General features: G+C 53.8%; 99 protein-coding genes and 1 pseudogene (1 of these 100 running past the window's edge). 36 read left to right on the top strand and 64 right to left on the bottom strand.

Annotated features, from left to right (window positions below):
• On the top strand, positions 1-969 hold the 3' portion of the coding sequence (locus tag ABD931_RS20920; RefSeq protein ID WP_345269889.1) for a YihY/virulence factor BrkB family protein. The gene continues 18 nt to the left of window position 1, outside the view; the window shows 969 of its 987 coding nt (coding positions 19-987); the start codon falls outside the window, past its left edge; the stop codon is at positions 967-969.
• An 18-nt stretch (positions 970-987) separates the two neighbouring features.
• On the opposite strand, the gene ABD931_RS20915 is transcribed toward ABD931_RS20920, so the two are convergent.
• Positions 988-2,343, bottom strand: coding sequence for an NAD-dependent succinate-semialdehyde dehydrogenase (locus ABD931_RS20915; RefSeq protein WP_345269888.1), 1,356 nt, complete (start codon positions 2,341-2,343; stop codon positions 988-990).
• A gap of 14 nt (positions 2,344-2,357) precedes the next feature.
• Positions 2,358-2,840, bottom strand: coding sequence for a MarR family winged helix-turn-helix transcriptional regulator (locus tag ABD931_RS20910; RefSeq protein ID WP_345269887.1), 483 nt, complete (start codon positions 2,838-2,840; stop codon positions 2,358-2,360).
• A 231-nt stretch (positions 2,841-3,071) separates the two neighbouring features.
• On the opposite strand from ABD931_RS20910, the gene ABD931_RS20905 reads away from it, so the two are divergent.
• Positions 3,072-3,320 (top strand): acyl carrier protein, encoded by a 249-nt coding sequence (locus ABD931_RS20905; RefSeq protein ID WP_345269885.1) that lies wholly within the window; start codon positions 3,072-3,074, stop codon positions 3,318-3,320.
• Positions 3,321-3,352: 32 nt separating this feature from the next.
• Here ABD931_RS20905 and ABD931_RS20900 read toward each other — a convergent pair whose 3' ends face one another.
• The 13 genes from ABD931_RS20900 to nirB all read right to left on the bottom strand — a co-directional run bounded on the left by ABD931_RS20900 (position 3,353) and on the right by nirB (position 15,879).
• Complete coding sequence (locus ABD931_RS20900) at positions 3,353-4,069, bottom strand: 2-phosphosulfolactate phosphatase (protein WP_345269884.1); 717 nt, start codon at positions 4,067-4,069, stop codon at positions 3,353-3,355.
• Positions 4,070-4,109: 40 nt separating this feature from the next.
• Positions 4,110-4,460, bottom strand: coding sequence for a four helix bundle protein (locus ABD931_RS20895; protein ID WP_345269883.1), 351 nt, complete (start codon positions 4,458-4,460; stop codon positions 4,110-4,112).
• Positions 4,461-4,538: 78 nt separating this feature from the next.
• Complete coding sequence (gene gcvT / locus ABD931_RS20890; protein WP_345269882.1) at positions 4,539-5,633, bottom strand: glycine cleavage system aminomethyltransferase GcvT; 1,095 nt, start codon at positions 5,631-5,633, stop codon at positions 4,539-4,541.
• Entirely contained in the window at positions 5,630-5,941 is a 312-nt protein-coding gene (locus tag ABD931_RS20885; protein WP_345269989.1) for a DUF5615 family PIN-like protein, read from the bottom strand. Before ABD931_RS20885 ends, gcvT begins: the two co-directional genes overlap by 4 nt.
• Positions 5,942-5,984: 43 nt before the next feature.
• Entirely contained in the window at positions 5,985-6,224 is a 240-nt protein-coding gene (locus ABD931_RS20880; protein WP_345269881.1) for a DUF433 domain-containing protein, read from the bottom strand.
• Between the two features lie 47 nt (positions 6,225-6,271).
• A complete protein-coding gene (locus ABD931_RS20875; protein WP_345269880.1) occupies positions 6,272-6,916 on the bottom strand; it encodes a deoxyribose-phosphate aldolase in 645 nt (214 codons plus the stop codon).
• A gap of 63 nt (positions 6,917-6,979) precedes the next feature.
• On the bottom strand, positions 6,980-7,156 hold the full coding sequence (locus tag ABD931_RS20870) for a hypothetical protein (protein ID WP_345269879.1): 177 nt from the start codon (positions 7,154-7,156) through the stop codon (positions 6,980-6,982).
• Entirely contained in the window at positions 7,153-8,559 is a 1,407-nt protein-coding gene (locus ABD931_RS20865) for a purine-cytosine permease family protein (protein ID WP_345269878.1), read from the bottom strand. The genes ABD931_RS20870 and ABD931_RS20865 overlap by 4 nt, the downstream gene beginning before the upstream one ends.
• 124 nt (positions 8,560-8,683) lie before the next feature.
• Positions 8,684-10,285, bottom strand: a complete 1,602-nt coding sequence (locus ABD931_RS20860) for a sensor histidine kinase (protein WP_345269877.1) — start codon at positions 10,283-10,285, stop codon at positions 8,684-8,686.
• A 149-nt stretch (positions 10,286-10,434) separates the two neighbouring features.
• Positions 10,435-11,115, bottom strand: a complete 681-nt coding sequence (locus ABD931_RS20855; RefSeq protein WP_345269876.1) for a response regulator — start codon at positions 11,113-11,115, stop codon at positions 10,435-10,437.
• 3 nt (positions 11,116-11,118) lie between these two features.
• On the bottom strand, positions 11,119-12,582 hold the full coding sequence (locus tag ABD931_RS20850; RefSeq protein WP_345269875.1) for an ATP-binding protein: 1,464 nt from the start codon (positions 12,580-12,582) through the stop codon (positions 11,119-11,121).
• A 4-nt stretch (positions 12,583-12,586) separates the two neighbouring features.
• Positions 12,587-12,952 (bottom strand): nitrite reductase small subunit NirD, encoded by a 366-nt coding sequence (nirD, locus tag ABD931_RS20845; protein WP_345269874.1) that lies wholly within the window; start codon positions 12,950-12,952, stop codon positions 12,587-12,589.
• Positions 12,953-13,329: 377 nt separating this feature from the next.
• Entirely contained in the window at positions 13,330-15,879 is a 2,550-nt protein-coding gene (gene nirB, locus ABD931_RS20840; protein WP_345269873.1) for a nitrite reductase large subunit NirB, read from the bottom strand.
• A gap of 280 nt (positions 15,880-16,159) precedes the next feature.
• On the opposite strand from nirB, the gene cobA reads away from it, so the two are divergent.
• The 12 genes from cobA (at position 16,160) to ABD931_RS20780 (ending at position 31,393) form a co-directional block, all read left to right on the top strand.
• Complete coding sequence (cobA, locus tag ABD931_RS20835) at positions 16,160-16,918, top strand: uroporphyrinogen-III C-methyltransferase (RefSeq protein WP_345269872.1); 759 nt, start codon at positions 16,160-16,162, stop codon at positions 16,916-16,918.
• A gap of 367 nt (positions 16,919-17,285) precedes the next feature.
• Positions 17,286-18,836 (top strand): alginate export family protein, encoded by a 1,551-nt coding sequence (locus tag ABD931_RS20830; protein WP_345269871.1) that lies wholly within the window; start codon positions 17,286-17,288, stop codon positions 18,834-18,836.
• Between the two features lie 91 nt (positions 18,837-18,927).
• On the top strand, positions 18,928-20,127 hold the full coding sequence (locus ABD931_RS20825) for a CmpA/NrtA family ABC transporter substrate-binding protein (RefSeq protein ID WP_345269869.1): 1,200 nt from the start codon (positions 18,928-18,930) through the stop codon (positions 20,125-20,127).
• Between the two features lie 21 nt (positions 20,128-20,148).
• A complete protein-coding gene (gene ntrB, locus ABD931_RS20820) occupies positions 20,149-20,937 on the top strand; it encodes a nitrate ABC transporter permease (RefSeq protein ID WP_345269868.1) in 789 nt (262 codons plus the stop codon).
• Between the two features lie 12 nt (positions 20,938-20,949).
• A complete protein-coding gene (locus ABD931_RS20815; protein WP_345269867.1) occupies positions 20,950-21,822 on the top strand; it encodes an ABC transporter ATP-binding protein in 873 nt (290 codons plus the stop codon).
• Between the two features lie 53 nt (positions 21,823-21,875).
• Entirely contained in the window at positions 21,876-23,180 is a 1,305-nt protein-coding gene (locus ABD931_RS20810) for a NarK family nitrate/nitrite MFS transporter (RefSeq protein WP_345269865.1), read from the top strand.
• Positions 23,181-23,193: 13 nt separating this feature from the next.
• Positions 23,194-26,802, top strand: a complete 3,609-nt coding sequence (locus ABD931_RS20805) for a molybdopterin-dependent oxidoreductase (protein WP_345269864.1) — start codon at positions 23,194-23,196, stop codon at positions 26,800-26,802.
• Between the two features lie 221 nt (positions 26,803-27,023).
• Positions 27,024-28,487, top strand: coding sequence for a rubredoxin (locus ABD931_RS20800; RefSeq protein ID WP_345269863.1), 1,464 nt, complete (start codon positions 27,024-27,026; stop codon positions 28,485-28,487).
• Positions 28,488-29,109: 622 nt separating this feature from the next.
• Positions 29,110-29,340 (top strand): helix-turn-helix transcriptional regulator, encoded by a 231-nt coding sequence (locus ABD931_RS20795; protein WP_345269862.1) that lies wholly within the window; start codon positions 29,110-29,112, stop codon positions 29,338-29,340.
• Positions 29,337-29,570 (top strand): HipA N-terminal domain-containing protein, encoded by a 234-nt coding sequence (locus ABD931_RS20790; RefSeq protein ID WP_345269861.1) that lies wholly within the window; start codon positions 29,337-29,339, stop codon positions 29,568-29,570. Before ABD931_RS20795 ends, ABD931_RS20790 begins: the two co-directional genes overlap by 4 nt.
• Positions 29,571-29,655: 85 nt before the next feature.
• Entirely contained in the window at positions 29,656-30,609 is a 954-nt protein-coding gene (locus ABD931_RS20785) for a HipA domain-containing protein (RefSeq protein WP_345269860.1), read from the top strand.
• Between the two features lie 250 nt (positions 30,610-30,859).
• Positions 30,860-31,393 carry a restriction endonuclease gene (locus ABD931_RS20780; RefSeq protein ID WP_345269858.1) on the top strand — a complete coding sequence of 178 codons (534 nt, stop codon included), beginning with the start codon at positions 30,860-30,862 and terminating at the stop codon, positions 31,391-31,393.
• A gap of 16 nt (positions 31,394-31,409) precedes the next feature.
• Here ABD931_RS20780 and ABD931_RS20775 read toward each other — a convergent pair whose 3' ends face one another.
• The 3 genes from ABD931_RS20775 to ABD931_RS20765 form a co-directional block, all read right to left on the bottom strand.
• Positions 31,410-31,541: a hypothetical protein gene (locus tag ABD931_RS20775; protein WP_370469343.1), complete on the bottom strand. Its 132-nt coding sequence runs from the start codon at positions 31,539-31,541 to the stop codon at positions 31,410-31,412.
• 96 nt (positions 31,542-31,637) lie between these two features.
• Complete coding sequence (locus ABD931_RS20770) at positions 31,638-31,904, bottom strand: hypothetical protein (RefSeq protein WP_345269857.1); 267 nt, start codon at positions 31,902-31,904, stop codon at positions 31,638-31,640.
• Positions 31,905-31,908: 4 nt separating this feature from the next.
• A complete protein-coding gene (locus ABD931_RS20765) occupies positions 31,909-32,115 on the bottom strand; it encodes a hypothetical protein (RefSeq protein ID WP_345269856.1) in 207 nt (68 codons plus the stop codon).
• A gap of 467 nt (positions 32,116-32,582) precedes the next feature.
• Here ABD931_RS20765 and ABD931_RS20760 point away from each other — a divergent pair, with 467 nt between their 5' ends.
• The 4 genes from ABD931_RS20760 (at position 32,583) to ABD931_RS20745 (ending at position 34,024) form a co-directional block, all read left to right on the top strand.
• Entirely contained in the window at positions 32,583-32,969 is a 387-nt protein-coding gene (locus tag ABD931_RS20760; RefSeq protein WP_345269855.1) for a hypothetical protein, read from the top strand.
• 67 nt (positions 32,970-33,036) lie between these two features.
• Positions 33,037-33,276: a hypothetical protein gene (locus tag ABD931_RS20755; RefSeq protein WP_345269854.1), complete on the top strand. Its 240-nt coding sequence runs from the start codon at positions 33,037-33,039 to the stop codon at positions 33,274-33,276.
• Positions 33,277-33,332: 56 nt separating this feature from the next.
• A complete protein-coding gene (locus ABD931_RS20750) occupies positions 33,333-33,707 on the top strand; it encodes a hypothetical protein (RefSeq protein WP_345269853.1) in 375 nt (124 codons plus the stop codon).
• An 83-nt stretch (positions 33,708-33,790) separates the two neighbouring features.
• A complete protein-coding gene (locus tag ABD931_RS20745; protein WP_345269852.1) occupies positions 33,791-34,024 on the top strand; it encodes a hypothetical protein in 234 nt (77 codons plus the stop codon).
• Positions 34,025-34,156: 132 nt separating this feature from the next.
• On the opposite strand, the pseudogene ABD931_RS20740 reads toward ABD931_RS20745, so the two are convergent.
• A pseudogene (locus ABD931_RS20740) lies at positions 34,157-34,447 on the bottom strand (RidA family protein); the annotation flags it as partial.
• 189 nt (positions 34,448-34,636) lie between these two features.
• On the opposite strand from ABD931_RS20740, the gene ABD931_RS20735 reads away from it, so the two are divergent.
• Positions 34,637-35,257: an RNA polymerase sigma factor gene (locus tag ABD931_RS20735; protein ID WP_345269851.1), complete on the top strand. Its 621-nt coding sequence runs from the start codon at positions 34,637-34,639 to the stop codon at positions 35,255-35,257.
• Here the strand turns inward: ABD931_RS20735 and ABD931_RS20730 are convergent, their stop codons facing one another.
• The 10 genes from ABD931_RS20730 to ABD931_RS20685 form a co-directional block, all read right to left on the bottom strand.
• Positions 35,258-36,532 carry an amidohydrolase/deacetylase family metallohydrolase gene (locus tag ABD931_RS20730; RefSeq protein WP_345269850.1) on the bottom strand — a complete coding sequence of 425 codons (1,275 nt, stop codon included), beginning with the start codon at positions 36,530-36,532 and terminating at the stop codon, positions 35,258-35,260.
• 16 nt (positions 36,533-36,548) lie between these two features.
• The gene (locus ABD931_RS20725) at positions 36,549-37,031 is read right to left on the bottom strand and encodes a RidA family protein (protein ID WP_345269848.1); all 483 of its coding nucleotides are present in this window, start codon (positions 37,029-37,031) and stop codon (positions 36,549-36,551) included.
• A gap of 12 nt (positions 37,032-37,043) precedes the next feature.
• Complete coding sequence (locus ABD931_RS20720) at positions 37,044-38,801, bottom strand: PQQ-dependent sugar dehydrogenase (protein ID WP_345269847.1); 1,758 nt, start codon at positions 38,799-38,801, stop codon at positions 37,044-37,046.
• 306 nt (positions 38,802-39,107) lie between these two features.
• Positions 39,108-40,358, bottom strand: a complete 1,251-nt coding sequence (locus ABD931_RS20715; RefSeq protein WP_345269846.1) for an amidohydrolase/deacetylase family metallohydrolase — start codon at positions 40,356-40,358, stop codon at positions 39,108-39,110.
• A 27-nt stretch (positions 40,359-40,385) separates the two neighbouring features.
• Positions 40,386-41,603 (bottom strand): aminotransferase class V-fold PLP-dependent enzyme, encoded by a 1,218-nt coding sequence (locus ABD931_RS20710; protein WP_345269845.1) that lies wholly within the window; start codon positions 41,601-41,603, stop codon positions 40,386-40,388.
• Between the two features lie 128 nt (positions 41,604-41,731).
• The gene (locus tag ABD931_RS20705; RefSeq protein ID WP_345269844.1) at positions 41,732-43,294 is read right to left on the bottom strand and encodes a SusD/RagB family nutrient-binding outer membrane lipoprotein; all 1,563 of its coding nucleotides are present in this window, start codon (positions 43,292-43,294) and stop codon (positions 41,732-41,734) included.
• A gap of 18 nt (positions 43,295-43,312) precedes the next feature.
• Positions 43,313-46,756, bottom strand: coding sequence for a SusC/RagA family TonB-linked outer membrane protein (locus ABD931_RS20700; RefSeq protein WP_345269842.1), 3,444 nt, complete (start codon positions 46,754-46,756; stop codon positions 43,313-43,315).
• Between the two features lie 208 nt (positions 46,757-46,964).
• Positions 46,965-48,095, bottom strand: a complete 1,131-nt coding sequence (locus ABD931_RS20695; RefSeq protein WP_345269841.1) for a FecR family protein — start codon at positions 48,093-48,095, stop codon at positions 46,965-46,967.
• A 207-nt stretch (positions 48,096-48,302) separates the two neighbouring features.
• Entirely contained in the window at positions 48,303-51,128 is a 2,826-nt protein-coding gene (locus tag ABD931_RS20690; RefSeq protein ID WP_345269840.1) for a S8 family serine peptidase, read from the bottom strand.
• 29 nt (positions 51,129-51,157) lie between these two features.
• On the bottom strand, positions 51,158-55,186 hold the full coding sequence (locus tag ABD931_RS20685; RefSeq protein ID WP_345269839.1) for a S8 family serine peptidase: 4,029 nt from the start codon (positions 55,184-55,186) through the stop codon (positions 51,158-51,160).
• Positions 55,187-55,385: 199 nt separating this feature from the next.
• On the opposite strand from ABD931_RS20685, the gene ABD931_RS20680 reads away from it, so the two are divergent.
• Positions 55,386-56,810 (top strand): DUF1800 domain-containing protein, encoded by a 1,425-nt coding sequence (locus tag ABD931_RS20680; RefSeq protein ID WP_345269838.1) that lies wholly within the window; start codon positions 55,386-55,388, stop codon positions 56,808-56,810.
• Between the two features lie 104 nt (positions 56,811-56,914).
• On the top strand, positions 56,915-58,132 hold the full coding sequence (locus ABD931_RS20675) for a DUF1501 domain-containing protein (protein WP_345269837.1): 1,218 nt from the start codon (positions 56,915-56,917) through the stop codon (positions 58,130-58,132).
• Here ABD931_RS20675 and rdgB read toward each other — a convergent pair.
• From rdgB to ABD931_RS20655, 4 genes are all read right to left on the bottom strand, one after another.
• Entirely contained in the window at positions 58,119-58,703 is a 585-nt protein-coding gene (gene rdgB / locus ABD931_RS20670) for an RdgB/HAM1 family non-canonical purine NTP pyrophosphatase (RefSeq protein WP_345269836.1), read from the bottom strand. The two genes, ABD931_RS20675 and rdgB, sit on opposite strands and share 14 nt — an antisense overlap.
• A gap of 62 nt (positions 58,704-58,765) precedes the next feature.
• The gene (locus ABD931_RS20665) at positions 58,766-59,653 is read right to left on the bottom strand and encodes an FKBP-type peptidyl-prolyl cis-trans isomerase (protein ID WP_345269835.1); all 888 of its coding nucleotides are present in this window, start codon (positions 59,651-59,653) and stop codon (positions 58,766-58,768) included.
• A 171-nt stretch (positions 59,654-59,824) separates the two neighbouring features.
• On the bottom strand, positions 59,825-60,760 hold the full coding sequence (locus tag ABD931_RS20660) for an FKBP-type peptidyl-prolyl cis-trans isomerase (RefSeq protein ID WP_345269834.1): 936 nt from the start codon (positions 60,758-60,760) through the stop codon (positions 59,825-59,827).
• A 69-nt stretch (positions 60,761-60,829) separates the two neighbouring features.
• Positions 60,830-61,846 (bottom strand): DHH family phosphoesterase, encoded by a 1,017-nt coding sequence (locus tag ABD931_RS20655; protein WP_345269833.1) that lies wholly within the window; start codon positions 61,844-61,846, stop codon positions 60,830-60,832.
• 155 nt (positions 61,847-62,001) lie between these two features.
• Between ABD931_RS20655 and ABD931_RS20650 the strand changes: the two genes are divergently transcribed.
• Entirely contained in the window at positions 62,002-62,421 is a 420-nt protein-coding gene (locus ABD931_RS20650; protein ID WP_345269832.1) for a nucleoside-diphosphate kinase, read from the top strand.
• A gap of 150 nt (positions 62,422-62,571) precedes the next feature.
• On the opposite strand, the gene ABD931_RS20645 is transcribed toward ABD931_RS20650, so the two are convergent.
• The 10 genes from ABD931_RS20645 to ABD931_RS20600 all read right to left on the bottom strand — a co-directional run bounded on the left by ABD931_RS20645 (position 62,572) and on the right by ABD931_RS20600 (position 74,632).
• A complete protein-coding gene (locus tag ABD931_RS20645; protein WP_345269831.1) occupies positions 62,572-63,687 on the bottom strand; it encodes an ABC transporter permease in 1,116 nt (371 codons plus the stop codon).
• Entirely contained in the window at positions 63,684-64,790 is a 1,107-nt protein-coding gene (locus tag ABD931_RS20640) for an ABC transporter permease (RefSeq protein WP_345269829.1), read from the bottom strand. The genes ABD931_RS20645 and ABD931_RS20640 overlap by 4 nt, the downstream gene beginning before the upstream one ends.
• Positions 64,791-64,853: 63 nt before the next feature.
• A complete protein-coding gene (locus ABD931_RS20635) occupies positions 64,854-65,603 on the bottom strand; it encodes an ABC transporter ATP-binding protein (protein WP_345269828.1) in 750 nt (249 codons plus the stop codon).
• Positions 65,600-66,529 carry an ABC transporter ATP-binding protein gene (locus tag ABD931_RS20630; protein WP_345269827.1) on the bottom strand — a complete coding sequence of 310 codons (930 nt, stop codon included), beginning with the start codon at positions 66,527-66,529 and terminating at the stop codon, positions 65,600-65,602. The genes ABD931_RS20635 and ABD931_RS20630 overlap by 4 nt, the downstream gene beginning before the upstream one ends.
• 13 nt (positions 66,530-66,542) lie before the next feature.
• Positions 66,543-67,478, bottom strand: a complete 936-nt coding sequence (locus ABD931_RS20625) for an HlyD family secretion protein (RefSeq protein WP_345269826.1) — start codon at positions 67,476-67,478, stop codon at positions 66,543-66,545.
• A 4-nt stretch (positions 67,479-67,482) separates the two neighbouring features.
• Entirely contained in the window at positions 67,483-68,748 is a 1,266-nt protein-coding gene (locus ABD931_RS20620) for a TolC family protein (RefSeq protein WP_345269825.1), read from the bottom strand.
• 57 nt (positions 68,749-68,805) lie between these two features.
• Positions 68,806-69,435 carry a TetR/AcrR family transcriptional regulator gene (locus tag ABD931_RS20615; protein ID WP_345269824.1) on the bottom strand — a complete coding sequence of 210 codons (630 nt, stop codon included), beginning with the start codon at positions 69,433-69,435 and terminating at the stop codon, positions 68,806-68,808.
• A gap of 58 nt (positions 69,436-69,493) precedes the next feature.
• Entirely contained in the window at positions 69,494-70,156 is a 663-nt protein-coding gene (nth, locus tag ABD931_RS20610; RefSeq protein ID WP_345269823.1) for an endonuclease III, read from the bottom strand.
• A gap of 125 nt (positions 70,157-70,281) precedes the next feature.
• Entirely contained in the window at positions 70,282-72,558 is a 2,277-nt protein-coding gene (locus tag ABD931_RS20605) for an FAD-dependent oxidoreductase (RefSeq protein WP_345269822.1), read from the bottom strand.
• Positions 72,533-74,632 carry a glycoside hydrolase family 2 protein gene (locus ABD931_RS20600; protein WP_345269820.1) on the bottom strand — a complete coding sequence of 700 codons (2,100 nt, stop codon included), beginning with the start codon at positions 74,630-74,632 and terminating at the stop codon, positions 72,533-72,535. The genes ABD931_RS20605 and ABD931_RS20600 overlap by 26 nt, the downstream gene beginning before the upstream one ends.
• A 59-nt stretch (positions 74,633-74,691) precedes the next feature.
• On the opposite strand from ABD931_RS20600, the gene ABD931_RS20595 reads away from it, so the two are divergent.
• Positions 74,692-74,928: a DUF8507 family protein gene (locus ABD931_RS20595; RefSeq protein WP_345269819.1), complete on the top strand. Its 237-nt coding sequence runs from the start codon at positions 74,692-74,694 to the stop codon at positions 74,926-74,928.
• A 98-nt stretch (positions 74,929-75,026) separates the two neighbouring features.
• A complete protein-coding gene (locus ABD931_RS20590; RefSeq protein ID WP_345269988.1) occupies positions 75,027-75,341 on the top strand; it encodes a PIN domain-containing protein in 315 nt (104 codons plus the stop codon).
• On the opposite strand, the gene ABD931_RS20585 is transcribed toward ABD931_RS20590, so the two are convergent.
• From ABD931_RS20585 to ABD931_RS20570, 4 genes are all read right to left on the bottom strand, one after another.
• Positions 75,288-77,021 carry a sodium:solute symporter family protein gene (locus ABD931_RS20585; protein ID WP_345269818.1) on the bottom strand — a complete coding sequence of 578 codons (1,734 nt, stop codon included), beginning with the start codon at positions 77,019-77,021 and terminating at the stop codon, positions 75,288-75,290. The two genes, ABD931_RS20590 and ABD931_RS20585, sit on opposite strands and share 54 nt — an antisense overlap.
• The gene (locus ABD931_RS20580; RefSeq protein ID WP_345269817.1) at positions 77,018-79,645 is read right to left on the bottom strand and encodes a glycoside hydrolase family protein; all 2,628 of its coding nucleotides are present in this window, start codon (positions 79,643-79,645) and stop codon (positions 77,018-77,020) included. The genes ABD931_RS20585 and ABD931_RS20580 overlap by 4 nt, the downstream gene beginning before the upstream one ends.
• Before the next feature lie 46 nt (positions 79,646-79,691).
• The gene (locus ABD931_RS20575; RefSeq protein ID WP_345269816.1) at positions 79,692-81,176 is read right to left on the bottom strand and encodes a RagB/SusD family nutrient uptake outer membrane protein; all 1,485 of its coding nucleotides are present in this window, start codon (positions 81,174-81,176) and stop codon (positions 79,692-79,694) included.
• Positions 81,177-81,277: 101 nt separating this feature from the next.
• Positions 81,278-84,325, bottom strand: coding sequence for a SusC/RagA family TonB-linked outer membrane protein (locus ABD931_RS20570; protein WP_345269815.1), 3,048 nt, complete (start codon positions 84,323-84,325; stop codon positions 81,278-81,280).
• Between the two features lie 304 nt (positions 84,326-84,629).
• Here ABD931_RS20570 and ABD931_RS20565 point away from each other — a divergent pair, with 304 nt between their 5' ends.
• Together ABD931_RS20565 and ABD931_RS20560 are read left to right on the top strand one after the other, a co-directional pair.
• Positions 84,630-85,652 carry a LacI family DNA-binding transcriptional regulator gene (locus tag ABD931_RS20565; protein ID WP_345269814.1) on the top strand — a complete coding sequence of 341 codons (1,023 nt, stop codon included), beginning with the start codon at positions 84,630-84,632 and terminating at the stop codon, positions 85,650-85,652.
• A 44-nt stretch (positions 85,653-85,696) separates the two neighbouring features.
• Positions 85,697-87,889 carry an outer membrane protein assembly factor BamB family protein gene (locus ABD931_RS20560; protein ID WP_345269813.1) on the top strand — a complete coding sequence of 731 codons (2,193 nt, stop codon included), beginning with the start codon at positions 85,697-85,699 and terminating at the stop codon, positions 87,887-87,889.
• 196 nt (positions 87,890-88,085) lie between these two features.
• Here ABD931_RS20560 and ABD931_RS20555 read toward each other — a convergent pair whose 3' ends face one another.
• The 7 genes from ABD931_RS20555 to ABD931_RS20525 all read right to left on the bottom strand — a co-directional run bounded on the left by ABD931_RS20555 (position 88,086) and on the right by ABD931_RS20525 (position 93,122).
• Positions 88,086-88,322 (bottom strand): hypothetical protein, encoded by a 237-nt coding sequence (locus ABD931_RS20555; protein ID WP_345269812.1) that lies wholly within the window; start codon positions 88,320-88,322, stop codon positions 88,086-88,088.
• Positions 88,297-88,896 (bottom strand): RNA polymerase sigma factor, encoded by a 600-nt coding sequence (locus tag ABD931_RS20550; protein ID WP_345269811.1) that lies wholly within the window; start codon positions 88,894-88,896, stop codon positions 88,297-88,299. Before ABD931_RS20550 ends, ABD931_RS20555 begins: the two co-directional genes overlap by 26 nt.
• Positions 88,897-89,340: 444 nt before the next feature.
• Positions 89,341-90,063, bottom strand: a complete 723-nt coding sequence (locus ABD931_RS20545; RefSeq protein WP_345269810.1) for a hypothetical protein — start codon at positions 90,061-90,063, stop codon at positions 89,341-89,343.
• 35 nt (positions 90,064-90,098) lie between these two features.
• A complete protein-coding gene (locus ABD931_RS20540) occupies positions 90,099-90,836 on the bottom strand; it encodes an iron-containing redox enzyme family protein (RefSeq protein WP_345269809.1) in 738 nt (245 codons plus the stop codon).
• A 182-nt stretch (positions 90,837-91,018) separates the two neighbouring features.
• Positions 91,019-91,837, bottom strand: coding sequence for a sensor histidine kinase (locus ABD931_RS20535; protein ID WP_345269807.1), 819 nt, complete (start codon positions 91,835-91,837; stop codon positions 91,019-91,021).
• The gene (locus ABD931_RS20530) at positions 91,827-92,474 is read right to left on the bottom strand and encodes a hypothetical protein (RefSeq protein ID WP_345269806.1); all 648 of its coding nucleotides are present in this window, start codon (positions 92,472-92,474) and stop codon (positions 91,827-91,829) included. The genes ABD931_RS20535 and ABD931_RS20530 overlap by 11 nt, the downstream gene beginning before the upstream one ends.
• 12 nt (positions 92,475-92,486) lie before the next feature.
• Positions 92,487-93,122: a hypothetical protein gene (locus ABD931_RS20525; protein ID WP_345269805.1), complete on the bottom strand. Its 636-nt coding sequence runs from the start codon at positions 93,120-93,122 to the stop codon at positions 92,487-92,489.
• Positions 93,123-93,436: 314 nt separating this feature from the next.
• On the opposite strand from ABD931_RS20525, the gene ABD931_RS20520 reads away from it, so the two are divergent.
• Positions 93,437-94,084: a response regulator gene (locus ABD931_RS20520; RefSeq protein ID WP_345269804.1), complete on the top strand. Its 648-nt coding sequence runs from the start codon at positions 93,437-93,439 to the stop codon at positions 94,082-94,084.
• A gap of 48 nt (positions 94,085-94,132) precedes the next feature.
• Here the strand turns inward: ABD931_RS20520 and ABD931_RS20515 are convergent, their stop codons facing one another.
• Complete coding sequence (locus ABD931_RS20515; RefSeq protein ID WP_345269803.1) at positions 94,133-94,690, bottom strand: fasciclin domain-containing protein; 558 nt, start codon at positions 94,688-94,690, stop codon at positions 94,133-94,135.
• Positions 94,691-94,856: 166 nt separating this feature from the next.
• On the opposite strand from ABD931_RS20515, the gene ABD931_RS20510 reads away from it, so the two are divergent.
• The 6 genes from ABD931_RS20510 to ABD931_RS20485 all read left to right on the top strand — a co-directional run bounded on the left by ABD931_RS20510 (position 94,857) and on the right by ABD931_RS20485 (position 100,992).
• Positions 94,857-95,840 (top strand): nucleoside hydrolase, encoded by a 984-nt coding sequence (locus ABD931_RS20510; RefSeq protein ID WP_345269802.1) that lies wholly within the window; start codon positions 94,857-94,859, stop codon positions 95,838-95,840.
• A gap of 11 nt (positions 95,841-95,851) precedes the next feature.
• Positions 95,852-96,868 carry a dipeptide epimerase gene (locus ABD931_RS20505; protein WP_345269801.1) on the top strand — a complete coding sequence of 339 codons (1,017 nt, stop codon included), beginning with the start codon at positions 95,852-95,854 and terminating at the stop codon, positions 96,866-96,868.
• Positions 96,869-96,937: 69 nt separating this feature from the next.
• Complete coding sequence (locus ABD931_RS20500) at positions 96,938-97,993, top strand: aminotransferase class I/II-fold pyridoxal phosphate-dependent enzyme (RefSeq protein ID WP_345269800.1); 1,056 nt, start codon at positions 96,938-96,940, stop codon at positions 97,991-97,993.
• The gene (locus ABD931_RS20495; protein WP_345269799.1) at positions 97,980-99,257 is read left to right on the top strand and encodes a serine hydrolase; all 1,278 of its coding nucleotides are present in this window, start codon (positions 97,980-97,982) and stop codon (positions 99,255-99,257) included. Before ABD931_RS20500 ends, ABD931_RS20495 begins: the two co-directional genes overlap by 14 nt.
• A gap of 78 nt (positions 99,258-99,335) precedes the next feature.
• Positions 99,336-99,785: a hypothetical protein gene (locus tag ABD931_RS20490; RefSeq protein ID WP_345269798.1), complete on the top strand. Its 450-nt coding sequence runs from the start codon at positions 99,336-99,338 to the stop codon at positions 99,783-99,785.
• A gap of 85 nt (positions 99,786-99,870) precedes the next feature.
• Positions 99,871-100,992: a C40 family peptidase gene (locus ABD931_RS20485; RefSeq protein WP_345269797.1), complete on the top strand. Its 1,122-nt coding sequence runs from the start codon at positions 99,871-99,873 to the stop codon at positions 100,990-100,992.
• Between the two features lie 41 nt (positions 100,993-101,033).
• Here the strand turns inward: ABD931_RS20485 and ABD931_RS20480 are convergent, their stop codons facing one another.
• Together ABD931_RS20480 and ABD931_RS20475 are read right to left on the bottom strand one after the other, a co-directional pair.
• A complete protein-coding gene (locus tag ABD931_RS20480; RefSeq protein WP_345269795.1) occupies positions 101,034-101,867 on the bottom strand; it encodes a sugar phosphate isomerase/epimerase family protein in 834 nt (277 codons plus the stop codon).
• 45 nt (positions 101,868-101,912) lie between these two features.
• On the bottom strand, positions 101,913-102,338 hold the full coding sequence (locus ABD931_RS20475) for a c-type cytochrome (RefSeq protein ID WP_345269794.1): 426 nt from the start codon (positions 102,336-102,338) through the stop codon (positions 101,913-101,915).
• 55 nt (positions 102,339-102,393) lie between these two features.
• On the opposite strand from ABD931_RS20475, the gene ABD931_RS20470 reads away from it, so the two are divergent.
• The gene (locus ABD931_RS20470) at positions 102,394-103,341 is read left to right on the top strand and encodes an FRG domain-containing protein (protein ID WP_345269793.1); all 948 of its coding nucleotides are present in this window, start codon (positions 102,394-102,396) and stop codon (positions 103,339-103,341) included.
• Between the two features lie 82 nt (positions 103,342-103,423).
• Here ABD931_RS20470 and ABD931_RS20465 read toward each other — a convergent pair whose 3' ends face one another.
• From ABD931_RS20465 to ABD931_RS20450, 4 genes are all read right to left on the bottom strand, one after another.
• Positions 103,424-104,092, bottom strand: coding sequence for a GAF domain-containing protein (locus tag ABD931_RS20465; RefSeq protein ID WP_345269792.1), 669 nt, complete (start codon positions 104,090-104,092; stop codon positions 103,424-103,426).
• 23 nt (positions 104,093-104,115) lie between these two features.
• Positions 104,116-106,455, bottom strand: a complete 2,340-nt coding sequence (locus tag ABD931_RS20460) for a PAS domain-containing sensor histidine kinase (protein WP_345269791.1) — start codon at positions 106,453-106,455, stop codon at positions 104,116-104,118.
• 474 nt (positions 106,456-106,929) lie between these two features.
• Complete coding sequence (locus ABD931_RS20455; protein ID WP_345269790.1) at positions 106,930-108,585, bottom strand: DUF8832 domain-containing protein; 1,656 nt, start codon at positions 108,583-108,585, stop codon at positions 106,930-106,932.
• Between the two features lie 16 nt (positions 108,586-108,601).
• Positions 108,602-109,831 (bottom strand): hypothetical protein, encoded by a 1,230-nt coding sequence (locus ABD931_RS20450; protein WP_345269789.1) that lies wholly within the window; start codon positions 109,829-109,831, stop codon positions 108,602-108,604.
• Positions 109,832-109,997: 166 nt separating this feature from the next.
• Between ABD931_RS20450 and ABD931_RS20445 the strand changes: the two genes are divergently transcribed.
• Complete coding sequence (locus tag ABD931_RS20445) at positions 109,998-112,703, top strand: cation-translocating P-type ATPase (protein ID WP_345269788.1); 2,706 nt, start codon at positions 109,998-110,000, stop codon at positions 112,701-112,703.
• Positions 112,704-112,766: 63 nt separating this feature from the next.
• Entirely contained in the window at positions 112,767-113,456 is a 690-nt protein-coding gene (gene nfi, locus ABD931_RS20440; protein ID WP_345269786.1) for a deoxyribonuclease V, read from the top strand.
• Here the strand turns inward: nfi and ABD931_RS20435 are convergent.
• The 3 genes from ABD931_RS20435 to ABD931_RS20425 are packed head-to-tail and all read right to left on the bottom strand — an operon-like array spanning position 113,453 to position 114,965.
• Positions 113,453-114,400: a homoserine kinase gene (locus ABD931_RS20435; RefSeq protein ID WP_345269785.1), complete on the bottom strand. Its 948-nt coding sequence runs from the start codon at positions 114,398-114,400 to the stop codon at positions 113,453-113,455. The genes nfi and ABD931_RS20435 overlap by 4 nt on opposite strands.
• A 23-nt stretch (positions 114,401-114,423) precedes the next feature.
• Positions 114,424-114,741, bottom strand: coding sequence for a type II toxin-antitoxin system PemK/MazF family toxin (locus ABD931_RS20430; RefSeq protein ID WP_345269784.1), 318 nt, complete (start codon positions 114,739-114,741; stop codon positions 114,424-114,426).
• A complete protein-coding gene (locus ABD931_RS20425) occupies positions 114,738-114,965 on the bottom strand; it encodes a hypothetical protein (RefSeq protein ID WP_345269783.1) in 228 nt (75 codons plus the stop codon). The genes ABD931_RS20430 and ABD931_RS20425 overlap by 4 nt, the downstream gene beginning before the upstream one ends.
• Positions 114,966-115,343 lie beyond the last annotated feature (378 nt).

Here is a 115,343-nt window from a genome sequence, read left to right as displayed (position 1 = left end):
AAGGACATCGCAAAAGACATTTGGCTAATTCTGAAGAAGTCGTTCAGCGGATTCCGAAAAGATCGCGGCCTGAAGCTTAGTGCTGCGCTGGCGTACTATACGGTGTTTTCGCTGGCACCCCTGCTGGTGCTGGTGATCTACATGGCTGGTTTCCTGTTGGGCGATAACGCTGTGCAAAGCCAGTTGTTTTCGCAAATCAACGAAATCATCGGTAGTGAGCCGACCCGGCAGTTGCAGAATATGATCAATAACCTGAAGATAACCGGTAAGAGCAACACGGCACTCGTTACCGGTATTACAACGCTGCTGGTTGGCTCAACCACTGTATTCGTCGAAATTCAGACCTCGATCAACATGATCTGGCGCATTAAGGCGAAACCCGAACGGGACTGGCTGAAACTTATTAAAGACCGGTTGCTGTCGTTCTCGCTCGTAATTAGCCTCGGCTTTTTGCTGCTGGCTTCGCTGATCATCAATGGCCTGGTGGCGGCTTTTAGCACGAATCTGGCAGACTCGTTTCCGCAGTTGACGGTGCTGCTCGTCAACGGCATCAACCTGTTGCTGGGCTTTCTGGTGATCGGCTTGCTGTTCGGCATTATCTTCAAATTTCTGCCAGATGCGGAGGTGACCTGGCGGGAGGTCGGCTGGGGCGCTTTCTTTACGGCGACGCTGTTTATGCTGGGCCGCTACCTGATCAGCCTGTATATCCGGACCGCCGATATTAACTCAACCTACGGAGCCGCCGGGTCGTTGATGGTACTGCTGGTCTGGATTTACTTCACGGCCGTCATTCTGTACTTTGGTGCCGAGTTTACCCAGGCTTACGCCGATCATATCGGCTCCCGTATCCGGCCGGAAGCCTATGCCGTACATGTACGGCAGGAAGAGGTCGAGGAAGACGTGAAAGAGCTTCCCCGAAAAGATGTCGATGCCGAACAGGGGAAAAAGCCTGGGAAGAGCAAGACGTAATTTTGGTGGCGGGTACTGTCACTCCATCCAAACCGTCTTTATATTCACAAACTCCTTGATGCCGGCTTCGGAGAGTTCGCGGCCGAAACCGGAGAGGTTGATGCCGCCGAAGGGCACACGCGGATCGGAGCGCATGAGGGAGTTCACAAAGACGGAACCGGCTTGGATTTGCCGGGTCAATCGGTCGGCTTTGTCGGGGTCCTGCGTCCAGAGGGCGGAACCGAGGCCGTAGTTCGACTGGTTGGCGAGCCGGATGGCGTCCTGCTCATCTTTGGCTTCAATAATGACCGCCAGCGGCCCGAAAGTTTCCTCCTCAAAGGCCGTCATACCGGGTTTTACCTTGTCGAGCAGCATGGGTTGTACATTACAGCCATTGCGTTCTCCACCATGTAGTAAACGCGCACCCTGTTGTACCGATTCGGCGCATTGGCGTTCGATCTCGTCGGCGAGGTCGGGGCGGGCAACGGGTCCCATCGTGGTCTCGTCCTGCATGGGATCGCCCTGGCGGATGTCGCGGATGTGCTGCAACACGCGGTCGGTAAATTCTTTTTTGACGGACTTCTCCACAATGAATCGCTTGGCGGCAATGCAACTCTGGCCGGCATTCTGCATCCGCGATTGCACGGCTGTTTCGGCGGCTTTGGCCAGATCGGCATCGGCCAATACCACCAGCGCATCGCTGCCGCCCAGCTCCAGCACCGACTTTTTGATCTGACTACCGGCGGTGGCGGCCACGGCGGCACCGGCTTTTTCGCTGCCGGTCAGCGTGACGGCTTTTACCCGCTTGTCTTTCAGAATTGGCTCCACGTCTTTCGACTCCACCAGCAGCGACTGAAACACGCCCTCCGGCAGGCCGCTGGCCGTAAAGACTTCCTCAATAGCCAGGGCGCAGCCGCTTACGTTGGCCGCGTGTTTCAGCAGGCCCACGTTCCCGGCAATCAGGCCCGGAATGGCGAACCGGAATACCTGCCAGAACGGAAAGTTCCAGGGCATAATGGCCAGCACCGGCCCCAGTGGCTGGTAGGCAATAAAGCTCCTGCGGGCTTCGGTCCTGATGGGCTCGTCCGCCAGAAACTGCTCCGCATGATCGATATAATAACCGCAACCGAGGGCGCATTTCTCCACTTCCGATACGGCTTCCTTCAGCGTTTTACCCATTTCGGCCGTCATCAGTTCGCCGTAGCGCTGCTTGTTGTCGGTGAGGTGGGCGGCTACTTTCCGAAAGTAGTCGATGCGCTCCCGAACCGGTAGCGCCGACCAGTCGGCAAAGGCCTTGTCGGCCTGTTTCAGCTTGCGCTCAATGGCATGGGCACTGTCGGGCCGATAGGTTTTGATTCGCTTCTGGGTGTACGGATTAATGGAGTGGAGGGGCATTACGTTGGTTTCGATTAGGTTTCCTGGTCCAGTTCATCGACCAGCAGGCTGAGCGTACCGAGCATTTGGTCGATCTGGCGCGGACCGGCGATGGCGTCGAACTTCTCCTGCAGGTTCTGCATACAACTTACGACGGCCCGGAAGAGTTCGTGGCCCCGCTCGTTGATGAGGATGCGGCTGGAGCGCGAATCTTTTTCGTTACGGACCAGGTAAATATAGCCTTCGTCTTCCAGCAGCCGCACAATTTTGCTCATGGCCTGCTTGGTAACGCCGGCCCGGCGGGCGAGTTCGGTATTAGTCGTGCCGTTCTCGTCGATGTTGGCCAGAAACACTAAGTAGCTGGATTTGAAATCGCGAAAGCCCCGCGTGTGCAGTTCAACTTCGAGGTAGCTATCCATATACCGCTTCAGTCGCCAGGTCAGCCGGCCGATGGATAATTCGCGGGCTGAGCAAAAATGAGTAAGATCAATGATTTTATTGTCGGTTTCCGGGATCATATCCCGAAAATTATCAATTTTAAGTGAGATAGAGAAAATTTTGCTTCTCACTGGCCCGGTTTTGACCATTCACTCAAAAGTGTGCAAAAGAATGTTAAATATTTCGTTTTTAATATTGATACCATACAACAAATTCGGTATATTGCTGTTAGGTTAGTAAGTGTGTCTGTTTCGCAGGCATCTCCTCTCAGGTACAATTCCCTTAGTTCAACCCATAAAGTTCAGTACACAATGAAAGAGAAGGTAGTCTCTATCTTAAAAGGCTTTGGTGTTGACGAAGCGGCCATGCACCACAGCAATGTTCATTTGACCCGCGACCTTGGGCTCGACAGCCTTGACACCGTTGATCTGATTGTGCAGTTGGAGCGGACGTTCGGCATCCGCATCCCCGACGAAGATTATAAGAAATTAAGAACCCTGGAAGGCGTGTACACCTACCTTCGCGAAGAGCAGCACATCGACGTCGCTATGGCGGCATAACAGAAGAGCCGGCTTGCAAGCCGGCTCTTCTGTTATACTTCGATACACACCAGGGTATTTCCCCTCAGTACCGGCACCACATCAAAGAGGTCATGTTGCAGGCAGTACGTAATGTCTTTGTGAATACCCAACCGCTGCAGGCGCCGGATGTGCGACGAATTAGCCAGGAAGTGCGGTAGGTTGTTCTTCCCCTGATTATACATCCGCCACGCCATAATGGCGCTGTCTTCCATCATCGAGTACTCTTCTTTCAACCGCTCGATCAAGGCACCGGCAAAGAGGGTATCTTCCAGATTTGGCCGGCCTTTCCAGCCCGCACACAACACCAGCACATCGTACGACTGCGAACGCAGATACCGGGCAACGGCTTCCAGATTCAGGAACGAACCCACCAGCACCTTCACGGCATTGCGCGACCGGGTAATGGCCAGCGTGCCGTTGGTGGTGGTCATGGCAATTTTGGCACCCCGCAGCCGCTCATCCATGTAGCTGAACGGCGAGTTGTTCAGCTCGAAGCCTTCGACCATTTTGGCGTTGCGCTCAGCGGCTCCGTAGTAGCCGCGTTCCTGCCACTGGCGGCATTCTTCAATGGTGGCCACGGGTATGATACAGTCAACCCCGTGGGCGAAAGCGGTAACCATGCACGAGGTAGCCCGGAACACATCCGCCACAACCACAATCGAGTTCTCGAGGGTATCCTTATGCAGGTGGAGTAAGTCGGGCGTCAGACAAACGTCAATATTCTTCATTAATGTCAGTCGATAGTCATTAGTCGATAGTCGTTAGGGGCTATCGCTTAATTGAGTTAATAAGTGCGTTCAGTATTTTGCCAATTTCGTTGCAAAGTGCCAGTCCGTCGGTGAAGTCGTTGTTACCAATAAATTTCAGTCGTTTTGCCAGATACAGCATTGATTTTACCTCTGCGTCCGAGCCTTTGGAGATATGTAGAAAGCGGGCAAAATCAGTGTCAGTGTTACGCTCAAAGCCTTCTGCTATGTTATTTGATACCGAAACAGAGGCACGGAAAATCTGGTCTTTAAAGCCATATTCACGAGAACCATAGAACTTCTCGTAAATAAGTGAAGCTAAATCCTGTGCTTTCTGCCAGGCTATTAAATCCTCAAAGCGAACAACTTTCATCGTGTTATCAGTTAGTGGTGGTTGTTAGCTTTAGACGCACTAACGGTACTTACGACACTAACGACTACTGACTATTGACTAACGACTTACAAACGGCAACTTCACTACCTGCCCCTTCAGCAGCCGGTCACGGACTTTGATGTTTATTTCGGTTCCTGGCTTGCTATATTCGGTGGGGACATACCCCATGCCGATGCCTTTGCTGAGGGTGGGCGACTGCGTGCCGGAGGTTACTTCGCCAATGGCCTCACCCTCGGCGTTGCAGATTTCATAGTGGCTGCGGGGGATACCCCGGTCCAGGAGTTCAAAAGCAACCAGCTTGCGTTTAACGCCCTGCTCTTTCTGCTGCTTAAAAATGTCGGCGCTGATGAAGTCTTTGGTAAACTTGGTAACCCAGCCCAGACCCGCTTCCATGGGTGAGGTGGTGTCGGTTATGTCGTTGCCGTAGAGGCAGTAGCCCATTTCGAGCCGGAGGGTATCGCGGGCACCCAGACCGATGGGTTTGATGCCGTATGGCGCACCGGCCTCCATAATGGCGGTCCATACCCCTTCTGCCTGCTCGTTGGCGACGTAGATTTCAAAGCCACCGGCACCTGTATACCCCGTTGCCGAAACGATAGCATTGGCCGCGCCGGCGAAGTTGGTCTTCTCGAAGGTATAATACGACATCGAGTCCAGCTTGGCGTTGGTGAGGGGTTGCAGCGCCTGCGCGGCCAGCGGTCCCTGTACGGCAAACAGACACATGTCGTCGGAGATGTTGATCAGCTCTACGTCTTCATCGTCCCGCTTGTGCTGGTTGATCCAGTTCCAGTCTTTTTCAATGTTGGAGGCATTGACCACCAGCATAAACTCTACCGGGCTGATCTGGTAAATCAGCAGGTCATCCACAATACCTCCCTGCTCATTAGGCAGGTAGCTGTACTGCACTTTGCCGTCGAAGAGCAGAGCTGCGTCATTGGCCGACACGCGCTGGATGAGTTTACAGGCATCAGTGCCTTTGACGATGAACTCGCCCATATGGGACACGTCGAAAATGCCGACGGCGTTGCGGACGGTCTGGTGTTCGTCGATATCGGAGGTATAGCGAACCGGCATCTCGTAGCCGGCAAAGGGCATGATCTTCGCACCCAGTTGCTGATGAATGTGATGAAGCGGGAGTCTTTTTAAAGTCATTGATTGTATTTTATAATACGGATTTTTTGCGCGGTGATTACTGTAAAGGCATTTTCAAGTTCGCCAGCATATCGCTTAAGGGCTTGTAAAATAATCTCTCCTTTTTCGGATGAAGACAGTCCGGGGAGCCGAAACAGAATTATTCCACAATTTGGTTGCCGTACCCTAAAACTTAAGGCACCAAAATCTTTGTCGCTGGTCAACAGAATAGCCTGGGTGGCAGATGCCTGAGTCAATACGTTTTCGTCGGGAATACCTCTGTAATTTTCCATTACAGCGATTACATCATAATTGCTCTGGCGCAACAGGCGGACAATTGTATGTCAACGTTTTCGTCGGCCAGAATTCTCATTAAGCTGCTGTTTCATGAATGATTTCCTGACTAAGCAAGTGTGCTGCATATTGCAGACAGGCTAAGACATCCTCGCGAGTAAGATGTGGATAAGCTTCCAGTAGTTGCTCGATGGTTTCACCGTATGACAGACGGTCAACAACCAATTCAACTGTTATGCGGGTGTTTTTCACAACCGGTTTGCCCAGCATAATTTTAGGGTCAATCGCAATATGATCCTGCCAGCGAATCGTATTCATAGCCTTTTGAATTAATTTCCACAAAAATAGATAAAACCAGCGGTTTTTTACGATTGAATCGGATGGCCCAGCGCCAGCCGCTCAACGCCGGCGGCTACCAACTGCTCCATCTCAGGAACCGTAGCGCCATCGGCTACAATTTTCACACCAACGGACGAGGGGGCCAGCCGGCGGAAGTGGAGCGCCCGATCCAGCGAAAAATCGCCCGGTACGGCTCCGGTGGCGTTTTTGAGGAAGTCGGCGCCGGAGTCGGTCGCCAGCTTCACCATCTGCTTCAATTGATCGTTGTCCAGCAAGGCCGACTCCAGCACGACGGTAAAGAAGGCTTCCTGCGCGTGAATGAGCGCGACCAGTTTGGCAAACTCAATTTTGACCCAGGTCGATGCGGGGGAGAACAGGGCAGAGGTATTCAGCACCACTTCAATGTCACGAGCACCGTCTTTCAGTGCCCACTCCACTTCGGTCTGTTTCGCTTCGGTGCGCTGGTAGCCGTAGGGGTAGCCGACTACGGTGGCCAGCGAAGCCGGGTGTTCGGCCCCCATTTCGCGCCGGAACTTCTTCACCCAGAACGGAGAGACCGTCAGCCCCGCCAGGCCAAGCTGCGTTACTTCGTCGAAGGCTTCGTATTGCTCATTGAGGGTTATGCCGGGGTGCAGTACCGTGCGTTCGATGTAGGAGAAGAGGTGGTTCAAAGAGACGGCCGTATATAGTTCTGTTTTAGCAGAAAACAGTTATTCAGGGGATAAGTTGAAGAACTAATCCACTTTTTTCTTCAAAATCCAGAACGGAGCCGTAACGAACCACAGCAGCATACCGATCAGCATCAGCAGCTTATGATTGTCGAGAGAAAGCACACCGTAAAAGACCAGAAAAGCGGGCATTACCGTCAGCAGCAGACCAATATAGGAGAGGGGTTTCAGGATTGTTTTCATGCGACAACTTCGGGGGTTTGGGCTTTCTGGAACACTTTACTCAGGCCAACGTACAGAATGGCACCAATCACCCAGCCGGGGGCGGCCATGAAGAAAAAGAAATCGGCGTTGGTCATCAGGTACAGACCGTAGCTGATCAGCACGGCGATGAGCCAGGCACCGGCGGCTACCCAATTAAAGGCGATACCGGTTTTCTCTGCGTAATTGGTAAGTAGACCGAACCGGGGGAGTACGTAAACATCCATGATAATAATAGCACCCACCGGAGCCGCTACCAGCGCGTAGAACGCCAGCATCTGATCAAGCTTGGAGGCTACTCCGGGGAAGCAGGCCATGAAGGTCGCCATAATACCCACCCAGAATGTAATCTTCCAGCGTTTCAGGTGGGGCGCTATGCCTTTCATGGCCAGACCCGCCCGGTACAGGGTTGGGTTAGCGGTGGTCCAGCCGGCAATGACCACGCAGGCGGCACCCGCCAGACCGGCACTGGCGTAGGCGATCCCTCCCGGCGAAGGGTTGTTGTTGCCCTGCTGAATGGCCAGGGCGCACAGCACCCCCGACGCCAGCCACGCCATGCCGTGGCCAATGAACATCCCTACCGCCGAGGCAATGCCGTAGGTTGGCTTTTTAGCATAGCGGTAAATAGACATATCGGCCAGGCCGATGTGCATGGCAATGTTGCAGAGCCAGGCAAAGAACATCACGTGCCAGACGGTATAGTGCGTTTGCCCCGGCTGCGGAACACCCGTCCAGATCTTGTCATTGGCTACGGTCCAGAAATTCCCCCATGATGTTACGCCCAACTGCGGCAGCACCGCCACGCCGGCGGCCAGAAACACCAGCGGCATCCAGGGTGCACAGACTGCCGAAAAAGCCGCTACCCGGTCGTAGCCGTAGATGGTCACGACAGTAATCACCGCACCGATAAACAGCACCGCAAAAATCCAGGCAAAGCTGGTGGGGTACAGGTCGGTGAGGCCGGGCATGGGGAGCCGGAAGGCCAGCCCGATGGCCGTGGCCGAGACGGCAATCATACTGGCCGCCAATACCGTGTATTGAAGACCATTGATGGCGTTGTAGATGCTGACCAGCCGGTATCCGCAGATCTTTTCAAGTTGGTAGTAAATGGTCAGGCGGGTTTTTACGGCCACGGGGGCGCACACCAGTGTCCAGCTCAGCGTTGCCAGAATATTACCCAGCAGCAGCCCGATCATGATGGCGGAGGCCGACACCCCATGCAGCACAAACAGCGGGCCGATGACAAACTCGGTACCGGCAATGTGCTCGCCGGCCATCATGCTCACAAAGCTGCGGAAGTCTTTGGTTTTGGTTTCCGGCACCGGTTCGCGCTCGTACTCGTCAATCGAATCAAGCTCCTCGGTCAGCGTCTGTTGGTCTTTCATATACAGGCGTAGGTCTTGGGGTACAGGGGTGTAAGCTGCTTTATATAGTAAAAGCAGGAACGGGCTGATTTCTCCGCATCAGCGGGGAAAATACAGAAACGTATACGAGTAAATGTGGCTGAATTTACGCCGGGAGATAAACTCGAAAGGTAGTACCGACCCCCGGTTCGGTATCCACACCGATGGCACCGTGATGATTCTCAACCACCCGGCGGCAGATAGCTAGTCCGACCCCCGTGCCGTCGTACTGACCGCGCCCGTGCAACTGCTGAAAAACCTGGAAGACGCGCTCTTTGTACTGCGCCGGGAAGCCGATACCGTTGTCCTGAACCGAGATTTCCCACCAGACAGGAGTGTTGGCCGGGAGCGCTACCAGCGGAAAGGCTAAATCGGTGGGATAGACGCCATGTGGTAACGGCCGGCTGCTTACCCGGATGTGAGGGACTACACCCGGCCGCCGGAATTTAAGAGCATTAACCAACAGGTTCTGCCAGAGCTGGTCTAATTGTATGGTGTCGCCAGGCAGTTGCGGTAAGGAACCGATCTCCAGCCGGGCACCGGTTTTCTGAATCAGGCCATCCAAATGGTTCAGAATGTCCTGGATCAGCACGCTTAAGTCGACCGGCTGAAAGGGTGTCTGGGTATTCGTGGTCTGGGAATAGGTGAGCAGGTCCTGCACCAGGTGGTTGATGCGCCCGGTTGAGGCCCTGAGCCGGCGCAACAGGTCATGCCCCTGCTCGTTGAGAGACTGGCTATGCTGACTGTCCAGTAAATCGGTCAGGGTGGTAATTTTCCGCAGGGGCTCCTTCAGGTCGTGGGAACTGATGTAGGCAAACTGCTGCAGGTACTCATTGGATCGCTTCAGTTCGTTGTTCACCTGCTGCAGGTGCTGGGTCCTATCTTGCACGAGTTGTTCCAGCTTCTGCGATTCGGCTTTCTGGTCGTGGATATCGGTGCAGGTACCGAACCATTTCAGAATGGTTCCTTGCTCATCACGCAGCGGCATGGCGCGGGCCAGAAACCAGCGGTATTCACCATCGTACCGGCGCATGCGGTATTCAATCTGGTAGAGAACACCGGTATCCAGTGAATGTTTCCAAACCTGCCAGGTGCGTTCGTAATCATCGGGGTGCAGCACCAGCGACCAGCCCTTGTCTTTGGTTTCTTCGTAGGTAAGGCCGGTGAAGTCGTACCAGCGTTTGTTGTAGAAATCGTGGTAGCCGTCGGCCTGGGTAGCCCAGACCATCTGAGGCATGAAGTCTGTAACGAAGGTAAATTCTTTGAGCAGGTCCAGCAGTTCGCTGTTTTTCTGGCTGGCCAGTTCTTCGGCTTCCTTCTGGGCAGTGGTGTCTACGGCCGTACCGATGAAGCGTACCGGCTGCCGCTGCTCATCAACAAATACTTTGCCCGTAACCTTCAGCCAACGGATTTCACCCACAGCATTTTTACAAAGTCGGAAAATGGCGTTGTATTCGGCTTCTTTCCGGGTGTTTAGGGCTGTCTCCGTCAGCGCAGCTACCTCGCTCCGGTCTTCGGGGTGAACGCTCCGGAGGTATTGCTCTACGGTAATAGGCGTGCCGAATGGAATATCAAAAATCTTGTAACACGTTCTGGACCAGATGCCTTCCCGCGTGATAGGGTCAAAATCCCAGGTGCCGATGTTGCCGGCCTCCAGCGCAATCTCCAGTCGTTGACGATCTTCATTCAGCACCCCCTGCGCAAACATGAACTTTCCTGCATAGTTTTAGAAAAGACGAATTTGGTAAAATCAACGGAGAAACAGAAACCGTTTGATAACGTATAAGCCAGAGAGGGTTAATTGGTTGATGGGTTCATTAGTTTGCTGATCCCTACTAACGAACCCATCAACCTCAACTACCCTCTGCTGTCCTTCAGTGCCAGCCGGACCAGCTCCAGGGTATTTTTAACGCCCGCTTTGCGGATGATGCTGGCCCGCTGGTTGGCTACGGTATTGGGGCTGATGTCGAAGCGTTTGGCAATTTCGGGGCTGCTCAGGCCTTCAATGAGGCAGTTGAGAATCTGGGCTTCGCGGGAGGTGATTTTGTGCCAGACCGAACCCGGCTGTACTGTGCTGGTGTGGGGAGCAGCCGCTTTGGCCTGAACGGCGGCTTTTGGGATAACCAGTTGCTTGATGATAATGGAGGAGGCAGTAGGTGGGTAGTATAACTCACCGGTCACGACGGTCCGCACCGCCCGCAGGATCTCCTCTTCGGTGGTATCTTTCAGCAGGTAGCCGGCGGCTCCGTTCTGGACGGCGTTCAGTACATAGTCCGGATTATGGTGCATGCTGAAAATCAGGATGCGAACGCGGGGATACTGTTTGGCTACAACCTTGGTTACCTCAATACCCGACAGGCGGGGCATGGTAATATCCAGCAACAAAACATCCGGTTTCAGCGTCGGAATCAGCTCAATGGCTTCATCGCCATCGGTGGCTTCGCCAACGATCTGAATATCAGTTTCGTCCTCCAGCAAAGTCCGAATACCTTTTCTAACCACCGAGTGGTCGTCCACGATAAGCAGTCGTATCGGCATAATTCAGTAAAGCTGATTGTCAGATAAAGCAAGTACCACCGAAACCTGCGTACCTTTTTTGGGCTTCGATGTAATCGTAAAATCTCCGTTCATCAGTTGGGTCCGGGTGCGCATGTTCTCCAGGCCGTTTACGTTGGTAAGCGGCTTGCCGTTGCGGCTCTTCCGAATGGTAAACCCCCTGCCATCATCTTCTACCGCTAAGCGGATACGTTGCGACTCCTGCTCCAGGTGTATCCGGATCGTCTGAGCCCCGGCATACTTGACCGCGTTGTGCAGGGCTTCCTGCGCAATGCGGTACAGACCAATTTCAACCACCGGGCTGAGCCGTTTTCCTCTGCCCGCTTTGGTAAACACAACAGCCGTTCCGGCTAGCTGCGCCGTCTGGTCGGCCAGCAGTTGCAGAGCCGCATCCAGCCCGAAATCACTCAGTACCGACGGCATCAGGTTGTGCGATACCTGCCGGGTAGCCTGAATGGTGTCCTGAATCAGGTTGCAGAGTTCGTCGAACCGCGCCTGCTGTTTCTCGTCCGAGAACGGAAATTTCCTGATCTTGCCCGCATGCAGTTTCAGGCCGGTGAGCATCTGGCCGATGCCGTCGTGCAGTTCGCGGGCAAAGCGCTTGCGCTCCTCTTCCTGCCCTTCCAGCAGGGCCGCCGACCGCACCATGTCTTCGGCGCGTTGCAGCTGATGCTTTTCTTTGGTCAGCCGCAAAACCCCGGCCTGGGTTTCGATCAACTGCTGATTCGCTACGGCCAGGCTGCGGTTGGTGATTTCCAGTTGCTCATTAGCCAGCCGGAGGGCTTCTTCCGACGCGGCCAGCCGGCGGATCACCTGCTTCGTGTGGCTGACTACCGGCCGGAAAATAAACAAGCCCTCAATAAATACCGTCAGCAGCGTGGCTATGCCCAGTATCCACTCAACCTGCTCCAGGTACTTTACCCGCGTAAAACTCTCGGCGTCGAACTGAAAAACAATATCGTTCATTTGCCGCAGAAACGAGGGTTCGTCGCGAAGAATGACCGCCAAAGCCGCCCGCTGCTGTTCCAGACCGCCGGCCGGGTTGCTGATCCGGACAAAACCCGTGTACATGGACTGAAACGCCGGGTCGATCTGCGCAAACATGCTGTCGAGCCGGCTGCTCTTCCGTACGGCATACGGTTTTTCCATCAGCAGGGTGCCGTTACGCAACTGCACATGGGTATTACGCCAGGTCGTCAGCAGCGAGTCGAACAGGGGTATGTCCGCCGACCGAATTGCTTCAATCTTCAGGACCGCCAGTTTGGTCAGGCGCTGGCTCAGCATCCGCTGTCGGCCGGCAACGTTAACTACCCGGCCATCGTCGTAATGAGTATTGATGGTATGCTTGATGAACAGGAGCCCGCTGAGGGTCATTAGCGCGATGATCGTGAGGGCGATCACGTAAAAGCGCGTTAATCGGCGGGCTACCTGCTGGTCGAGCTGCTGCATATCGTTATCCTTCCAGGCCAATATACACCAGCCCCACGCGTACTTCTACCGGATAGGTGTTGATCTGGTATCCTTCGTCGCTCAGGCAGCGGCCGTCGGTTAACGAAAACGTTTTTTTGTGAAACGGACAGGCCACTTTGGGCTCGTCGCCCTGGCTGCCGATCATGCCCCGCGCCAGGGCCATCTGCTGCCGGTGCGGGCATTCGTTGTCGGTGGCGTACCACTCGCCCCGGCGGGCAAAGTTGAAAAGGGCAATCTGCCGGCCTTCAATCAGGACGCAGGCACCGCCGTTGGCCGGAACATCGTCTACGTGACAAGCCAAATGCCAGGTCAGTTCTTTATCGGTACTTTTTATGGCTACAGCTTCCATAGTATTATTGGTTCAATGTTTAGCGGTTAATTGTAATAAGTGATGAGGCTGTGGTTTGCATCGTGCTCCTAATTGATGTTAAGAGATGAAACGAGCCTTTTGGCATACCAAGCCTGAAAGGCTTGAATCTGGGTAACCCCGGCACCATGCCGGGGCAAGTCGCTGCCCGCCTGGTCCCGCCAACCCTGAAAGGGTTGAACCGAGTTATTCAACCCTTTCAGGGTTGCTCATGAGCGAGAGCTAGGGTTTACCCCGACTTGCTGTCGGGGTTATCTAGATTCAAGCCTTTCAGGCTTGCAGCGACAGTCACCCCTTCAGTAAACGCTCGCTTAAATCTGAAGCGCGACGGCGGACCGTTCCCAAATTCCTAATATGTCTTACTTCCACTCTTTGGCCCGTTTCTGGGAACGAAGCGATTCAAACTGCACCGTAGGGTCTCTGACTTCGGGAGCATTGACAAAGTGCGTGAAGCGCCGGCGGAGTTCGGGGTTTTCGACCACCTCTTTCCACTCACACTGGTAAGCATTTACCAACTGCTGCATTTCGCGTTCCAGTTCGGCGGCAATGCCCAGCACATCATCCACAATGACTGCTTTCAGGTAGGAGATACCGCCTTCCATTTTGTTGAGCCAGGTGGCCGTGCGGGTCAGCGGATCGGCGGTTTTGATGTAGAACATCAGGAACCGGTCGATTAACCGGATGCAGGTTTCTTTGTCGACATCGCCGGCAAGCAGCAGGGCGTGCTGCGGTTTGGCCCCACCGTTGCCGCAGACGTACAGGTTCCAGCCTTTTTCAGTAGCGATGATGCCGAAATCCTTGCTCTGCGCTTCGGCGCACTCGCGCACGCAGCCCGATACTGCCGACTTCAGCTTATGCGGAGCCCGGATACCTTTGTACCGCTCCTCGACCTCGACGGCAAACGATACCGAATCCTGCACCCCAAAGCGGCACCAGGTCGAACCCACGCAGCTTTTCACCGTCCGTAGTGCTTTACCGTAGGCGTGACCGCTCTCAAAACCGGCGGCAATCAGCTCTTCCCAGATCCTGGGCAGGTCGTTCAGGTGCGCGCCGAACAGGTCGATGCGCTGCCCGCCGGTGATTTTGGTGTAGAGGTTGTATTTCCTGGCAACTTGCCCGATCACGATCAGCTTTTCGGGTGTGATTTCACCACCCGGTATCCGTGGTACGACGGAGTACGTGCCGCCCTTCTGGATATTGGCCAGGAAGCGGTCGTTGGAGTCCTGAATGGTTGCCCGGTCTTTTTCCAGCACGTTTTCGTTCCAGAGGCTGGCCAGTATCGATGCCACTGCCGGCTTGCAGATTTCGCAGCCGTCGCCGGTACCAAAGTGGTCGAGTACGGTGCCGTAGGTTTTCAGTCCGTTTATCTTGACCAGGTCGAGCAGTTCCTGGCGGGAGTAGTCGAAATGTTCGCACAGGACGTTGCGCACGTATTGACCCTGCTGTTTCAGCACGCCCTGAATCAGGTCTTTCACCAGGGGCGTACAGCCCCCGCAGCCGGTACAGGCTTTGGTGCTTTTCTTTACCTGGTCCACGGTTGTGTGCTTATTGTCGGTAATATCGGCGCAGAGCATAGCCTTGGTAATGGCTTCGCAGGAGCAGATCAGGGCATCGTCGGGCAGGCTCATAACACCCCCAACGGATGTTGCGGTACCGGTATCGTCACCTCCTCTTGAGCCGAGAATCAACTCTTCGGGATCGGGCGGCAGCGCCATTTTGTTCTTACAGGTCTGTAGCAGCATATTGTACTGATCGGCATCACCGACCAGAATGCCGCCCAGCAGTTCCTTACCATCGGGCGTCACATTAATCCGCTTGTAAACGCCCTTCGCTTTATTTTCGTAGACGATGGTGCGGCACGCCGACTCGTCGGCAAAGGGATTCCCGAAACTGGCGACGTCGACGCCGATGAGCTTCAGTTTGGTCGACATGTCAAAGGGCCGGAACTCCTTTTCGTCGCCCGTCAGCCGGGAGGCTACCACCTCGGCCATTTCGTAGCCTGGAGCCACCAGTCCGTAAATCATCTGGTGGGCCAGCGCGCACTCGCCGATGGCAAAAATGGTTGGGTCGGAGGTTTGCAGGAAATTATTGACTACAATACCCCCACGCGGGTGCGTTTCCAGACCGGCACGTTTAGCGACTTCATCACGCGGACGAATACCCGCCGAAATAATCAGCATATCGACCTCCAGGACGGAGCCGTCGGCAAACTGCAAGCCTGTAATGGTATCGTCGCCTATGATCTGCTGCGTACTTTTAGCGAGGTGAATATGCAGACCCAGCGATTCGAGTTTCTGCTGTAGGATACCGGAACCGGCATCGTCGATCTGCCGGGGCATCAGCCGCGGAGCAAACTCCACCACGTGCGTTTCCTGAAAGCCCAGGTCGAGCAGGGCTTTGGCCGCTTCCAGACCCAGCAGACCACCGCCCAGCACTGCCCCTTTGCGTACCACTCCTGGCCGGGCGTGAGATGCATGCGATTGAATAAGTTCCAGGTCTTCGATGGTCCGGTATACAAACACCCCTTCTTTCTCGACACCCGGAATGGTGGGCACAAACGCGCCCGATCCGGTGGCCAGTACCAGATAGTCGTACGGGACTACCAGGCCGTGGTGGGAGCGAACCTCCTTCCGGTCCCGGTCAATGGCTACTACCGGATCGGAGAGGTAGAGCTGTATGCCGTTGTCGGCGTACCAGCTTTCGGGTGCCATCTCCAGGTCATCAGCCGATTTGCCCGCAAAAAATTCGCTTAAATGGACGCGGTCGTAGGCGGCCCGTGGCTCTTCGCCAAAGACCGTCAGTGTAAATTGGTGGCCATTTTTTTCTTTGGCTACTAATTTCTCGCAGAACTTGTAGCCTACCATGCCGTTGCCGATAACCACTACACGCTTGTTTGTGTCTGCTTTCATAGTCAATTGTAACTATTAAATTAGAAAAACCCTGTTCTTTAATGGTACTTTTTTAAGATAATACCCCCGTATAACTTAAAAAGATGCAGCTCAAATTTAAAAGCTGTTTTTTTATAATCCTAAAGAAAAATTTGCTTTTAACTAAAATTTTAAACCTAATTTTTGGTGAAACACTTGTTTTTCCAAATTATGCCTATAAATTTGAGGCAACAAACGACATAGTTGAAAATAACTATGTGTAGTACAAAAGCAATATTCAACTATATAATAGAGAAAAGCGATGCAGCCAAAGCTAACACTGGTGGGGGCCGGTCCCGGCGACGGCGAGTTGATCACCCTGAAAGGAATAAAGGCGCTTCGGCAGGCCGATGTGGTGCTGTATGATGAGCTGGCAAACGCCACGCTGCTGGACTACGCACCCGCCCAGGCCCTTAAAGTCTACGTAGGAAAGAAAGCCGGTGAAGCCTCGTTTACGCAGCACGAGATCAACCGGATGATTGTTCGTTTTGCCACTAAGCACGGTCACGTGGTGCGGCTCAAAGGGGGCGATTCGTTCGTGTTTGGGCGCGGCTACGAAGAAAGCGAATACGCCCGGCAGCACGATATTCCCTGCGAATGGATACCCGGCGTGTCGAGCTGCATTGCCGTACCGGCTTCGCAGCATATTCCGGTAACGTGCCGGGGTGTCAGCGAAAGCTTCTGGGTGATTACGGGCACCACGCGCCACGGCGAACTGTCAGACGATTTGCAACTGGCGGCTCAGTCGCAGGCGACGGTAGTGGTGCTGATGGGCATGAAAAAACTGGAAGAAATATGTGCGATGTACAACCACTACGGTCGGGGACACCTGCCGATGGCGGTGATACAAAACGGCACCCGCGCCGATGAGCGGTGTGTGGTGGGGCAGGTCTGGGAAATGCCGAAACTGGTGACCGGGCAGGGCGTGGGGGCGCCCGCCGTAATCATCATCGGCGAGGTAGTGGCTTTACATCCGGCATATTTGTCGGAGTATGTGCGCAGTCTGCCGGTAGCCTGCTGAGAAGAAAAAAGCCGGTCTGGTGTGGGGGCACCTTCTGACCGGCTATTCAGGGTTTGTCTATGTTTAACACAAACGATTACAAAGAAAATGAAAAAAGTCTGCTAAAGCAAGTCTGCTTTCTCTCTTCGTCGGGTGATTAGTGGCCGTCGTCACCCCGCTCTCCGCTCATAAAGTCCTTCACCGCAAGGCTTTTGCGCTTCGTCTACCCGCTCACACTGTCCGGGGGCTCAGACATTAGACATTAGATTTTAGACTCTGGACGTCTGTACCATAGTCGTTTAATTCTAACGTCTAACGTCCAATATCCAGCGTCTACTAATCAAGTCTTTATCCATCCTTCACTTGTCTTAAAACAGAACGTACGACCATGAACATAGTCTTTACGCGATTGGCCCTCGCCGGCGCAACGCTGCTCGCTTTAACGGGCCATCTTCGGGCCCAGATGTCGCTTACCGGCCAACTCCGTACCCGCACCGAACTGCGGCATGGCCTTGGCAACCTGGCTCCGAAAGAAAGCCCCGCAGCCGCTTTTACCTCGCAGCGTACCCGCCTGAACTTCGGCTATAAATGGGACCGCGTCAACTTCGGCGTAACCGTCCAGGATGTGCGCGTCTGGGGGCAGGATGCCTCTACCATCAGCAATGCCGACGGTAACCGCCTGATGGTGCACGAAGCGTGGGCCGAACTGACGCTCGCCAACAGCGCCGATACTACTATTAAATTCCGGCCTGTTCAGAACCTCGCCCTTAAGATTGGCCGCCAGGAACTTGTATACGATGATGTCCGGCTGCTGGGTAACCTCGACTGGCTCCAGCAGGCCCGCCGATTCGATGCCGCCTTGCTGAAAGCGCAGCATATGGGCTGGGCGCTCGACCTGGGCGTTGGCTTCAATCAGAATACCGATGCCTTCGGGACGGTAGGCACCTATTATACGCCCGCCAATGTGCCTGCTTCGGCCTTATCCAACAAGAACGTAACGCTGGCCATTCCGGTTGGCTTTCTGCCCACCAGCGGTAAAGGTGGCGCACCGGTTGTTACAAATGCAGTTAGTACCAACGGCCAGAATCAGCAGTTCAAGGCGTTTCAGATGGCGTATCTGACGCGGAAGTTTAACCAGACCAAGTTCTCGGCGCTGGTCTTCAAAGATGACTTTCAGCGGTATCGTATAGACAGTATCGGTAGCGCCACTGCTGGCTACGTATATGGCCGGCGTTATGATGTGGCCGGTATCAACTCCCGCGTCACGTACGGTGCCATGCTTACCGGGCAGTTTGGTAATGCCTCGTCCGGACTGGGTAAAGTACAGTGGCAGGCATTTGGTTACTGGCAGGCCGGCAGCGACCGTGATGGCCTGACGATAAAGAAAGCGCATTACTACGGCGCCAATGTTATGGTTCAGAAAGGACTACTGAGCGTTGGACCCGGTTACGAGATCCTGTCCGGCAACAATGCGGCTACCATCCAGGCCGGTGAAACCAGTCGCTTTGACCCGCTGTACGGAACTCCCCACAAGCACTGGGGCTACATGGATTATTTCTACGTCGGTACAGGAGCCCCGGCCGGTGGCTTAAAAGATGCGTTCCTCAAGTTTAAATACGCAGGTTCGCGGCTGACGACCACGTTTGATATTCACTACTTCGCCCTGGCGGCTACCATGTTCAACAAGATGCCGGATGCCCCCGCCGGCGCTAAACTGGATGCAAAACTGGGTGTAGAGTATGACTTTGTGGCGACCTACAACCTCAACAAGTTCACGGCCCTGGAGTTTGGCTATGCCCTCATGAACGGTACCAATACGCTGGAATATACCAAGCAGGGCACCATGAATCAGAAAGATAAAATAGGTTCGTGGGCCTACCTCATGATCAACATTCGTCCCGACTTTCTGTACACCAAACCCGTAGCGATTAAGAATTAAGAATTTAGAGTTAAGAGTTAAGAATCAAGAATGCAGGATGAGGAAAAGTCTAGGGCATTATGCAGTCGCTTTGTCTAAACAAGAACAACCAATGAAAAAAACATACATCTTTTTATCAACGCTGGTGCTGGTCACCACCGCAATCTTAACAACGGCGCTGAAGCCGGTGTCGGAGCCGATAAAACTCGGCTTTATTCCCCTGACGGACTGTGCGCCCCTGGTGGCGGCCAAAGAGTTGGGCTTATTTGAGAAATACGGGGTAAACGTTCAACTGAGCAAAGAGGCTTCGTGGGCCAATGTGCGCGACAAGATCCTGAACGGCGAACTGGACGGAGCCCACTGCCTGTTTTCGATGCCGCTGTCGGTCTACACCGGCGTAGGCGGTAAGGCGGGTTCGGAGATGAAGATTGCCATGGTGCTGAACAACAACGGTCAGGCTATTTCTCTCTCCAAAGACTTCTGTGGTCAGGTTGGGTTTAAGGACCTGAAGAAAGTAAACGGGGCCGTAAACGAGCTGAAGAAGAAAAAGGAAGTGACGTTTGCCATGACCTTCCCCGGCGGTACGCACGACATCTGGCTGCGCAACTGGCTGGCGGCTGCGGGCGTGAACCCCAAATCGGTCGGTATCATTACCATCCCTCCTCCGCAGATGGTGGCCAACATGAAGGTTGATAATATGGAAGGCTTCTGTGTAGGTGAACCCTGGAATGGGGTGGCTGTAGCCCAGAACGTTGGCTTTACCCACATTGCTACGCAGGACATCTGGAAAAACCACCCGGAGAAAGCGCTGGTGGTGAACAAAGACTTCTCGGCCTCGCGCAAAGAAGATCTGAAAAAGGTAATGAAGGCGGTCATCGAAGCCAGCCGCTGGCTCGACAACATGGGCAACCGGAAGAAAGCGGCCGCCTGGCTCTCGAAGCCCTACTACGTAAATGCGCCGGTAGCGGTCCTGGAAGCGCGTCTGGCGGGCTCCTACGACCTGGGTTGCGACCTGGGTGAGCAGAAGTATAAGGGTGACAACATGATGTTCTACAACAACGGTATAGTCAGCACGCCACAGAAAGGTCACGCCATCTGGTTTCTGGCGCAGTATGTCCGGTTCGGCTACCTGAAATCGGCTCCGGACTACAAAAGCATTGCCGAAAAACTGATTCTGGATGATGTATTCGCCGAAGTGGCTAAGGAAATGAACGTTCCCATCCAGCCCGATATGAAGCCTTTCAAAACAGCCTTCGATGTAGAATTCGATCCCAACAGCCCGACTGGCTACCTGGCCCTGACCAAGCGATAAACGGCTAACCGAAAACAACCCATGAAAAAGATATTTTCTGTATCAGGTGCCTTGTCCATCGCCTACTTTATCGGTAGTATCCTGCTGCTGCTGGGCCTGTGGTCGCTGGTATCAGCCTTTACCGGTCAGGAGATTCCGGGGCCGGCTGCTACCTGGACGGTTTTTTACGAGATGCTGCAGGACCCGTTTTATGACTACGGTCCCAACGATAAAGGCATCGGTATTCAGTTGTGGAGTTCGATCAAGCGGGTATTCAGCGGCTTTTTCATCGGTAGTCTGGTAGCTATTCCGCTGGGATTGCTGATGGGGGCCTCTAAAACCGGGATGCGGTTGCTGAATCCGCTGGTGCAGGTGCTGCGTCCGGTCTCTCCACTGGCCTGGTTCCCCCTCGGTCTGCTGGCTTTCAAAGCTTCCGAAGGGGCAACCGTGTTTATTATCGCCATTACGTCGCTGTGGCCGACGCTCATCAATACGGCCTTTGGCGTATCCAGCATTCCGCAGGATTTCAGGAATGTAGGCAAAGCGTTCGGCTTCTCAACGTGGAAGTATCTGACCAAAATTCTGATTCCCTACGCGCTGCCGCACATCATTACGGGGCTGCGACTGTCGATTGGGATTGCCTGGATGGTGATTGTGGCCGGCGAAATGCTGTCGGGCGGCATCGGTATCGGATTCTTCGTGTGGGATAGCTGGAACGGCCTCAGCCTGGAAAAAATCCTGTCGGCTATCCTGATTATTGGCATCGTGGGATTACTGCTCGACAAACTGTTCAACGCCCTGCAACGCTTTGTGGCATACGAAGGAAAATAACCTCTGACAATTATGACTCCGGATAAACTCGTAGATATTCTCAATACGCCGATTCCCGGCAAGACCAGACGTCCGGTCAGCATTGACGTAAAGGACGTGACCATTTCTTTCAAAGCCAGCGGCAAAGGGGTATTCACCGCCGTGAAAGACATCAACCTGTCAATTGGCAAGGGAGAGATTGTGTGCATCATCGGTCATTCCGGCTGCGGCAAGTCTACCCTGATGAACGCCATCAGCGGCATGGTGAAGCCGTCGCAGGGTGAGGTCATCGTCGACGGCAACCGGGTAACCGGTCCCGGCCCCGACCGGGGCATTGTATTCCAGAACTACTCGCTGCTGCCGTGGCTGACGGTGTACAAAAATGTGTATGAAGCCGTAGACGCTGTCATGCCCGGCAAATCGGCGAAGGAGAAAGCCGAACTGGTGGCGGAAAATCTGAAGATGGTAAATCTCTACCAGCACAAAGACAAACTGCCCGGTCAACTGTCGGGTGGGATGAAACAGCGGACGGCTATTGCCCGCGCCTTTGCCATAAACCCTTCGGTGCTGTTGCTGGATGAGCCGTTTGGAGCCCTCGACGCCCTGACCAAAGCCAGTATGCACATTGAACTGCTCAAGCTCTGGAACCTCGACCATCGGAGCAAGACCATCGTCATGGTAACCCACGACATCGAGGAGGCCATCTTCCTGTCGGACCGGGTAGTGGTGATGAGCGACGGCCCGGCGGCTACCATCAGGGAAATTGTTGACATCAATCTGCCACGGCCGCGTAACAAGAAAGACATCGTACACCTGCCCGAATACATGGACGTACACGACCGCCTGCTGAACCTGCTCATCAAGAATTTCTCAATCGAAGACGAGGGCGTCGAGTACCAGCCCTGAGACGTTGAGGCAGTTGCCAAAGGTTTAAGTTCTCCATTTTCAATTACCCAACTATGAAGTCGACATCGCAAAAACCGTTAGAAAAACTGACAATTTTCAGTGCCAAAGGCGTACAGATGCAAACGTTTCACCTTACGTGGTTGGCCTTTTTCTTCTGTTTCTTTGGCTGGTTCGGGCTGGCCCCGCTGATGAAAGTCATTAAGGATGACCTGGGCCTGACCAAGGAGCAAATCGGGAACGCGATGATTGCCTCCGTGGCCGCCACGGTGGTCGCCCGCGTCCTGATTGGTCGGCTGTGCGATACGTGGGGGCCGCGCAAAACGTATTCGGCGCTACTGGCCGTTTGCTCGCTGCCGATTATGCTGGTCGGACTGGCCGAGTCGTACGAGGCTTTTCTGCTGTTCCGGCTGGCAATTGGCGTCATTGGGGCTTCGTTCGTGATTACCCAGTACCATACGTCGGTGATGTTCGACAAGAAGATTGTCGGCACCGCCAATGCCGTGGCCGGTGGCTGGGGGAACCTGGGTGGTGGCGTAACCAATATGGTGATGCCGCTCATCTTTGCCGGCTTCATCGGAATGGGTTTTCTACCGACATCGGCCTGGCGGCTGGCCATGATTGTGCCGGGTGTCATTCTGCTGATTCTGTCTGTCGTCTACTATTTCAATACGAAAGATACCCCGGCCGGCAACTTCGATGAGCTGGAAGGCGATGCGGTAGCCAGTTCACCCAAAGCGAAAGGCACTCTGGCGATAGCCGCTAAAGACCCGCGTACATGGGCACTGTTCCTGGCGTACGGGGCCTGCTTCGGCATCGAGGTAACCTTCGACAATGTTGCCGCGCTGTACTTCGCCGAAAATTACGGGGCCAGCCTGACCACGGCCGGTATCCTGGCGGGCACCTTCGGCTTTATGAACCTGTTTGCCCGTGCCATGGGCGGGATTGTGGCGGATAAGGTAGGCAACGCTTTCGGCCTGAAAGGTAAGGGCCGGTTGCTGGCCCTGCTGCTGGCGCTGGAGGGTGTCGGTATCGCCCTGTTTGCGCAGTCGGGTAGCCTGGTTCTGGCGGTCGTGCTCATGCTCGGTTTTGCCATGTTCCTGAAAATGGCCAACGGCGCTACCTACGCCATTGTGCCCTTCATCAACCGTAAAGCCATCGGCTCAGTGAGCGGGATTGTGGGGGCGGGTGGTAATGTGGGTGCCGTGCTGGCCGGATTCCTGTTCAAGTCCAGCTCCATCAGCTATTCGCAGGCCTTTCTGTATATCGGTCTGGCGGTAGGTGCCGTGGCTGCGGTAGTAGCCCTGATGAGTTTTGAGAAGGTAGAAGCAGTGAAGGAAGCGGAAGTAGTCGTAGCTTAAAAATCACAAGTATATGGGTGCGCACGTAAATCAACATCAAACTACCTGCTGTTACTGTGGCGTTGGCTGTGGCGTGGTGGTGAAACAGGAGCCAAACGGGCGACTGACCGTTGAGGGCGATAAGCAGCATCCCTCGAGCCGGGGTATGCTTTGCTCGAAAGGCATGAACCTGCATTACACGGTGATGGACCAGTCGGACCGGTTGCTGTATCCGCAGATGCGGCTCAATCGGGCGATGCCCATGCAGCGGGTAAGCTGGGATACGGCTTTAGAGCGGACGGCCGCCGTTTTCCGGACCTTTATCCAGAAATATGGTCCCGATTCGGTTGCGTTTTACGTATCGGGGCAGTGCCTGACAGAAGAGTATTACCTGGTCAATAAGCTGATAAAAGGCTTTATCGGCTCCAATAACATCGATACCAACTCCCGGCTCTGCATGAGTTCGGCGGTGGTGGGGTACAAACTGTCGCTGGGCGAAGACTCGGTGCCGGTTTGTTACGACGATATCGAAGAAGCGGATGTGTTTCTGGTGCAGGGGGCCAATCCGGCCTGGTGCCACCCGATTATCTGGCGACGCATTGAGGCCCATAAAGCCGCAAATCCGAATGTCAAAATTATTTGTGTCGACCCCCGTAAGACCGATACCGCCCGCTCGTCGGATTTGCACCTGCCCGTCAAGCCCGGCACCGACATTGTGCTGAACAACGCCATCGGCCGGGTCTTGATTGAAAAGGGGTACATTGACGAGGAGTTTATCATCAACCATACCGACGGATTTACGCAATTCCGGGAACTGGTGATGCAGCGTACCGTCGAGGAAGCGGCCGAGCTTTGCGGCATCCCGGCTGAGGATATCCGGTTGGCCGCCAAGTGGATTGGCCGGTCGAAAGGGTTTCTGTCGTTGTGGACGATGGGCCTGAACCAGTCGGTGATTGGGGTGAACAAAAACCTGTCGCTGATTAACCTGCACCTGATTACCGGTCGCATCGGCAAGCCCGGCAACGGACCGTTTTCGCTGACCGGCCAGCCGAACGCCATGGGTGGCCGCGAGGTAGGTGGTCTGGCCAACGTACTGCCGGCCCACCGTGATGTGACCAACGCCAGACACCGCGCTGAGGTGGAAGCCTTCTGGAACAGCCCGGTGAAGATTGCCGACAAACCCGGTCTGACGGCCACCGAAATGTTCGATGCACTGAACGACGGGCGGCTGAAGGCCATCTGGATTATCAACACCAATCCACTGGTGAGCCTGCCGGATGTTAATGCAGCGGAGGCAGCTTTGAAAAAAGCCCGGTTTGTGGTGGTGCAGGACGTTTCGAACCGGGCCGATACAGTTGCCTTTGCCGATGTGGTGCTGCCCGCAGCCGCCTGGCTCGAAAAAGAAGGCACCATGACCAATGCCGAGCGCCGGATTACCCACCTGCCCAAGGTACTGGACACACCCGGCGAGGCTCTGCCCGATGCCGAAATCATCTGGCGTTTTGCGCAGAAAATGGGCTTCGGCAAGTCGTTCAACTACACCTGTGCTTCGGAAGTCTATCAGGAATACACCCAAATCACCGCCGGCACCAATGTAGATGTGACGGGCGTGAGCTACGACCTGCTGCGGGAGGTGAGGAGCGTGCAGTGGCCGCTTGTTGCAGGGGGTAAAGAGAAATGGGAGGACCGTGGGATTCCGCCCCTCCCCTTATTTCAAGGGCGGTCCGCCGATCCGGAAGGGCCGGGGGTGGGGTCCCTTGGCACAAAGCGCCTTTTTACCGACCATCACTTCTACACTCCCAATGGCCGTGCCCAAATTCACGCGGTACCCGACGGCAACCACTCCGAGCCGACCGATGACGATTTTCCGCTGGTGCTCACAACGGGCCGTATCCGCGACCAGTGGCATACCATGACCAAAACGGGTCGGGTGGCCAAACTGAACCAGCACATTCCGCAGCCGTTCCTGCAAATTCATCCCGACGATGCCCGCGCCCGTGGTATTCGCGACGGTCAGTTGGTGGAAGTCAGAGGTCGTCGCGGGGAGGTGCGCGTGAAAGCGCAGCTAACCGATGATGTGCGGCCGGGGCTTTGTTTTCTGCCAATGCACTGGGGCAAGATTCTGGGCCGAAACCTCGGCCGGGCCAATAACCTGACCAACGCCCTGTATGACCCCCGCTCGAAGGAGCCTGATTTTAAATTCTCAGCCGTTCAGGTAGTACCGTACAAAAAGCCGGTCGAAAAAATCATTGTTATCGGTGCCGGTTCGGCGGGGCTGGGCTTCATCAACGCGTATAGAGCCTTGAATGACGAAGACGAAATTCACGTCTTCTCCAAAGAAATTTACCCGTTCTACAACCGCGTACTGCTGCCCGACTACATCAGCGGGGCGCAGTCGTGGGAACAACTCGTCAAACTGCGCGAAGATCAGTTCGACGAAACAAAAATCATTGTTCACAAAGGCGTGGGGATTGCGCACATCGACCGGGAGCATAAGGTCGTAACCGATACCAATGGCGTAGAGCATAGCTACGACAAGCTACTGCTTGGCACCGGTAGCAGTGCCTTTATGCCGAAAGGCGTACCCCGGATACCCGGCATTTTCAACATGCGGTCGCGGCTGGATGCCGATTCGGTGCTGCCTTATCTTAACCAGGACAATCCTCATGCGGTGATTGTCGGTGGTGGTCTGCTGGGACTGGAACTGGCGGCTTCGCTGCGGCAGATGAACGTACGGGTGACCGTTATCCAGCGGATCAGCCGCTTTATGGAACGGCAGCTTGACCCGCTGGCCGGGGAGTTACTGTATCAGGACCTGATTGAGCGGGGTATTGAGGTATATTTCAACGAAGAGGTGCAGACATTCCGGGGTACCGACCGGGTCGAAGGCATCCAGTTGAAATCAGGCCGGAAGATCGACTGTCAGGTAGTGGTTATTGCCATCGGCACCGTACCGAATATCGAACTGGCTCGTCAGGCCGGACTGGAATGTAACCGGGGTGTGGTGGTCAATGATTACCTGCAAACGACTGATCCCGACATTTTCGCGGCCGGGGAAATTGCCCAGTGGCGCGGGCAGATGTGGGGCATTACGCTGGCGGCCGAACAACAGGCGGAAGTGGTAGCCCGGTTTATCACCGGTGATATTTCGCAGCCGTACCAGGGTAGCGTTTCCATGAACATCCTGAAAATGGAAGGCCTGCACCTGTGCAGCATCGGCCTGCCCGAAGCCCCGCCCAACGACCCCGACTACGAAGAGATTGTGTTCATCGACCGGGCCAAGCGCTACTACAAGAAGTGCATTGTCCACCGCGATAAGCTGGTCGGGACGATACTGGTGGGCGATAAAAATGAGTTTCAGGAGTTCCGCGACCTGATCGCCAGTGGCGTCGAGTTGTCCGAAAAACGGCTGCAACTGCTCCGGTCGAGCAAGAAGGTAGACCCTGTCGAAGGCAAGCTGGTCTGCTCCTGCAACAACGTCGGCCAGGGCAACCTCGAACGCGCCATCCAGAGCGGCTGCACCGATTTCCAGCAGCTCTGCCAGAAAACAGGCGCCGGCACCGGCTGCGGCTCCTGCCGCCCGGAGGTGAGGAGTATACTGGAGAAAATGAACGAGGCTGTATTAATGGTGAATAATGAGTAATAGTTGAGTTTGGAATAAAAGTAACCGTTAAGTGCTAATGTTTGTCATTCGTAGTGGGTAGCATATAAGACCAGATTCTGTCTTACTTCGTGCCGTAGGTACGACCGGTTTATAGAAATGCCCGTAATCTCACATGGCTTGCGTGCCGTAGCCTGTTTTTCTATTAACCGGAGACCCCTACGGGGCCAGAATTAATAAGTAAGATAAACTCACAACTCTCCATGCGCGATTACTATTCCCTCAAAATAAACCTCCCGGCGGGCATTGTGTCGCCGGGGTATCTGCAGAATGTCCTGTCGCTGGCGTATAACGCCAATGTGCGGGAGGTGCGGTTTGGTGCGCGGCAGCAACTGCTGATGACGGTGCATTACGAAGACATGCGCTTTCTGGAAAAAGACCTCAAGGCGCACCAGCTATTTTACGAAGTAAACCGCGACGAATACCCCAACATCATCAGCTCCTATTGCGGAGAAGAAGTGTTCCGCACCGGCGACTGGCTGCACGAAGGCGAATACCATACCGTGCTGGATAGTTTTGATTGCCGGCCGCGGCTGAAAGTAAACCTGTCGGATTCCAGCCAGAGCTTTACGCCGTTTTTTACGGGTAACCTCAACTTCATTGCATCGCCGGAGCCGCACTTCTGGTACCTGTACATCCGCCCGAAGCAAAGCAATAGCGTGTTCCGGTGGCGGGAGTTAATTTATACCAACGAGATTGGCCCGCTGGCGAAAGCCCTCGATGAGGCTATGCTCGACGAGGGGCAAAGCGATGAAGAGTCGCTGTACCGGGCCGTAACGGCAAAGCGGCAGTACATCACCCAGCCGGCTACGCAGGAGGTGGAACTCCCCGAGTTTTCGCTGCCGTACTACGAAGGGTTCAACCGCTACGGCCAGCGGTCGTGGCTGGGGCTGTACCGCCGGGAGGAGCAGTTTTCGATTGCGTTTCTGCTGGACCTCTGCCGGCTCTGCCTGAAAACCCGCATCGGTGAAATCTGCGTGACGCCCTGGAAATCGCTCATCATTAAAGGAATTGAAGAAAAAGACCGGGCCGGCTGGTCGTACGTGCTGTCGAAGCACAACATCAATGTGCGCCATGCGGCCAACGAACTGGCCTGGCAGACGGAGGACCACAGCGATGAGGGAACCCGCATCAAGAACTCGGTGATTCGGTACTTCGCCAAACAGGATACCCGGACGTTTGGCCTGTGTTTTGGCGTACAAACCCGGCCCAAATCAGAGGTCTTCGGCTCCGTCTTGATTCGCCAGCGGCCGCTGCTGCGGATTGGGCTGCTGCCCCTTTTTAGTGTCTATGATATTTACTTCGCCGACAATTTCAACCCCAACAGCCGGACCTATCACCTGTTTGAACGCGGGCTGCTGAAGATGATGCTGCCCGGCCAGATAGAGCGTCTATGCCGCAAGTTTGGTATGCGTCACATCCAGCAACGCCCCGAAATCCTGCGCCCCGAACCGGAAGAAACCCCGCCAATGGCCGACACCGCACCCCTCATCCACCAGTGCCCTCACTGCCTGACCGTCTACGACGAGCAATTCGGCGATGCTCTGCGCGGCATTCCCGCCGGCGTCCCCTTCGCCAAATTACCTGATTCTTACGAGTGTCCTACTTGTGATGCGCCGAAGAAGGAGATGCGGGAAGTGCAGTTGGTTGATTCGGTAATGGGTTGATTGGTTCATTAGGTGGTTGACAAAGTCTGATACGGAAACAGGATCAGCAAACGATATGTAAAGATTTTTTTCACGTCAGGGAGGATATAGACATTTCTTCATGGTTCAGCATTTAGGCGAAGGAGTTGAATTTGATTTTAGCAACTAATGTGAGGTGGCCTGCAACAATGGCTTGTGCCTACAGCACAGCCGGTAGACCACTGTCAATGCATTTACTATAAACCGCTGGCTCCTACGGAGCAATAATTTGTCTGTCAACCAACGTACGAGGCCAAAAGCAAAACACTTTAGATCAGTACTTACCCTGCTTCTGGCAAATTCGAACCACTTTCCCAACTGACAATTTTTGCTCCGTAGGAGCCAGCGGTTTATAGAAATGCTCTCCCCCTGCAATTTCCTCTGCCTCGTGGAGGTCAGCCAATAGTTCAGCCCAGATGTCGGTACGCACACAATTTCAAAGGATAAAAGAAGGCTGGTAGATAACCATAGGAATTTGTTAAACATACTTTATCAGGTACAATTCGCTGCTATTGTTAAGCTATTATACCCGATGGGGTATAAAATGCCAGTGTGCTAATGAAACTATACCCAATCAGGTATAAATTGCTTCATCAGCATAGCTATGGAAACAACGCTAGGCCAGTTTGTGAAGCAATGGCGTAAGCTAACCCGCTTAACGCAGGATGAATTAGCCTACAAAGCCGGGGTAGGGTTGCGCTTCATCAGAGACCTGGAGCAGGGGAAAGCAACCCTTCGGCTCGATAAGGTTAATCAAGTGCTACGGTTATTTAATCACGAAGTAGGGGCGGTACCCATGTCCCGGAAACCCGCTGATACCGATACCGCTCTATGAGCCGGAAAGCCGCCGTATACCTTCACCAGGAGTTGGCCGGGCACCTGGCCGAAACGGACGAAGGCTACGAATTCAGCTACGATGCCGATTACCTGAACCAGCCAGGTGCGCGACCCGTTAGTCTTACGTTGCCGCTCACGGCCACGCCGTACCGGAGCACCGTGCTGTTTCCGTTCTTCGATGGCTTGATTCCGGAAGGCTGGTTGCTGACGATTGCGGAACGAAACTGAAAACTGAAAAGCAGCGACCGGTATGGCCTGCTGCTGGTTTGCTGTCGGGATTGTATAGGAGCCGTAAGTATTGTTCCTCTGGCTGATGAATAGCAATTGTCTCTACTGCTATGGTCCGTTGGCCGCCGACGAAACCGACTTTCACCGGGCGTGTAGCCGGAAGTTCTTTGGACGGCCGCAACCGCCGGAATTGCCTTACGCCAAAGAGACGATGTATGAACTGGCGGAACAAATTATCCGGCAGAGCATTACAGTGACGGGGGTACAACCAAAGCTGTCGCTCGATATACAGGCGGCTGATGGCCGGGAGCGCCTGAAGTTGGTAGACTTATGGAGACGGTATATCCTAAAGCCTCCGTACGAACTGTTTCCGGAAATGACCGAAACCGAAGACCTCACGATGCATCTGGCCGGGCTGTTTGGGATAACCACCGTACCCCACACGCTTATCCGTCTGGAAACCGGCGAACTAGCCTACCTGACCCGGCGCATCGACCGCACTCCGGACGGCCGCAAGCTGGCTATGGAAGACTTCTGCCAACTGGCCGAACGACTGACCGCCGATAAATACAAAGGCTCGCTGGAACTGGTGGCCCGGCTAATCCAGAAACACAGCACCCAGGCCGTACTGGACCTGGTGACGCTCTATGAACTCAGCCTGTTCTGCTTTCTGACCGGCAACGCCGATATGCACTTAAAGAACTTCTCCCTGTGGTGCCCGGACGATGAAACGGTAGCCTTGACACCGGCGTACGATTTGCTGGCTACCAAACTGTTACTGCCGGAAGATAAGGAAGAGACTGAGCTCACGCTGAACGGAAAGAAAAACCGGCTAAGAATAACGGATTGGGCGGCTTTTGCCAATAAACTGGGATTGACCGAAAAGCAGCAGGCCAACGTACACCAGCGCTTTGGCAAGCGACTGCCAGGCGCGTTTCAACTCATCGATAACAGCTTTCTGTCCGACGAAAAGAAAGAAGCATACCGGCAACTCCTGCTGGAACGAGCCGGGCGGTTAGATCTGCCCGTGGCCGAATAATTAACCAAGTCTAAACGGGAGATTCGGCTCAGTGCTCATCCGCCAGCGGCCGCTGCTGCAACTTATCTTATATAGAGGGCATGTTGATTAATACCCGCTAACGGTGGTAAATAATTCTTTCTATTTTTAAGCTAAATGGCATAAAATACCTTTTCAGGGTAGGTTTGGCCCTATTTTGTTAACAAATTAGTGAGTTTCTGAAGCTGTAACCAGATGAAGCCTTTTACTTAATTTATTGCCAGAAAACCATGTGACAAAAATTAGCCCTGGTGATTTTGAGGTATTGGTGAAAACCTTCCTTATTGAATCAGGCGTAGGTCTTAAAGATCTAGATGTACAACATAATGTAAAAGAGTCTGCTAATGATGGGACCTATCAAATAGATGTAAAAGCGACCTTTGAAGCATTTGCTGGTAGTCTAATTACCGTAATTGTCGAGTGTAAACATTATAACACACCTATTAAGCGAGAAAAAGTTGAAGTGCTTTATAGCAGAGTAAAATCTTTGGGTGCACATAAAGGTATTCTTTGTTCGACATCTGGTTTTCAGCAGGGAGCTGTCGATTTTGCGAAGGCACATGGGATTGCTTTAATATGGGTAATTGAAGGTAAGTTTACCTATGAAACAAGATCGCGTGATCGAAAGAGAGATAAACCGTCCTCGTGGAGTGATGCCCCTAAATATGTCGGTGGCTATGCCTATAAATTTACAGAGACAGGTTGCACAACAACTTATTTACAACACAATTACATGGAACCTTTAGCGGAATTCCTTTTTGGATAATAGCTGTTTTTTGTTTTTAAATGTTTACTCTCTTCTGGATCTTCCCCATTGACGAGCCGGCTTTGATGAGTTCTTTCTCCAGTTCTTTGAGTACTTCGTCGGTGTGGACGCGGATGTCGCCTTCTTTGTGGTAGTCTTTGCCAGCCATGAACACCAGATTGCCCAATTTGATGGGGCCCGTAAAGTGAATCGAGGAGCAAGTAAGTGAAAAACCGTTATTTTATATGTAATAGCGGTTAGCCATTCAATATGGCTTATCTTTTATTAACCTGATATTATTTAATTCGGGTACTTCAATAACGCAATCAGCGGGTATCTTGCCCCGGTTAATCCAGTTAGTCACTACCTGCGTAGACAGGTTATGCTGTTGGGCGTACTTAGCAATGGTTACCCACTCGGCTAAATTAAGCCGATGCCCCTGCGTTTCTAAAAACGAAAGGGTCTCGGAGGTTTTAGACTGAATGTCAGCCAACTCCTTATCAAAATTGGGAAGTGTCTTGTCCTTTACCATCGCTCTACCTGTTATCAGTTGGTTCTTCGTCATCCGGTTTTTGTTGTATCAGCCATTCCAGAATCTCTTTTTGCTTCAACCACTCGTTCACCCATTGCATATGCTTGTTCTGCGCTTCCAACTCAGCATAGTGTTCGTCAAGAATGGTTTTGGCGCGGGCATACAGGGCTTCATGGGTTTTAATCAAAATTTGTAAATCTTTTTTCTCCATTCTGGCGGGAATGACTGCTTACGAATAACCCAATTAAAATACGCATCGTTTCGATACGAAACAATTGGATGGCACACTAACGTTGATCAGGCTATTCAGATCATATATACGCAAAAGACCCATCTCCACCAGCGAACTGCCGGGAACTCCGCCGTATATGGCTACGATGGTTCTTCTGCTGGTGTTGCGCCCTGGATGTTTAGGGGTAACCTCTTCCAGAAACAGGTGGGCCGGCGAAAGGATGAAATATAAATTGCCTCTACCGCAACTTATCTGCGTTTACAGTGTTTACTAAGCAAGCTCTTCCGTGACCTCCAGGCCTAACCAGGTTAGTTACTTGCTCGTCCAATCTGTCTGCCGGAAGAGTTTTTCGCCTACTACGTATAGGGTATAGCTTTTTAGCCCCAGAGGGGTCTGCCCCCGCACCATTTATCGTTTCCGGCCTTCACCCTATCTTACCGTACTGTATGAAACTCTTTCTTAATCCGATCGACCTGCCTTTTCAGGTAGGTGAGCAGGTATTTATCAATCAGCCGCTGCTGTACTGGACCGACAATAATACAAAGCTGGTGCCGTATTTCTCCGGCGTCATCAGGTCCATAGAAGTTATTATTAATCCCCAGTCCAGGTTCATCCGGCAAAATGAGGCACAAAATACCCTGATGGTCGATATGGTCAGGTATGAGGTTCTGCCCCACAGTCAGTTTAATCCCTTTGGACAAGTCCAGATCTTCGACCGGGTTGAAAGCAGTTCCAAACTTTTCCCGACCGAACAGGCCTTATTGAGTGCTACCGGAGATGAACCTTCGATATATTATGCGAAATCGAGCCTGAACAACATAGCGTCGTTGTAGTTATCCGGACAATGCCGGCTGCCGCTTTTTCGCCTTATTCACTTAGAAGCAACAAACCCTTATTGTTATGGACGCTCTTAATCGGATGCTTACATCATTATTGCATGAAGGTGTTATGAATTATGAGGGGCTCTCGTCGGTAACCGGCCTGACCATCTCCTACTGTCAACAATATACCGAACGACTTCACCAGCAGGGGCTGGTCAGAATTATGCCGTTTGGCGGTCGGGAAAAAACAGATGTAGTCGTATTGCTTACCCCTCACGGGAAGCTAACCGCAGCAAAGCTGAATCCGGAGGTGTTATAATCTGTTCCGAGGCCATAGGGCCTGCCGGGCTATGTATCTTATGCTTTCGCTGTATTATGGATAAGCAATTAAAATCACAAATATTAACCTATCTGGACCCTAAACATCATCAACTAGATGAGTTATGGCTACTGCACTTTTTTATCAACCAGCAGATTTCGCTGTATAAACACCAGATGGCTGATTTTGAAAAGGCGCGGGATATCTGGAAACAGGCGGGCGAACCGTTTTCTGAGCCCCAGCCGCCCGTGGTAGGAGGTACCCTCACGGAGGCCATTAAAGAACTGGCGAGACTGGAAGAGTCCAGCCTGGCTGATCTGGCTACGGAAGTGCATATGCTAAACTATGATGTCTTTCTGCTAAAAGAAAAATTAGCCACCCTGCTGAATGCCTTTAAACTGGGTACCAACCTATCCGGCAGAATGAACTGAGTTTCTCCTTCAGCAAGGCAACCAAAGACGGCTCTTGATCCAATGGCTTCCCCGAACTGTTCAGAATGCCTTGATTGTTCGGATTGAACGAGTCAGACGTTCCTGGCTGGTCGGAGTTGGTCAGAACAGACACCTGCCAGAACGATATTGAAGTGGAGTTTAAAGGTATTCGCTCTGATTTAATGGAGCAACGACGCTTTTATGTAGCGTTGGAGGATGAATGGTTACCGGCTCATCTGGGCGTCTTCCGGCACCTGAAACGTAGTGTTCTCCAGGACAAGGCCTATAAGATCAATGTGTTTGAAGTGTATATGTAGGCGTGTGGAACCCCTAACGGCTCCGGTAGTATGCCTAATTGCCCTGATAACCCCACGCCGGTTATGAAGCAGTAGTATACGGGTGCAGGATCCGGAGAGCCTTCACCACGGTAGGCTTGCCTGATAGTCGGATCAGATATAGGCAATGTAATCCATCTTTACCAGCGAACGGTCAGGTACACCGCCGTAGATGGCTACGATGGTACGCACCGGGGGCCTGCTGCCAAAGCGACCTTTTAGAGACTTCATTCATGGCTTTATAGTCGTTTAGGTCGTGCAGGCAGCCGTTTACCTTCAACACCTTTTCCATCGAGGAGCCGGCTTTGATCAGCTCCTTCTCCAGTTCTTTGAGTACTTCGTCGGTATGCTCCGGATGTCACCTTCCTTGTGGGAGCCTTTACCGGCTACAAATACCCGATTGCCCGGTTAGGTGAATCCCGGAAACAGCGGTTCTTATTGCACATTTTGTTGTAAACGCAAGCAGAACAATAATTTACATTTCTAGGCTGATCTGAAATTTTATTTGCACTTATCGCATAACTGCGGGTGTGCTGTTAGGTTTACCCGAATTTACCTATTATTTTACCTTCGGAAAAACTCAGTTATGTTGTTGTGGAGACCAGACAGCGCATCATCGACGAGAACAAGCACCTGCTGGAACTCTGGCATCAGGCAAAAGCCGGAGACAAGGTGGCGTATTGCCGGTTAGCCGAGTCGCAGTACCGGTCGCTGTTTACCTACGCGCTGAATTTTACCGACGACCGCGACTTCATCAAAGACTGCCTGCAGGACATCTTCATCCATATCTGGGAAAATCGGTATACCATCAGCATCCAGTATGTATCTATTTACCTGTTCAAGTCGCTGCGTAACCAGATCTTACAGGAGTTTCGCCGGGCCCGCAAACCCCTGTCGCCCCTGTACAGTCCGGAAGTAAACAATGTATCGGACTGGCAAACGGTTGAAACCGACATTGAACGGGATGAGATGGATGTCGAAAGCCGGCACCGGGTTCGTCAGGCCATTGATACCCTCCCCAAACGGCAACAGGAAGCCGTATTCCTCAAGTTTTACGAAGGGCTGGAAAACGAGCAGATCGCCGAGGTGATGGAGATTAACCGCCAGTCGGTGGCTAACCTCCTGTACAAGGCGCTGGGTGCGCTGAAAGACCAGATGACCTTCCATAACTACTGGATGATTGCCCTCTGCCTGCTTGCAGACCTGGCGGTCTGATCAGGATTGCGGCTGCTGCATCACAATCACCGGATTGGCAATGCCGTTCAGGTCGTACACGATCCTGCCGTTCCGGATCGTCATTTCGGCCGATAGCTTTTGCTTGCCTTCGATCTTGTGGCCGGTATAATCAAAGAAGCCAAAGGTGCCCGTCTCCCGAACCTCGAATTTACCTTTGTGCAACCGCAGAATGGCTACGTCAGCTACGGAACCCACCGACAGATGGCCGAGTTCTTCGCGCTTAATGGCTTTGGCCGGGTTCCAGGTACTTGCTTCGATCACGCCCGGTAAAGGCATACCCATCGCCAGAAATTTCGACATTACATTCAGCATATCTTTCATGGCGTTGTTCATGCTGCCGGTATGGATATCTGTGCTGATGGTATTCGGGTAGAAGCCGCTCTTCAGGGCTGGAATGGCCTGCGAAAACGCAAAGCTGATGCCGCCATAGCCCACGTCGAATATGATGCCGTTCTTCTGCGCTTCCCGGACAAACGGCTTTACGGTGCCGCTCTCCACGTCTACAATGGCTTCACGGGTTTTAAGCTGACCAAAGCAGTGGGTGTAGATATCGCCCGGCCGCAGGTGTCTGGTGTACAGTTCTTCAATGGGCAGGGTAGGGGTACTGCCGCCAAAATCAATCATCACGGGCACGTTGGCCAGCTTACCGGCCTCAACCGCCCGGTCGGTGGGGGTCCAGTCGTAGCCGTTGAAGTGGGCCAGCTTAACCCCAACGACCTGCTCCGGGTACTGTTTCGCCACATCCGCCGTCGCCTTAGCATCCATGTCGGCAATGTTCTGTTCATAGGTGCCGCCCCGCATGCCGCTCCCCACGATATTGAGCAGCGCCAGCACCCGCGTCTGTGAGCGGTCGATGGTTTGCTTCTTGAACGTCGCGAAGTCGCGCCAGCCGGAGCAGCCCGCATCCACGATGGTAGTCACGCCGTTGCGGAAGGTAAAAGCATCCGGCGGCAGGGCGTTGGGGCCATTGCTGTAGGTCTGGTCGAGGTTAGTGCCGAAGAACACATGAGTATGCATGTCGATCAGGCCGGGCGTCACATACAGGCCTTTGGCGTTGACGACCTGAACCGCTCGTTTGGCATCAATGTTCCTGGCTACCTGAACAATCCTGCCGTCGTTGATGGCAATGTCCATTACCCCATCAATATTGTTCTTCGGATCAATGATGTGTCCGCCTTTGATGACAATGCGGTATTCCTGGGCCGGCGTCAGGTGCGACCAGATAGTTAAGAGCAGCAGAAGAATTCGTTTCATAAAGGAAGGGACTTGCCTATATATACGCAATGCAATCCATCTCTACCAGCGAACTGCCAGGCACTCCGCCGTAGACCGCTACGGTGGTGCGCACCGGGGGCTTGCTGCCGAAGCGGCCTTTGTAGACTTCGTTCATGGCTTTGTAGTCGTTGAGGTCGTGGAGGTAGACGTTCACCTTCAACACCTTTTCCATCGACGAGCCGGCTTTGATGAGTTCTTTCTCCAGTTCTTTGAGTACTTCGTCGGTGTGGACCCGGATGTCGCCTTCCTTGTGGTAGCCCTTGCCGGCAACGAACACCAGATTGCCCAGTTTGGTGGAGCCCGAAAACAGGGGCACGTCCTGGTGCGTCTCTACATTGAAGACTTCTTTTTCGGGGGCCGGCTCGGTCGGGTTGGCGCTTGTGCTAGTGGTGGCGGCAACGGATGTTGCGCTTAGGCCGGTGATACCGGCTACGGAAGCAAATAGTCGTTTTAAAATAGATCTGCGTTGGGCTTTCATATAGACTTGGGGTTATTTTTTTAAGGCTATTGTTTTTCGGATGGCATTCACATCGTCCACGCTCACGGCATCGGCCTGATTGCCGAAGTTCTGCCGGATGTGGGTCAGCACCTGCGCAATGTCTTCGTTGGACAGGAAGCTGTGCTGCGGCATTACATTGTTGTACGACTGGCCTTTCACCTCAATGGGGCCTTCCAGCCCTTTCAGTACAACTTCAATCAATCGTTTCTTGTCGCCGAGCACCCACTCCGATCCGGCCAGGGGCGGGAATCGCTGAGAGTCGCCGAGACCGTTGCGCTGGTGGCAGGGCGAGCAGTAGACCGCGTACACTTTACTACCCGCCACCGGCTTGTCGCGGTCGAGGTTGTCTTTAATCGGGTCAGGTGTACGGATATGCGACATCGTTTTACGTTTTTCCATCTGGGCCAGTTGGGCGGGGCCAAAGGTCTTTTTGTTGCCTTTGTAGGTAATCCGCCAAATCTTGCCCTTTTCGGTTTCTGCGATGTACAGGGATCCGTCGGGACCCATGGCAATACCCATCGGCCGGTATACGGCATCGCTTACGTTGACTACGGGGTCTACACCTACAAAGCCATCGGCAAATACTTCATAATTGCCCGAAGGCTTGCCGTCTTTAAACGGCACAAAGCCAATAATATAACCGGACTGCGGATATGGAGCGCGGTTGGTAGAGCCGTGGAAGGCAATAAAGGCGCCGTTCCGGTACCGCGCCGGAAAGCCGTTGGTCAGGCCGGCGCCCCGGTAAAACAGTAGATCATTGGGTGCCCAATGTCCCGGAAAGCCAATTAAAGGCTTTTCCAGGTTCATTGCTTCCGGATTGATCCGATTGTCGGCGGCATACTCCGGATTTACAATTTTCTTCCCTTTAATCTGGTCATAGTACGTATAGGGCCAGCCGCCATCAAAACCATCTTTCACCCGGAAGAACTCTTCGGACGGCAGCACGGCGCTCTGCCAGGGCGAATACGTACCTGCCCACAGCATGAGCAGGTCGTCGCGGCCGTGCTGCAAAGCATACAGGTTGTTGTCGGCCGGGTTCCAGTCCAGGGCCACCACGCTGCGGAGGCCGGTGGCGTATTTGTAACCGTCTTTCTGAGTCTGACCTGTTTTGTTGGCGTCGAACCGCCAGATGCCGCCATGATCGGCCAGCATGGCGCACGGATACTGGCCAGCCGAGTTGGGGGTGCGGTTGCGCTCCTGACAATTATTGGAACCGGCCCCGAACGGCACGTACATATTCCCCTGGTTGTCGAAGGTAACCGGCTTGGCAATATGCTCGTGCATGCCATGTTTGTGATCATCGGTGAGTACTACCTCCAGCGGACTCTCCGGGACCAGTTTGCCGGGCGTTAGTTTATTGCGGTACACAAGGAGTTCGGAGCTGAAATACAGGTAGCCGTTGTAGATGCGTATGGCGGTGCCGTACGAGCGTTCCCGATCCAGGCCACCAAAGCGTTTAATGATGTCGGCCCGGCCGTCCTGGTTGGTATCCCGGAGCGCAATCACTGATTCATCTTTGTCGCGCACAAACCGGGCTTTTACGTAAATGTCGCCGTTGGTGTTGACGGCGATGTGCCGGGCGCGTCCCTCCAGGCTATCGACCACCACCACTGCTTCAAAGCCATCTGGTAGGAACAGCCCGCCGTTGGCCGTGTTGATGACCGGCAGTTTCCGGTTGTCGTTGGGTGGAGTGAAGCCGATAAAGGCCAGCAGCATCAATAGTATGGCGGCACAGCGAATTTTGGACATCGGGCGTCTAGTGAATAGGGTATATCTAACAGTCAATTAATGTATGTCGAAATGGCTCCTCTCTTTTAAGCCTGAAAGGCTTGACTCTGGATAACTCCGACTCAAAAGTCGGGGCTAAGTCCTGATCTGTGCCCTACTACAACCCTGAAGGGGTTGAATGATGACTGCTTAGGTCAACCCTTTCAGGGTTGGGAGTAGCCGCTTTAGCTCGTCTACCCCGACTGATAAGTCGGGGTTATCCAGAGTCAAGCCTTTCAGGCTTGGGATGTGCCGGTGGTCTAAACTGTGCCTTGGATACGCCAACACTCACCGCAACACAATCGGATTGGCAATACCGTTGAGGTCGTACACGATTTTGCCGCCCTTGATGGTCATCTCACACTCGAACTTCTTTTTGCCGTCTACTTTATAGCCGGTTTTGTCGTAGAAGCCGAATTTGCCGTCCCGCAGGTTTAGGATCGCCACATCGGCAATGGCCCCCACGGACAGGTGTCCCAGGTTTTCGCGGTGGATCACCTGCGCGGGTATCCACGTACTGGCCCGGATCACGGCGGGCAGATCCATGCCCATGCCCAGGAACTTGGACATGACGCTCAGCATGTCTTTCATGGAGCCGTTCATGCTACCCGTGTGCAGGTCGGTGCTGATGGTCGTCGGATGGAAACCGCTTTTCATGGCCGGGATAGCCTGGGAGTAATTGAAGCTGGCTCCGCCGTAGCCCACATCGAACACGATGCCTTTTTTGCGGGCTTCCCAGACAAACGGCCGTACCTGCCCGCTCTCTTCGTCGACAATCGTCTCCCGGACGTTATTCTCCAGCAGCGTGTAGGTATGGGTAAAAATATCGCCCGGCCTTAAGTATTTCAAAAACAGGTCTTCCAGCGGCAGCGGGGGCGTACTGCCGCCAAAATCGATGATCACCGGCATATTGGCCAGTTTGCCGGCTTCCACCACGCGCTGCACGGGTGTCCAGTTCTGACCCTGAAAGTGGGCGAGCTTAAACCCGACAATGTCGTTGGGGTTGCTCAGGGCCACAGCGGCCGCCATCCGCGGGTCCATGTCGGTGGTATCCTGCTCCCAAACACCCCCGCGCATGCCTTCGCCGACGATGTTGATGAACGACAGCACCCGCGTTTTCGAGTTGAAGATGATGTTCTTCTTAAACGCCGGAAACGATTTCCAGCCGGCCCCGCCGGCATCGACAATAGTGGTGACGCCCACCCGGAACGTAAAGCCATCCGGCATAATGGCCGACAGCCCGTTGCTCAGGTAGCTATTCGGTTCCGTACCGGAGAAGACGTGCCCGTGTATATCGATCAGGCCGGGCGTCACGTACAGCCCTTTGGCCGCGACGACCTGCTTCGCCCCGGTGGCGTCGATGTTTTTGGCGATCTGGACAACGCGGCCATCCGTAATGGCGACATCCATCACCTCGTTGATGTTGTTCTTCGGGTCGATCAGATGCCCGCCCTTAATGACGAGGCTGTAGGGCATCTGGGCGGTAACGGCGGTACAGAACAGGCAGAGCAGGGCAATGACGATGTATCGTTTTTGCATGGAAGTATAGCAGGTAAAGACCGACAATCAGACCGATGCTTTGGTGAATTCCTCTTTCAGCCGCGAGGCTACAATCTTCTCCTGCCCCGGTTTCAGCATCCAGGTCGTAATGCTGATGCCGTTGGGCGCACCTACCACTTCGATGGACGGGTTGCCGTTGCGCAGATTGTCCTGAAGCGCTTTGGTCGTGAGTGATACTTTGGCCGGGTCCCAGGCAATGCGCAGGGTAGGCGTATGATTACCGAGAGGTGGGGCCTCTGTGGTGACGGTCACGCCGTTGACCTTCGTGATGGTATCGGCTATATGTGCAGCCCGGTCTTCCCACATCTTCCATTCTTTCTGATGGTCCTGGTTCACAAACTTCTCCAGCGCCACGTACATACCCAGAATTTCTTCCTTATTGACCTTCATGCCCCGGCCAATGGTGGAGCCACGGGGCGGCATACTGAGCCGGGCCGCATCAATGTATTTTTTCTTACCCATCAGCAGACCGGCGCTCTGGGGGCCCCGCATGGCTTTACCGCCCGATACGCATACCAGATCAAAGCCCATGTCGTTGAACTTCCAGAGGTTTTCGACCGGCGGCACATCCGCTGCAATGTCGATCATGGTGGGTATGTTATGCTTTTTGCCCAGGGCCACCCACTGCTCATGCATGATCTTGCCTTTGTCCGATTGGATATGCAGGAACCACAGCATGGCTGTTTTTTCGTTGATGGCCTTCTCGACATCCTCCACGGTTTCGACCTCCACGATTTTGCAACCGGTATTGGTCAGGGCGTGGTTGTAGCCCACATTATGGCCTTTCTGGGCAATCACTTCCGACTTCATGCCGGTACCTGCCAGGTGCGGCAGTTGCTCTACTTTCTTCTGGTCCATACCGGTCAGCACACCCGCCAGCCCCAGCGTCATGGCCGAAAAACACCCGGCCGTGACCACCGCCGATTCAGCATGCGTCAGGGCGGCAATCTTCTCGCCGACTTTGGTCTGCACGTCATCGAGCATCACAAATTCTTTGGAGGCTGCCTGAATCGCTTCCATCACCTCGTCGTGCATGAGCGAGCCGGTCATGGCCGTGTAGGTGCCGGCGGCATTGATAAAGGTGCGGAGGCCAAGTTCCTTAAGTAAGTTACGGGTTGCCGCCGGAGCCGCCAGCGCGGATTCAAAAGGAGTTACGCTACCGAGCACACCACCCAGGAGAGGCATGGCCGATAACCGCTGAATGAGTTTTCGTCTACTAAGCATAGCAATAGGGGTTAACAGGATACGTAGGTAGTTGGGGAGCAAGCTATTGAATCTCCTTCAGAAAATGAAGGAAATCCAATAGCTTAAATATACGCAGTAAAATTGATCTCCACGTGTGGAAAAGACAACTACTTATCCCACCATACCACGCTGGAAAGGGTATTCGTGCCTCCCTGGCGGGTGCGGGCTTCCACAAAGTTGGTTCTGTTGTATGTTTCTTCCGAATCCGGGATTACGAACCGGGTTGGTATTTTACCGCCGGTCAGGTTACCAGGGTAGTTCGTTGGTTTCAGCACCGGATAACCCGTTCGTCTCCAGTTCGAAAAAATCTCGTATTCATCCTCCAGAAAGAGTGAGACCCATTTTTGCGTATGAATCTGCTCCATCTGCTCGGCTACGGTGCCGCTGGTTTTATACGGGTTAGCCGTCAGGTACGCATTGATCTTCGCATCCGAAATGACACCGCCGGTTCCGAACAACGCCCACTGCCGCATGCCGGCTTTCACCGCGTTGTTGTACGCCACGGTCGCTGTGGTGCCACTGTTCCAGCCGCGTACGGCAGCTTCGGCCAGCAGCAGGTTCATTTCGGCATTACCAAGCACCAGCAGGGGCGAGCTGTACTTCAGCAGCGTGTTGGGGTTGGGCTCCGAAAATGAGTTGAAATTGGCCGGCAGGTTGTTGTACGCTGCGTTGGGCATGCCGCTTTGCAGCGCCGTGGTCGTGTCGGCGGTAAACGTCTTGCCGTCGGTAGTGGTCCAGACAATGGAAATTACGTTCAGCCGGGGATCTTTAGTCGCCTTCAGGTGGTCGATCAGCGTTTTCGCCAGTTTGCCCCCTTCTACGTTGTCGCCACCGGGCGTGATATAATCGGTGCTCAGCAAACCGGCGGCAATGAAGTTCCGGCTGGCCACCTGCGACCCGTCGACGTAGGCAATAACGGCCCGGTCGGCATCCTCCAGAATAACCCCGCCGGCAATGGCTTTCTCTACCCAGGTTTTGGCCATAGCGGCATCCACTTCGGTCAGGCGCATACCCAGCCGCAGCATGAGCGAGTAGGCAAATTTTTTCCATTTGTTCACATCACCGCCGTAGAGCAGGTCTGCATTGCCGAAGGTGGCTTTGGTAGGATCGAACGCCTTGATGGACTCGTCCAGCTCCTTCAGCAGATCGGCGTAGATGGCCTGCTGGGTATCGTATTTGGGGCCGTAGTTTTTATCGGAAAGTGCCTTTCCGGCATCGAAGTACGGAATGTCGCCGTAGAGATCAGTCAGACGGTGAAAAATATACGCCTTCCAGATCCGGGCTACCGACAGTTTGTTGACATTGGCGGAATTGGACGCGACCGCGTCGATGACCTGCCGGGTCGAGATCACCGAGCCCTGTCCGGCTCCGGTTCCGGCGTAGGCATTCCAGTTGCCGGTCGAATAGCCGTAGTTGAAGTACTTATCACCAGCCGCTGGTACTTCCTTGTAGGTGGCGAAATGCTGCATCGACTGCCCGATGGTCAGGTAGGCCGCTCCCGTAAAGTTAGTACTTACGCCATCCAGCAAGGCCCGGGTAAACCGGTATTCAGGAATGACTTCGGCGTATTTGTTCGGATCTACGTTCATTTCCTGAAACCCTTTGTCGCAGGCCGACAACAGCAGGAAAAGCGGAGCCGAACACAGTATTTTTAGAAATAATCGTTTCATAGTCAGCGAATGAGTTGATTAGAATTTCACCATAATATTCACCCCCAGGCTACGGGTCCTGGGTACGCCAAAGGCTTCCAGCCCCTGTGCGTTGGTGCTGGTATAGCTCGACTCCGGATCGAAGTACTGGTTCTTCTTGTCTTTATACAGGATCGCCAGGTTACGGGCCACAAAAGAGACTGAAGCACTTTGCAGACGCAGGAACGGCAGTTGGCCGATGGGTATGTTGTAGCTCAGAATCAACTGGCGCAGCTTTACGAAGTCGTTGTTGAACATGAACATGGCCGTGTAGTTCTTGTCGTTATCGTAGTAGGTATCGACATCTTCCTTGCTCCATGTTTTGGTGAACGGGTTGCCTTCGGGTGTAACCCCGGTTACGGTGATCCCTGTTTCGCGACCCGGCAGCGTTTCCTGCGGCAGCCCAAAGCGATAGGCATACTGGTACAGGTTCGAATACACGATGCTGCCGAATTTGCCGTCGACCAGGATATTCAGCGAGAAGTTCCTGTACCGGAAGTTGTTGGTAATACCCAGGGTCAGCGGAGGGGTGCCCTGCCCAATTTCCTCCAGGTTCCCTCTGACCGCGTATCCGCTGGCAGTGTTGAAGACCACATTGCCGTTTGCGTCGGTTTTTTTCGGGTATCCCCATACGGTTCCATAGGGTCTGTTCAGAACATTTCGGATCAATCCGCCACCAACCCCGCTGCCTACATCAATGCCGGTCAGCCCTTCGGCGAGTCGTTCGATCCGGCTCTTATTGTACGCCATGTTATAGCTTACATCCCAGCTCAGATTACCGCGTTTGACAGGCGTACCGGTCAGCATCAGTTCAATACCTTTGTTGCTCAGTTCACCCACGTTCAGCAGGGCTGAGGTGTAGCCCGACGACAGGGCAATATTGGTGGTGACGATATCGTCCGTGGTTTTGCGGTTGTAGAGCGTCAGGTCAATACCCAGGCGGTTTTTCAGGAACTTAGCTTCGAGACCCGCTTCGTAGGTGGTGGAGGTCAGCGGTTTCAGGTCCGGGTTAGGCACCTGCGAAGAGGATAGCACCTGCACCGGACGACCGTTGTGACCGCCCTGCTGCATGGAGTAGTACTGATAGATCTGGTAGGCATTGACCGTGGCGCCACCCACCTGCGCCCACGAAGCCCGCAGCTTGGCGAAGCTGATGGAATTGGGCAGGCGGAAGGCGTCCGACAGAATCAATGATCCGCCAATCGATGGGTAGAAGATGCTGTTGCTCTTTGGGTTCAGCACCGAAAACCAGTCCTGCCGTCCGGATAGGGTCAGGTAGGCAACGTTCTTATAGCCAAAGTCGACCGAACCAAATACCGAGTTGATGGCGCTTTTCATGTACGTTGGCGTGGTCGTTGATGCACCCAGGTTGGTATAACTGTAAAAATACGGCACGGTAAACTCGCTGCCGGCGATCAGCGTCTGGTCGTAAATAGCCCGCTGGGCATTGGCCCCCAGCATCCCCGAAAAGCTCAGGTTATTGAAAAAATTGGTGTTGTAGTTCAGCGTCAGCATGCCGTTGGTTTCCGAGGAGGTTGTCTTGCGGGCTTCGTAGGTGCCCAGCGGCTGATACGCGTTGTTGGTCGGCTGCACGTACTCCGACTGAAAGCTGTAGTAATCCTGGCTTACACTGCCTTTGATGAATAGGTTGTCGAGGATGTCGTACCGGAGGCTTCCCTGGCTGATAAACCGGTGCTTGGTGTCGTCATTTTTAAACTTGTTGATCACAAAGTAAGGGTTGGGGGCGGCCGGTACCGGGTTCCATTCCATTTCCTTGCCGGTGACGGGATCATAGCCTGGAGACAGGCTGCGGATGTCGACCACGTTGGCGACCAGATACGTAGCCCAATGCGGGTTCATATCGGCATAGCCCACTTTTGGCCGGTTTTTGCCTTCTTCCAGGTTGTACTGGAACACCGTTTCAATGCTGAGCTTCTTGCCCAGAAAGGCGTTCAGGTTCAGGTTGGCGATCTGCCGGCTGAACGAGGAGTTTGGGACGATGCTGTTTGACCTGGTATTGTTCAGCCCCAGCCGGAAGTTTACCGACTCGTTTCCGCCCGTGAATGCCACCGAGTTGATGTAATTGCTGCCGGTTCGGTAAAAGTTCTTCAGATTGTCTTTCTGGGGAGAGTAAGGATGCAGCTGACCGTCGACCTGAATGGTCGGCTGACCGTCCATGCGGGCACCATACGACAGGCGACCGGTGCTTTTGGCTTCCGTAACGGTGGCGGGTTTGCGGCCATCGAGGCCCTGCCCGTATTCGTACTGCCAGTTCGGAATCACGGCAATGTCTTCAAAGGTGGTGTTGCTGTTGATCTCTACCCCGACACCTTTCTGGCCACGTCCTTTCTTGGTGGTAATCAGAATCACCCCGTTAGAGGCCCTTGCCCCGTAGAGAGCCGCAGCGGGCCCGCCTTTCAGCACGCTGATCGATTCGATATCGTCCGGGTTGATACCACCGATACCGTCACCGCGGTCGACGTTCATGCCGTTCCCGTCCGAAGCCGTACCGCCACCGGGAATGCTGTTGTCCATCGGCATCCCGTTTATAACGTACAAGGGCTGGTTGTTACCGTTCAGTGAACCGTTCCCCCGGATAATGATGCGGCTGGAGCCGCCGGGGCCGGTAGCCATCCCGGTTGCGTTTACGCCGGCAATTTTACCGGTCAGGGCGTTGGCTACGTTGTTTTCCCGCGCCTGGGTAAACTCGCTGCCTTTTACTTCTGAAACGGCATACGCCAGTGCCTTCTTCTCCTTGGAAATACCCAGGGCCGTAACCACCACCTCATTCAGCGTGCCGGCTTCCGGTGCCAGGTCAACGGTGATGTCTGTCTGGTTGCCTGCTGGTATCTCCTGCGTCTTATACCCCACAAAGCTGAATACCAGCATAGGATTGGGGGTTTCGTCGGGAATATCGAGGGTAAACTTACCCTCGGCATTGGTGGCCGTACCTCGCTGGGTAGTTTTTAAGACTACACTGACGCCGGGCATCCCAACGCCTTTTTCGTCGCGCACTGTCCCGGAAATTTTGCGTTTCGGGGCTTCTTTCTGTCCGGCCGGTTTTAGCTCCGGTAGTATTTCCAGCCTTTTCAGAATAATCGTTTGCTGGGCTACTTCGTAGGCTACATGGTAGGGAGAAAGCACCTTGTTGAGCACATCGGCAAGCGGTTCGTCGCGGAAGCTATAGGTGACTGTTTTCGGTTCAGCCCCAAAGATCCGGGGGTTGTACATAAACTTAACAGTGGTGACCGCTTCAATTTTATCCAGCACTTTTTCAACATCGGCGTTGACCAGCTGAAAGGTTATCTTTTGGTCAAGAACCTTCTGCCCATTGACGTCATACGCATGCGCTAACGTGACGAAGGCGACAGAAAGAAAGGCCTGGTAGAGTCCCCTGCGCATCATTTTCTGTAAGGCTTTTTGAAGATGTAATCGTTTTGACATAATTTTGACTGTTGTCGGGTGAAAATTCGGCAAAATAGATCCCTGATCCGCCTGGCGGATGACGTAACGAGCGTACACATGGGAGGTTTCGAAGTCGGAGATGTTGGCGCATTTCCGACTTTTTGTTGAAGGCTACAGCAGCGGGTTCTTCATAGGCGTGTCCGGCGGGCTTTAGTGTTCATATTGGTTAAACATATACTCTATCCACTTATAGATTACACCCTTTGCTGTAAATGATTACCTGCCCGTCTATCTGTTCGTACCGGGCATCAATGGTATTACAGATCAGATCAAGTTTTTCGAAAAGCGGCTCGTCGGTCAGCGTAGCGGTCAGGTAGCAGTTCTGCATGACTTCCTGGTCATACAGAATCCGGATACCGTACGCTTTTTCGAGTTGGGCAAAGACAGCGGCTATGGGTGTTCGCTTAAAATTGAACCGAAGTTGTTCAATCGGCCACTCAACTACCGAAGGATGCTCAACCACACTCTTGGTCAGCCGCGTATCCGGTGCCGAAAACAGAACCTGCTGGTTAGGCGTCAGCACAAGAGCCCCTTCGCTGTTGTCCTCCTGTTGCTGCTGCCGACTTGCCGGATGGCGGGCGAACACCGTGACTCTACCCGTTTTGACCACTACCTTAACCTGTTCGTGATTATCGAAGGTCTGCACCGTAAAACTGGTGCCCAGTACTTTGGTGACTAAGCCGTCGGCATACACGTAGAAAGGCCTGGAGGGATCTTTGGCGACTTCAAAAAAGGCTTTACCGGCCAGGTATACCTCGCGTTTGCTGCCCGGAAACTTCCTGGCATAACTGATGCGGCTATGCGGATATAACAGAATGCTGCTGGCGTCCGGCAGGTTTACCAGTTTTGGTTTATCTGTCGTATTGGCTACTTCCAGCAGCGGGGTAGCAGCCTGGGTGGTCAATCTCTGATACGTTATTGTCCGGCTCCGGTGCTCAACCAATGACTGGAATGCATACCAGCCAAAAAAGCCAAGCATCAGCAATAAGCCGGCGGCTATACTATACCGTAACCACGGATAGGTAAACCGTTTTACAGACGGGTTATCAGGCACATCGAGCGACTGGTGTAGCCGGTGAATTTCGGCCGCTATTTCCCGTTCCGAGATTGCCTGTTCCTGATTCGACGGCTGAGTATAGTGATTCGAAAGCGCGATTAACAGGTAGGCGGCTTTTTCGACAAGATCTTTTTTATCCGGATTCTGCATCAGCCAGTCTTCCCAGAAAACGCGGTCAGCCGGTTCGTTGAGTAGCTGCCAGCGCCGAAAGGAGACATCAATCGCTAATTGCTCCGGCCCAAAATTCCTATAGTCCTGCATGACCTGCTGTAGAATGAATCGCTATTTGCAGGTAAGGATGCAGACAGAGCCTCCCAATACTCTTTATTTTGAAAAAATATTTTAGCGGGGAGACGGGCGATTACTTGTGATACAAGCGGTCATCTGTTTCTCTAAAGAGAAATTATTTGCCGCGCTAAGGCTATAGCCGAAGTTTTCAGGCTCAGGTCGTCTGAACATCGTACAGGCTCACTTCTTAATAAACCGCTGCTCCCTTCGTCGATCACCATCGGTCAGACGAATCCAATAACCACCCGGCGAGAGGGTACCGACATTCATCTCAAGCAGGAAGGAATCGCCATGCCGCATGAGGGGTATCGCCCGGTGTAGTAGCCGTCCCTGTACGTCATATATGCTGATGCTTACCTCCGTCGCCTTCGGGTGGGCGTAACGGATGGAGAGGGTGGCGGTTGCCGGCACGGGGTACAGCAGCAGACAGCTATCGGTGGGGGCGGTGCTGAGAACAGGGCCGGTGGGCAGACTGTTGTCGCCGGCTACACGCACCAGCCGCACCGCCGAACGGCCCGTGCAGTTTTGCTGGGTAACTTCGACCTGATAGCTGCCCGGCTGATTCACCAGCAGGTGTGGGGCGGTGGAGCCGGGCAGTACGGTTTCGTTGCGAAACCACTGATACCGGTAGCTCAACTCGCTGGGAGCCTGTAGGCGTACCGAAGCTCCTCGGGGCAGTAGCAACTCCTCGTCGGCGGGTACTAGGGGAATATCGTTGACGGTGGAGGCCCGGACATTGACTTCGGCGGAGGTTGTCCGGCAGCCCTGCTGATTGGTTCGTACCTGATACCGGCCGGGCTCTCTGGCCTCCAGCGTACCGGATTGCGCCCCCGGAAGAGGCTGGCCGTTGCGCAGCCACTCCACCGGAACAGGACCCGTGCCTTGCTCGGTGATGGCCGTCAGGGTAACGGACGAATTTGGGCATAGCCACTGCTCCTGCGCAGGAGAGAGGGTGACCGTCGGCGTTGTAATCCGGACGCTTACCGGCGCTGAGGTGCCGGTGCAGCCGTTGCGGTCGGTGATCGTTACGACATAATTGCCCGATTCGCTAACCGTCAGTGCCGACCCGGCAGCATTGGCGAGCAGACTGCCGTTGCGCAGCCACTGGTATTGGTAGCCTGTATTGGTTACGGCCCGCAGGGTCAGCGTACTGCCGGGGCAAAGCAGCGTATCGCGGCCCGGACTCACCGTGGCCGTAAACTGGCACTGACTCGGGCGCAGGCCGCTGACCAGCAGCGAAAAGGGCTGAGCCCCGTAGGTCAGGGTATTTTTGTGGGTAATGGTAATGGTATAGGTCTGGCCGGCCACCGGATTGGCGATGTATACCTGCTCTACATTGTCCCGAATGTTATCGCCCCGCTGCGCCGGCTGATCGGGGCGGTTAGGGTCCAGTATCCAGGGCAGGTATATGGTTCGTCCGTCGCTGATGCGCAGGTCGAGGTCGTTGATGAGCTTGGGCGTCCGGTTGTTCAGGTTGGCCGCGCTGAGCAGGGTGGCAGGCGCTTCCGGGTCGGTCCAGGACAGGGTAATTGCCAGCGGCTCACCGCCTTTGGCCACAATTTGTTCGGTAAATGTCCGGCTTTGCGGCAGTGTCCGTTCATCGAGCCGGTGGGTGTTGGACTCATTGACAAGCACCTGCGCGGCTCGCTCCGTATTCAGCAAGCCCCAGCCCAGTTGGTAATCGGGGCCTTTGGCTGGTGCGGGGCGGTCGGCGGTATGGATGGCGAGGCCTTTCAGCGTGGCCGACCGCATAAACTGGGCAATGCCGTTGGCTGTTTTCGTCCGGTTGGCGTACAGTTCCTGCAACAGCAGCAGCGAGCCGGAAACATTGGCCGAGGCCATTGAGGTGCCGGTATAGGTGCCATAGGCCGTAGGGCTAGCCGTCAGCGACGACAGAACACGGGTGCCGATACCGACTAGATCGGGTTTGATGCGACCGTCGTCGGTAGGCCCCCATCCGCTGTAAGCCGATACCTTCAGGCGGGTGAGCTGGTTTTGGGCGGTTAGCGTTACGTCGCCAGCCCCAATGGTCAGCAAGTTTTTGGCGGTGGCTTCACCGGGAATTACGTCGTAGCCGTCGTTGCGGTTACGGGGCAGGGTACTTTGCTGACTGGTATTTTTGAGGTAATAGGGCGTTCCGGCGGGCGGGCCGGTTTCGCTATGCTTATTATCCGCCGAGCGCACCATCAGGTAATACGGATTGTTGAAGGCAATCCGGTCCAGGTCACGGGCGCGGTTGGAATAAAAGCCGTACAGGTAATCTTCGGTATTGCTGATCGACGGGGTACCCCACCACTCCCATTTCAGATCCGGCTGGGTGCCGGGCCGCTCTTCGTTCAGCACCCAGCCGGTAATGGGTCCGTACGCGTGGTTGGAGATGAGCAGGGTGGGGGCGGCTGCGGTGATCTCGGTAAGGTCGTCGGTATAATCCCAGACCAGCAGTTGAGCTCCGAACGCCATACCGCGTGCTTCCGGATTTATTCCTTTGCCAATGAGGGTGCCGGCCAGGTGGGTGGCGTGATCGCTCAGATCGCCGGTTTTGTTCATCGGCAGGATGCGGCCGGTGAGTTCCTGGTGGTCGGTGCGCGGGCGGCCGCCGTCCCATAAGCCCAGTTTACCGGCTATATCGGTGCTGCTGCCGGTTACGGTAAGCCCCAGCGGCCCTTTGGTGTAGAGGATCTGGGTGCGGGTACCGGCGGCCGCTTCGGTATTGTGCAGGCTGTAATAGATGGGCTGGCCCAGCGAATCTATTTCCTGAAGGGTTATCCAGCGGTTACTGGAATACTTTTTGCGGAGCGGCCAGCCCTGCTTCCGCGCCTGCCGTAAGGTCTGGTGCCGGAGCGTTTTGTACCGGAGCCTGATCTCCCGCTGCCAGTTGTTTTCGGGAGCAGGGTGGATAAGCTGACCATAGGAACAGAGGTTCGTCCATAACAGAAAAAATACGCCTGCAATGCCCCTGCGGCCGGCAAAGGCAAGCCACTGGCCACCCGGTGGCCTTCGGTTCAACAACGCAGATGGGTCCGTATGCAGACGTGTTACAGCTTTATGACTCGTTTTGCCCGAACGGCTGCCGTACCGTTCTCCTGAATCAGTACAAAAAATGTACCGCCCGGCAGGTCGGCCAGATCGAGGATCGCGGTATAAATTTTTCCGTCGCGTCGCATTGGGGTCGTCCGCAGGGTTGCGCCTTGCAGATTGGTGAGCTGCACCACCGGCAACGGCTCATTGCTGGTGGCGGCCGGGATCTCGACGGTCACCGTTTTTACGGCCGGGTTGGGGAATACCCGAAAGAAATCATCGGCCAGTGTCGGCTCCGTCGCCAGAATTACTATCGCTACTTCCTCGGAGATCAGCTCTCCGCAGCCGTCGATACTGGCCCTGACCGAATAGCGGCCGGACCGGGTGGCCGTATAGGTCCGGCCGGTGGCTCCCGCAATGGCAATCCCGTCCAGCAGCCACTGATTGCCCGATGCCGCGTTGGAGGTCAGCGTGAAGCCATCGCGGGTTATGACCGGGGGCACCGCTTCCCGGAGGGTTACCTGCACCGCCGGGGAGGTAGCCGGTAAACAGGCGTTGGCCACCTGCACGGCATAAGTCCCCTCCGCCGAGGCAAAGTACGTGGCCGAGGTAGCACCGGCAATCGGCTGACCATTCCGCAGCCATTGGTACGACAAACCAGGGCCGGTATTGGCCCGGAGTGTGGCCGCACTCCCCCGGCAGATGGCGGTTGATCCATCGGGTGTGATGGTGGCCGTAACGGCGTCGCCCGTTGTCAGGTTTACGGCCGTACGCTGCACCGCCGGACAGCCCAGCGCCTTTAATTTCAGGTCGTAGAAATAGTACCAGGCAGTGGTCAGCGTGTCGGCGTTAAACTGCGAACCACGCATGGTCGCTACGCCCGGAATGCGGAACGGAAATCCGCTGACGCCCACATTGCTCCGGAATATACTGGCCCCGTCTTCGTACTCAATCGTGATCTTATAGTCGCCGGCTTCCGGGATGCGGAGGTTGAGCAGGTATTCGGCACCGGGGTCGTTGGGATCATCGGCCAGCTGACCACTGGGAGCCGAACCGGTAACGTTGGGGTTTCGGGTTGCCGTAACATCCAGGGTGACGGCCGAAATCGGGGAGTCGTCGGCCCGGCGTACGGTAAATGTCAGCCGCCCGGACGTGCCGATATAGAGCCGGGCACTCTCGATCAGCAGCGGCACCTGAGTCGATAGCAGCGGTGCCGGCCCGAAGTTACCGGCGTACGAACCACCACCGAAAGCGCTCTTGGTAACGGGTCCAAGGCGGGCGGAAAAATCGTTGATGACGGCATAGTAAGTACCGTTGGCAGGTCTCAGGGCGGTTGACGTTCGGTTGCCGCCTGCCAGGAAATTACCGCCCGCCGGGGAGTCGTACCAGAAGGCGGTGCCGGCTCCGGTATTGGTCAGCGATACGGCGGCATCCTGCCCGCAGGCGAGGGCGGCAAAAATACCATTGGCGGGAGCCGGACTGGTAGCGCGGATAACACTGATCTGGTTGTTGGTAGGGTCCTGGTCAGCGTTCAGGCCGGTGGTGCAGATAAACTGGTAGCTCCGCCCCGGTTCAAGCCGTATCTGAGGAGAGGCTTTCAGCGATAGCGTCGATTCACTAAAGGCGGCCAGCGACGGTATAGTGCCGCTCAGGGTAGTCAATTCGTTTTGGTTACTGTCTACGACCCGGATGCTCACCGGAATATTCTGCTGAAGCTGGGTGCCGAAGTTGCGCACCCGCACGGCTACCGTAAGACTGCCGTCTGCGCCGGTTGCCGTTCCTGTCTGCGCACAAAAACCGGATTCGGGCGAGACCAGTGTGATAACGCCTACATCATTGGCGGTGCGCACATACTGGAGCAGGTACTCCTGCGTTTCGCCGTTGGCGTATGGGCCGCAGGAGGTGACCGCACCGGCACTCGCCGTTTCAACAGCCACGATCCGGAGCCGGGTAAACTGTCCGTTCGCTAAACCCGGTGGTGCCGTAAGGGTGCCGGAAAAGGTGGCTCCACTGCTGAGGATATCCGAGGTGGCAACGGTTTCGCCGGCATCGTCAAAATCACCGTCCAGGTTCCAGTCCACAAACGCCTTTACCACCACATTCCGGGCGGCATCACAGGTACCTACTGTCACCGACAGCGGCAACTGCTGCCCCGACTGCACGGTGGTACTCTGCTGCATAAAATCCGAATACGACGAGCAGGTATTGGACCCCCGCTGATCGATGCTGCCGATAACCACCCGGTCTATCCGGCTGCCCGTGTTGGCCGTTGCCGCCGAGGTGCAATAGGCTTGGCCGCCTGCGCCACTGATCAGCAGGGCGTAATCCTGTTTGCCGTCTTTCAGGCTGCCCTTGTGCGAAAGCGTCAGCGTATAGGTACGGCCCGGTATCGGGTTAGGAACGACAATCTGCTCTACATTATCCCGGATATTATCGCCCCGACCGGCGGGCTGCTCCGGTCGGTCGGGGTCCAGTACCCACGGCAGTATGGTTTGAGTGCCGCTGGTGAGCCGGATGTCCAGGTCGTTGATGAGTTTGGGCGTGCGGTTATTCAGGTTGGCAACCGTGACCGGTGTGGCGGTTCCCTCGGGATCAGTCCAGCAGATGGTGACCACCAGCGGCCCCCGGCCCGATGCCACCACAGACAGCGTGTAGGTCTGGTTCTGGTTGAGCGTTCGTTCATCGAGGAGGTGGCTGCGGTCGGCGTTGCGGATAACCGTAGCCGCCCGCTCTGTATTCAGCAGGCCCCAGCCGTAGCGGTAATCAGGGCCGGGCGCGGGGCCGGCTTCTTCGGCGGTATGAATCGCCAGGCCTTTCAATGTCGACGAGCGCATGACCCGGCCGTTGTTCAACTGCGCGAAATACTCCTGTAAAAGCAGCAGCGAGCCGGCCACATTGGGTGAGGACATAGACGTCCCGGACAAGGAGGTATACCGGTTGGCTCCCGCCGAACTGGTAGAAAGCACGCTCACGCCCACGCCCACCAGATCGGGTTTAATACGGCCGTCGTCCGTAGGTCCCCAACTGCTGAACGAGGCCAGCCGGGCATCCGTCGGCTGAAAGTAGCCGTTGGCGATGGTGCTGATGGCGCCTACGGTCAGGATGTTTTTGGCCGTACCGTAGGTGCTGATCTGATCGTAGCCGTTCTGGTCCTGACGGGGTTGCGTACTGGTGGTGCTGCGGCTGCCGAAGTAATAGGGCGAACCGGCTGCGGGACCATTGGCCCCGTGACTGTTGCCGGCCGATTTGACGATGAGATAATACGGCGCATTAAACGCGATGCGATCCCAATTTTGGGCGTTGGTGTTGTAGAACCCAAATTTGTGGTCCTCGGTTGCGCTGATCGTCGTATCGCCCCACCACTCCCATTTGATGGTTCCGGTGCGGCTATCGTTGAAGGTCCAGCCGGCCTGTGTGCCGTACGAATGGTTGGAGATTAACAGGTCCTGGGCGGCAGCGGCCATCTCGGTTTCATCGCTGTTAAAATCATAGGCCCGTAGCCGGGCTCCGGGGGCCATTCCCTGCGCGAGGGTGTTCTGCCCCGCAGCGATCAGAATGCCACCTACGTGCGTGGCGTGGTTGTCGGTCAGGCTGGGGTTGTCGATTTGCGTTACCCGATTGCCAAATTCGGCATGGGTTGCCAGCGTACGCCCGCCATCCCAGAACGCCAGCCGATTCTGCACGGCCGGTGAGGCTCCGGTGAGGTTCAGCCCCAGGCTACCCCCCTCATAAAAGGCGTTGGTGCGGGTGGTTGTACCGGCGCGGGTGGCGCTGTAGGTGACATCGTACAGCAACTCGCCCCGCTCGTCGATACCCCGCAGGGTAAGTACCGTACCGTCGGGCCTGACCTCCTCAATCAGACGGTTTTGCTGCCGGGCCCGTTGGACCGCCCGCCTGTAATTACCCTCCTGAAACTGCCGGATGTTCTGCTGAACTTTTGTCAGTTGAGTACGTTGCCAGGCACTATAGGGTAGGGGTTGCGCTGTACCGGTAAACCAACGTACTAAACATAAACCTGTAATAAACCAGCCGGAAAAATGCCGCATATAGCTATTGGGAATGAAGCCTCCTAAATTACGGACAGAACCGCAATTCATTGCTATCTCTTCAGTAGTATTTACCTAACTGATAAAGAGCATAAAGACGCAGGAAAATCCGTTTAAATACATCTAATAAATTCAGAGCCGTTGCGTTAAACCTTTGCCGCTTAGCCAAATCTACAGTCAAAGACTCTAATACTGTTTTATGGAACGAACACCTACCCACACGCTACGACATCTATTCGGCCGGGCTGGTTTCGACGCGACCCCCGCCCAACTCAACGAAGCGGTCCGCCTGGCGCTCCGAAAGGTTATCCGAAACCTGTTTGCCGAAAGCGATCCGTTTACACCGCTCCCTTCTTCAGCTGAAGACCTCCCGGACCGGCGCGAACTACGGGGTATGTTCCAGAATGGCCAAATCGACCGCGACAAGCTCCGGGAGCAGATTCGGATGAGCGCCGGGCAGATCCGTGATATGAACCTGCTCTGGCTCGACCGGATGGCATCGGGGCAGGGTGCCCTGCGGGAAAAGATGGCCTTGTTCTGGCACGGTCATTTTGCCTGCCGCGTGCTGAATCCGCAGCGGGTCAACAGCTACCTGAACACCCTGCGGCAGCACGCCCTCGGCCGGTTTGGTGATCTGCTGATGGCGGTATCCAAAGAGCCGGCCATGCTGCAGTTTCTGAACAATCAGCAGAACCGAAAGAACGCGCCCAACGAAAACTTTGCCCGCGAGGTGATGGAGTTGTTTACGCTCGGGCGCGGCAACTACACCGAAAAAGACATCAAAGAAGCTGCCCGCGCCTTCACCGGCTGGGGGGTTACGCTGGACGGTAAGTTTGTGTTCCGGCCCCTCATCCATGATGATGACCCTAAAACCATCTTTGGGCAGACCGGCAACTTCAAGGGAGAGGATGTGATTGCCATGCTGCTGGAAAAGAAGCAGACGGCGCGGTTCATCACGAGCAAGATCTACCGCTACTTCGTCAACGAAACCGAAGACCCGCGCCGGGTGGATGAACTCAGCGAACAATTTTATCGCAGCGGCTACGACATTGCGGCCCTAATGGAGACAATATTCTCCGCCGACTGGTTTTACGATAAGGCCAATATGGGTGCCCACATCAAATCGCCGGTGGAGTTGCTGGCGGGGATGCAGCACACGCTGGGGCTAACATTTGAGCAGCGGCAGCCGCCAATTTTCATCCAGCGGACACTCGGTCAGGTGCTGCTCTACCCCCCAAACGTGGCCGGCTGGCCAGGCGGCAAAAGCTGGATCGACAGTTCCAGTCTGCTGTTCCGGATGCGGTTGCCCGACTACCTGCTGAAAGCCTCGGAAGTGACCGTTCGGCCGAAAGACGATGGCGATGTAAACAACGAACTGCTGATACAGCGGGGCGACCGGCAATTCCGGACACAGATCAACTGGACGGCGTTTGAATCGCATTTTTCTGACATATCCGAAGCCAAGCTGCCCGACGCCATAGCGGCCTGTCTGCTGCCCTGGCCGCTGACCCGCCGGCAGCGGGAGTTAATTGGTAAACAGGTGAAGGCCGGCGTATCACGCAGCGAGCAAATCCAGACGCTAACGGTTGCCTTAATGAGTTTGCCGGAGTATCAGTTAAGTTAGTTTTTAGTCGATAGTCTGTAGTGGCGCTGCTTATTTTCTGCTTTTGACTATCGGCCAACCACTAACGACTATCGACTATTGACCATCGACTTACAACTAACCCTATGAACCGCAGAAAATTTATTAAAAACTCAGCCTTGACCACGGCCGGTACAATGCTGATTCCGCATTTCCTGAAGGCCTACGAGCTGAATCAACTCGGTCGGGCAGCGCTGGCTGGCGCATTGGACCCGAATAAGGTGCTGGTAATTGTGCAACTATCCGGCGGCAACGACGGCCTGAATACCGTAGTGCCGTACCGCAACGATATCTACTACCGCGAGCGCCCGCGCATTGCCATTGCCGCCGATAAAGTCTTCCGGCTAAACGATGAGGTAGGCTTCCACCCGGCCCTGGAATCACTGCGTAGCTGGTACGATGACGGCAAGGTGACAATTATCAATAATGTCGGCTACCCAAACCCGGACCGGTCCCATTTCCGGTCGATGGACATCTGGCAGACTGCCAGCAATGCCGATCAATACCTGAACACCGGCTGGCTGGGCCGTTTTCTGGATGCCAATTGCACCGGCACTGCCTGTGAGCCGCACCGGGCCATTGAGGTAGACGATACGCTGAGCCTGGCGCTGAAAGGGCAGAAACTGAACGGCCTGGCGGTGCTGAACCCGGCCCGGCTGCACAACCAAACCCGCCATGGTATGGTGCAGCAACTGGCGCAGATGCAGCCTGATCACGACCATAACAACGTGGCCTATCTGTACAAGACCCTGGCTGAAACGGTTTCTTCTGCCAACTATGTGTACGAAAAGGCGAAAGTACAATCGGCAAAAGCTACGTATCCGGCAAGTGAACTGGGCAACCGGCTGAAAACGGTATCGGAGTTGATACAATCCGGCGTAAATACCAGCGTGTATTATATCTCCATCGGTGGGTTTGATACGCACATCAACCAGCCGGGGCAGCAGGAGCGGCTCTTGCGGCAGTATGCCGAAGCCGTAAACGTATTCCTGGGCGACATTAAACAGGCCGGCCGGCTGAACGACGTGCTGCTGATGACCTTCTCCGAATTTGGCCGACGGGTGAAGCAGAACGCCAGCAACGGCACCGACCACGGCACGGCCAACAACGTATTCCTGATGGGCGGCAACCTGACACCCGGCAAGGTCTTCAACGAAGCGCCCGACCTCACCGACCTGGACGAGGGTGACCTGAAATACACCATCGACTTCCGCAGCATCTACGCAACCCTGCTCCGCAACTGGCTGAAAGCCGACGATGTGGCCGTGCTGGGGCAAAAATTTGATACGCTTATCTTTGGTTGACCGTTTGCAGGAACTCCACCATTTTGTCGAGGGCCCGGGCACGATGACTGATCTGGTTCTTCTGCTCCATGGTCATCTCCGCCAGAGTCTGGTCAAAGCCATCCGGTACAAACACAGGATCGTAGCCGAAGCCACCGGTACCACGCGGTTCAGTGATGATGTGTCCGCCGATGATGCCTTCAAACTGGTATTCGACACCGTGCAGAATAAGCGTAAACACCGTGCGGAAATGGGCCCGACGGTCGGCTACTCCATTGAGTTCGGCAAGCAGTTTCTGCACATTGCGGGTATTGTCGCGGGGTAGCCCGGCGTAGAAAGCGGAGTTGACGCCCGGTTCGCCGTGGAGCGCGTCGACTTCCAGGCCGGTATCATCGGCGAAGCACGAAACGGCATAATGGGTCCAGACGAACTCGGCTTTCTGGCGCGAGTTGCCGGCGATGGTAGTCTGGGTTTCGGGGAGTGTTTCGGTGCAGCCGATGTCCTGGAGAGTTTTCAGGGTAAACGCATCGTCTAAGCGGGCGGTTACCTCCTCCAGTTTGTGGAGATTGTTGGTTGCGAAGCAGAGTTCCATAGGTGGGGAATAAAAAAGCCCTCCGCAAAACTACGAAGGGCTCTGAAAGACCATCAGAAAACTTATTTTACACTCATAATTTCCAGGTCAAAGGCTAAAGGTGCATAGGGACCAATCGTCTGGCCACTTCCCTGCGTACCATAGCCCAGCGCTGACGGGAAAACAATAGTGGCTTTTTCGCCGGCCCGTAATTTCTGCAAAGCCTCTTCCCAGCCTTTTACCACGCGGCCTTCACCGATGACCACATTAATGGTGCCCGCGTCAAATTGAGTATCATTCAACAGCTTGCCCGTGTATTTGACATTGACCGTTTTACCGGTTGTAATCAATACCGAATCCGGTCGGGACTGGGTTACAGCAACGCGTAACCCATTATCCTGTTTTTGCGTAACCGCCAGCTTTTTGGCTTTTATATAATCCTCAATCTGTTCGTCTTCCGTCCGGACATTGACTACCTTCAGATCATACCGAACGGGGGAGTATTGCGGTAGCAGCAGCGTGCCGATCCGGCCATTATCCAGGTAAGCCGGCACCAGCAGAATGGCTTCTTCCCCTTCTTTCAATTGCGTAATACCCAGGAAAAGTCCGGCGGTGATGTTAACGGGCCGGTCGAGATACACAAATGACAGCGGTTTGTTGGCGGCAATATCCGTACTGTCGACAATCAGATTGTCCAGGCGTCGGGCAACGTAATGGTACTGTACCTGGTCGCCAATCTTCGGCTGCTGCCCGTTGGGTACCGATTTCGTTATGTAATAATATAAACCCAGTTCGTTTTTCTGAACCTGGCCGCGCAGGTTATTCCGGTCAATGTATTGTTCGATTTCCTGTTCGTTTTCGCGTTTTTTTCGGTCCTGTAAGGCTTCACCAGCCTGCTCGCAGGAAACCACACCAAAGCCGGTGCTCGCCAGAGCGGCATAGAACAGGACTTTATTTGCCAAGGTACGCATCTTCTTTTTTGAACTGCTCATCAAAGTGTTGACATTAGACATTGGACGTTAGACTTGATAAATCGCCAAGGCCTGGTCCGGCGTCTGCTGTCTAACGTCCAATGTCTTAAGTCTCTTAAGAGTACAACGGAGCCGGATAGCGTTTGGTACTATCCGGCCCTATAAAAAATGTTAACGCGGAGCACCGGCACCACCAGCACCACCCGGAGCCGGCGCACCCGGCGCACCAGGGCCACCGGCCGGACCTTTTTTCACGTTCAGCAAATCAATATCGAAGATAAGCACCGAATTCGGCGGAATAACGCCACCGGAACCTTCGGAGCCGTAGGCCAGTGTCGACGGGATAATCAGCGTTCCCTTGGCCCCTTCGCGCATCAGCATAACGCCTTCTTCCCAACCCGGAATAATCATGCCAACGCCTACCTGGAAATCAATCGGCTGACCACGCGGCACCGAGCTGTCAAATACTTTGCCGTTCAGCAGCTTACCGGTATAGTGTACTTTTACCATATCACCGGGCTTCGGCTGAGGTCCGGTACCAGGCTGATTGATGATATAATGGAGGCCGGAGGCTGTTTTCTGCACTTTGCCGCCCAGGTTATTTTTGGCTACGTAGTCGGCAATAATTTTCTCATCAACACCTTTCTGCTTGTCGCGAAGCTGCGATTGTGCTTTGGTGTATTCTTCTTCGTTTTGTACGTCGATGACTTTCACGGTAAAGGCAATATCAGAACCTTTGGTAACACCGGGAGGCAACGGCTGCATGGCCCGCGAGAACAGCGAGTCGGCGCTGACGTAGAAGGTAGCGCTATCGCCCTTGCTGAGCATGGCCAGCCCTTCTTCAAAGGAGCCTTTGAATGGCGGCACCTGCAGCATGATTTTTAGCGGAGTCGGCTCTTTGTGCGTATCGCGCAGCACGGAATCCTTGCTATTCTTGAGGGCCAGGTGCATGGTCATAATATCCCCGACCTTGGCCTTGCGAGTGTCTTCGTTTTGTTCGTGAATCTGGTATTTTAAGCCGCTGTCGGTTACCTGAACGCGGTTTCTGTCGCAGGCAACCATCACGGCTGCGACCAGTACAGCCTTACCTAAGGTTTTGAAAAACATGAGTTTGTAATGGATTGAATGAATAAAATAAAAACGCTAAAAAGACAGACATAGTGCCAGCGCAGCCCATTAAACCGTTTCTAACAGCTGCTGCTGGTACTGCGGTAGCACCGCCAGCAAGTGCTGCTCGGTTTCTTCCAGTGACAGGCTGGACCGTCCGCCGGCCGCATTTCGGTGTCCCCCGCCATTGAAATGCGTGCTGGCCAGCTCCCGCACCGAAAACTCGCCAATGGAGCGGAACGACATCCGTATCTCTTCGCCCCGATCAATCAGAATGGCCGCCATCACGACTCCTTCTACCGATAACGCGTAGTTCACCATGCCTTCGGTATCGCCCGTTTTGGAGCGGAATCGCTTCAGTTCGTCGGCGGTTAAGGTTATATAAGCGAACTTATACTCCGGCCGCACCTTCAGTTTTTCGTTCAGCACGTAGCCCAGCAGGCGCAGCTTATCCAGCGAGGTATTATCAAAAATACGCCGGTGAATGCTGCTGACGTCGATGTGCAAATCGACCAGGTCTGCGGCCATGCGGTGTACATCGCCGGTGGTGGAGGGGTGCCGGAATGAGCCGGTATCGGTCATCAGCCCGGCATACAGGCATTCGGCAATAGAAATATCGATCAGGGCCTTATCGCCCAGCCGGTTAATAAGATTAAACACAAGCTGAGCCGTGGCGGCTGCCGTAGGGTCCCAGTAGGCGAGGTCGGCAAAGGCTTCGGGTTCCAGGTGATGGTCGATGAGAACTTTCGTGGCGCGTGACTGGCGGACCATCGGACCGAGGTCGCGGATGCGGTCGAGACTAGAGAAGTCCAGGCAAAAAATCACGCCGGCTTCTTCCATCAGGCGACTGACATGTACCCGTACTTTCTCCTCAAACGCAATTACGTCGTCATTGCCCGATAGCCAGTGCAAGCCGGTGGGGTAGTCGGTCGGCGTAACCACTGTTACGCGGTGCCCTTTCTTCTTTAAGTACCCGGCCAGTCCCAGCGATGAGCCCATGGCGTCGGCATCGGGGTTCTGGTGGGTGGTGATCAGCACGGTCTGCGGTTGTTTGAGCAGGGTGCCAATCGCTTCAATATCTTGCATATACCAAACGTCCGGACTGATGCTCAAAGAGAGCGGGTCCGGATTCTAACCCCAAAAGTACAAAGTTTTTAGCAAAGTTGCGGCCTGTGGTGGTGTGCGGCATTTAGGTTAAAGTTTGTAGCTTTGCGGCCGAATAAAATTCTGTATACAACCGCATGGTAACCAACCGAACTTTCACCATGATTAAGCCCGACGCCGTAGCGGAGGGTCATACCGGAGCCATCATCAACATGATTGAGGAAGCCGGATTTCGCATTGTAGCCATCAAAAAAGTACAACTCACCAGCGAGCGGGCGGGCCAGTTCTATGCCGTACACCGCGAGCGGCCGTTCTATAATGACCTTTGCGCCTATATGTCGTCCGGCCCGATTGTGCCGATGATCCTGGAGAAAGAAAACGCCGTGGCCGACTTCCGAACGCTCATCGGCGCGACCAACCCGGCTCAGGCGGCCGAAGGTACCATCCGGAAGCTGTACGCGAAGTCCATCGAAGCCAACGCCATCCACGGCTCCGACTCCGACGAAAACGCCAAAATAGAAGGCGATTTCTTCTTTGCGGGGGTGGAGCAGTATTAAATGTCGTTTGAGGTTTGAAGTTGCTCCGCAGGTTCCAGCTTTAAGCTGGACGACACTTGGTTGATACCCTTTGTCTAACCCGCTCAGCGTAGCCGAGCGACAACGAAGTACTAAACGTAACTTTTGCGGAGCAACCTCAAACCTCAAACCTTAAACCGTTTTCCGATACCGCCAAACTGCCAGTGACAACAACGTAACAGCAATGAGCAGAAGCGCGAAGAATTGCTGCTGAACGTCGCGGAAGGTGCTACCCTTGAGCATCACGTTGCGGGAGACTTCGATAATGTATTTCAGGGGGTTGATAATGTCGAGGTATTGCGCCCAAAGCGGCATGTTTTCGACAGAGGCAAACAGCCCGCTCAAGAGAATAAACAGCACCAGGCAGAAGAACGCTACGAACATGGCCTGCTGCTGGGTTTCCGATACCGTAGAGATCAATAATCCCAGCGAAACGCTCAGTAGCAGAAACAGCAGGGCAAAGCCGTACATCATCGGGATACTCCCCTCCGTGGGTATGTTGAACAGGAATACCCCCACCAGCAGCCCAATCGTAAACTGAAACAGCCCGATTATCACAAACGGGATCATCTTGCCCAGAATAAACTGGTAGCGCTGAATGGGCGTCACGTTGAGCTGCTCCATCGTCCCGATCTCCTTTTCCCGCACAATATTCAGGGCGGCAATCAGCCCGCCGATCAGAATCAGCAACTGAAACAGAATGGCCGGCACCATGTAGGTCCGGTATTCCAGCCTGGGATTGAACCAGTATTGATTCTGAACCGTTAGCTGCTGCCTGGTACCGGGCGCAACCGGAAAGTTCTCCACGACAATAGCCTGATTAAAGTCCCGGATGATGGTCGATGCGTAGCCGTTGGCAATACCCGCTTTGGACCCGTCAATAGCGTTGACCATCAGTTGAGTGGTAGCCGTATTTTCCCGGTACAGGTCCCGCTCGAAATGGGGCGGAATCACCAGCACCAGGTCCGCTTTGCCGTCGAGCATGAGTTGACGGGCCTGCTTGTAGCTGGGTACGTACCCCAGAAAGTTGAAGTTGCTGATGTAGCGGAACTTACCCGCCAGCCGCTGCGAGAACGTGGTATGGTCCTGGTCGACGACGGCAATGTTCAGGTTCTTGACCTCGAAATTGGCCGCAAACGACAGCAGAATCAGTTGCAGCAGCGGGGCCGAAATAATCATCCGCAGCAGCACGCTGTCCCGGAATATCTGCTTGAACTCTTTCTCGACTAAAAACAGAATACGTTTCATGACAGGCGGGTTTTCAGGTTACGCAAACTCATCAACACAAAAAACAGAGTCATGCCCATCAGCACCAGCGTCTCTTTGTACAGATACCCTAAGCCGACGCCCTTAATCATAATGCCTTTGACAATCTGGATAAAGTATTTGGCCGGAATGATGTTGGAGATAATTTGTAGCGGCCGGGGCATACTCTCAATCGGGAAAATGAAACCTGATAAGAAGATGGTCGGCATCAGCATAATCACCAGTGAACTGAACATAGCCACCAACTGCGAATTGGTGAGCGAGGAGATAAAAATGCCAATGACCAGTGCCAGCAGGATAAACAGCAGCATTTCGGCCAGTAGCAGCGGCAGACTGCCGTTGAGGGGCACCTTCAGCAGGAAAACACCCAGCGCCAGAATCAGGCAGCCGTTGATGAACGACAGCAGCAGGTAAGGCAGCACCTTGCCGAACAGAATCTGCCCCTGATTGAGCGGAGAGACCATCAGCACCTCCATGGTACCCATTTCTTTTTCGCGGGCAATGGTCACCGACGTCATCATGGCTGAGACCAGCAGCAGCACCAGCGTCATTACCCCCGGCACGAAAACAAACGCCCCCGCCAGTTCCGGGTTGAACACCATGCGGGAAGCAATTGCAATGGTCATGGGCATGCGGTTGCCGCTCTGCTGCTCGTCGACATAGTCGCGAATGATGGCCGAGGCATAGTTGGTCAGGCTGATGGCCGTGTTCTGCTCCGAGGCATCGGCCAGAAGCTGAACCGACGCCTGCTTGCCATGCTCAAAATCATTGGAGAAACCCACCGGGAACACCAGCACCATCTTGATAACGCCTTTGCGAAAAGCCGGCTCAATATCCTGATACGAACGCAGATTCTGCACCAGTTGAAAATAGCCCGACGACAGCAATCGGTTGGTAATCTGACCGGAATGCAGGCTGTGGTCGTTGTCGAGTAGCGCAATTTTAGCATTCCTGATTTCATTGGTCAGCGCGAAACCAAACAGCAGCACCTGCGCAAACGGAATCCCGAACAGAATCAGCAGCGTCCGCCGGTCGCGCAGGATGTGCAGAAATTCTTTTTTGACGAAAGCGAAAAAACGGTCCATTGGGAGTGAAGAGTGAAGAATTAAGAGCGAAGAGTTATTGCTGCGTCAGCTTTTAATTCTTCACTATTTTGTTGACGTTCCTCGGGCCAGAATCTGGAAAACGCCGTCCATGGAGTCGACGCCGTAGTGGCTTTTCAGGGCGCGGGGCGTGTCGAGAGCCTGAATGCGACCGTCGACCATGATGGAGACGCGGTTGCAGTACTCGGCCTCGTCCATGTAGTGCGTCGTCACGAAAATTGTGGTGCCCCGGTGGGCGGCTTCGTAGATCATATCCCAGAACTGCCGGCGGGTAATCGGGTCGACACCCCCGGTGGGTTCGTCCAGAAAGACGATCTGCGGTTCGTGCAGCATCGCTACCGAGAACGATAGCTTCTGTTTCCAGCCCAGCGGCAGCGAGGCTACCAGCGTGTCGGCTACCGAATGCAGGTTCAGGTTGTGCAGAATATGCTCCGTTTTGCGTCTGATTTCGGCCAGCGACAGGTCGTAGATACCACCGTAGAACCGGATATTTTCGCGGACGGTGAGGTCTTCGTACAGCGAGAACTTCTGACTCATGTAGCCGATCTGCTGCTTGATTTTCTCCGTCTCCCGGTACACATCATACCCCGCAATCTGCGCTTCGCCCGACGAGGGTTTCAGCAGACCGCACAGCATTCGGATAGCGGTGGTTTTGCCCGCTCCGTTGGCTCCCAGAAAGCCAAAGATTTCGCCTTTGTCAACTGAGAAGGTGATCTCGTTGGTCGCGACAAAATCTCCGAATTTCTTCGTCAGCTTATTGGTGATAACGGCTGGTTTATGGGTTGACTGGTTCATTGGTTTGCTGGTTGACCGGCCTGCTGGTTCATCAGAGCCATGAAGGTGTCTTCAATGCCGGGGGGGATGCGCTCGATTTCCAGTTCCTGATGCTTTTTGTCCAGCAGGTACTGTTCAATCTGCTGCTTATCGGTGCCGTTGCGGGTCGTCAGGTGCAGCGACTCACCGAAGGCGTAGCACGACTCCGTAAACGAAGCCTGCCGCAAGTCCTGAATGAGTTGGTAGGTCGAGCCTGCGCGGACTGCGTACAACGGTTTTTTAAACCGTTGTGTGACATCTACAGGCGTATCAATTGCCAGAATCTGCCCGTTCTGAATAAAGCCTACCCGGTCGCACAAACCGGCTTCGTCCATGTAGGGTGTGGAGACCAGAATGGTCAGGCCCTGCGCTTTCAGCCGGCGCAGCATCTCCCAGAACTCTTTGCGCGATACCGCATCGACACCCGTGGTGGGTTCATCCAGAAACAGCACCTCGGGTTTGTGAATCAGCGCACAGCACAACGCCAGTTTCTGCTTCATACCGCCCGACAGTTGCCCCGCCCGCCGGTTTTTGAACGGAGCCAACTGCTCATAAATATCTTTGATGAGCGCATAATTGGCTTCAATGGTGCTGCCAAAGATTGTTGCAAAGAAAGACAGGTTCTCCTGCACGCTCAGGTCCTGATAAAGGGAGAACCGGCCGGGCATATAGCCGATTTGCTGACGAAGCCGTTTGTAATCACTCACAACATCCAGCCCCGACACAGTTACCTGTCCTTTATCGGCCAGCAGCAGCGTAACCAGAATTTTAAACAGTGTAGTCTTACCCGCCCCGTCCGGCCCGATCAGCCCAAACAACTCTCCCTGTTTGACGGTAAAGGATACGTCGTGGAGGGCTTGGGTGGGACCGTAAGCTTTCGATATATTTTCAATGACAATGGCGCTCATGTTAGTTGGCGACCTATTTAAACTTCACCTCCCCCGGCATGCCGATTTTCAGGCTGCCGTCATTCTTTACCTGCACCTTCATGGCATACACCAGGTTAACCCGCTCGTCTTTGGTCTGGATGACCTTCGGCGTAAACTCGGCTTTGCTGGAAATCCACGTTACCGTTCCCGGATACTCCTTGTACGTGTCGTTCGGCGCATCGACCAGCACTTTGACCGGCTGGCCGGTTTTTACGTTTACCAACTGGTCACCGCTGACATAAGCCCGTAAGATAATCGTATCCAGGTCGGCAATTTTGTAGAGGGGCTTGCCGAAGCCGGCTACCTCGCCTTCTTCGGCAAACTTGACGGTAACCGTGCCGTTGATGGGGTTCACTACCGACGATTTCTGAATCTGGTCCTCCACCTGCCGGATTTGCGCCTGCAAAGGGGCTTCTTCGGCCTGCGTACCGCGCCGTTGCGTATTCAGTGCCGATGCCTGAGCGGTCCGTTGCTGCCGGATCAGGGCAATCTGCCGTTCGATGACATCAATCTGGGCGTTTATGTCATCTAACTGCTTGGTGGGGGCGGCTCCGGCGGCAATCAGGTTTTCGGCCCTTGTCTTTTCGCGTTGCAGGTTCTTCAACTGCTGTTCCTGCACGGCAATCTGTTGCGCGTAGTAGGATAGTTGGGCATCCACATTGGGCGTTTTACTCGCTACGGCCTGCCGGCTGGCGGCCAACTGCGCTTTGCGTAATTCAAGTTGTTTGGCGTCAATCTGACCAACTGTCTGGCCGGCTTTGAGCGTCTGCCCCTCTTCCACCGCAAAGGATTGCAGCGTACCGGTCGCTTCGGCCGACACAATGGTTTCAACGGCTTCAAAGTTGCCGTAGGCATCGGCCCGGTCTTCGTCGCGGTTGCAGGCGGCCAGGCAGAGGGTGAGGCTGAGGATGAGCTGAATTGGTTTCATAGATTTAGTTTCCGGTAAGCGTACGGTATTGGATACGGGCCATTATCAGTTGCAGTTCGTGAAGTTTCAGGTTGAGTTGGGCCTGGTTTTCGGCATTTAGCTCGGCGGCATAGTCGCGGGCGGCAATGGCTCCGTTGTCGAGTTGCACAGCGGTGGCTTGGCGGATTCGGCTGCGCAGGGCCACAATGTCGCGGTCTTTGGCAATCAGGGCCTGAATCCGCTCGATCTCGTTCTGCTGCTGGCGCAGTTGAATAGCCAGATTGCGTTCAAAAGCCGCCTGCTGAATATCGACCTGCTGCCGGTTCAGATTCAGAATCTGGCGGTCGTTTTTCAGCGTGTACGTATTGTTAAAGGCCCAGTTCAGGCGGATACCACCGATAAAGAAGCTCCTAAAATCATTGTTCAGGAAGTTCAGACCCGGCCGCCCGACACCCGGCTGGGCAAAGGCGCTGATGCGGGGAAACCGCCGGTTGTCGGTTAATTTGGTCTGTGCCTCAAAAAGGGAACGCTGCAGGCTGTACAGCTTCAGTTCAGGGCGCTGCACAGGCAGGTTTTCCGTAGTGAGGGCGTTATCGGCTATCTGCAGCGCGGTGGTTTCGGTAATGGGCAGGCCGGTCAGCAGAGCCAGCAGGTCACGCAGGCCTTTGCGGACGGCGGCAAGTTCGGCCAGCCGCTGCTCCGCTTTCAGGTATTCGGCCTGGAGGGCGTCGAGGTTGAGTTGGGCGGCCGTGCCGAAGCGTACGTTTGCGGCTGTTTTGTCGATGCGGTTTTTCAGGTCGGCCAGCAGGGCTTCGGTGAGTTGCCGGTTTTCGTCGGTCAGCAGGGCGTTCAGAAAAAAGGTGTTCACCTGGTCTTTCAGACGATTTAGCTCCACATCTACCCTTTGCTGTTCAATGGCCGTGTTGGCCTGTTGTACCTGCCGCTGGAGTTGCGTCAGTCCACCGTCGTACAGCAGGTAGCCGGCGTCGAGCGTTAGTTTGTACTGGTCTTTGCTGATCTGAGGAACCTTAATATTGGGCAGCTCAATAGGCAGTTTGGTCACCTCCGACTGCCAGGTAGCCTGACCATTCAGCGCCAGTTGCGGCAAGCGCCGGTTCAGGTCGAGGTTGGCGAGGGTCAGGTCGCCAACCTGTTGCACCACCTCTTTTTGTCTGGTCAGCGGATAGTTCTGAATCGCGGCTGCGTAGGCCTGTTCCAGCGTAATCGTATTCTGCGCCTGCACCGCGCTTAGACTTAACCAGCCAAGGAATCCGAGCAGAACTTTATTCATAGCAAAATAGGCTTAAAAATCCATTTTAAATAGTTGTTTAATTCGAATGCAAAAAAATTATACTGGGCGGAGATACGCCATAATCATCTCCGGGACAATCTTTTTACGCTCTTCCATAAACTGGCGGAACCCATCGCTGTCAAAATCACCAACGTACGATACAATCGGGCGTGCCAATATGGGAAAAACAATATTGCCCACAATGGTCATAATCAGGTGCAAAGGCTTAATAGGCCGGATATTTCCTTTGCTGACTTCCTCCTGCAACTGTTTGGTAAAATAAGCTGACTTAATAACTTCGCGAACGTGCAGTTCTTTAAAGAAAACATCGGAACCCTTTCTGTTTTCTGCCAGAATAAATATGGGTATCAGCGGGTTATCCAGTATAAAGTCTGTGTATCGGTCGACTATCTTCCAGATCTTCACCTCTAATGGCGTCTCCTCATTAAGCATCATGACAATCCTGCCGAAAAAGGCCCGGAAGTTTTCCATATAGATGCTTTTGAACAGTTGCTCTTTGCTCCGGAAGTAATAATTTACCAGGGCGATGTTGACACCGGCGGCATCGGCAATCTGCCGGATTTTCGCTCCTTCATACCCGTACTCCAGAAAGACCTGTTCGGCTGCCCGCTTAATTTTTGCTTCGGTATCCTGCTCTTCGCCTGCCATAATAACTACCTTCGCCACAAAGGTATACTATCTTTGTGAAGTTAAACAAGTGTTTAAAATATAAATTTAAATCTGATTAGCGAACGGTAGAGACCAAGGTGCCAATCTTCTGGTAATACTGGCAAAAATGGGTCAGCGGGCATTCAGAACATTTGGGTGACCGGGCTACGCAGACGTACCGCCCGTGCAGAATCAGCCAGTGGTGCGCCTTGGGCACATACTGCTCCGGAATGTATTTGACCAGCGCTTTCTCGACGGCCAGTGGAGTCGTCGCTGTTTTGGGAACCAGTCCCAGCCGGTGCGATACGCGGAACACGTGGGTGTCGACCGCCATCGTGGGCTGGTTAAAAATCAGGGAGGTAATCACATGGGCGGTTTTGCGCCCGACACCCGGCATTTTCTGTAACTCCTCCACCGACGCCGGTACCTCTCCGCCAAACTCGGTCATCAGCACCTTCGCCATACCAACCAGGTGTTTCGCCTTATTGTTGGGGTATGATACACTGCGGATATAGCTGAATACCTCCTCGACCGACGCAGCCGCCAGCGACTCCGGCTCCGGAAAGCGTTCAAACAGGGCGGGCGTAATCAGGTTGATGCGCTTGTCGGTACACTGTGCCGACAGAATCACCGCTACCAGCAGCTCGTAAGGGTTGCTGTAGTTTAGCTCGGTTTTAGGTTCCGGGAAGTTGGTTGTGAAGTACTCCAAAAAATGGCGAAAGCGTTCTTTCTTCTGCATTCCACAAATTTAACGCTCTTTGCCCCTTCCGAAAACAGAATGCCTTTCCGGCAGGCTAAATAATTGACGGTACCGGAAAGACAATCCCCGCAGCAGTAAAGTTTTATAAGTGCCCCATCAACCAATCAACCACCCTCATAGCACCGTACCTCCATAAGCGCTGCCGGAGCGCTGCCGTTGACTGACTTGAGGTGAATAGTCAGGCTGCTGGTTTCTACAGGCTGTTCAAATGTGATGGTGTTCCGGCCCTGATGGTTGTCTGGCTGGTGGAAAATCCGCTCCTGCCGGTCGTTGCAAAGGATGTATTCTTTCACGCAGAATGGCACTACCGTTTCGGGATGGGTCATCAGAACCGATTCGAGGGGATGGTCATAGTCGGCATCAAAAAACAATTCGACCCGGCGTAGTCGCTTCGGCTCCGGCCACTGCAGCATCAGGGTAGGGTTAGGGTCGGTCGGGTCGGCAACCCAGGCATTGGGCTGGCGCACCGGCCGCTGAATACCGTTCCGCACGTTATCAGGACTGAATAACTGAATGCCCGGTTCAATCCGAAGGGCGATGTTGTACCCCTTCGGTCGCCGTTCGGGGCACCAGAATTCAAAGGTATCAACGCCAATGTCTTCGGTCGGTTCCTGCTTGCCGTAATTGGATACCGCCGGGTTGATCTGGTTGAATACCGACAGGACCCCGGTGACGCGCAACTGGCTATACTGGAGCCGGACGTGTTCGTTCTTTAAAAAGCAGATAAAGCCGTATGCCGGGTGGTCCATAACCGTGTCAAATGCTAAGTCAACTTCCTGTTTGCCTTTGATTACTGGTATGTCTAAGGTAGCCAGCGTGACATCAGGTGTATGGTTATCGGGCTTGCTGCTGCGCCGGAACTCCACCGTCAGCGTCGTATCGGCATCCGCCACCACCCAGGCCGTTAGTCGCGGCACCGGCCCCTCAGTCAGCGGCAGCATCTGGGCGGCCGACTCGGTGAGCGACCGCAGTGGACCGTCCGGGGGCAGTTCCCTTACGACCAATTTACTGGATGCCGTGAGGATAGCCTGATGCGTTAAGTCGGCCGGGTCGTGCAGGGGCAGGCCCGGAATGTGCTGCCCGGTTTTTAGCAGTTCCTGTTGTAATATTGACGGTTGTAGAGACGCAATATGTTGCGTCTCTACACGGGTACACAACGCAGCCGCCATACCCACGGCCTGTCCCACATGAGCACTGGTACCCATCACCCGCGACGAGCCAAATGCCACATGGCTGGCGCTGATAATCCGGCCGGCCAGAAACAGGTTTCGGATGTTCCGGCTATACAGGCAGCGGTAGGGGATCTGGTACAGTCCCTTGCTGTGCCACTGGTTGCAGCCGGGCTTTTCGCTGAATACCCCATCAGCCGGATGCAGGTCGATGGACCAGCCGCCGAACGCTACGGCATCAAAGTGCGTTCGCTGCTCGACAATATCCTGCTGACGAAGCAGGTAATCGCCCTCAAACCGGCGGCTTTCGCGCTTGCCGGGTATCTGCCCAACCCATTCCAGCGTCAGGGTTTCGGCCTCGGGGAACTGGCCGGAGTTTTTGATGTGGTTCCAGACGCCGTACACCACCTTCCACAATTCCCATTTAATGGTTTCGGTATCGTGAACGGTATCCAGACGGCCGCCGTACTCCAGCCACCACAGTTGGCAGCCGTGTTCTTTGGCGTTGAAGCGCCGGTAGCGGGGGATTTGGGTAATATCCTGCAAGGCATAGGCGGGCGGTACAAACCGGACCGGCCGGCCCGTATCTTTCGTATAGAAGTAAATGGAATGCCCCAGCAACTCACCATACTCGGCCGTGGGGGCAAACTTCTCCCCGAACTCCTCCCGCGACTCGGCACCCATCCGAAACGCGGCTCCGGCCTGAAACGCCACTATACCATCGCCGGACGCATCGCAGAACAGCGGAGCTACCAGCTCATACAGTGTGCTGTTCTGGCTGCAAATGGCTGTTAGGCTGCTGATGGTTTCCGCATCAGCTTTTTCCACCTCGTATACGACCGTGTTCAGCAGCAGGGTAATGTTGGGTTCGCTGATGCACTTTTCGAGCAGGATAGTATCGAAAATGAGCGGGTTTCCTTCCGGGTTGCGGTACAGGTTTTCAATCAGGATTTCGTCGATAGCGCCCCCTTCCCGCGCCCAGCGGTTGTTGTTGCCCATGTGGGAAGTGGCACCCAATACCCACAGCCTGACCTCGCTGGAGGAGTTACCGCCGAGCACCGGCCGGTCCTGCACCAGCACCACCCGAATACCGGCGCGGGCCGCGGTAATGGCGCAGCACAGACCGGACAAGCCGCCCCCCACCACGATTAAATCTGCTTCGTGCCGTACCGTTTTGAGTGCACGTTTATCGGTTGCTTGTTCGCGGATCATTCGTCAGGTCGATGGTTTTTGAAACAATGGAGAACCCCGTCGGCTTCACAACGTCCAGCGTTATCGTCTGGTCGAAGCCACGTACAGGAATGGTTATATCGGCGCTCTGGCCGGGTTGGAGGGTGGGGAGGTTGTAGCCTGGAGTTTCACTCCGGGCGTTAATTCTTGACTCGCCCGGAGTATAACTCCGGGCTACACGCACCAAATACCCCTTCACCGTATAAGCCGGAAAATCCTTACGCGCCGTGACCCGCACCTGCAACTGGTGCTGCCCTTCCGGACCGGGTGTAAAGCTGAGTTTTTCGATGGTTACGGGTGCCATTTCTTCGCGGTGGGTTTCGTACAGGGGGCGTTTGCTGCGGTCCGGTCTGACCAGACCCCACGGCCGGTAGCCGTTCGGGTTGGTCCCGTGGAAGCGGCTCTGGTAATCGTTGAACGACCACCACGACGCGCCGATCACATACGGCAACTGGCGAATGTCTTTCAGAAACTGCTCCAGATGGCTGACCTGTCCCGCTTCACCGGATTTCGTATCGGACCGGATTCCGTATTCGCTGATAAAAATCGGCTTGTCCGGATACAGCGAATGAATATGCTTCAGTACGTGGAGGTGATTGCCGTAGGTATTCGTCGAGACAAAATCGACGTACTGACTGGCTTCGTCCTCGGGTTTTTTCGGCAGGATGTTCAGCCGCATGGAGGCAAAGGTGTACAGTCGGGTGGAGTCCAGGGAGCGGGCATAGGCAATCATATCCTTTGTCCACCGCTGGCCCGCAGGCGTTTCAGACAGGTATTCGTTACCGACGCTGTAGGCAATAACGCTGGGATGATTCCAGTCGCGTTCGGCCATTTCGCGGAACTGCTGCCGGAACTTGGTGCGGATGGTATCGTTGTCCATCTGCTTCGGGGAAAGTTGCCAGTTACCGGCTTCCGTGATGATGAGCATCCCGTTGCGGTCGGCCCAGTCGTAGATGGTTTCGGAGGGGGTGTAATGGGTGAGCCGTTGGAGTTCCATGCCGGCTTCTTTCATCAGCCGCAGGTCTTTTTCGATGAGCCAGTCGGGTTCCATGGAGCCCAGGCCGGGATAGTCGATCACCCGGTTGCCGCCCGCCACCTTAATCGGCTGCCCGTTGAGCAGCAGTTGGGTATTCCTCACTTCCACCTTGCGGATGCCGAAGTTGGTGGTTGTAGTATCGCCCGCCATAACCACGCTTAACTGGTACAACTGCGGATTGTCGAGGCTCCAGAGGGTAACGTCGGCCGGTTTCAGGCTGGTTTCGGCAATCAGCACCGCCGTCTGGCTGGCTCCAACCGGTTCAGTGCGCGTTTTCCAGGGTACTGTAAGGGTGCGTCCGTTCTGCACAACGATAAACGCCGGCCGGGGCGATGCGGTTTGCCCGGTAGTGTTCCGGATACGCGTTTTTACCCGCAGGGTAGCCGTACCTTTCGCTAAATCGGGGGTGGCTTCTACTTTGACATTTTCGACATAAACGGCCGGTTCAACCGTGAGGTAGACCGGGCGCAGGAGGCCGCCATAGTTGAGCCAGCCCGGAAACTGGCCACCCTGCGCGTCGGCTTCCCGGTATTCGTCTTTGGCGCCCGGTATGGTGCCGCGTCGCCAGGTATTGTTGTTTACCGATACGGCTACGGTATTCTCGCCCGCTTTCAGGTATTCGGTAATATCGAACTCAAACGGCGTGTAACCACCTTCGTGCGAACCTACTTTCTGGTTGTTAATCCAAAGTATCGTTTCGTAGTAGGCACCATCAAAGTGCAACAGTACCCGTTTGTTGGCGGCAGGCTGCCAGGGAAAGGTACGGCGGCACCAGGTGTTGCCGGTATAGTTCAGATACCGGTTATCGGCCGAGAAGCAGTGCGGTACAGTCACTTTGTCCCAACGATTCGTGGGGTAGTTATCGCGGTACCACTGTTCACGTTCGCCTACGGCTGCCGGGTCCAGCGTAAACAGCCATTCGCCATGCAGGGGTATCGCATTCGGCTGCCGTATCGTGTGCTGGCTGAACGCCGGAAGCGTTTGAATTGAGAGAAGTAATATTGCAATGTATTTGGTCATAATTGGTTACGTAAGACAAAAAGGTTTGGCAGTGCGTTATATTTGTAAAAAGCTGAACTATGGCTACTTCGCAAACCACGCCTTCGAAACTGAGCAATCTGCAAATGGAGTTGCTAAAGCTGTATCCGTATAATATTTCGGAGGAGCAAATTCGGGACATCCGGAAATTGCTGGCCGATTACTTTGCTCAGCAGGTTGACGATGAAATGAATCGCCTTTGGCAGGAGAAGAACTGGAATGAGCAGACGCTTGAAGGCTGGAAAAACGAACACATGCGGAGCCAGACTGCTGAATAATGAGAGTAGTTCTGGATATAAACGTGTTGCTTATCGCATTACCTGTAGCATCTCCGTACCGTCCGATTTTTGACGCGTTATGAGCCGGTCGGTTCGAACTGGTTGTGAGCAACGATATCTTGTCTGAATACCATGAAAAGCTGGCGGAGAAGACAACAGCTTCAGTGGCTGATAATGTCATTAAGCTGTTGTTGTCACTCGATAATTTGATACTCCAGTCGGTGTACTTCGAATGGGGCTTGATGCACAATGATGCCGATGATAACAAGTATGTCGATTGCGCACTCGTTGCGAATGCCGACCACTTAGTGTCTGAAGACAAGCATTTCAATATTCTGAAAGACATTGATTTTCCAAAGTTATCGGTTCTCCGAATTGACGAGTTTCTTAGTCTCCTGCGTACTCTGCACTAACTGAATCCGTTGCGATGCCCGCCAGGGAATAAGGGCCGCCAGCAGAATGACTCCGGCAATGCCGGCCGTAATGCCTGCTCCACTAGTAGCCAGCGCACTTAACCCGAACAGCATCACGCCCGTAAACGCCAGTGAGAAAGCAATGACCCGCAGGCCAAACCGGTTCTGTTTCCGGACTTCAAAGGACTCTCCAGTATCTACGTGCAGCAGAGCCTCTTCCCGTTTCTGCGCCCGGGTGGCCCGGTAACGCAGGTACTCTGCCGCTATAGCTTTCTTTTGGCCGGCGTATAGTTCGTATGCTAACAGCAACAGCAGCGGCAACCCGACGCCGATTATTGTCTCGGCACCTCGCGTCAGCTTAAAATCCAGCAGCCAGGGCGACAGGATTTTGAAAAACAGATTCACGGCCAATCCAATCACCGTAATCCAGAGGGTGGTCTGGCTGGTCAGGCGTTTGGAAAACAAGGCCCAGAGCGGAGGGGCCAGCAATGGGCCGCCCGAGATGGCCGAGATGCTGAGCACCACTTCCACAATGCCCCCGGCCGCCGGTACCAGCAGTGCAATACCGATCATACCCAGTCCGAAGAACCACGATGAGCCACGGGCCACCCGCATGAGTTGTTTATCGGAAGCTTTCGGGTTGATGAGGCCTTTGTAGATGTCGTTGGTAAATACCGCCGACACCACGTTTAAGGCCGTGTTGGCGCTGGCAGAGGTGGAGAAATACATACCCGTCAGCATCAGGCCGAGCAGACCGGGCGGCAGCACCAGCCGGCAGATCATCAGGTACGCGTTTTCGGTGTCCAGGCCGGTAAGCGAGGGGTTAATGGCTTTATAAATCATCGGCGGAAACATCCAGATAACCGGGCTGACGAGGTAGAGGGCTGCAAACAGAAACGCTACCTTCCGCGCCGATTTGGGACTATCTACACTGGTGTACCGCTGCACAAAGGTCCAGTTGCCGCCGATGTAGGCGATGTGGTAAATCACAAAAGCCAGCACGAAACCAAGCGTGTATTCCCCGTTCAGCAGGTTGAAAAAATTATCGGGAACGGCACTGGTAAACCCCTGCAATCCCCCAACGCGGTCCAGCGATAAGGGCAGCAGAATAAACACGGCCGCTGACAGCACGACGAATTGGAGTATGTCCGTTACCATCACCGCCCAGAGTCCACCCACGGCCGTATAGGCAATCATGAACAGCCCCAACCCAATTGTACAGGGTACCAGCGGCAGATTCAGCGACACACTGACCAGCTTCGCCACCGGGTACAGCACCGAGCCTTTGATGAAAACCGATACCAGCGTAAAAATGAAAATATAGGCTTTCTGCACGGTAGTGCCGAGCCGTTCGCGGATGAACTCGGCGGCCGTGAGTGCCCCGGCGGCTTTCCAGCGGGGTGCCAGAAAAAGCCCCGTCACCAAGGCACCGATGCACATAGTCCACTGAATGGTAATGGCTACCCAGCCGTGTTTGTAGGCAATCGACCCCCAGGCCACGAACGTACCGGCCGAGAAGAAACTCATGAACAGCGACAAGCCACCGATGAACCACGGCACGGCCTCCCCACCCGCAAAAAACGATTTCAGGTTGCGGCCCGTGCGGGCAAACAGCATCCCTATGCACAATACAAAGGCCGAAAAAACGACAATAACCAGCGTATCTATGGTTGTATTCATTTCAAAGAAGTTCGGTCGCCGGTCGGCGCATAGGATACTGCAAGGACTTTCATGCCAAACGCCGGTATCTCCAGCGATACCTGTCCGTTGTTTGCCTGTACATCGCCACTCGAGTCCAGCCACTGCATTCGGGTGATCTGCACGTTTTGTTCCGTTCCAATCTTGTCCTTGTCCAGCGAGAAGCTGAGCTGCGTTGGCTGCGCCCGGTTGTTCAGCAGGGCTATATACAGTTTATTGGAGCCGGTGGACTGCGACAGGATGTAATCAACGGACGGGCTGTTGGCGCGTAGCAGCCCTTCCCGGATAATCAGATTGGCTTTGTCGCCGTATACGGTGCCGGGCGCAAAACCGTAGGTCTGGTGCGGCCCCACTTTAGGTGTTACAAAGCCTCTCGGGAAGTTCACCTTGCCACCCGACCGTAGTTCGGCTTCGGCCAGCAGGTAATCGGTAATCCAGCCGATTTGCCACCAGGCATGGTGCGGATACGGACCGGCCCCCCGGTTCATGGCGTTCCAGTAATAAGATGCCACGCTGGTTTTGGGGTCGACGAAAGCATCCCGGCCAATAGCAGCCGCCCGCGCCATATCGGCAAACAGTGGTTCTTTGGTCAACCGATACAGACGGATGAACATGCCTGCGTGACTGGCCAGCTGAATAGGTCCCTGACGCGTAGCCGAACCAAAAATGCCGCCATGCTCAAAGCTCAGCCCCGATTGCGCAATTTCCCAATCCTCCCGCTGCACTCCATTCACCATCTTAACCGTCCGGTTTGGAACGGGGTGCGTGTAAATCGACGTGGTGTAGATTTTAGCGGCCGTGATGGCCGCGTCTTTGTAGCGGCTATCCTTTGTCAGGTCGTACAAATCCAGCAGGGCCTGCGCCGACTGACCGGTAGCGAAATCGGGCGCGTAGCGGGCATCTCCGCACACGCCGAGGAAACTGCCGGTTTTGACTGCGTTCGTGATAAACCAATCGGCCCCTTTGCGGGCCGCCTGGAGGTATTTAGGATCTTTCAGCAGGCGGTAGGCCACAATCAGGCCATAGAAGGTAGGCCGCAGATCCTGCACATCGTTGAAAATCTCCTGCTCGGTATGCCGGTCGTAGGCCACCGCCCAGCTTCCGTTGGGTTTCTGCCAGGTCAGCAGCCGGTCGGCACCCAGCCGCAGGCGGTCTTTCAGGTCAGCGTTGTTCGGGTCAAACAAGAGCATATTGCCCATATCGAGCAGGGTGTAGTAGGTCAGGCCGATGGGTTCGACAATTTCACCCCACTCCTCCACAAACTTCTTCGACTTGGCCAGGTAGTACTGCCCCACCGCAGCTCCCCGGAAAAAGCCGTCCTGCGTCTGCTGCTGTGCCAGTTTAAAGTTCAGCGCAAAGGGCACTACCTTTTCCGTCAGCAGCGGGTCGCGGGTCGCCGTCGCCAGCATCCACATGGCCCCGTAGTCGGAGTTCTTCATGGCGTCTTTGTTGGAGCCGACCACCCCGCCCAGGTACGACTGCGCCCCAATCTTTCGCCCATTGAACTCCTCAATATTCCACATCGACGTTTGCGGATCGGTGAGGTAGTGGTGCATTTTTTCGATGCGATCGGTCAGGGATTGCCTGCTTTGCCGCAGCGCCAGCGATTCCTTGAACTGGTAAATGTCGTAGACGGCATGATTCAGCGCCCTGAACCAGTCGCCGTCCGTCAGGCTGTAGCGAAACGTATAGCTCACCTGCTCCCCCGCTCTCAGGGCTGACATTGGCTCACCCAGCACGGGGTAGTAGAGGGTGGGTGAAAGCTGGGCTTTGCGGTTCATGTGCGACAGGCCGATGTTCCAGTCTGTCTGGGTGATTTTGTCTTTAGCCCAAGGGTCACGGGCTAAACCCGGCTCCGGAATGATGGACAGCGTTAGGCCATCTCGTGTACTGACCATCGGCGAGAGCGTACTGGCGCAGCGTTCGCGGTAGATAATCGGCAGCGCCGGAATACCGTGGCCATAGGCATAGGCCTGTGCAAAATTGGGCTGAAGCTTGCTGCCCTGAAAATACCCCGGCACCGTGGCCCACGCGAGTTGTGGCTCACTAACCGTAGCCAGCGTAGGGCTGGCCAGCGAATAGTACCCGGCCTTTTTCGCCGTCAGCGTCTGCTTCACCACAATGTCGGACGGAAATTTCGGGTCCAGCGTCCAGTCGGTTGTGATTGTGCCCGCTTCGGTCTCCTGCCGAAAGCGGAGGCTGTTCGTACCAGCCTGTTTTGCGTCCTTCGGATAGAAGTGGTAGGCGGTACCAGCCGTGTTCAGCGACACCGGATTGGTGCTTTCGTTCCACTGCACCGTCTGGTAGTGGTATTTCGGTCCGGGAAATTCTTCGCCCGTAATCGTTTTGAACGTAGTCGCCGGAGCCGTTGAGGGTTTCTCTGCGGCAAACAGCAGCGTGTTCTCGCCGGAGGGCGTCGCCAGGTTCACCCATTGCCGGCCTTTTCGCACCGCCACCTGCCGGATTTGCCAGCCGTTAGCGGTTAACTGCCAGGAGACCTTTACCCGGTCGGTTGCCAGCGACAAGGGCCGGCCCGACTGAGCCCAGGCTACAGAACAGCCTAACCAGAAGAGATATAGGGTTTTATTGATCCAGGAATAACGCATCAGGTAAGTAGGTTACTATGAAACTAAAGTTCTGCCGGTGTATTACCTACTTCCAGTCGGCGTTCTGGTCCAGCTTCGGATTGGCGTTAATTTCATCCTGCGGTATGGGGAAATAGCGATTCTTCGCCTGCACCGGCCGCGTCGGATACACGTTGTTCACCGCTTTCGACAGCGCCGTCAGGTACTTGCCCGTCCGCGTTAAGTCATACCAGCGGTCTCCTTCCGCGAAAAATTCCCAGGAACGCTCCTGCAACACGGCGTCGATGAACGCGTCTTTGCTCAGGCCGCTGCTCAGGTCGGGCAGACCGGCCCGTTTCCGCACGGTATTGATAAAGCCGTACGCCAGGGCCGTTGCGCCGTTCAGCCGGGCTTCGGCTTCGGCGGCAATCAGGTACATATCCGGCAGCCGAAGGATGGGGATGTTGTTCAGGTTGCCCGTTGACGAAATTGGGTCCTGGTACTTCTTAATTAGCACTCCCTGCGTGGTGATGGGCGTAATGTTACGCTGAGCTACAATTTTACCGGCTTTATCCACAAAGTTGGTGTCCAGCAACTGCCGCCGTTTGTCGTTGGGACTGAAGGAGTCGAAGAACGACTGGTAAGCAAACATGGAGCCGAACGACGTTTTGGCGTATTCTGGTCCCGCGCTGGAGGCCGGGCCGCACAGACCCGTCAACTGAGAGCCTCGGCTGGGACTAAACCCGCCTTCCGATTCAAACGCCCACATGTTTTCGATCCGGGCAGCATCCTCCCTGTCGTAGCGGTACACATCCCGCACATCGGGCATCAGCGAATACTTGCCGGAGTTGATCACCTCCTGCGCTTTCTGCAGGGCCTTTGCCCAATCCTCATTATACAAAGCCGCTTTGGCGTACAACGCATTCACTACATCCTTCGACGGTCGTCCCTTGTCCACGTTCGGGTAGGAGGGAAGCCCCGCGCCTAACGCCTGTTCAAGGTCACTGTAAATCTGCTTGTATACATCCGCTTTGGTGCTTTTACCCACAATAGCCTCCGTCTGGTTAACACTGGCTTTGGTCTTCACCGGTACATCCCCGAAGTTCTTCGTCAGCGTCCAGTGGTAAAAGGCACGCATGAAATACGCTTCGCCGACAATCTGGTTTTTACGGGTGGCATCCATGGTGGCCGAAGGTGCTTTTTCAATAATCCAGTTCGCTTTCTCAATACCATCGTAGCAGGACGCCCAGATTTGCTGGGGTGATTCGTTGGTGCGTCCGGCACTCCGTTGGGTCGTATAATTCGGGTCGTAAGAGAATAGCGTCAGGGTATTCCGACCCACAACGGCTCTGGGATAGCTCTGGTCGGCGCTCAGGTCTGAAACAAGTGTCAATGCCGGTCCGGCACACATATCGGCCAGTGGGTCATACACGGCTATCAGCCCTTTTTCGGCGTCGGAAGCGGTCTTGTAAAACGCTTCGGTGTAGATGGACGAGTAGATGGTTTCATCCAGTTGGCAGGCGGCAAGCGCGGTTCCTGCAAGTATATAGATGGCTTTGGTTAACGTCTTCATTTTTGTTAATAGGTTGAGTAATTGATTGGTTCATTGGTTCATTGGAGGCTGATTGTCATGAAACCAGTTAACCAATGAACCATTGAACCAATCAACCAAAATCAAAAAGTAACTTGTAAACCACCCAGGAACGACCGGGCCGGTGGGTACACGAGGTTATCGACGCCAATGACGGTATTCGAGCCGGCGTAGGTGTTTACTTCCGGGTCGAAGCCGGTGTAGTTGGTCAGCGTAAACAGGTTGTTGCCGCTGACGTAAAGGCGCACCCGTTGCAGCCCGCTGATTTTCGGCAGGGTGTATCCCAGTGTCACGTTCTTGCAGCGGATATACGAGCCGTCTTCGACAAACCGGTTGCTGACGGGTAAACGGCTGCCCTGAGCGGCACTGGCGTATTCGTTGCTCGGATTGGTGGGCGACCAGCGGTTCGCTACGCCCTTCAGCAGGTTGCGCTGTCCCAGGGGCGTTTCAAAGGCAAAACGGGCCTGGTTGTAGATGTCGTTGCCCTGTGAGCCGGACAGAAACGCGCTCAGGTCGAAGTTGTGGTACGACAGATTGGTGGAGAACCCGAAGATGAATTTCGGATTGGGGTTGCCGGTAATGGTCTGGTCGGCGGCACTGATGGTCCCGTCGCCGTTGAGGTCTTTCACCTTATGACCACCCAGTCGCCCGTCGTAACCGGGCAGAATGGTCTCGCCGGTCTGGTTAATGCCGTCGAACACATACGTCTTGAACAGGCCCAGCGGCTGCCCGACGCTCAGAATGCTGTAGGTAGTGACGAAGCGTTCCTGGGTAGTACCGCCGTCGAGGTCCAGCACGTTATTACGGTTCACGGTCGCGTTGGCCGACACATCCCATTTCACGGCTCCGTTCAGCACGCGGGCGTTGGCGGCCAGTTCAATGCCTTTGTTTTCCAGCGCGGCAAAGTTGCCGACAATGCTGCCGTAGCCCGAGGAGAGCGGCAGGGTTTTGATGTACAGCAGGTCGCGGGTTTTCTTGTCGTAGACATCCACAATCAGGCTGAGCCGGTTGTTGAACAACCCCACATCCAGACCGATATCCGTCTGCGTCGATTTCTCCCAGCGTAGGTCGGGGTTGGCAATGCCGGTAGGGTTGATACCCGTCAGGTACGTATGGTTGAACTGGTAATCGCTGCCCGACGACGAAACCGTGGCCAGCGACTGATACGGTGAAATGCCGCCCGCGTTGCCCGTAATACCCCAACTCGCCCGTAGTTTCAGGTCGGTCAGCCAGCCCACATTCTTCAGGAACGGCTCTTCGATCAGGCGCCAGGCCGCCGATACGGCCGGAAAGAAACCGTACTTGTTATTGGCTCCGAACTTACTCGAGCCATCTACGCGGGCGGTCAGGTCCAGGAAGTATTTGTCACGGAAACCATAGTTAATCCGGCCCAGGTACGAGTCCAGCCGTTCTTTGCTGCGGCTGCTGCTCACCGTCCGGTTCAGGGCCAGTTGAACGGCTTCATTCGCGGTGGCATCGTTCGGAAATCCGCTGGCGCTGATGGTGTTCGAGTTGGCGAGATTGCTCTGGCTGGCAAATACACCGGTAAACTTCAGGGAATGAGCCGTAGCCAGCGTGGTGGCGTAGGTCAGAATACTTTCGTGGAGCAGTACCGTGCTGTTGCCGTTCGATTTGGAGCCGGAGCCGGAATTGTCGTTCAGGTCGTTTTTGGCGATGATGGATCGGGGCGAGTAGGTATCCCGCAGGCTGCTCTGTAAATCGACGTTGAAAGAGACCCGGTAGGTCAGCCCTTTCAGCAACGTAGCTTCGCCGTAAACATTGGCCAGGGTCCGCCGGATGCTCGTCTGGTTCAGAATCTGCGCCAAGCCCAACGGGTTGGTGACTTCGCGATACTGGCCGTTGGCCTGCTCGCCAAAGGGGAAGAGTGTGCCATCGGGGCGGTAGGCCTGTAAGGTCGGCGGGGCACCAAGGGCCGCTCCGAGAATGCTGCTGGTCACCACATCGCCATCGCCTAAGCTGGCGGTACCGTAGGGTACTCCTTTATTGACCGAGTAGCTGCCCAGGATGCTGGTGCCGATTTTCAGCCGGTCACTAACGCGGTGGTCGAGGTTAACCCGGTAAGAGTACCGCTGAAAATTGGAGTTGATAAGAATGCCGTCCTGGTTGAAATAATTTCCGGAGAGGGCCAGTTGCGTTTTCTCCGAACCGCCGTTGATGCTTAGCTGATGGCTCTGGATGGGAGCCTGGCGGAAAATCAGGTTCTGCCAGTTGACACCTTCGCCCAGACTGGAGGGGTTCTGGTAAAAGTTGTTCTTGAAGACTTCGTTTTCGAGCTGTGCAAACTCGGCCGCGTTCAGCACCGGCAGGGTTCTGGCGGCTTTCTGGACACCGTAATATCCGTCGTAGGTAATACGGGTTGCGCCCGCTTTGCCGCGCTTGGTCGTAATCAGCACCACGCCATTGGCAGCCCGGGAGCCGTAGATAGCCGTAGCCGAGGCATCTTTCAGCACCTCTACCGATTCAATATCATTCGGGTTGATGGTCGAAAGCGGGCTCACATCAGTCAGGCCCCCGCCGTTGGAAATCTGAATGCCATCGACAATGTAAAGGGGCTCGGATGTACCGTTGATGGAGTTGGTACCCCGAATCCGGACGCTGATGTTGCCGCCCGGTGCGCCTGAGTTCTGGTTAATCTGCACTCCGGCCACCCGCGCCTGCAAGCCCTGCGCTACGTTCACCACCGGGGTCTGCACCAAGTCGGCCGCTTTCACCGACGCAATAGCGCCCGTCGTTTCAACTTTCCGCTGCGTACCGTAACCGACCACTACCACTTCATTCAGCGAACGGTTGTCGGATTGGAGTGCTACGTCAATGGCAGGCTGATTAGAAACCGGCACTTCTCTGGTGACGTACCCGATGTACGAGAAGGTTAGCGTAGCCCGGCCGTCGGGAACAGACAGGCTGTACCGGCCATTCGCGTCGGTGGTGGTGCCCTGCTGCGTCCCTTTAATTATTACGTTGACACCGGGCAGCGGTTCGGATGTGCCGCCGGTCGTTACCTGCCCACGAACCGTAAGTCCCTGAGCGTTCTGGGCGATCAGTGGCAGTGAACAGAGAGACCACACCAGTAGCCAAAGACTGGCTCGTGCGATGAAGGGTATAGGTTGCATAGGAAATAGAGGTTGGTAGAAAATGTACAATTTTAATTCCGTTAGGTAAGTGAGTAGTCAATGATTAAGTGTTCATTTTAAAACTGACACCTTTGGTACTCAAAATGATTGCTTTTGCTGTTTTTTGAGACTTTATGTTGATATTACAACAGCAGGAGAGAAACGCAAGGGAATATTTGAAATATTTTTTTGGGAACATTCCCAATTTTTTGGGAATGTTCCCAAAATTTAGGTGAAGGAGAAATGGAGGAGAAGAGTAAGGGAGTAAGGTCTTCTATTGAAATTATGATAAAAGTGCAATTTTATGAAAGGGCACCAAACAACGATTATTGACATTGCCAACGCTTTGAACCTGTCAAAGTCAACCGTTTCGCGGGCATTGACGGGGCACCCGAACGTAAAGACTAAAACCCGGGAGCAGGTGCTGGCGCTGGCAGCTCAGATGGACTACCAGCGGAACCAACTGGCTATTTCACTGCTCACGAGTCAGACAAAGACTATAGGCATTATGGTGCCGGAGTTTTTGAGCTTTTTTTTTCCGAAGGTAATTATCGGAGCGCAGGAGGTGCTGGCCAAAGCCGGATATAACGTAGTCATCTGCCATTCCAACGAATCGTACGAGACGGAGATGGCTAATGCGCGGGGATTACTGGCCAGCCGGGTCGATGGCCTGCTGGTGTCGCATACCAAAGAGACCCGCAACTTCGACCATTTCCGGATTTTCGAGCGGAAGGGCATCCCCGTGGTTTTCTTTAACCGAATCTGCGAGGATATGGCCGTATCAAAAGTAACGGTCGATGATTACCAAGGGGCCTTTCGGGCGGTTGAGCATCTGATTGAAACCGGCAAGCGCTGGATTGCGCACCTGGCCGGTCCCGACTCATTGCAGAACAGCCGCAACCGCCTGAACGGCTACCTGGACGCGTTGAAGAAGCACGACCTGGCCGTAGACTCTTCGCTCATCATTTCCTACGACCTCACCCTTGATAAAGCGAACATCTACGTCAATCACCTGCTAAATCTGCCCCAGCCGCCGGATGCCTTGTTCGCCATCAACGACCCTACAGCCATTGAAGCGCTAAAAGTGATTAAAGCCCGTGGCTTACGCATGCCCGACGACATTGCCGTTGTCGGTTTCAGCGACGACCCCATCTCTGCCCTGGTTGAGCCTGGCCTGACCACCGTTGCCCAGCCCGTTACGGAAATTGGTGAGCAGGCGGCCCGGCTGTTGCTGAGCCAGCTTCAAAACGACGACGATCGCTTCGAGCCCGAAACCGTCGTATTACCCACTTACCTGATTATCCGGGGTTCTTCACGGCCTTCTTGACAGGATTTCCGCTAACTTTAAGCTACCTAAACCTTGTGCTTCCTATGCTTCGAAGTCTTTTCCTGATCGTTTTACCGGCAACGGTGGCCTTTTTGCTGGTGAATGCGCGATCCCAACGGCAGAAACCCGCTCCTTTTAAAAACCAGAATTGGTTGGTCCCGTCGCGGCCCGGCTCCACTAGCGCCGGCTACGATTGGCCCGAGTACAATGGTGGCCCAGACCGGAATCACTATTCCCCACTTACGCAGATTGACACCAGTAATGTGTCCCGGTTGAAAGTTGCCTGGGTGTATGCGTCCGGCGGAGCGGATACGATTCGGAATACTACGCAGATGCAGTGTAACCCGGTTGTAGTTGGTGGGGTACTTTACGGCGTATCGGCCGGTTCGCAGGCCTTTGCACTGGATGCGGCAACGGGCCGGGAACTCTGGAAAACCGCCTTCACCGATGAGACCTTTAGCATGACCAGCCGGGGCGTTACGCATTGGACCGACGGAAAAGCAAGCCGGATCTTCTTTGCTTACGGAGCCTACCTGTACTCACTGGATGCCCGTACCGGCAAGCCTGTTGCCTCATTTGGGAATGGAGGAAAAATAAACCTGAAAGATGGACTGAGCCGCCCTGGTGCCGATGATTACGTCATCTCAAACACGCCCGGTGTTATCTACCGAAACCTGATTATCATGGGTACACGTGTCAGCGAAAACGCACCCGCGTTACCCGGCGACATCCGGGCCTACGACGTTCAGACCGGTCGTCTGATCTGGACCTTCCGCACCGTGCCGCGTCCGGGCGAATACGGCTACAACACCTGGCCCAAAGACGGCTACAAACATGTAGGGGCAGCCAACAATTGGATGGGTATGGCCATCGACCGTAACCGGGGTATCGTTTATGCACCAACAGGTTCGGCTGCCTTTGACTTCTACGGTGGCAATCGCCCAGGAGCCAATCTGTTTGCCAACTGCCTGCTGGCGCTGGATGCCGCCACCGGCAAACGGCTCTGGCATTACCAGACCGTTCACCATGACATCTGGGACCGTGATATTCCGGCACCGCCCAATTTGTTTACGGTCACCCAGACCGGCCCCGACGGTCGGCTCCGGCGCATCGATGCCGTTTCGGTACTGAGCAAGCAGGGTTTTCTGTTCGTCTTCGACCGGGTAACGGGTAAGCCCCTGTTTCCGATTGAAGAGCGGGCCTTTCCGGCTTCGGACATACCCGGTGAGCAGGCCTGGCCGACCCAGCCTATTCCGCTGAAGCCAGCCCCGTTTACCCGGCAGGGCTTTACCGAAAAAGACATTAACCCGTACCTGTCGGCCGAAGACCGGGAGCAGGTAAGGGCCGAATTGCGCCTGGCGAAAACCGGTGGGCCTTTTCTGCCCCTTGGGCGGGAGCGTACCGTATTTTTCCCCGGCACCGACGGTGGACCGCAGTGGGGCGGGGCGGCTGTGGACGAAAACAGTATCCTGTATGTGCCGGCCAAGGAAAACCCGGTGTATTCGTCGTTGAAAGAGGCACCTGCTGGGCAGGTGGTGGTCGCATCCATAACTGGTAAGAAGCTCTACGAAGTAAACTGCGGCTCGTGCCACGGCGTTGCCCGCGAGGGGAGCCACGACGGAGCCTACCCCTCCCTGCTAAACGTAGCCTCCCGACAGAGTGAACCATCGGTACATCAACTGCTGAGCAAAGGGCGGGGCATGATGCCTGCTTTCACTCACCTGAAAGAAGCGGAGCGCAAAGCTATCGTCGATTTTCTGTTCGGAAAAGAATCGTCTGTAGCTGCCGAAGCACACCCGGCCCGGACCACGGTGCCCTATACCCATACCGGCTACAACCGCTGGTATGACGCCAAAGGGTATCCCGTCAGCCGGCCACCCTGGGGTACGCTAACGGCCATCAACATGAACACCGGAACCCATCTCTGGCAGGTGCCACTGGGCGAGTATCCCGAACTCACGGCCAAAGGCATTCTGCCGACGGGTACGGATAATTACGGTGGGCCGGTTGTTACCAAAGGTGGCTTGCTGTTTATTGCGGCATCGCGGGATGAGAAAATCCGGGCTATCGACCGCCAGACTGGCCAGATACTCTGGCAGGCACCATTGCCCGCAGCGGGCTACGCTACACCAAGTACGTATTCGGTGAATGGCAAGCAATACATTGTTATTGCCTGCGGGGGAGGAAAACTCCGAACTAAATCCGGTGATAAATACATGGCCTTTGCGCTGCCTTGATTCGGCTTAAATAAGTAACCTCTATGGCTACCTATTTTAAACAAAAACGACCGCTTTAGTCTGAAAGTAAAGCGGTCGTTTTTGTTTACGCACGAGTGGTGCGTGAGCCAGTAAATTAATAAAAGTCCGTACAAAGAGCAGGTTATGCTGCTCCGTCAAACCGCTGAAAACAAAACAACCCATCGGCCGGCGATAATCAGGCTAATGGGTTGGGGGTGTAACTTCGTGAGTAATCAAATACATTTTGAAGCGTCTGCCGGCGCGGCTGGCGTTCAATCCGGTTCATCAGGGATCTTAACTCGAGCGTGTCGAGAAAAAAGGCCATTAAGTCCGGCTCAGACATCAGCGCATCTTCAATCAGCAGGCTTTCCTCTTCCGAGGTTTCCTCATAGACATACCGGATTACGTCATCTTGGGTAAACGTTTTTATCATAGCTAGGAGCACGTTTGCTTAGTTGCTTACGCAGATTTATTAAAGCATAACGCATTCTCCCCAAAGCTGTGTTAATACTGACGCCGGTCGCATCGGCAATCTCCTGGAAACTCATCTCCTCGTAGTGCCGCATGATTAGCACCTGTCGCTGTTGCTCCGGCAATCGCTGGATTAGCTCGCGCAAATGCTCATGTGTTTCCTGCCGAATCTGTAACGACTCAATGGAGTCCTCAGCAAATTCCAGCGAATTAAACACATTGCTCCCGTCTTCAAACACTACATTGGGGTAGCGTTTATCTTTTCGGAAATAGTCAATTGCCAAGTTGTGAGCGATCCGAATGATCCACGGGAGGAACTTGCCTTCTTCGTTGTACCGACCCGACTTAATGGTTTCGACCGCTTTAATCAACGTATCCTGCATTAAGTCTTCCGCCACATATTGATCCTTAACAATCAGGTATATGGTTGTATAGATCTTGGACTTATGCCGGTGAACTAATTTTTCAAAGGCTTTTTCACTACCACGGATGTACAGGGAAATAAGCTCACTGTCGTTAACCTGGGCTTTCTCCATTTTCAGTTATCAATTAGTTAACGTAGAGCCGTGCTTCGATAGTGTATGTGGTGGTTAAAGTTTTTGGTAGTGAAATTTAGAGACTATCAAAAATAAAACATTTGCCTAGTCTTTTGCAAGTGTACACTCAAAATATTTTGTGAGTGGTATCAACACACTTACATTCTTTGTATTTTCTGTAGTGATGATGCAAAAGTAATTAAAATTCGGCAGATATGGCTTTTTCCGTGAAAAAATTTACCTATACCTGCTTTGTACCATATAGACTCTTAAATAAGCCAAATGGTTTAAACGCTTACCAAAGAAATAGCAGGATGTACTCACCAGGGGCGCTAACCGGGCTTTCTCTGCGTAGAATTTGAGCAAACGGGACCAGGGCCGATGCTTTATAAAGAATAACGCTAAGCAGAATGGTGCTGCTTAGCGTTATCCGGATTTTACGGGTCAGGCCGCTACCACTTCCCGTTGCTGCCACTGCTCTTTAATCGCTTCTACCATAGCGGCAAACCGGGGGTTTATCTTGTCGGACTGGAAAAAGATAAGCTCCAGTTCGCATTGATGAAACGAATCAAAGAATCGGGCGTTGGTGGTCCCTTGCAGGCAATTGATCCCGCCCATCATTCTTAATAGATCAGCCGCATTATGCTTTACTGTAGCGGTGGCAACTGCCACGGCGCCACCAATCAATTGGCAAAAAGCCCAGCAGGAAGCGGCTAGCACTGTGCCGGTTAGCTTTTCACTGATTTGCCGGTCAACCGCCCAACCCCCCGGCTCTACAATAAACGGGTACTTGCTTGCCGACTGATCGATAAAATGCTGAATAGCGAAACTGTAGAGCGCTTTTTGCCCCGGTTCCATCCGTTCCAGCACGTGGTACAGTTGCAGGAACCAGACCGCAGCGCCACTTACATACGTCGGAATCCGCATAACTCCGGTGATGGCTCCTTCCTGATTCCGGATAATTACGTGGTACGATGCGTAGTCCAGCTTCGTATAGTGTCGCCCGGATCTATCCAGCGCACTGGCCGGAATAGCCTGATCCTGCACGTAAATACGACCCCGGAAGCGTTGAATCTCCGCAATGGTCTGTTCATAGGCATCGGTCGTCGGCATAGAAGCAACAATTGGCAGGGCTCCCGCGTAGGGTGCAATCAACGAGAGGGTCATACTAGAAAAGAGGTTAAAAGGAGGAAGGAGTAGGGTTACAGGCTTTCGTAGGCGTTCAGGTAGAACTCGCCGTAGGCGTGTTGCAGGGCGGCCCGCCAGATCGGTAGCGGGTAAACGGCAGCAAAACAGTCGAAGCCGTACTCGATGGCCGCTTCGGCTTCCGGGTACTCGGTCACAATTCGCGCCACCATGTTCGACATCAATTGCGCGTGGCCGATGTCTTCCGTTGCATGCTCATCAATAAACGCCTGTGCTTCGATGGGGAAGCCTTTAGCGGCCAGAAACTGCTGCGCCCGCTCGGTCAGAATAGGGGTTAGGCCCTCGAACAGATACATATAGCCCAGGTATGCAAACGGATTCTCAAACTGCGCAATCATGCGGCAGGTAGCGGCCATCGCCAGCGACTCGGGTGTCATCCGGCGGCTGCGGGCCCATTGCTCATCGCCACCGAGTTTGATAAAATCCTTCAGCGCCATTTCGCCGTGATCTACTTCGGAGAGGTCGTGCAGGATCAGGGGCTTCATCAGGTCCGGCCGGTCTTTGGGCAAGCGGCTGATAGCCATAAACGTAGCTTCGGTCACGTGCGGGCCGTACGAAAACACCTCCAGCAGAATGTATTTGATGACGGTAGCTACGAGTTTCGGGTCGGTGTTGGGAGCCGATACAATCTGGTACATCTCGCTCCGCTCCACCTCCTTGAGCACCAGATCAATTTTGTTGTCAAGTTTTTGGACAAAAGCTTGCGCTGATGCTGTAACAGTTTGTTTTTTCATGAAAACAGTCAGTAGATATTGATTTGGATCACAGATCAAAGTTACCTGACTGGTGAGCGAGGGGGTAGGGGAGTTTGTAGGAAATGGATGGGGAAAATACCCGTCCGATAAATAGGGTTTTTTCTGATATGAAAATACAAAAGCCTGTCCTTTTGACAAATAGCGGGACAGAAAACGTTTTATTATAAACTATCCTGTTCGTGTAGGGGTAATTGGAGATCAACAGAAGTGCCCTGACCGGGTGCGGTTCGGAAGGTACATACACCGCCAATGAGTTGTATACGGTCTTGCATGTTACGCAGCCCTGCCCCGGAACCATTCAATTCCCGGTGTAGGGCTTCATCAAAGTCAAAGCCTTTTCCATTATCTTGAACTGATAACTGGAGTTGATCGGTCTGATAGCATAGAATTATGCTGATACGATTGGCACCGGAATGCTTTATGGCATTATTCAGAACTTCCTGAACAACTCTAAACACAACGATCTCCTTCTGAAAGCCCAGAGAATAAGCTTCCCCTTCAACCTGTAAGCTGGTTTCGTACCGGCGGGTTTTTTGCAGGCGATCTAACTCGTGGGTTATGCTCTGGACCAGGCCAAAGTCCTGAACAAAGTTTCCATCCAGACTTTTGGATAAGGCCCGAATGTCTGCAACGCTTTGATCAATCAAATTACTGACAGCGCTTGCCTGTTCATGTAACTCGCCCGATTGGGTACTTTCTTCAATAATGCTAATATGAAGCTTGATTACTGACAGTATTTGTCCGATGTTATCGTGCAACTCCCTGCCTATACGTTGCAGCGTCTGATTCTGTACTTCTACCTGAGACTTCAAGATGGCTTGCTCGTAGGCAGCTTTAAGATCATTTTTCTCTTGTAGGCTCTGTAATTTCCTGCGTTGGAACAGCAAAGCGAAGCTGACAATAAAAACCGCCAGTAATAGAAAGACGATTGTGCTAATTAAGCCCAATAAGTATAAGTAGGAGCTACCGCTATCGTTCATCCTGGTTTCTGGCGGCTATGGCAAATGCAATGCTGTACATGATGTAGCGCAATATATTCAGGATGTAGTTTAAGTAATAGAGTTTTTTTGCTAAATCAGGAGAACGGCTATATAGGATGTGGTAAAAGCCGGTGGCAAATAAGTTGCCGGTGTAGAAAAACAAAAGAGCTGTGGCGATCCAGAATAGAGGATCTTTTCCTAGAATAATGATTTGGTCGCTGCGCAGAATGTCCCAAAAGTATAACAGTACTACCCCTAGGGTTAGGACGCCCATGGCGGTAAATACATCGGTGGCGGCTGTACGCTGATTGAGGTTGAAGACTAGCTGGTATACTCCGAATAGCGCCAGTACTACTATTGAAAAAGTAAAGAATTTCTTTTTAATGAACAAATTGGTTCCTGCTTCTCTATATAGCTTTACATAGATTGCATACTCTAAAGGAATCATTAAGCAATAAAGTGCTTTTGTCAGCTTTGCATCAGGATCGGGTATATACTCTAATGCGAATTCTGATAAACAACTGACAGCCAAATAGATGGTCAGCCAACGTAAAAATTTAATTTTTATACTACTGTGGTATAGTAAACCGATTGTTACTGTAATTACCATGACAAGTGTAGTCAGGTCGGATAGCATTCATAATGAGCTTTAGAAGCTTAACGATGGCTGCTCGCCTTGTGGACAATTAGGTGAGCATAACTTATGGGAGGATAATAAATGTCTTTCTTTCTGGAGGTGAACATGGTCATGTAGCCAGCACCAGTCAAAATCATTTGGCGCATTATCATTTCCCACCACCATTCTAAAATATTTATTCTGCTTATCTCTATGAGCGCGATCTGTGTTCGGAATTAACTCAGTAAAGACTAAAATATATTGCAGCCTTCCCATAAATATACAGGGATAGATTCGAATACCATCAAATTGGGGCTCCAATTTTCGTAGATTTGCCTCAACGATTTGAAGGTGTTGTTGAATAGTACCAGCTTCAAAGCGGCCATATTTAAGAGTTGTATCTACTGTTGGGCATAAGTGTGGATTTCGGACTCTTGGAGGCTTTACTTGATTTGTGTATGCTGTATAAAGCCCTTGAGCTTGATTCTTACCACCAGTTAATCTTGTAGCTGTGAATGAAAGTGGAACTGAAGCTTGCCGCTCAGAAGTAGCCGTTTTGCCGATAGTCGTAGAATCCGTATCGTTTGATTCACCTTCTGAACGTTGCTTTGTTTGGCTACAAGCAAAAATTATGGCTAGGAAAAATAGAAAATAAGCAAGCGTTTTCATGGCATAAATTTTTTCATATGAAATTTTTGCTAATATCCTTTTAAGCTGAAGAATATACAAGTGAGAATTCACAGTAATTTCCGGGCTTTTTCACGTTTTGGTTTTCCTAGCTTACTTAATTTGACATATATTACAGGTTTTTATAAAGCATGGCACCCGCGTCGAGATTTCCGTACCTCCGCCGGTTGCAGCCTGAGGCCGTTCTTCAAAAAATTTGCAGTAATTACCTGTTCTGCCGTATTTTTCAGCAGTAGGATCGGGAGCCCCATTCCTTACCCTTTCGAAAGCCAGCGTTTACGTCTAATCGGTTCACTATGAATACGTCTGTTGCGATTGTCGAAGATCACAATCTGTTTGCTCAACTCATATCCGATCTTATCCAGAAATTTGAGGGCTACGAAGTATCGTTCGTGGCGGAAGCCGGCCGTCCGCTGTTCGGTTACCTGCAGCGAAACCTGATTCCCGATATTCTTTTGCTTGATCTGCACCTGCCAGACATGGATGGGGAGGAGATTGCCAAAACCCTGAAAGAGAAATACCCGGATGTTAAGATTCTGGTACTGACGCATGATGCCGCCGAAGAGCAGATCGTCAAGCTGGTTAGTCTGGGCGCACGCGGGTATTTGCTCAAAAACTGCAGCATAGCAGAGCTGAAGCAGGCCCTGAACAACGTGCGGACAGTTGGGTGGCATTACTCTGAACTGCTGACGAGTGGGCTCATTCGGAACCTGAACCGGCCGGATAAGATCAACGGCCATGACATGCAACTCAACGACCGGGAAACGGAATTTGTTAAACTGGCATGCAGTGACCTGCGCTACAAAGACATTGCCGATAAGATGTGTGTAGCTGAGCGCACCGTAGACGGCTACCGGGAGTCCGTTTTTCAAAAATGGAACGTTAAAAGCCGCGTTGGGATGGCTATTGAAGCCATTCGGCGGGGTATTTATAAAGTGAAATAAAAAATCCCCGCCGGCAACAGCCGGCGGGGATTCTAATTGGCTATTTAATTACGACTTTGGCAACAGTACTGTGTCGATGACGTGAATGACGCCGTTGGACTGGTTTACGTCGGCAGTGGTTACTGTCGAAACATCGCCTTTCTCGTCGGTCAGCATAATTTTACCATTGGCTGTTTTGGCCGTTAGGGTACCGCCGGCAACCGTTTTCAGGGAAGCCGTTCCTTTTCCTTTTTTAATCATGGCCATCAGGTCGCTGGCACTTACTTTTCCGGGTACTACATGGTAGGTCAATACCCCTTGCAGCGCACCTTTGTTTTCCGGCTTCAGCAAGGTGGCTACGGTGCCATTGGGTAACTTGTCGAACGCATTATTCGTAGGCGCAAATACCGTGAACGGACCGGCACCCTGCAGCGTAGAGACCAGATCGGCAGCTTTGACGGCCGCTACCAGGGTGGTGTGATCCTTAGAGTTAACGGCGTTCTCGATGATGTTCTTGGAGGGGTACATCGGCGCCCCTCCCACCAGGACGGTTTTCTCCTGAGCCGAGGCCAGGTTGATCGAAAAAAGACAAGCAATTACAAGCGAAGCAATCTTCAGCGTTTTCATAGAAGTGTTTAAAATGATATAAGGTAACAGAACTTGTGTTGTGATCGATCAACACCAAAACTTACGCGGCTTTCCGAACTTTGGATGTCTGGCTTGCAAAAAATCTTTCAGCATTCCTTAACTTGCCGCAGCCTTGCTCTGCGTTTTACCGAATATGTTTTGTTTTATGTCTTCTGTACAGTCTCTGAAAAGCGGTATTATCCTTTGTATCCTTACGGGCATCTTCTTCATCACCAGCCTGGCTTTCACGTTTGCTCAGGCCCAGCGCCAAAAAGTTATTTTTGATTGTGATTTAGGGGATGACATCGACGATGCCTACGCCCTGGCGCTGCTGGTGGCCAGTCCGGAACTGGAGGTGCTGGGTATTACCACCTGCTACGGCCGCACCGACGATCGCGCCCGGCTGGCCTGTCAGTTGTTGTACGACTGGGGTCTGGACAGCATTCCGGTGGCGGTGGGACGGAATACCCGGACCATGAACGACCGCGCCAACTGGTATGCCGATCAGTTTTACTACGCCAAAGGATTTACGCACAAACGGCCTATTGCCCAATCGGCGGCTGACTTTATCGTTGAGCAATTGCGGAAATATCCGGGTGAAGTAACACTCATTTCGGTAGGGCCGGTGCAGAATATGGCCGATGTGATTCAGAAAGATCCTGGTGCCCTGCTGCTGGCAAAGCAGGTGGTGGCTATGTTTGGCTCGTTTTACGTCGGCTACAATGGCTCACCCACCCCAGATGCCGAGTGGAACGTGGCGGTAGACCCGGCTGCTGCTAAGCAGTTTGTGGGTTCCGATGTGAAAATAAAGTATGCGGGTCTGGATGTAACGGCATTCGTTAAAGCCGATAAAGCCTATCGCGAACGGCTGGCGCTGCGCCGGAGCCCACTGACCGACGCGCTGACCGGCCTGCAGAACCTCTGGGGCTACGAACGTGACCCGACCCTGTTCGATGGGGTAGCGGTGGGTATGGTGCTCTGGCCCGACCTGTTCAAAACGCAGCAGGCCGCGATTGAGGTTGATGATAAGGGCTACACCCGGCTGGTACCGGGCCAGAAAGCCAATGCCGAGATCGGCACCTACATCAACACCACCGAGTTCCTGAAACGCCTGATGAAGGTGTATTTGCAGCAAAATTTACGGAGGTAACATACCGGAATATGCAACTTCACTTCCATCGCTTCGACCTCCAGCTCAAGCACACCTTTACCATTGCCCACGACTCCCGCAACGTGCAACCGACGCTGATTGTCGAACTGCGCGACGGTGACCTCAGTGGCTTAGGCGAAGCTACGGCCAATAAATATTACGGTATCACCATCGACGGCATAGTGCAGGCGCTGGATAGTATCCGGCCGCTGATCGAAGGTGGCGACTGGCATACTGCCGAAGATCTGTGGCAACTGGCCTACCCGCATCTGCAAGAAAACCCCTTTGCGCAATGTGCCCTGGATGAAGCGGCTCATGACCTGGTCGCCAAACGGGCTGGTATGCCGTTGTATCGGTACTGGGAGCTTGATCCATTGGATAACCCGATGACCAACTACACCATTGGTATTGATGCGGTGGAAAAGATGGTGGCAAAGATGCGGGAACTCCCCTGGCCGTTGTACAAAGTGAAACTGGGCACGGATGATGACCTGGCGATTATTCGCGAACTCCGGAAGCATACGAATGCTACGTTTCGGGTAGATGCCAACTGCGCCTGGACCGCCGATCAGACCATTGCCTATGCGCCTGTATTGCAGGAACTCGGTGTAGAGTTCATCGAGCAGCCGTTGAAGGCCGCTGATTGGGAAGGAATGAAGCGGGTCTACGCCGATAGTGTGCTGCCGGTGATTGCTGATGAAAGCTGCATTGTAGAAAGCGATGTGGCACGCTGCGCCGGCTATTTTCATGGCATCAACATTAAGCTGACCAAGTGCGGAGGCTTAACCTCCGCCCGCCGGATGATTGCGCAGGCCCGCAGCCTGGGTATGCAGGTCATGGTCGGCTGCATGAACGAAACCAGCGTGGGTATTTCGGCCATTGCGCAACTGCTGCCGCTGCTCGATTATGTAGACATGGACGGTACGCTGCTCATTACCAACGACCCGGCTACCGGCGTCACCTTCGACTTTGGCCGGGTGATCTACGCAGAAGCTAACGGAACCGGAGCCGACCTGTTGCCTGTATGACAACCAGAAAACACACCGGCTGCGTAAAGTGATAATACACCATTGCCTGCCTGACTGTATATTTGGGCAATGGCAGACATCTTTACCACCGACCACCTTCCCGGCCGTACCATTCTTTACAACCACCGCGAATACCTGTTTTTCAGCGGTACTTCATATCTCGGCATTCCGCAGAATAAAGAATTTCAGCAATTGTTGATAGCTGCCCTCAGCCGCTACGGAACCATGTTCGGCAGTTCCCGCAACGGCAATCTGCGCCTAAGTATCTACGAAGAAGCGGAACAACAACTGGCGGCCTTTACGGGTGCCGAAGCGGCCCTGACCCTGTCGTCGGGGATGATGGCTGGGCAGGTGGTGGCCAATTACCTGCGGGCGCAGCAGTATTCGTTCCTGTACGGACCCTGCACCCACCCGGCGCTCTGGCACGAACCCGCCGTGGAGGTGCCCACCGTATCCTTTGCCGACTGGACAAACCAACTGCCCGATCTGCTGACCATTACCGGCCATGCCGTTATTGCGGTCAACTCCATTGATGCCGTCCGGTCAGAGGCCTATCCGTTTGCCTGGGTCAACAATTTGCCGACAGACCAGCCGATTACGCTGGTTATTGATGATTCGCATGGCTTGGGTGTCCTGGGCGACGCCGGAAGCGGTATCTGGCGGCAGATAAAACGACCACCCAATGTCCGGCTGATTGTGACGGCCTCGCTGGCCAAAGCGATGGGTCTGCCCGGCGGGGTGGTGTTCAGCGATGCCGAAACGATAGCGGCAATCCGGCATACCGCTTTTTTCGGAGCCTGTTCGCCCATATCACCAGCCTACCTGGATGCGTTTGTGAGGGCAGACGAGCTATACATGCAGGCTCGTGGCCGTCTGCAGCAGAATATCGCATTAGCGGAAGGGCTGTTGCTGCCAACGGGTTTGTTCCGGCAGGCGCCCGGCTACCCGGTGTTGTATACTGAACGGGATGAACTATACCCGTTTCTACTGGAAAACGGTATCTTTATCTATTCGTTCGCGTATCCGACACCGGCCGACAAGGCGAACACCCGCATCGTAATCAGCGCCTTCCACGAGCCGGAGGATATTGACCGTTTAGCCCATTGTATCCATGAACTACGGTAAACTCTGTTGGCTGAGAGACACAGGAAATCGTCTGACAAGCCGTGTTGGCCTGGTGGCGGGTATCCTGTTGGCTGCCCTGAGCAGTCAGGCCCAGAAAAGCGATAAGCTGCTGACGGAACTGCTCCAGAACAATGCAGAGCTGTTCGGTCCCATGCTGCAGGACCCGGCTAAGTATGATATCCAGATTCTCTACACGCAGATTGACCGCAACCCCCAGAATCAGCCCTCATTCCGGACATATCGCTACCGCATCGACAAAGACCGGTACTTCTATCCGGCCAGTACGGTGAAGCTGCCGGCGGTACTGCTGGCGCTGGAGAAACTGAACGAGCTAAAGCTGGATAAAAACATCCCTCTGCTGACCGACTCGGCGTATGCCCGGCAGACGTCGGTACGAACGGACCCAACTGCGCAGAATGGACTGCCCTCCGTGGCGCATTACGCCAAAAAAATCCTGCTGGTCAGCGATAACGATGCCTTCAACCGGCTGTATGAGTTTATCGGGCAGTGCGACATCAACGAGCGGCTGTACCGCAAAGGGTACCAAAACGTGCGCATTGTGCACCGGTTATCGCTGCCGATGACCATGGAGCAGAACCGGCATACCAACCCGATCCGGTTTATGGATGGCAACAAGGTGCTGTACCAGCAGCCGGCGCAGACCTGCGAGCAGACCTTCCGACCGGCAACGTCTATCGGTCGGGGTATTGGTTATATGCAGGGAGATTCGCTGGTGCGCCGGCCATTCGATTTTACGGAGAAGAATTATTTTGCGCTGGAAGACCAGCAGGAGATGCTGAAAGCGATACTGTTTCCGGATGCGGTGCCGGCGAAGAAGCGGTTTTCCCTGATGCCGGACGATTACCAGTTTCTCTACCGGTACATGTCGCAGTTGCCCCGCGAAACCAGTTACCCCAAATACGATTCAGCCTACTACGACAGTTACTGCAAGTTTTTGTTGACAGGTGATACCAAAAAAGGCTTTCCGCCGGGTCTGCGGATTTTCAATAAAGTCGGCGATGCCTACGGGTACCTGATCGACAATGCCTACATCGTTGATTTTGATCGTGGAATTGAATTTCTGCTGTCGGCGGTGATTTACTGCAATGCCGATGGTATTTTTAACGACGACAAGTACGAGTATGAGTCTGTTGGTTTTCCGTTTATGGCCAACCTCGGCCGGGTGATTTATGATTATGAGGTGAAGCGGAAGCGGCCGCAAAAACCAGACTTATCCGGCTTTAGGATTTCGTATGATCATTAACCGTTACCTCAATATTAGCCGGTAACAACATTAAATAGATACAGTTGGCGTTCTTTTGTAAAAAAACACCAGTTCACAATGAAAAAGCTACTCTATCTCTTATTTGTTCCATTAACATTTACGGCATGTAAAAAAGACAGCGAAGCTGATCCCGATCCCGGTGCCCGGGTTGCCGGGACCTATCAGGTAAGCTACATCTCACAGGAGGTGACCGGTACGCCTAAGGTCGAGCTGTCTCTGCCGGTGGTGGTTGGTGGGCAAACGATAGCCTCCGGTACAGCAACCGTCACTCGTAAGTCAGAAAATTTTATAGACGGCAACCTGGTCGTAAAGGTGCAGGGAAATCCTGATCAGGCAGTTCCTTTGACAAACGTTGAGGTGAAGCGAAACGGGTCAACCTATGATTTGCTCCTGGGTACGAACAAAATCGGTACAGCAGACGGCACAAACTTGGATGTCGATATTTCTCAGCCCGCTTCGGGAACAAGTCCGGCCATTCGACTTACCTTCAAGGCAAAAAAGCCATAAGCTGTTTCGGCAGAAAGACAAAGGGAACGTTAGCCAACCGGGCAACGTTCCCTTTTGGTAGTAACGGCTTTGTTTTCTCTGATGTATGCGCAGTAAGTTCTTATTCCTTTTCTTCTTTCTCCTGAGTACGGCTGTCTCCGTAGCCCAGCCGGCTAAACCAGTCATCGATGCCATTCGTAAGCAATACGCGCCCGATGCGCGAACGGCTATTTTTCGGGTAGAAGCTGATTCGACTGCTACCCTGAAAGGAAAAACGAACCTTCCTGATGCAAAACAGGCCTTAACGACTCAGTTACAGCAGCAGGGCATCCGGTTTCAGGATCAGATCGAGGTATTGCCGGCAGCGGTACTGGGTGAGCAAACCTACGCCGTTGTCAACGTATCGGTCGCGAACCTGCGCTCGCAGCCCCGCGATGCCGCCGAACTGGCAACGCAGGCGCTGCTCGGTATGCCGTTGCAAATCTGGGATAAGGAGCGGGGCTGGTATCTGGCCCAAACACCCGATCAATATATTGCCTGGGTCGATTTTGGCGGTATTCAGCGCATGACCAAAGCCGAATACGACCGCTGGCAGCAGGCCGACAAAATTATCTTCACCCGCCCGTTCGGCTTTTGCTACAGCGAATCCAACGAGCAGTCGCAGACCGTATCGGACCTGGTGGCCGGTGATCAACTAGCCCTGGAAAAAGAAGCCAAACAGTTTTATCAGGTACGCTACCCCGACGGCCGCACCGGCTATGTACTGAAAAAAGAAGCCCAACGTTACGACCGCTGGGTAGCCTCACTGCATCCGAACGAAGAGACACTGGTGAGTACGGCCAAAACCATGATGGGTATCCCTTATCTATGGGGCGGTACGTCGGTCAAAGGAATGGATTGCAGCGGTTTCACCAAAACCGTTTACCTGCTGAACGGCATTACCCTCCCCCGCGATGCTTCGCAGCAGGTCTATACAGGCGACCTGATTCCGACCCCGAATAAAGACTTTTCACAGCTAAAACCCGGCGACCTGTTGTTCTTCGGTGAAACGGCCACGTCCGAAAAACCGGAGCGGGTAGTACATGTGGGGATGTGGATTGGTAACAACGAGTTTATCCACGCGTCCGGTAAAATCCGCATCAGCAGCATGACTCCCGGCGCTCCCAACTTCGACGAACCCGAACGCAACCGCTTTTTGCGGGCAAAGAGGGTTTTAGGCAAGAATTAAGAGTTATGAATTGTTGGTGCGTCAGCCAACTTATAACTCTTCTACATCACCGTGCGCAGGTAATCCAAGCTCTGGGGTACCTGCGTCATAGAGCGGGAGGATTCGTCTTCGATGAAGAAGTGCCTGACGCCGGATTTTTTGGCCTGCTTCATGATCTCGGCAATGCCGATGTCGCCCTGACCGAGGGGGACATTGGTCTCCACATCGGCGCGGCCTTTGTCATTGCCGGGCGTGCCGGGTTTCCGGTCTTTCAGGTGGACGAGCGGAACGCGTTTTCCGTACTTCTTCAGGAACTCGACCGGGTCCTGACCGGGGTGTTTCACCCAGAACACATCCATTTCAAAGTTGCAGTAGCGCGGGTCCAGTTCAGCAACCAGGTAATCGAACAGCGTACCCTGCTGGTAAGGTTTGAACTCATACCCGTGCGTATGGTAGCACAGGTTCAGGCCGTTCTCCTTCAGTAAGCGCCCGGCGGTGTTGAATACCTCGGTGGCCCGCTGGGCATCCGCAAAGGTAAATTCATCATTCTCGTGCGGAATCCAGGAGCAGACAACGTATTTGGCCCCCAAGGTTTTGGCTTTGTCGATCACCTGCGGCACATTCGCTTCCAGTTCGGCAAACTGGGCACCCATACTAACGAGCTTTAGTCCATTCTGGTCGAGCAATTTGCAGAGTTCGGGAACACTAAGGCCGTACGTGTTACCTCCTTCAATTTCTTTAAAGCCCATCTCCCGGACTTTGGCCATGGTGCCCGGTACATCCTTGGCAAACTCATTCCGGAAGGTGTACAATTGAATGCCTACTGGCGCTTTAGGCTGGGCCTGGGCTGTTGCTAACACAACCGTCAGCAGGAGGCTTAGCAGATAGATTTTCATGGCGGTTAGGTTTTTAGTGCTATGATGGAAAGGTAAGCTAACTAGTTAATGGGCGTTCCGTGCCGCTTTTACTTCGTCGGCCAGAACGGCTTCGGCTTTGTTGCCGAAATGACTGCGGATAAACGTCAGCACATCGGCAATTTGCTGGTCAGACAGAAAATCATGGGCCGGCATCTCGTTGCTGTAATATTCGCCGTTGACCTCAGCGTCGCGCAGCCCCTTCAGCACCACGTTTATCAACCGGGTTTTGTTGCCGAGTACCCAGTCTGTTTGCTGCAGGGGCGGATTAAGGCCCGGAACGCCCGATCCGTTGGCCTGGTGGCAGGTCAGGCAGTATTGTTCGTATACCTTAAGACCAACCTGTACCGTTGGCGCAGTTTTGACAGAAGTGGTTTGAACGGTCGGCTTTTTGGGCTGCCCAAACGCCGTAAGTGACAAAACGCCCAGGCCGACAATGAGTAACACTCGCATAGAGTAAACGCTATTTGGGTATCAGGTTGTAAAATAAGCAGCTTTTCTGTGACTTATGCAACTCTTCCATGGCCGGCACACAGCCTTATCGGGTAGTCTGTGCCGGAAAAGCCGTTCTGTAGGCTCTTTCAACAAAAGAAAGTCGGTCGGTGTTGGTGTGGTAAACGAGTGCCTGCCCATGGACGAAGTTCGGGTTTCGAGCTGGAATGAACTGCTGGAATGTTTATACGAAGATGCCTGGATGCCTCATATCCAGCGGTTCCGGTCGCCTTATGCATTCAGGGGATTGCCGAATGCGTCGTTTACTTTGAAAACTTCACTGATGCAGTTGGGTGGCGACTATGCGCAACTGGAGGGGCACCTGTTGCGCAATTTCAAAAAATACGCCCACCGCGATGTAGTGGAACAGGATTCGATCTGGCACTGGCTGTCGCTGGCGCAGCACCACGGCTTGCCCACCCGCCTGCTCGACTGGACGTTTTCGCCGTTTGTAGCCCTCCATTTTGCCACGGCAACCATCGAATGTCTGCAACAGGATGGGGCCATCTGGACGGTAAATTACAAGAAGGCTCATGATGCCCTACCGTATTCGCTGAAGGCAAAACTGGCCGGGGAAGGTGCTGATGTGTTTACGGTAGAAATGCTGGAAAGTATAAAAACCCTGCGGGAATTTGATGACCTGGCACCTGATACGTTTATTGCCTTTTTTGAGCCTCCTTCCCTTGATGACCGGATTGTGAATCAGTACGCGTTGTTCTCCGTCATTTCTAACCCATGCGTAGCGGTGAATGAGTGGCTGGACCAAAACCCGGATACCTACCGCAAGATTATCATTCCGGCCGATATCAAGTGGGAGATTCGGGATAAACTCGATCAGGCCAACATTAACGAGCGGGTGCTGTTTCCGGGTCTTGATGGTTTGAGTCTCTGGTTGAAACGGCAGTATTATCCCCTGAAGCAGGTAACGGAAACATTACAAAACGAACAGCCTCAACAACCATAGCCATTGAGGCTGCCCCGTTTGTTCCCGACTCTGTCGGGCTTATTCATTTTTAGGCCGGGCCGGTTAATGACGAACGGGAAGTTTACAGTTGGTCCAGCTGGTTTTCGATGTTCAGTAAAAACATTCTGGAAGCATCCAGATAGCTCAGCATTTTATCATTCTGTTGATCTCCTGATGCCGTTTCTATATTAGTGATGGCTTCGTTCAGGTGATAAGACATATCTGTCGTCAGCTTTCTGACGTTGGTTACTGTATTTCGTACGACCAGCCGCATTTCCATTTCGTCCATGACAATCTGTGCCAGTTGTTTCAGAATTTCCTTTTCGTCGTCCGTTAGGGTTCTGGGTACTTTATCAATGATACACAGGGTACCCAGGTTGTAATTGTCAGTTGTTTGCAGCGGCATGGCTGCATAAAAGCGGAGGCCAAATTCGCCGGCTACCAGAGGGTTTGTCAGCGAACGCGGATCCTGGCACGCATCTCCGATCACATATACTTCGCTCGACAGAATGGCTGAGGCACACAGACCCGGGTCACGGCCAATCTGATTAATGGCTAAGCCATAGTGCGATTTAAACCAGATTCGGTCGGTGTCAACTAAACTGATTATAGAGATTGGTACCTTAAACAGGGTTGCTGCTAACCGGGTGATTCGGTCAAAGCTACCGTCGGCGGGAGTATCCAGTATATCGTACCGTTTTAAAACTTCCAGCCGTTCCGATTCGTTCACGGGTAATTCGAGGGTAGTCATTGTAGTAGGTTGTTCAATGGTTTTTAACGCTGCTGATAGGGTAAAATACAAGTAAATGTAGCGCCTTCTTTTGGCTTTCCTTCTGCATAAATAATGCCGTTATGAGTGTCTACCACCTTTTTGCATAAAGCCAGGCCAATGCCGTAGCCATCAAACAGACTCCGGTCATTTAATCGCTGAAAAATAGTAAATATCTTACTGGCGTACTCCTGGTTGAATCCAATGCCGTTATCCTGAACGCTGATGGCTACATACGACCTGTCTTTTTGTAGCTGGTCAAAACTAGCTTTGCGTTCGTCCGACACGTTTTGAACCTTGACCGTAATAACAGGCGACACATCTTTTCTGACAAACTTCAGGGCGTTACCAATCAGGTTAAAGAAAAGCTGATTCATCTGAATTGGAATGGCTTCCAGAGTGGGCAGGGCCTCGCTATAGACGGTGGCATGCTTCTGGCTTATAGTTACTTCATAGTCGGCCAGTACATTTTGTAAAATAACATTCAGATCAACGCGCTCAAAGCGCGTGCTGAAACTGGTGCCGGAGAGTCGTGAATAATCCAGCAAACTTTTAATCAACCCCGTCATGCGCACGGTGGAGTTGTCGATCTTATCGAGGTACGAACGCAGAGAATGATCGGGCTCTAAATTCGCCGAGATCATGTTGCTGAACATCCGAATCTTACGCAAAGGTTCCTGCAGGTCGTGTGACGCTACATACGCAAATTGCTTCAGTTCATCATTCGAGCGCCTGAGTTCTTTATTCGACGCTTCCAGCCGAAGCTGAACCTCTTTCCGGCCGGTAATGTCGGTAAATACATTGATCAGGTGTTCGTTATCCATTTTAGCCACCGAGAGTTCCAGCCACTTCTGAATAGGGGCGTGGTAGTACTGCGTCTGAAAAGCCTCTCCCGTCTCAAGGGTAGCGACCGCCATCCGGAAAATCGGACTGTCTTTAATTTCCGGTGTAATAGTCAGTACTGTTTTTGCAAGCCGGTCTTCGTTGGGTATCTGCGTAAAAACCTCAGCAGCCTGGTTTGCAATAATGCATTGGAAGTCAATAACCTGGCGGGATTCGTTCCGTATGGCGGCATAGACCGTAATGCCGCTCGGAGAATGTTTCAGGATGTTGTCAAGCAGATTTTTCTGATGTTCAATCTGCATGGCAAATTCTTTAAGTGTGGTAATTTCCTGAAACGTGACCACCACACTGTCTTCGCCGAGCCGAACGGCTATGTAGTCGTACCATCTTTTAAAAGACTTCGCAAAATACATCGTCTGGCGGTGAGCCTCTTCTCCCTCAATTATCTGACAGAGCAACTGAAAAAAGCCACTGTCGCTGACATGCGGAAACAAAGTCAGCAGTGACTTGCCAATGATATCTTCGATACGATGCCCGGTCAGTTCCGTAAATTTCTGATTACCCTGCAAAAAAATAAAATCGGCTACGGTACCATCGGTATGCCGGATTGCTTTCAGCACATAAATTCCATTGAGCGATGCATTTAGAATGCCTTTTGAGAAAAGAATCTCTTTTTGCAGAGACTGTTGTGATGTCTTCAGCTCAGTAATGTCGGTAAGCGTAACCTGAAAACCATCCAGAAATTTGGCACCGGTAATGGCGAGCCACCGGGAAGTTTGTTCAACATACTGTTCTTTTTCAATGGTGAGGTCCTGCTCAACTACATCCACGAAAGTCGCAAACAGGTGTGACGTGCCCAATAGATGCATGATTTGCCGAAACGTACAGGTTTCGCGCTCCTGAATCGAAATACCGCTCAATTCATTGGCCCGCCTGTTATAATGTCTGAGCCGGAAGTCAGTAATCGCACCCGTCTGATCCCGCATGGCTTCGTAGGCTACAATGCCAATGGGCGAAGTGTCAAACAGGAACTGAATAGTATGCTGGCTCCGCTGTTCACTTTTTACCTGGTCAGACACATCAACTGCCGAGTGGACAATGTACATCAGCTCCCCCTGTTCATCCAGGATGGGGGCATTATGGATCTGCCAGTACCGCTCACTGAATGTGCCGTCGCCGTTTGGCACGTCGTAACGCTGCAGGGGTATCCGGTGCGGCTCTTTATGCGCAATTATGTGGGCAAAGGACGCTCTCAGATTCTGCTCTCCTGTAAAGTGCGGGTCAAGAGGGCTTTGAGGAAAAAAAGTAAAATGTCCTCGTCCGATTACCGCTTCGCGCTTTAATCCCGATATCCGGATGAAATCATTGCTGACCGCCACATGCGTGTATTCAGGAGGATTTGGCAGCACAATTACACTGATACCAGGTGTTGCTTCAAAAACCCTGAAATCCATTGCTTCTTTTGAATACGAACTACAGGGTACCTCCTTCATAACATTCATAAAAAGACGAGTGCAATTTTTGGGTTAAGATGCCTAAAACCGAATCCGTTGACACAACGCCTGCCAGATTTAATCAACAGTTGGAGAATTCGCCACAAATTATTCTGTAAGGCCGCCTTCTCACGAAAGCGTATTTGTGTTCGAATGTAATACCGGGGCATCATAAATAGCTGATAAAGATCAGAAACTTATTCTATGGGTGCCGACCGGTAGGGTATATAGGTAGCGGTTTACGACCAGTTAGCCTATGGCTGAAGCGGTAGTACTATATCCTGAAGCAGGTAATAGGAAAAGCACAAAAGAAAACAGCCCCAATGACCATAGCCATTGAGGCTGCCCCGTTTGTTCCCGACTCTGTCGGGCGAGGTGCATGTCTGCGACGCGTATAGACGTTCTGCTTTACGCAGATGTCGCGTCACAGATGCGTATCTAGCCGTTTTGTGTTACAAACACGGACAAGCCGGGCCAGACTGGCTACAGCACATTCCCCTTCACCTGCGTATCGAATACGCCCGTCAGCACCTGGCCGTTGCGCTTTACCTGTACCCAGATGCGGTAATGACCGGGCCGGGGAAAAGCGTAGGGAAACTCCACCATATTGCTGTGTTCGGTACCGTCGGCGTGTTTCATATTGGGCATGGCGGCCATCAGCAGCTTGTTGCGCTCGGCATCCGGCAACTGCTTCAGCCTGGCAACATAGGTGTCGATACTGTCCCGGAAGCTTTTGGCATCGGGGTAGCGGAAGGTGCGGGCCGTGTCGGCAATGCGGTTTACGAGCGACTCTTCAGCGGCCATGGAATAAGTTCCAACGGGGTGAAGGTGAATGTATACCGAGCCGTCGGAGCGGAGAATAGCCGCGTGACCGCTCATGCCCAGGTATGGCTCCAGACTAGCGGCTTTCCCCTGCTCGTCGGCGACGGCAAACTTCAGCGTATAGAGCTTACCGGCTTCCAGCACCTGACTCGGTTTATCGGTCCAGAGCATGGTAGAGCCGTCGGCGAGTTTTGTGCTGGCGCTGGGCTTGCCGCAGGCAACCATGTTATCGTCGAGGTGCGGTATGCCTACGGCATTTGCTTTGACCCCCATTGGCTCAGTGACAAGCCAGCTATAGTCCGGATCGGTTTTAGCCGCTACAGTTTTGGTAATAGCTGGTATATCAACGGCATCAGTGAGTGTTTCGGCGTAGCCACTGCGGTATACGATATCGGCGTAAACCAGGTATTTGCCCTGTGGCAGCGACGGCAGGATACTCTGGTAGTTGAGCGTATCGCGCCGGTCGGGGTGGATGTGCGCAAAGGCATCCAGGCCCGGCAACCGGATCAGGAACACGTGCATGAGCTTACCGTGGTCGGGCACCACAAAGCTGAGCATCCGGCGGTTGCGCCTGAAATTGGTGGTGTCCAGCCGGATATTCAGCACCGACTGATCGTCGGCTGGTTGTACCGTGGCTTCAATCGGCAGCGGTTTATAAAGGTTTTCGTTGCGGTAGCTGTCGGCCCAGCTGTTCCACCACGACCGGCCACCCATCAGCATCAGCGCCAGTACGACCGAGCCGATACCCATCCCAATCATCCGTTTCCGACCCAGGGTGGCCGGCTTCGGCTGACCGGGCTTCAGAACGCCATCGGAGTTGCTGGCCCCAATAATAGTTGCCATTAAGACGAACAACAGGATGCCCATGACAGCCAGCGCCATACCCGTTTCGGCGGGCATATCGCGCTGCGCCGTAGCGACAGATACCACCGGAGCAACCACCGTTGCTTTACCGTCGGGGCCGTCAATCTGCAGTTCGATGCTTGATGAGCCGCTATCCATCAGCCAGACTACACCTTCAAAGCGGTTGGGCTGATCGGTGGTTGCTTCCAACTCATCATGGGTCGGAGCACCTTCATCACCGGAGCGGAAATAAACTGGCCGGGCCTGGATGGTACCCACGAGGCCCTGTTCGACAAACACGGTTACTTTGGCGGTACCCGGCACCACATCGGGCGGGGAAACACTTACCAGGAGCCGGTACTTGCCTGCTTCTTTCTGTACAATGACGCCGGGACTGCCGATATGCCCAAAAACAGTTGCCGAACAGACGGCTATAAGTATCAGCGAAAAAATGAATTGAATGCTATTTCTCATGGATGTCTCTCTACACTTATCGTTGAACTCGTTTCATCCAGTTACCCCAGTACAGACCGATGCGGGCGGAAACAAAGGCGATCAGCAGCGCCTGCGCGAATCCAAGGCCAAACTGAGTAGACGATTGTATAAAGTACGGGTGGTACTTATACCGGTACTCCCAGTTGGGGTCGTCACCGTATGACCACGAATCGGCCAGGAAGAACCAGTTGCGGGCGTAGGGCGACGTATGCAAAAACTCGCCGAATGGCCACTGGACAGCCAGCAGGGCAAACATAAATACTACACCAGCCATAGCTGCCAGTAGCCAGTCGTTGACTTTGCCGCTGTAGCGCTGCAGCAGCTTATCCAGCAGCAAGCCCGGTACAATCAGCACCAGCGGGAAAATAAAGGCCTGGTAGTGGGTAATAGGATTCAGTACCGGCCCCAGTTTAGGCGTGGCCGGAAACAGGGGCAGTATCCAGCTTGGAATGAGCATCGTCAGCATGTACACCGCCGTTACGATGGTAAGACCGTTGCGCAGCGGAGAGGCCCGGCCAACGGCCATCAGATATACCGGAAAGGCAATGGCCGCCCAGGTGTAGTACGATGAGTTATGCGAAGCCCATTCACCCATGTTTTCGGAGAATAGGGTAAATAGAATACTCAGCAGCAGTCCCGCCGAAACGCCGAACATCAGCCGGATACGGGCCGCTTGTCTTTTCTCTGCCTCGGACTCCGGGCGTCGGTCTTCCAGGCGATTCTGTAAAGCCAGTACGCTGATCATGGCACCAAACTGAACAATCATCATGCCCACGGCCAAAACCGTATGCGGGGGTGTCAGGATTTGCACATCAAGCCCGTAGGTGTTATGCCACCAGTCGTCGAACGGAGCCGACGTAAGCATCGCCAGGGCACCCCAGACGCAGTAGAGCGCGCCCAGCGAACCATAGAAAATGCCCCAGAAGCGGACAGATACGGCCCGGTCGGGGTGGCTTTTCTGAAACGTGAGTTGTAGGATCTTGAATCCGGAGAACAGACCGGCTACTACGGCACCGGCGTAGATAAGCAAATGCGGGGGCGCAAACAGACCATCGCGGCCGATGCTCATGTGCCACATAATGTCCCAGAGAAGGCCCCACACGATGCAGAGGGAAGAAAACACGACCGCATAGACGTACAGCGGAATGCCCAGACGCCAATCGACCGCCCGGTTGAGCCGTTCGTCAACCGGTAACGAAACAGGAGTGTTTAGTGCGGACTGCATACGGAATAATGAGTTGATAACAGATGGGTAAAAATCCAAAAAAGTCACGGTATTTACTAACAGACAGTTATAAACGGTTGATAACTATTGCCAAAACCAGCTTTACAGGCCGGTTAGAACCGGAAAAATTCGTATTCTTGACGCATCTACCAGCCTCAACACACCTATGACATCCGAACCTGCACTTACCCCTATTCAGAACGCTCATGAATTGTCTAGTGACCACCTTGCAGACCAACTCCGGGTCGAAACGAAAACGGGGTTAACCAAAAAAGAAGCCCAGCGCCGGCTGAAAGAACTTGGCCCGAATGCCCTCCAGGAAGCCAAACGCGAAAGTGCCCTGACAATATTACTGCGCCAATTTAAAGGCGTCATCGTGTGGGTGCTGGCGGCTGCGGCTGCCATTTCCTTTTTTCTGGGGGATACGGTAGAAGGCATTGCAATTCTGATTGTGCTGCTCATCAACGCCATTACCGGATTCGTGCTGGAGTGGAACGCCAGTAAGTCGATGGATGCGCTCCGAAAGTTGGATACGGCTCCGGCCCGGGTGCTGCGCGACGGACGTATTCAGGAGATACCGTCCGACGAAATTACCCTGGGCGATGTGCTGCTGGTAGAAGCCGGCGATGTGGTCCCGGCTGATGGTAATCTGTTCGACGTCAACCAACTCGGTGTAGACGAATCGGCGCTGACGGGCGAGTCGTTGCCGGTGGAGAAAAGCACCGACATACCCGCAGCCGATGCGCCGTTAGGCGACCAGCACAACCGCTTGTTTAAAGGCACGGCGGTGGTGAGTGGCAACGGCCAGGCTATTGTGACGGGTATTGGGCAGCATACCGAATTGGGTAAGATTGCCACGATGGTGGAGGAGGCCGAACGGACGGCAACCCCGCTGGAAGCCAAGCTGGATGCCCTCGCCAAACGATTGATCTGGATTACGGTGGGTTTGGCGGCTTTGTTCATGGTGGTAGGCTTTATCCGGCAGGAGGAGCCTAAGTTGCTGATTGAAACGGCCATTGCGCTGGCGATCGCGGCCATTCCGGAAGGTATGTCGGTGGTGGCAACCATTGCGCTGGCTTACGGTATGCTGCGGCTGGCCGAGAAGAAGGTCATTGTGAAACGGCTGTCGGCGGTGGAAACGCTAGGGGGGACCAACGTCATTTTTACGGATAAAACCGGTACACTTACCCAGAACCGCATTGAGGTAAATACGGTGCAGTTGCCGGAAGGTATGGCCGAAGTGCGGATTGACGAACGGGCCGGTAAACTGGAGGTAGTGCATGGCGAAGAAGCTGTTATTTCTGATTCTTCCTATCACAAACTGGTTCAGGTTGGGGTTCTCTGTAATAATGCCGATTATGAACCACGGGAGGGCGAAGCCCCTAAAGAAATAGGTGACCCGGTAGAAGTAGCGTTGCTGAAGTTTGCCCTCGGTGCGGGCGTCAATCCGGATGAGGTTACGCAGCAGCATCCCCGCAAAGCCGAGAAAGCGTTTAGTTCCGATACCCGAATTATGGGCACGCTGCACGAAGCAGACGGGCGTTACCTGGTGGCAGTGAAGGGGGCGACAGAGGAAGTGCTGGACCGGTGTAATCGCGTCATGAAAAGTGGCCAGACGGCCTTACTGGAACAAAACGAGAAAGAGACAAGCCGGCAGTTGTCGGAGAAAATGGCGGCTGATGGGCTGCGTACGCTGGCCTTCGCCTACCGGGAGATAAACGAAAAACCGGGCGACGATTTCACCGAAAAAGACCTGACGTATTTAGGATTGATTGGCTTTCTGGACCCACCGCGTACCGAAGTGACCCCCGCACTGGAGTCCTGCCGCGAAGCCGGTATAAAGGTCATCATGGTTACCGGCGACCATCCCGCTACGGCCCTGACCGTAGCTTCGAAAGTTAAACTGATTGAACCGGGTGAGGAGATTGTGCTGACCGGGAAAGACCTGCGGCCCATAGCTGACTTGTCGGCAGAAGAAAAGGAGCGGATCATGGCCTGCCGGGTATTTGCGCGGGTGAGTCCGGCGCAGAAACTCGACATGATCGACCTCTACCAGCAGCATGGCGATATTGTCGGCATGACCGGCGACGGGGTAAATGATGCCCCCGCCCTCAAAAAATCCGACATCGGCATTGCCATGGGGCAACGCGGCACCCAGGTAGCCGCCGAAACCGCCGATATGGTGTTGAAAGATGATTCGTTTACCTCCATTGTCACGGCCATCGGGCAGGGGCGGGTGATCTTTGAGAACATCCGGAAGTTTATCCTGTTCCTGCTGTCGTGCAACATGAGCGAGATTTTTGTGGTCACGTTCGCCGGCTTTCTGGGTGTCGGTAATCCGCTGTTGCCGCTCCAAATTTTGTTTATCAACATCGTAACCGACGTATTTCCGGCGCTGGCGCTGGGCGTAGGTCGCGAGAACCGTGAGCTCATGAAGCAGCCCCCGCGCAACCCCGATACGCCGGTGCTGACCAGCCGCGACTGGTGGATGATAACCTACTACGCACTGGTCATGACCATTGCTGTGCTGGGCGTGTACTGGCTGGGGACCCGGAACTTAGGCATGAGTCAGGGTATGGGTAATACCATTACATTTTACAGCCTGTCTTTTGCGCAGTTGCTGCACGTATTCAACTTATATTCAGGGCATGGGCATTTCTTCAGGAATGAAGTAACCAGCAATAAGTACATCTGGTGGGCGCTGGTCATTTGTATCCTTATTCTGGTGCTTACCTATTACGTACCCTTCCTGAGCGAAGTACTTTCCATCCAGCCGATGACCAATCAAGCCCTTTTACTCATTGTAGCAGCCGGAATTGTTCCCGTTCTAGTTATTCAGGTGATAAGGAAACTAACCGGATGGGATGAGTAGCCTGTAGGAATGGCGGTCTGCCGTTACAGCTTTATCCCGTCAATGGCAACTAACTAAAAACCTATGCCCCCAACCACACCCGTTCACCCCTGGGATGTCACCCCCGAAGAAGCTATTGCCATTCAGCAGCAGGTACGGCAGCAGATTCGCATAGAACCCATGCCGCACCCAGCCGAAACCATTGCCGGCGCCGATATATCGTTCAATAAATTTGAGAGCACAGTATACGCCGGAATTGTGGTACTGCGCCTGTCGGACCTGGCAGTGATCGAGGAGGTTGGGGTAGTGAGCGAAACAGATTTTCCCTACGTGCCGGGCCTGTTATCCTTCCGGGAAATACCTTCGTTGCTAAAAGCCTGGGAAAAATTGACGACAATACCGGATGTGGTGATGTTCGACGGCCACGGCACGGCCCACCCGCGCCGGATTGGTATTGCCTCTCATGCCGGGCTGTGGCTGAACCGTCCGACATTTGGCTGTGGCAAATCGGTACTGGTCGGTCGGTACCACGATCCGGCTCCGGAGCGGGGTGATTGGTCGCCGATGATGCATAAAGGTGAAGTAGTGGGAGCCGCCCTGCGTACGAAGAATAACGTTAATCCGGTCTACGTCTCACCCGGTCACCTGATCGACCTGGAGACCGCTATTCAATTAACGCTGCAATGCGATGGCGGCTACCGCATTCCGGAACCAACGCGCCGGGCACATCTGCTGGTCAACGCCATTCGTCGGGGGGAGCATCCGGTGAGTTAAGCCGTAGCGGTAACCGGTGACAGAATTTTGGGACCCTGCTGGTTTATTTCCGACACGTATAACTCGCTGGTAATGCCCACCGCCAGAAATCCTGCCTGCATGGCCAGCCCAACCCGCTGTGCCGTTTCGGCATCCCGGCTAAGGGCAAACATAGACGGACCGGAACCCGAAATACTACAACCAAGAGCGCCACTGTCCAGGGCCGCCTGCTTTACTTCGTTAAACTCGGGGATCAGGATAGAGCGCACCGGTTCAATGATTACATCGACCATGGAGCGGCTAATGAGGTCGTAATCCGGCTTCATCAGACCCGCTATCATCCCGGCTACATTGCCCATCTGCGTGATGGTGTTCTTCATGGACACCTCATTTTTCAGAATAAAGCGGGCGTCTTTGGTGTTCACCTCGATGTCCGGGTGAACGATGGTGCAGTGCATCCCGTCGGGCGTATTGACCCGGATCACATCCAGTGGGTTATAACTACGGATAACCACAAAGCCACCCAGCAGTGAGGGCGCCACATTGTCGGCATGGGCCGAGCCGCAGGCCAGCCGCTCGCCTTCCATGGCAAAGGGGAGGAGGTCCATCGTTTTGAGGGGACGCCCCATCAGTTCATTAATGGCAAACACCCCAGCCACGGCGCTCGCTGCGCTGGAACCCAAACCGCTGCCCAGTGGCATCTGTTTATGTAGGGTCACCTCAATACCTTGCTCGGAGCCGATATGCTGCAAAAAGGTCTGAATGGCAATGCCGGCCGTGTTACGCATCGCTTCGCGGGGGAGTCGGCCTTCGTCGCCGATGATGTCGATAATCTCGACACCGGGTTTGTCCCGTTTCCGGAGAACGATTTCGTCGCCGGGGCTATCGACGGCAAAACCGAATATATCAAATCCGCAGGCCACATTGGCTACGGTAGCAGGGGCAAAAACGCGGATTGAATTCACTCTGTTTGTTTACTTTGTAAAATCTACAATTGAAATAAAATTCTCAAGTTACGGTGAATGTTCTCTAACTCAGATTCACTTACTGCGCCAAGTCGGCCTTCAACTAAGCTGATATCAATAGTGGCTAATTTACTAAGCCGAATTAATGATTGCTTTTTCAATCCATTGCTTACATTGGGCATCAATAGAACATCAGTCGTCTCCTGCCATTGAAGCTGGGTGGTAATAAACGACAGCGTAACATCAAGGGAAGTCGCAATCAGCACCAGGGCGGGACGCAGCTTACTGCCGGACAGGTCGGTAAAGGGAAACGGTACTAAAACAACGTCGCCCTGCTTCATTTGAAACGCTCCTTCAAATCATCGCGTGAATACAAATCTTCTTCATCGTTGAGGAACACGAAGGTATCAGAGGTCTCTACCAGGTGTTCAATGCCCTGCTGTAGGAGACTTTCTTCGTGTCGTTTCAAGACAAACGAAGTGAAGTCAGCTACCTCATTCAGCTTTTCGTCCGGTAGCTGATTCATCATTTGCAGCATCTGGTCTATTACTTGTCTGCGGCTCATGTCGTTTGATGCTTTGAAGAAAAATGCACTATTTACGTCTCGTTGATTCCTGTCAGCAAAAACATTCGAGAACTTACAGCGTAAATACTGTTAAATTGGTAAGGACGTTATATTTACCTGCAAACTTACTACTATAAAATGGAAGTTGTAAAGATTGTCTTCTGGGAAGATGAGGGTGTCTGGCTCGGATACTTGTAAGACTATCCCGACTACTGGACACAGGGAGAAACACTGGACGACCTGAGAGAACATTTGGTTTAGCCCCCTATAAGTTGGACACAGATTCTATTATTACGGATTTTATTTTGAGTCTAGGCAGCCTTATGCCCTGCTTCGATAAGAAACTGGCCGGACATTGATACCCCAGTCCCGAATGTA

The sequence above is a fragment of the Nibrella viscosa genome (assembly GCF_039541875.1).
GTDB classification, from domain to species: Bacteria; Bacteroidota; Bacteroidia; order Cytophagales; family Spirosomataceae; genus Nibrella; species Nibrella viscosa.
The sequence above is the reverse complement of the archived record's forward strand: the minus strand, read 5'-3'. Positions and strand labels throughout refer to the sequence as shown.

What these genes read in the sequence shown, in the direction of transcription:
- nirD (WP_345269874.1), bottom strand. Translation starts at nt 12,952, where the DNA reads ATGGAAGCTGTAGCCATAAAAAGTACCGATAAAGAACTGACCTGGCAT.
- ABD931_RS20565 (WP_345269814.1), top strand. Translation starts at nt 84,630, where the DNA reads ATGAAAGGGCACCAAACAACGATTATTGACATTGCCAACGCTTTGAAC.
- ABD931_RS20490 (WP_345269798.1), top strand. Translation starts at nt 99,336, where the DNA reads ATGAAAAAGCTACTCTATCTCTTATTTGTTCCATTAACATTTACGGCA.
- ABD931_RS20460 (WP_345269791.1), bottom strand. Translation starts at nt 106,455, where the DNA reads ATGAATGTTATGAAGGAGGTACCCTGTAGTTCGTATTCAAAAGAAGCA.
- ABD931_RS20585 (WP_345269818.1), bottom strand. Translation starts at nt 77,021, where the DNA reads ATGAATACAACCATAGATACGCTGGTTATTGTCGTTTTTTCGGCCTTT.
- ABD931_RS20535 (WP_345269807.1), bottom strand. Translation starts at nt 91,837, where the DNA reads ATGAACGATAGCGGTAGCTCCTACTTATACTTATTGGGCTTAATTAGC.
- nfi (WP_345269786.1), top strand. Translation starts at nt 112,767, where the DNA reads ATGCCCCCAACCACACCCGTTCACCCCTGGGATGTCACCCCCGAAGAA.
- ABD931_RS20520 (WP_345269804.1), top strand. Translation starts at nt 93,437, where the DNA reads ATGAATACGTCTGTTGCGATTGTCGAAGATCACAATCTGTTTGCTCAA.
- ABD931_RS20575 (WP_345269816.1), bottom strand. Translation starts at nt 81,176, where the DNA reads ATGAAGACGTTAACCAAAGCCATCTATATACTTGCAGGAACCGCGCTT.
- ABD931_RS20655 (WP_345269833.1), bottom strand. Translation starts at nt 61,846, where the DNA reads ATGCAAGATATTGAAGCGATTGGCACCCTGCTCAAACAACCGCAGACC.
- ABD931_RS20715 (WP_345269846.1), bottom strand. Translation starts at nt 40,358, where the DNA reads ATGCAAAAACGATACATCGTCATTGCCCTGCTCTGCCTGTTCTGTACC.
- rdgB (WP_345269836.1), bottom strand. Translation starts at nt 58,703, where the DNA reads ATGGAACTCTGCTTCGCAACCAACAATCTCCACAAACTGGAGGAGGTA.
- gcvT (WP_345269882.1), bottom strand. Translation starts at nt 5,633, where the DNA reads ATGACTTTAAAAAGACTCCCGCTTCATCACATTCATCAGCAACTGGGT.
- cobA (WP_345269872.1), top strand. Translation starts at nt 16,160, where the DNA reads ATGCAGCCAAAGCTAACACTGGTGGGGGCCGGTCCCGGCGACGGCGAG.
- ABD931_RS20580 (WP_345269817.1), bottom strand. Translation starts at nt 79,645, where the DNA reads ATGCGTTATTCCTGGATCAATAAAACCCTATATCTCTTCTGGTTAGGC.
- ABD931_RS20705 (WP_345269844.1), bottom strand. Translation starts at nt 43,294, where the DNA reads ATGAAACGATTATTTCTAAAAATACTGTGTTCGGCTCCGCTTTTCCTG.
- ABD931_RS20605 (WP_345269822.1), bottom strand. Translation starts at nt 72,558, where the DNA reads ATGATCCGCGAACAAGCAACCGATAAACGTGCACTCAAAACGGTACGG.
- nth (WP_345269823.1), bottom strand. Translation starts at nt 70,156, where the DNA reads ATGCAGAAGAAAGAACGCTTTCGCCATTTTTTGGAGTACTTCACAACC.
- ABD931_RS20545 (WP_345269810.1), bottom strand. Translation starts at nt 90,063, where the DNA reads ATGACCCTCTCGTTGATTGCACCCTACGCGGGAGCCCTGCCAATTGTT.
- ABD931_RS20825 (WP_345269869.1), top strand. Translation starts at nt 18,928, where the DNA reads ATGAAAAAAACATACATCTTTTTATCAACGCTGGTGCTGGTCACCACC.
- ABD931_RS20685 (WP_345269839.1), bottom strand. Translation starts at nt 55,186, where the DNA reads ATGCGGCATTTTTCCGGCTGGTTTATTACAGGTTTATGTTTAGTACGT.
- ABD931_RS20550 (WP_345269811.1), bottom strand. Translation starts at nt 88,896, where the DNA reads ATGGAGAAAGCCCAGGTTAACGACAGTGAGCTTATTTCCCTGTACATC.
- ABD931_RS20680 (WP_345269838.1), top strand. Translation starts at nt 55,386, where the DNA reads ATGGAACGAACACCTACCCACACGCTACGACATCTATTCGGCCGGGCT.
- ABD931_RS20560 (WP_345269813.1), top strand. Translation starts at nt 85,697, where the DNA reads ATGCTTCGAAGTCTTTTCCTGATCGTTTTACCGGCAACGGTGGCCTTT.
- ntrB (WP_345269868.1), top strand. Translation starts at nt 20,149, where the DNA reads ATGAAAAAGATATTTTCTGTATCAGGTGCCTTGTCCATCGCCTACTTT.
- ABD931_RS20630 (WP_345269827.1), bottom strand. Translation starts at nt 66,529, where the DNA reads ATGAGCGCCATTGTCATTGAAAATATATCGAAAGCTTACGGTCCCACC.
- ABD931_RS20650 (WP_345269832.1), top strand. Translation starts at nt 62,002, where the DNA reads ATGGTAACCAACCGAACTTTCACCATGATTAAGCCCGACGCCGTAGCG.
- ABD931_RS20495 (WP_345269799.1), top strand. Translation starts at nt 97,980, where the DNA reads ATGAACTACGGTAAACTCTGTTGGCTGAGAGACACAGGAAATCGTCTG.
- ABD931_RS20850 (WP_345269875.1), bottom strand. Translation starts at nt 12,582, where the DNA reads ATGCAGCAGCTCGACCAGCAGGTAGCCCGCCGATTAACGCGCTTTTAC.
- ABD931_RS20470 (WP_345269793.1), top strand. Translation starts at nt 102,394, where the DNA reads ATGCAACTCTTCCATGGCCGGCACACAGCCTTATCGGGTAGTCTGTGC.
- ABD931_RS20710 (WP_345269845.1), bottom strand. Translation starts at nt 41,603, where the DNA reads ATGCTTAGTAGACGAAAACTCATTCAGCGGTTATCGGCCATGCCTCTC.
- ABD931_RS20805 (WP_345269864.1), top strand. Translation starts at nt 23,194, where the DNA reads ATGGGTGCGCACGTAAATCAACATCAAACTACCTGCTGTTACTGTGGC.
- ABD931_RS20595 (WP_345269819.1), top strand. Translation starts at nt 74,692, where the DNA reads ATGGCTACTTCGCAAACCACGCCTTCGAAACTGAGCAATCTGCAAATG.
- ABD931_RS20425 (WP_345269783.1), bottom strand. Translation starts at nt 114,965, where the DNA reads ATGAGCCGCAGACAAGTAATAGACCAGATGCTGCAAATGATGAATCAG.
- ABD931_RS20910 (WP_345269887.1), bottom strand. Translation starts at nt 2,840, where the DNA reads ATGATCCCGGAAACCGACAATAAAATCATTGATCTTACTCATTTTTGC.
- ABD931_RS20430 (WP_345269784.1), bottom strand. Translation starts at nt 114,741, where the DNA reads ATGAAGCAGGGCGACGTTGTTTTAGTACCGTTTCCCTTTACCGACCTG.
- ABD931_RS20660 (WP_345269834.1), bottom strand. Translation starts at nt 60,760, where the DNA reads ATGTTTTTCAAAACCTTAGGTAAGGCTGTACTGGTCGCAGCCGTGATG.
- ABD931_RS20755 (WP_345269854.1), top strand. Translation starts at nt 33,037, where the DNA reads ATGGACGCTCTTAATCGGATGCTTACATCATTATTGCATGAAGGTGTT.
- ABD931_RS20675 (WP_345269837.1), top strand. Translation starts at nt 56,915, where the DNA reads ATGAACCGCAGAAAATTTATTAAAAACTCAGCCTTGACCACGGCCGGT.
- ABD931_RS20730 (WP_345269850.1), bottom strand. Translation starts at nt 36,532, where the DNA reads ATGAAACGAATTCTTCTGCTGCTCTTAACTATCTGGTCGCACCTGACG.
- ABD931_RS20880 (WP_345269881.1), bottom strand. Translation starts at nt 6,224, where the DNA reads ATGAATACGATTCGCTGGCAGGATCATATTGCGATTGACCCTAAAATT.
- ABD931_RS20530 (WP_345269806.1), bottom strand. Translation starts at nt 92,474, where the DNA reads ATGCTATCCGACCTGACTACACTTGTCATGGTAATTACAGTAACAATC.
- ABD931_RS20750 (WP_345269853.1), top strand. Translation starts at nt 33,333, where the DNA reads ATGGATAAGCAATTAAAATCACAAATATTAACCTATCTGGACCCTAAA.
- ABD931_RS20725 (WP_345269848.1), bottom strand. Translation starts at nt 37,031, where the DNA reads ATGAAAGCCCAACGCAGATCTATTTTAAAACGACTATTTGCTTCCGTA.
- ABD931_RS20445 (WP_345269788.1), top strand. Translation starts at nt 109,998, where the DNA reads ATGACATCCGAACCTGCACTTACCCCTATTCAGAACGCTCATGAATTG.
- ABD931_RS20515 (WP_345269803.1), bottom strand. Translation starts at nt 94,690, where the DNA reads ATGAAAACGCTGAAGATTGCTTCGCTTGTAATTGCTTGTCTTTTTTCG.
- ABD931_RS20485 (WP_345269797.1), top strand. Translation starts at nt 99,871, where the DNA reads ATGCGCAGTAAGTTCTTATTCCTTTTCTTCTTTCTCCTGAGTACGGCT.
- nirB (WP_345269873.1), bottom strand. Translation starts at nt 15,879, where the DNA reads ATGAAAGCAGACACAAACAAGCGTGTAGTGGTTATCGGCAACGGCATG.
- ABD931_RS20635 (WP_345269828.1), bottom strand. Translation starts at nt 65,603, where the DNA reads ATGAACCAGTCAACCCATAAACCAGCCGTTATCACCAATAAGCTGACG.
- ABD931_RS20830 (WP_345269871.1), top strand. Translation starts at nt 17,286, where the DNA reads ATGAACATAGTCTTTACGCGATTGGCCCTCGCCGGCGCAACGCTGCTC.
- ABD931_RS20810 (WP_345269865.1), top strand. Translation starts at nt 21,876, where the DNA reads ATGAAGTCGACATCGCAAAAACCGTTAGAAAAACTGACAATTTTCAGT.
- ABD931_RS20510 (WP_345269802.1), top strand. Translation starts at nt 94,857, where the DNA reads ATGTCTTCTGTACAGTCTCTGAAAAGCGGTATTATCCTTTGTATCCTT.
- ABD931_RS20640 (WP_345269829.1), bottom strand. Translation starts at nt 64,790, where the DNA reads ATGGACCGTTTTTTCGCTTTCGTCAAAAAAGAATTTCTGCACATCCTG.
- ABD931_RS20620 (WP_345269825.1), bottom strand. Translation starts at nt 68,748, where the DNA reads ATGAATAAAGTTCTGCTCGGATTCCTTGGCTGGTTAAGTCTAAGCGCG.
- ABD931_RS20455 (WP_345269790.1), bottom strand. Translation starts at nt 108,585, where the DNA reads ATGAGAAATAGCATTCAATTCATTTTTTCGCTGATACTTATAGCCGTC.
- ABD931_RS20505 (WP_345269801.1), top strand. Translation starts at nt 95,852, where the DNA reads ATGCAACTTCACTTCCATCGCTTCGACCTCCAGCTCAAGCACACCTTT.
- ABD931_RS20855 (WP_345269876.1), bottom strand. Translation starts at nt 11,115, where the DNA reads ATGCCGATACGACTGCTTATCGTGGACGACCACTCGGTGGTTAGAAAA.
- ABD931_RS20865 (WP_345269878.1), bottom strand. Translation starts at nt 8,559, where the DNA reads ATGAAAGACCAACAGACGCTGACCGAGGAGCTTGATTCGATTGACGAG.
- ABD931_RS20720 (WP_345269847.1), bottom strand. Translation starts at nt 38,801, where the DNA reads ATGTCCAAAATTCGCTGTGCCGCCATACTATTGATGCTGCTGGCCTTT.
- ABD931_RS20665 (WP_345269835.1), bottom strand. Translation starts at nt 59,653, where the DNA reads ATGCGTACCTTGGCAAATAAAGTCCTGTTCTATGCCGCTCTGGCGAGC.
- ABD931_RS20915 (WP_345269888.1), bottom strand. Translation starts at nt 2,343, where the DNA reads ATGCCCCTCCACTCCATTAATCCGTACACCCAGAAGCGAATCAAAACC.
- ABD931_RS20525 (WP_345269805.1), bottom strand. Translation starts at nt 93,122, where the DNA reads ATGAAAACGCTTGCTTATTTTCTATTTTTCCTAGCCATAATTTTTGCT.
- ABD931_RS20785 (WP_345269860.1), top strand. Translation starts at nt 29,656, where the DNA reads ATGAATAGCAATTGTCTCTACTGCTATGGTCCGTTGGCCGCCGACGAA.
- ABD931_RS20860 (WP_345269877.1), bottom strand. Translation starts at nt 10,285, where the DNA reads ATGTTTGCGCAGGGGGTGCTGAATGAAGATCGTCAACGACTGGAGATT.
- ABD931_RS20815 (WP_345269867.1), top strand. Translation starts at nt 20,950, where the DNA reads ATGACTCCGGATAAACTCGTAGATATTCTCAATACGCCGATTCCCGGC.
- ABD931_RS20800 (WP_345269863.1), top strand. Translation starts at nt 27,024, where the DNA reads ATGCGCGATTACTATTCCCTCAAAATAAACCTCCCGGCGGGCATTGTG.
- ABD931_RS20465 (WP_345269792.1), bottom strand. Translation starts at nt 104,092, where the DNA reads ATGACTACCCTCGAATTACCCGTGAACGAATCGGAACGGCTGGAAGTT.
- ABD931_RS20770 (WP_345269857.1), bottom strand. Translation starts at nt 31,904, where the DNA reads ATGGTAAAGGACAAGACACTTCCCAATTTTGATAAGGAGTTGGCTGAC.
- ABD931_RS20895 (WP_345269883.1), bottom strand. Translation starts at nt 4,460, where the DNA reads ATGAAAGTTGTTCGCTTTGAGGATTTAATAGCCTGGCAGAAAGCACAG.
- ABD931_RS20570 (WP_345269815.1), bottom strand. Translation starts at nt 84,325, where the DNA reads ATGCAACCTATACCCTTCATCGCACGAGCCAGTCTTTGGCTACTGGTG.
- ABD931_RS20540 (WP_345269809.1), bottom strand. Translation starts at nt 90,836, where the DNA reads ATGAAAAAACAAACTGTTACAGCATCAGCGCAAGCTTTTGTCCAAAAA.
- ABD931_RS20900 (WP_345269884.1), bottom strand. Translation starts at nt 4,069, where the DNA reads ATGAAGAATATTGACGTTTGTCTGACGCCCGACTTACTCCACCTGCAT.
- ABD931_RS20870 (WP_345269879.1), bottom strand. Translation starts at nt 7,156, where the DNA reads ATGAAAACAATCCTGAAACCCCTCTCCTATATTGGTCTGCTGCTGACG.
- ABD931_RS20645 (WP_345269831.1), bottom strand. Translation starts at nt 63,687, where the DNA reads ATGAAACGTATTCTGTTTTTAGTCGAGAAAGAGTTCAAGCAGATATTC.
- ABD931_RS20700 (WP_345269842.1), bottom strand. Translation starts at nt 46,756, where the DNA reads ATGTCAAAACGATTACATCTTCAAAAAGCCTTACAGAAAATGATGCGC.
- ABD931_RS20790 (WP_345269861.1), top strand. Translation starts at nt 29,337, where the DNA reads ATGAGCCGGAAAGCCGCCGTATACCTTCACCAGGAGTTGGCCGGGCAC.
- ABD931_RS20450 (WP_345269789.1), bottom strand. Translation starts at nt 109,831, where the DNA reads ATGCAGTCCGCACTAAACACTCCTGTTTCGTTACCGGTTGACGAACGG.
- ABD931_RS20775 (WP_370469343.1), bottom strand. Translation starts at nt 31,541, where the DNA reads ATGGCTGGCAAAGACTACCACAAAGAAGGCGACATCCGCGTCCACACC.
- ABD931_RS20480 (WP_345269795.1), bottom strand. Translation starts at nt 101,867, where the DNA reads ATGAAAATCTATCTGCTAAGCCTCCTGCTGACGGTTGTGTTAGCAACA.
- ABD931_RS20625 (WP_345269826.1), bottom strand. Translation starts at nt 67,478, where the DNA reads ATGAAACCAATTCAGCTCATCCTCAGCCTCACCCTCTGCCTGGCCGCC.
- ABD931_RS20600 (WP_345269820.1), bottom strand. Translation starts at nt 74,632, where the DNA reads ATGACCAAATACATTGCAATATTACTTCTCTCAATTCAAACGCTTCCG.
- ABD931_RS20475 (WP_345269794.1), bottom strand. Translation starts at nt 102,338, where the DNA reads ATGCGAGTGTTACTCATTGTCGGCCTGGGCGTTTTGTCACTTACGGCG.
- ABD931_RS20695 (WP_345269841.1), bottom strand. Translation starts at nt 48,095, where the DNA reads ATGCAGGACTATAGGAATTTTGGGCCGGAGCAATTAGCGATTGATGTC.
- ABD931_RS20555 (WP_345269812.1), bottom strand. Translation starts at nt 88,322, where the DNA reads ATGATAAAAACGTTTACCCAAGATGACGTAATCCGGTATGTCTATGAG.
- ABD931_RS20795 (WP_345269862.1), top strand. Translation starts at nt 29,110, where the DNA reads ATGGAAACAACGCTAGGCCAGTTTGTGAAGCAATGGCGTAAGCTAACC.
- ABD931_RS20760 (WP_345269855.1), top strand. Translation starts at nt 32,583, where the DNA reads ATGAAACTCTTTCTTAATCCGATCGACCTGCCTTTTCAGGTAGGTGAG.
- ABD931_RS20905 (WP_345269885.1), top strand. Translation starts at nt 3,072, where the DNA reads ATGAAAGAGAAGGTAGTCTCTATCTTAAAAGGCTTTGGTGTTGACGAA.
- ABD931_RS20500 (WP_345269800.1), top strand. Translation starts at nt 96,938, where the DNA reads ATGGCAGACATCTTTACCACCGACCACCTTCCCGGCCGTACCATTCTT.
- ABD931_RS20765 (WP_345269856.1), bottom strand. Translation starts at nt 32,115, where the DNA reads ATGGAGAAAAAAGATTTACAAATTTTGATTAAAACCCATGAAGCCCTG.